At 65.1% G+C, this 114,697-nt stretch carries 103 protein-coding genes (2 of these 103 cut by a window edge); 33 read left to right on the forward strand and 70 right to left on the reverse strand.

Annotated features, from left to right (window positions below; genetic code table 11):
• Positions 1–506, forward strand: partial view of a substrate-binding domain-containing protein gene (locus IB258_RS20825; RefSeq protein WP_192353142.1) — the 3' portion only. The gene continues 307 nt to the left of window position 1, outside the view; only the last 506 of its 813 coding nucleotides appear in the window; its start codon lies off the left edge, out of view; the stop codon is at positions 504–506.
• Positions 507–558: 52 nt separating this feature from the next.
• On the opposite strand, the gene IB258_RS20830 is transcribed toward IB258_RS20825, so the two are convergent.
• The 6 genes from IB258_RS20830 to IB258_RS20855 all read right to left on the reverse strand — a co-directional run bounded on the left by IB258_RS20830 (position 559) and on the right by IB258_RS20855 (position 5,752).
• Positions 559–1,278, reverse strand: coding sequence for a tetratricopeptide repeat protein (locus IB258_RS20830; protein WP_125471169.1), 720 nt, complete (start codon positions 1,276–1,278; stop codon positions 559–561).
• Complete coding sequence (gene lipB, locus IB258_RS20835; protein ID WP_054457064.1) at positions 1,275–1,913, reverse strand: lipoyl(octanoyl) transferase LipB; 639 nt, start codon at positions 1,911–1,913, stop codon at positions 1,275–1,277. The genes IB258_RS20830 and lipB overlap by 4 nt, the downstream gene beginning before the upstream one ends.
• Before the next feature lie 18 nt (positions 1,914–1,931).
• A complete protein-coding gene (locus IB258_RS20840) occupies positions 1,932–2,207 on the reverse strand; it encodes a YbeD family protein (RefSeq protein WP_054457066.1) in 276 nt (91 codons plus the stop codon).
• A gap of 162 nt (positions 2,208–2,369) precedes the next feature.
• Entirely contained in the window at positions 2,370–3,236 is an 867-nt protein-coding gene (locus tag IB258_RS20845) for a D-amino acid aminotransferase (protein ID WP_054457068.1), read from the reverse strand.
• 129 nt (positions 3,237–3,365) lie between these two features.
• A complete protein-coding gene (locus IB258_RS20850; RefSeq protein ID WP_118933510.1) occupies positions 3,366–4,631 on the reverse strand; it encodes a D-alanyl-D-alanine carboxypeptidase family protein in 1,266 nt (421 codons plus the stop codon).
• 155 nt (positions 4,632–4,786) lie between these two features.
• Entirely contained in the window at positions 4,787–5,752 is a 966-nt protein-coding gene (locus tag IB258_RS20855; RefSeq protein ID WP_054457072.1) for a GlxA family transcriptional regulator, read from the reverse strand.
• A 132-nt stretch (positions 5,753–5,884) separates the two neighbouring features.
• Here IB258_RS20855 and IB258_RS20860 point away from each other — a divergent pair, with 132 nt between their 5' ends.
• Complete coding sequence (locus IB258_RS20860; protein WP_192353143.1) at positions 5,885–6,526, forward strand: HD domain-containing protein; 642 nt, start codon at positions 5,885–5,887, stop codon at positions 6,524–6,526.
• 33 nt (positions 6,527–6,559) lie between these two features.
• On the opposite strand, the gene IB258_RS20865 is transcribed toward IB258_RS20860, so the two are convergent.
• Genes IB258_RS20865 through IB258_RS20885 form a run of 5 tightly spaced genes read right to left on the reverse strand, consistent with a single transcriptional unit; the run spans position 6,560 to position 10,761 of the window.
• Positions 6,560–7,213, reverse strand: coding sequence for an alpha/beta hydrolase (locus IB258_RS20865; RefSeq protein ID WP_175212992.1), 654 nt, complete (start codon positions 7,211–7,213; stop codon positions 6,560–6,562).
• 33 nt (positions 7,214–7,246) lie between these two features.
• Entirely contained in the window at positions 7,247–7,846 is a 600-nt protein-coding gene (locus IB258_RS20870; RefSeq protein ID WP_054457293.1) for an ABC-type transport auxiliary lipoprotein family protein, read from the reverse strand.
• The gene (locus IB258_RS20875; RefSeq protein ID WP_175159965.1) at positions 7,846–8,802 is read right to left on the reverse strand and encodes an MlaD family protein; all 957 of its coding nucleotides are present in this window, start codon (positions 8,800–8,802) and stop codon (positions 7,846–7,848) included. The genes IB258_RS20870 and IB258_RS20875 overlap by 1 nt, the downstream gene beginning before the upstream one ends.
• Positions 8,789–9,628, reverse strand: coding sequence for an ABC transporter ATP-binding protein (locus tag IB258_RS20880; protein ID WP_054457079.1), 840 nt, complete (start codon positions 9,626–9,628; stop codon positions 8,789–8,791). Before IB258_RS20880 ends, IB258_RS20875 begins: the two co-directional genes overlap by 14 nt.
• Positions 9,628–10,761, reverse strand: coding sequence for an ABC transporter permease (locus IB258_RS20885; RefSeq protein WP_192353144.1), 1,134 nt, complete (start codon positions 10,759–10,761; stop codon positions 9,628–9,630). Before IB258_RS20885 ends, IB258_RS20880 begins: the two co-directional genes overlap by 1 nt.
• Before the next feature lie 93 nt (positions 10,762–10,854).
• On the opposite strand from IB258_RS20885, the gene IB258_RS20890 reads away from it, so the two are divergent.
• Genes IB258_RS20890 through IB258_RS20900 form a run of 3 tightly spaced genes read left to right on the forward strand, consistent with a single transcriptional unit; the run spans position 10,855 to position 12,696 of the window.
• On the forward strand, positions 10,855–11,703 hold the full coding sequence (locus IB258_RS20890) for a biotin--[acetyl-CoA-carboxylase] ligase (RefSeq protein ID WP_054457083.1): 849 nt from the start codon (positions 10,855–10,857) through the stop codon (positions 11,701–11,703).
• Entirely contained in the window at positions 11,700–12,506 is an 807-nt protein-coding gene (locus IB258_RS20895; RefSeq protein ID WP_054457085.1) for a type III pantothenate kinase, read from the forward strand. The genes IB258_RS20890 and IB258_RS20895 overlap by 4 nt, the downstream gene beginning before the upstream one ends.
• Positions 12,507–12,522: 16 nt before the next feature.
• A complete protein-coding gene (locus IB258_RS20900) occupies positions 12,523–12,696 on the forward strand; it encodes a hypothetical protein (RefSeq protein WP_175181538.1) in 174 nt (57 codons plus the stop codon).
• Between the two features lie 36 nt (positions 12,697–12,732).
• Here IB258_RS20900 and IB258_RS20905 read toward each other — a convergent pair whose 3' ends face one another.
• The 16 genes from IB258_RS20905 to IB258_RS20980 all read right to left on the reverse strand — a co-directional run bounded on the left by IB258_RS20905 (position 12,733) and on the right by IB258_RS20980 (position 32,749).
• Positions 12,733–14,034: a 3-deoxy-D-manno-octulosonic acid transferase gene (locus IB258_RS20905; protein WP_192353145.1), complete on the reverse strand. Its 1,302-nt coding sequence runs from the start codon at positions 14,032–14,034 to the stop codon at positions 12,733–12,735.
• A gap of 1 nt (position 14,035) precedes the next feature.
• On the reverse strand, positions 14,036–15,070 hold the full coding sequence (gene waaC / locus IB258_RS20910) for a lipopolysaccharide heptosyltransferase I (RefSeq protein WP_175159975.1): 1,035 nt from the start codon (positions 15,068–15,070) through the stop codon (positions 14,036–14,038).
• 6 nt (positions 15,071–15,076) lie between these two features.
• A complete protein-coding gene (galE, locus tag IB258_RS20915) occupies positions 15,077–16,126 on the reverse strand; it encodes a UDP-glucose 4-epimerase GalE (protein ID WP_054457091.1) in 1,050 nt (349 codons plus the stop codon).
• A 25-nt stretch (positions 16,127–16,151) separates the two neighbouring features.
• Positions 16,152–16,994 (reverse strand): glycosyltransferase, encoded by an 843-nt coding sequence (locus IB258_RS20920; RefSeq protein ID WP_082401211.1) that lies wholly within the window; start codon positions 16,992–16,994, stop codon positions 16,152–16,154.
• Positions 16,991–19,711 (reverse strand): glycosyltransferase, encoded by a 2,721-nt coding sequence (locus IB258_RS20925; protein ID WP_192353146.1) that lies wholly within the window; start codon positions 19,709–19,711, stop codon positions 16,991–16,993. The genes IB258_RS20920 and IB258_RS20925 overlap by 4 nt, the downstream gene beginning before the upstream one ends.
• Before the next feature lie 59 nt (positions 19,712–19,770).
• Complete coding sequence (locus tag IB258_RS20930) at positions 19,771–20,880, reverse strand: glycosyltransferase (RefSeq protein WP_192353147.1); 1,110 nt, start codon at positions 20,878–20,880, stop codon at positions 19,771–19,773.
• Positions 20,881–20,976: 96 nt separating this feature from the next.
• Entirely contained in the window at positions 20,977–22,332 is a 1,356-nt protein-coding gene (locus IB258_RS20935) for a bifunctional 2-polyprenyl-6-hydroxyphenol methylase/3-demethylubiquinol 3-O-methyltransferase UbiG (protein WP_192353148.1), read from the reverse strand.
• Positions 22,333–22,351: 19 nt separating this feature from the next.
• Positions 22,352–23,746, reverse strand: coding sequence for an ABC transporter ATP-binding protein (locus IB258_RS20940; protein WP_192353149.1), 1,395 nt, complete (start codon positions 23,744–23,746; stop codon positions 22,352–22,354).
• Complete coding sequence (locus tag IB258_RS20945; RefSeq protein WP_370539846.1) at positions 23,736–24,524, reverse strand: ABC transporter permease; 789 nt, start codon at positions 24,522–24,524, stop codon at positions 23,736–23,738. The genes IB258_RS20940 and IB258_RS20945 overlap by 11 nt, the downstream gene beginning before the upstream one ends.
• 62 nt (positions 24,525–24,586) lie before the next feature.
• Positions 24,587–26,599 carry a glycosyltransferase family 4 protein gene (locus IB258_RS20950; protein ID WP_370539847.1) on the reverse strand — a complete coding sequence of 671 codons (2,013 nt, stop codon included), beginning with the start codon at positions 26,597–26,599 and terminating at the stop codon, positions 24,587–24,589.
• Between the two features lie 110 nt (positions 26,600–26,709).
• Entirely contained in the window at positions 26,710–28,068 is a 1,359-nt protein-coding gene (locus IB258_RS20955; RefSeq protein ID WP_192353151.1) for a hypothetical protein, read from the reverse strand.
• Between the two features lie 88 nt (positions 28,069–28,156).
• Positions 28,157–28,501: a DUF2304 domain-containing protein gene (locus IB258_RS20960; protein WP_054457104.1), complete on the reverse strand. Its 345-nt coding sequence runs from the start codon at positions 28,499–28,501 to the stop codon at positions 28,157–28,159.
• Positions 28,498–29,157, reverse strand: a complete 660-nt coding sequence (locus tag IB258_RS20965) for a glycosyltransferase family 2 protein (protein WP_370539848.1) — start codon at positions 29,155–29,157, stop codon at positions 28,498–28,500. Before IB258_RS20965 ends, IB258_RS20960 begins: the two co-directional genes overlap by 4 nt.
• 19 nt (positions 29,158–29,176) lie before the next feature.
• The gene (locus IB258_RS20970; RefSeq protein ID WP_156337423.1) at positions 29,177–29,530 is read right to left on the reverse strand and encodes a hypothetical protein; all 354 of its coding nucleotides are present in this window, start codon (positions 29,528–29,530) and stop codon (positions 29,177–29,179) included.
• A 5-nt stretch (positions 29,531–29,535) separates the two neighbouring features.
• Complete coding sequence (locus tag IB258_RS20975) at positions 29,536–31,458, reverse strand: hypothetical protein (protein ID WP_156337424.1); 1,923 nt, start codon at positions 31,456–31,458, stop codon at positions 29,536–29,538.
• Between the two features lie 181 nt (positions 31,459–31,639).
• Positions 31,640–32,749 (reverse strand): glycosyltransferase, encoded by a 1,110-nt coding sequence (locus IB258_RS20980; protein ID WP_054457111.1) that lies wholly within the window; start codon positions 32,747–32,749, stop codon positions 31,640–31,642.
• Between the two features lie 231 nt (positions 32,750–32,980).
• Here IB258_RS20980 and IB258_RS20985 point away from each other — a divergent pair, with 231 nt between their 5' ends.
• The 4 genes from IB258_RS20985 (at position 32,981) to IB258_RS21000 (ending at position 37,208) form a co-directional block, all read left to right on the forward strand.
• On the forward strand, positions 32,981–34,243 hold the full coding sequence (locus tag IB258_RS20985) for an O-antigen ligase (protein ID WP_192353153.1): 1,263 nt from the start codon (positions 32,981–32,983) through the stop codon (positions 34,241–34,243).
• A 57-nt stretch (positions 34,244–34,300) separates the two neighbouring features.
• Positions 34,301–34,870 carry a carbon monoxide dehydrogenase subunit G gene (locus tag IB258_RS20990; RefSeq protein WP_054457116.1) on the forward strand — a complete coding sequence of 190 codons (570 nt, stop codon included), beginning with the start codon at positions 34,301–34,303 and terminating at the stop codon, positions 34,868–34,870.
• Positions 34,871–34,966: 96 nt separating this feature from the next.
• Positions 34,967–36,319, forward strand: a complete 1,353-nt coding sequence (locus IB258_RS20995; protein WP_054457118.1) for an MFS transporter — start codon at positions 34,967–34,969, stop codon at positions 36,317–36,319.
• A gap of 19 nt (positions 36,320–36,338) precedes the next feature.
• Positions 36,339–37,208 carry a DMT family transporter gene (locus IB258_RS21000; RefSeq protein WP_054457120.1) on the forward strand — a complete coding sequence of 290 codons (870 nt, stop codon included), beginning with the start codon at positions 36,339–36,341 and terminating at the stop codon, positions 37,206–37,208.
• A gap of 10 nt (positions 37,209–37,218) precedes the next feature.
• Here the strand turns inward: IB258_RS21000 and clsB are convergent, their stop codons facing one another.
• The 8 genes from clsB to IB258_RS21040 all read right to left on the reverse strand — a co-directional run bounded on the left by clsB (position 37,219) and on the right by IB258_RS21040 (position 46,554).
• The gene (clsB, locus tag IB258_RS21005; protein ID WP_192353154.1) at positions 37,219–38,430 is read right to left on the reverse strand and encodes a cardiolipin synthase ClsB; all 1,212 of its coding nucleotides are present in this window, start codon (positions 38,428–38,430) and stop codon (positions 37,219–37,221) included.
• Positions 38,427–39,293 (reverse strand): endonuclease/exonuclease/phosphatase family protein, encoded by an 867-nt coding sequence (locus tag IB258_RS21010; RefSeq protein WP_054457124.1) that lies wholly within the window; start codon positions 39,291–39,293, stop codon positions 38,427–38,429. Before IB258_RS21010 ends, clsB begins: the two co-directional genes overlap by 4 nt.
• Positions 39,294–39,572: 279 nt before the next feature.
• On the reverse strand, positions 39,573–41,360 hold the full coding sequence (gene aspS, locus IB258_RS21015; protein ID WP_054457125.1) for an aspartate--tRNA ligase: 1,788 nt from the start codon (positions 41,358–41,360) through the stop codon (positions 39,573–39,575).
• Between the two features lie 40 nt (positions 41,361–41,400).
• Complete coding sequence (locus IB258_RS21020) at positions 41,401–42,066, reverse strand: DUF502 domain-containing protein (RefSeq protein WP_054457127.1); 666 nt, start codon at positions 42,064–42,066, stop codon at positions 41,401–41,403.
• Positions 42,067–42,082: 16 nt separating this feature from the next.
• Positions 42,083–42,391 carry an FmdB family zinc ribbon protein gene (locus tag IB258_RS21025; protein ID WP_054457129.1) on the reverse strand — a complete coding sequence of 103 codons (309 nt, stop codon included), beginning with the start codon at positions 42,389–42,391 and terminating at the stop codon, positions 42,083–42,085.
• A 229-nt stretch (positions 42,392–42,620) separates the two neighbouring features.
• A complete protein-coding gene (locus IB258_RS21030) occupies positions 42,621–43,904 on the reverse strand; it encodes a putative Na+/H+ antiporter (RefSeq protein WP_054457131.1) in 1,284 nt (427 codons plus the stop codon).
• Between the two features lie 160 nt (positions 43,905–44,064).
• Positions 44,065–45,561 (reverse strand): M81 family metallopeptidase, encoded by a 1,497-nt coding sequence (locus IB258_RS21035; RefSeq protein ID WP_192353155.1) that lies wholly within the window; start codon positions 45,559–45,561, stop codon positions 44,065–44,067.
• Positions 45,562–45,573: 12 nt separating this feature from the next.
• Entirely contained in the window at positions 45,574–46,554 is a 981-nt protein-coding gene (locus IB258_RS21040) for a tripartite tricarboxylate transporter substrate binding protein (protein ID WP_054457135.1), read from the reverse strand.
• Between the two features lie 121 nt (positions 46,555–46,675).
• Between IB258_RS21040 and IB258_RS21045 the strand changes: the two genes are divergently transcribed.
• Positions 46,676–48,007 carry an aspartate aminotransferase family protein gene (locus IB258_RS21045; protein WP_192353181.1) on the forward strand — a complete coding sequence of 444 codons (1,332 nt, stop codon included), beginning with the start codon at positions 46,676–46,678 and terminating at the stop codon, positions 48,005–48,007.
• 26 nt (positions 48,008–48,033) lie between these two features.
• The gene (locus tag IB258_RS21050) at positions 48,034–48,906 is read left to right on the forward strand and encodes a MurR/RpiR family transcriptional regulator (protein WP_192353156.1); all 873 of its coding nucleotides are present in this window, start codon (positions 48,034–48,036) and stop codon (positions 48,904–48,906) included.
• A gap of 4 nt (positions 48,907–48,910) precedes the next feature.
• Here the strand turns inward: IB258_RS21050 and IB258_RS21055 are convergent, their stop codons facing one another.
• From IB258_RS21055 to IB258_RS21080, 6 genes are all read right to left on the reverse strand, one after another.
• Positions 48,911–49,807: a hypothetical protein gene (locus IB258_RS21055; protein WP_192353157.1), complete on the reverse strand. Its 897-nt coding sequence runs from the start codon at positions 49,805–49,807 to the stop codon at positions 48,911–48,913.
• Entirely contained in the window at positions 49,807–51,729 is a 1,923-nt protein-coding gene (locus IB258_RS21060; protein WP_054457141.1) for a StlD/DarB family beta-ketosynthase, read from the reverse strand. The genes IB258_RS21055 and IB258_RS21060 overlap by 1 nt, the downstream gene beginning before the upstream one ends.
• A 33-nt stretch (positions 51,730–51,762) precedes the next feature.
• Positions 51,763–52,695, reverse strand: a complete 933-nt coding sequence (locus tag IB258_RS21065) for a fatty acid desaturase (protein ID WP_225590468.1) — start codon at positions 52,693–52,695, stop codon at positions 51,763–51,765.
• Positions 52,655–53,431, reverse strand: coding sequence for a sterol desaturase family protein (locus IB258_RS21070; RefSeq protein ID WP_054457145.1), 777 nt, complete (start codon positions 53,429–53,431; stop codon positions 52,655–52,657). The genes IB258_RS21065 and IB258_RS21070 overlap by 41 nt, the downstream gene beginning before the upstream one ends.
• 123 nt (positions 53,432–53,554) lie before the next feature.
• A complete protein-coding gene (gene dapA, locus IB258_RS21075; RefSeq protein ID WP_054457147.1) occupies positions 53,555–54,451 on the reverse strand; it encodes a 4-hydroxy-tetrahydrodipicolinate synthase in 897 nt (298 codons plus the stop codon).
• Between the two features lie 318 nt (positions 54,452–54,769).
• Complete coding sequence (locus IB258_RS21080) at positions 54,770–55,255, reverse strand: GAF domain-containing protein (protein ID WP_192353158.1); 486 nt, start codon at positions 55,253–55,255, stop codon at positions 54,770–54,772.
• 179 nt (positions 55,256–55,434) lie between these two features.
• Between IB258_RS21080 and IB258_RS21085 the strand changes: the two genes are divergently transcribed.
• The 5 genes from IB258_RS21085 (at position 55,435) to IB258_RS21105 (ending at position 60,349) form a co-directional block, all read left to right on the forward strand.
• Positions 55,435–56,634: a PLP-dependent aminotransferase family protein gene (locus IB258_RS21085; protein ID WP_119451792.1), complete on the forward strand. Its 1,200-nt coding sequence runs from the start codon at positions 55,435–55,437 to the stop codon at positions 56,632–56,634.
• Positions 56,635–56,853: 219 nt separating this feature from the next.
• Positions 56,854–57,780, forward strand: a complete 927-nt coding sequence (gene ubiA / locus IB258_RS21090) for a 4-hydroxybenzoate octaprenyltransferase (RefSeq protein ID WP_054457303.1) — start codon at positions 56,854–56,856, stop codon at positions 57,778–57,780.
• Positions 57,781–57,917: 137 nt separating this feature from the next.
• Positions 57,918–58,322, forward strand: a complete 405-nt coding sequence (locus IB258_RS21095; protein ID WP_054457151.1) for a DUF1090 domain-containing protein — start codon at positions 57,918–57,920, stop codon at positions 58,320–58,322.
• Between the two features lie 307 nt (positions 58,323–58,629).
• A complete protein-coding gene (locus IB258_RS21100; RefSeq protein ID WP_082401215.1) occupies positions 58,630–59,022 on the forward strand; it encodes a DUF4148 domain-containing protein in 393 nt (130 codons plus the stop codon).
• 202 nt (positions 59,023–59,224) lie between these two features.
• On the forward strand, positions 59,225–60,349 hold the full coding sequence (locus IB258_RS21105) for a saccharopine dehydrogenase family protein (protein WP_054457155.1): 1,125 nt from the start codon (positions 59,225–59,227) through the stop codon (positions 60,347–60,349).
• 46 nt (positions 60,350–60,395) lie between these two features.
• On the opposite strand, the gene glcC is transcribed toward IB258_RS21105, so the two are convergent.
• A complete protein-coding gene (glcC, locus tag IB258_RS21110; protein WP_192353159.1) occupies positions 60,396–61,160 on the reverse strand; it encodes a transcriptional regulator GlcC in 765 nt (254 codons plus the stop codon).
• Between the two features lie 237 nt (positions 61,161–61,397).
• Here glcC and IB258_RS21115 point away from each other — a divergent pair, with 237 nt between their 5' ends.
• The 3 genes from IB258_RS21115 to IB258_RS21125 all read left to right on the forward strand — a co-directional run bounded on the left by IB258_RS21115 (position 61,398) and on the right by IB258_RS21125 (position 65,415).
• Entirely contained in the window at positions 61,398–63,572 is a 2,175-nt protein-coding gene (locus tag IB258_RS21115; RefSeq protein WP_119449716.1) for a malate synthase G, read from the forward strand.
• 115 nt (positions 63,573–63,687) lie between these two features.
• On the forward strand, positions 63,688–64,305 hold the full coding sequence (locus IB258_RS21120; RefSeq protein ID WP_054457157.1) for a TetR/AcrR family transcriptional regulator: 618 nt from the start codon (positions 63,688–63,690) through the stop codon (positions 64,303–64,305).
• A gap of 249 nt (positions 64,306–64,554) precedes the next feature.
• Positions 64,555–65,415 (forward strand): hypothetical protein, encoded by an 861-nt coding sequence (locus tag IB258_RS21125; RefSeq protein WP_054457305.1) that lies wholly within the window; start codon positions 64,555–64,557, stop codon positions 65,413–65,415.
• A gap of 77 nt (positions 65,416–65,492) precedes the next feature.
• Here the strand turns inward: IB258_RS21125 and IB258_RS21130 are convergent, their stop codons facing one another.
• The 5 genes from IB258_RS21130 to IB258_RS21150 form a co-directional block, all read right to left on the reverse strand.
• On the reverse strand, positions 65,493–66,089 hold the full coding sequence (locus IB258_RS21130; RefSeq protein WP_192353160.1) for a TetR/AcrR family transcriptional regulator: 597 nt from the start codon (positions 66,087–66,089) through the stop codon (positions 65,493–65,495).
• 130 nt (positions 66,090–66,219) lie between these two features.
• Positions 66,220–66,525, reverse strand: a complete 306-nt coding sequence (locus tag IB258_RS21135; RefSeq protein WP_192353161.1) for a DUF4148 domain-containing protein — start codon at positions 66,523–66,525, stop codon at positions 66,220–66,222.
• Between the two features lie 84 nt (positions 66,526–66,609).
• Entirely contained in the window at positions 66,610–66,915 is a 306-nt protein-coding gene (locus IB258_RS21140) for a DUF4148 domain-containing protein (RefSeq protein ID WP_192353162.1), read from the reverse strand.
• A 358-nt stretch (positions 66,916–67,273) separates the two neighbouring features.
• Positions 67,274–67,795, reverse strand: coding sequence for a single-stranded DNA-binding protein (gene ssb, locus IB258_RS21145; RefSeq protein ID WP_119449719.1), 522 nt, complete (start codon positions 67,793–67,795; stop codon positions 67,274–67,276).
• 280 nt (positions 67,796–68,075) lie between these two features.
• A complete protein-coding gene (locus IB258_RS21150) occupies positions 68,076–69,293 on the reverse strand; it encodes an MFS transporter (RefSeq protein WP_054457175.1) in 1,218 nt (405 codons plus the stop codon).
• Between the two features lie 187 nt (positions 69,294–69,480).
• Between IB258_RS21150 and uvrA the strand changes: the two genes are divergently transcribed.
• On the forward strand, positions 69,481–72,324 hold the full coding sequence (gene uvrA / locus IB258_RS21155) for an excinuclease ABC subunit UvrA (protein ID WP_370126359.1): 2,844 nt from the start codon (positions 69,481–69,483) through the stop codon (positions 72,322–72,324).
• Between the two features lie 45 nt (positions 72,325–72,369).
• Positions 72,370–73,032 (forward strand): glutathione S-transferase family protein, encoded by a 663-nt coding sequence (locus IB258_RS21160; RefSeq protein ID WP_054457179.1) that lies wholly within the window; start codon positions 72,370–72,372, stop codon positions 73,030–73,032.
• Positions 73,033–73,051: 19 nt separating this feature from the next.
• Here IB258_RS21160 and IB258_RS21165 read toward each other — a convergent pair whose 3' ends face one another.
• The gene (locus tag IB258_RS21165; protein ID WP_054457181.1) at positions 73,052–73,954 is read right to left on the reverse strand and encodes a LysR family transcriptional regulator; all 903 of its coding nucleotides are present in this window, start codon (positions 73,952–73,954) and stop codon (positions 73,052–73,054) included.
• Between the two features lie 127 nt (positions 73,955–74,081).
• On the opposite strand from IB258_RS21165, the gene IB258_RS21170 reads away from it, so the two are divergent.
• Complete coding sequence (locus IB258_RS21170) at positions 74,082–75,083, forward strand: tripartite tricarboxylate transporter substrate binding protein (protein ID WP_192353182.1); 1,002 nt, start codon at positions 74,082–74,084, stop codon at positions 75,081–75,083.
• 23 nt (positions 75,084–75,106) lie between these two features.
• Positions 75,107–76,300: a M20 aminoacylase family protein gene (locus tag IB258_RS21175; protein WP_054457184.1), complete on the forward strand. Its 1,194-nt coding sequence runs from the start codon at positions 75,107–75,109 to the stop codon at positions 76,298–76,300.
• 31 nt (positions 76,301–76,331) lie between these two features.
• Here the strand turns inward: IB258_RS21175 and IB258_RS21180 are convergent, their stop codons facing one another.
• The 3 genes from IB258_RS21180 to IB258_RS21190 are packed head-to-tail and all read right to left on the reverse strand — an operon-like array spanning position 76,332 to position 79,197.
• Positions 76,332–77,459, reverse strand: a complete 1,128-nt coding sequence (locus IB258_RS21180; RefSeq protein WP_175181583.1) for a deoxyguanosinetriphosphate triphosphohydrolase — start codon at positions 77,457–77,459, stop codon at positions 76,332–76,334.
• Between the two features lie 23 nt (positions 77,460–77,482).
• Complete coding sequence (aroB, locus tag IB258_RS21185; protein WP_125472556.1) at positions 77,483–78,559, reverse strand: 3-dehydroquinate synthase; 1,077 nt, start codon at positions 78,557–78,559, stop codon at positions 77,483–77,485.
• Entirely contained in the window at positions 78,556–79,197 is a 642-nt protein-coding gene (locus IB258_RS21190; protein ID WP_054457189.1) for a shikimate kinase, read from the reverse strand. The genes aroB and IB258_RS21190 overlap by 4 nt, the downstream gene beginning before the upstream one ends.
• Before the next feature lie 114 nt (positions 79,198–79,311).
• Here IB258_RS21190 and IB258_RS21195 point away from each other — a divergent pair, with 114 nt between their 5' ends.
• Positions 79,312–81,759, forward strand: coding sequence for a penicillin-binding protein 1A (locus IB258_RS21195; RefSeq protein WP_054457191.1), 2,448 nt, complete (start codon positions 79,312–79,314; stop codon positions 81,757–81,759).
• A 60-nt stretch (positions 81,760–81,819) separates the two neighbouring features.
• On the opposite strand, the gene cyaY is transcribed toward IB258_RS21195, so the two are convergent.
• A complete protein-coding gene (cyaY, locus tag IB258_RS21200) occupies positions 81,820–82,149 on the reverse strand; it encodes an iron donor protein CyaY (RefSeq protein WP_013396958.1) in 330 nt (109 codons plus the stop codon).
• A gap of 54 nt (positions 82,150–82,203) precedes the next feature.
• On the opposite strand from cyaY, the gene IB258_RS21205 reads away from it, so the two are divergent.
• A complete protein-coding gene (locus tag IB258_RS21205) occupies positions 82,204–82,365 on the forward strand; it encodes a lipoprotein (RefSeq protein WP_225590469.1) in 162 nt (53 codons plus the stop codon).
• Positions 82,362–83,654 (forward strand): diaminopimelate decarboxylase, encoded by a 1,293-nt coding sequence (gene lysA / locus IB258_RS21210; RefSeq protein ID WP_054457194.1) that lies wholly within the window; start codon positions 82,362–82,364, stop codon positions 83,652–83,654. The genes IB258_RS21205 and lysA overlap by 4 nt, the downstream gene beginning before the upstream one ends.
• A gap of 60 nt (positions 83,655–83,714) precedes the next feature.
• Here the strand turns inward: lysA and IB258_RS21215 are convergent, their stop codons facing one another.
• From IB258_RS21215 to tssJ, 6 genes are read right to left on the reverse strand one after another with little or no spacing between them, the layout of a single operon-like run.
• The gene (locus IB258_RS21215; RefSeq protein ID WP_192353163.1) at positions 83,715–85,067 is read right to left on the reverse strand and encodes a hypothetical protein; all 1,353 of its coding nucleotides are present in this window, start codon (positions 85,065–85,067) and stop codon (positions 83,715–83,717) included.
• A 19-nt stretch (positions 85,068–85,086) separates the two neighbouring features.
• Entirely contained in the window at positions 85,087–85,803 is a 717-nt protein-coding gene (tagF, locus tag IB258_RS21220; RefSeq protein WP_054457308.1) for a type VI secretion system-associated protein TagF, read from the reverse strand.
• A 13-nt stretch (positions 85,804–85,816) separates the two neighbouring features.
• On the reverse strand, positions 85,817–89,446 hold the full coding sequence (gene tssM / locus IB258_RS21225; RefSeq protein ID WP_054457198.1) for a type VI secretion system membrane subunit TssM: 3,630 nt from the start codon (positions 89,444–89,446) through the stop codon (positions 85,817–85,819).
• Positions 89,443–90,720 carry a DotU family type VI secretion system protein gene (locus tag IB258_RS21230; RefSeq protein WP_054457200.1) on the reverse strand — a complete coding sequence of 426 codons (1,278 nt, stop codon included), beginning with the start codon at positions 90,718–90,720 and terminating at the stop codon, positions 89,443–89,445. Before IB258_RS21230 ends, tssM begins: the two co-directional genes overlap by 4 nt.
• A gap of 27 nt (positions 90,721–90,747) precedes the next feature.
• Entirely contained in the window at positions 90,748–92,082 is a 1,335-nt protein-coding gene (tssK, locus tag IB258_RS21235) for a type VI secretion system baseplate subunit TssK (RefSeq protein WP_192353164.1), read from the reverse strand.
• An 18-nt stretch (positions 92,083–92,100) separates the two neighbouring features.
• A complete protein-coding gene (gene tssJ / locus IB258_RS21240) occupies positions 92,101–92,661 on the reverse strand; it encodes a type VI secretion system lipoprotein TssJ (protein WP_054457203.1) in 561 nt (186 codons plus the stop codon).
• 118 nt (positions 92,662–92,779) lie between these two features.
• Here tssJ and IB258_RS21245 point away from each other — a divergent pair, with 118 nt between their 5' ends.
• Both IB258_RS21245 and IB258_RS21250 read left to right on the forward strand, forming a co-directional pair.
• On the forward strand, positions 92,780–93,151 hold the full coding sequence (locus IB258_RS21245; protein ID WP_054457206.1) for a TssQ family T6SS-associated lipoprotein: 372 nt from the start codon (positions 92,780–92,782) through the stop codon (positions 93,149–93,151).
• Positions 93,152–93,178: 27 nt separating this feature from the next.
• Entirely contained in the window at positions 93,179–93,940 is a 762-nt protein-coding gene (locus tag IB258_RS21250) for an FHA domain-containing protein (RefSeq protein ID WP_119449732.1), read from the forward strand.
• 4 nt (positions 93,941–93,944) lie between these two features.
• Here IB258_RS21250 and tssH read toward each other — a convergent pair whose 3' ends face one another.
• The 10 genes from tssH to tssA all read right to left on the reverse strand — a co-directional run bounded on the left by tssH (position 93,945) and on the right by tssA (position 105,242).
• Positions 93,945–96,554, reverse strand: a complete 2,610-nt coding sequence (gene tssH / locus IB258_RS21255; RefSeq protein ID WP_192353183.1) for a type VI secretion system ATPase TssH — start codon at positions 96,552–96,554, stop codon at positions 93,945–93,947.
• Positions 96,555–96,568: 14 nt separating this feature from the next.
• A complete protein-coding gene (gene tssG / locus IB258_RS21260; protein ID WP_192353165.1) occupies positions 96,569–97,672 on the reverse strand; it encodes a type VI secretion system baseplate subunit TssG in 1,104 nt (367 codons plus the stop codon).
• A 4-nt stretch (positions 97,673–97,676) separates the two neighbouring features.
• Complete coding sequence (locus tag IB258_RS21265; protein ID WP_054457211.1) at positions 97,677–98,216, reverse strand: DUF3540 domain-containing protein; 540 nt, start codon at positions 98,214–98,216, stop codon at positions 97,677–97,679.
• Positions 98,217–98,244: 28 nt separating this feature from the next.
• On the reverse strand, positions 98,245–100,149 hold the full coding sequence (tssF, locus tag IB258_RS21270; RefSeq protein ID WP_192353166.1) for a type VI secretion system baseplate subunit TssF: 1,905 nt from the start codon (positions 100,147–100,149) through the stop codon (positions 98,245–98,247).
• Complete coding sequence (gene tssE / locus IB258_RS21275) at positions 100,149–100,700, reverse strand: type VI secretion system baseplate subunit TssE (RefSeq protein WP_125472546.1); 552 nt, start codon at positions 100,698–100,700, stop codon at positions 100,149–100,151. The genes tssF and tssE overlap by 1 nt, the downstream gene beginning before the upstream one ends.
• Positions 100,700–101,515, reverse strand: a complete 816-nt coding sequence (locus tag IB258_RS21280) for a type VI secretion system accessory protein TagJ (protein ID WP_119449737.1) — start codon at positions 101,513–101,515, stop codon at positions 100,700–100,702. The genes tssE and IB258_RS21280 overlap by 1 nt, the downstream gene beginning before the upstream one ends.
• Positions 101,516–101,528: 13 nt before the next feature.
• Complete coding sequence (locus IB258_RS21285; RefSeq protein WP_088607795.1) at positions 101,529–101,996, reverse strand: type VI secretion system tube protein Hcp; 468 nt, start codon at positions 101,994–101,996, stop codon at positions 101,529–101,531.
• A 71-nt stretch (positions 101,997–102,067) separates the two neighbouring features.
• On the reverse strand, positions 102,068–103,570 hold the full coding sequence (tssC, locus tag IB258_RS21290; protein ID WP_192353167.1) for a type VI secretion system contractile sheath large subunit: 1,503 nt from the start codon (positions 103,568–103,570) through the stop codon (positions 102,068–102,070).
• Positions 103,571–103,601: 31 nt separating this feature from the next.
• Entirely contained in the window at positions 103,602–104,153 is a 552-nt protein-coding gene (gene tssB / locus IB258_RS21295; RefSeq protein ID WP_054457219.1) for a type VI secretion system contractile sheath small subunit, read from the reverse strand.
• Positions 104,154–104,192: 39 nt separating this feature from the next.
• Positions 104,193–105,242 carry a type VI secretion system protein TssA gene (tssA, locus tag IB258_RS21300; RefSeq protein ID WP_192353184.1) on the reverse strand — a complete coding sequence of 350 codons (1,050 nt, stop codon included), beginning with the start codon at positions 105,240–105,242 and terminating at the stop codon, positions 104,193–104,195.
• A gap of 527 nt (positions 105,243–105,769) precedes the next feature.
• Here tssA and IB258_RS21305 point away from each other — a divergent pair.
• From IB258_RS21305 to IB258_RS21325, 5 genes are read left to right on the forward strand one after another with little or no spacing between them, the layout of a single operon-like run.
• Positions 105,770–108,157: a type VI secretion system Vgr family protein gene (locus tag IB258_RS21305; protein WP_054457222.1), complete on the forward strand. Its 2,388-nt coding sequence runs from the start codon at positions 105,770–105,772 to the stop codon at positions 108,155–108,157.
• A 7-nt stretch (positions 108,158–108,164) separates the two neighbouring features.
• Positions 108,165–108,569, forward strand: coding sequence for a hypothetical protein (locus tag IB258_RS21310; RefSeq protein ID WP_192353168.1), 405 nt, complete (start codon positions 108,165–108,167; stop codon positions 108,567–108,569).
• A gap of 2 nt (positions 108,570–108,571) precedes the next feature.
• Positions 108,572–111,199 carry a DUF2169 domain-containing protein gene (locus tag IB258_RS21315; RefSeq protein WP_192353169.1) on the forward strand — a complete coding sequence of 876 codons (2,628 nt, stop codon included), beginning with the start codon at positions 108,572–108,574 and terminating at the stop codon, positions 111,197–111,199.
• Positions 111,196–112,254, forward strand: coding sequence for a pentapeptide repeat-containing protein (locus IB258_RS21320; RefSeq protein WP_192353170.1), 1,059 nt, complete (start codon positions 111,196–111,198; stop codon positions 112,252–112,254). The genes IB258_RS21315 and IB258_RS21320 overlap by 4 nt, the downstream gene beginning before the upstream one ends.
• A 44-nt stretch (positions 112,255–112,298) precedes the next feature.
• Entirely contained in the window at positions 112,299–112,682 is a 384-nt protein-coding gene (locus tag IB258_RS21325) for a DUF4150 domain-containing protein (RefSeq protein WP_054457232.1), read from the forward strand.
• 15 nt (positions 112,683–112,697) lie between these two features.
• Here IB258_RS21325 and ccsB read toward each other — a convergent pair whose 3' ends face one another.
• On the reverse strand, positions 112,698–114,065 hold the full coding sequence (gene ccsB / locus IB258_RS21330; protein ID WP_054457234.1) for a c-type cytochrome biogenesis protein CcsB: 1,368 nt from the start codon (positions 114,063–114,065) through the stop codon (positions 112,698–112,700).
• An 8-nt stretch (positions 114,066–114,073) separates the two neighbouring features.
• A protein-coding gene (locus IB258_RS21335) for a cytochrome c biogenesis protein ResB (protein ID WP_175160055.1) crosses the window boundary here: on the reverse strand, positions 114,074–114,697 show its 3' portion. 1,455 nt of this gene lie beyond the right edge of the window; the window shows 624 of its 2,079 coding nt (coding positions 1,456–2,079); the start codon falls outside the window, past its right edge; the stop codon is at positions 114,074–114,076.

The raw sequence follows: 114,697 nt of genomic DNA on the forward strand, positions 1-114,697 counted from the left end.
ACGCGGAAGCCGGCCGCATGGCGGCGCGGCACCTGGCCGCCAAGCGCCATGCGCGCGTCGCCTGCGTCAGCGCCGACAACCCGTGGGAACGCGCCCGGCGCGAAGGCTTCATCAGCAGCGCAGCCGCACTCGGATTGGAACTGGCAGCGGACATCGTGCAGCCTGAAGTGCAGCACATGAACGACGGCCGCATGGCCTTCCTGCGCTTGCTGACCACCAACACGATCTTCGATGCGGTGTTCTGCACGAGCGATCTGCTGGTCGCGGCCTCGGTCTCGGAAGCCCACAACCGCGACCTGCACGTGCCGCAGGACCTGGCGGTGCTGGGCTACTCGGACGACGGCAGCGCCGCGCAGTGGGCGCAGGGCTTGACCACCCTGGGCGCCGACGCCGCCCTCCTGGGTCGGCGCGCCGGCCAGTTGCTGCTGGACCGCCTGGATGGCGAATGCGGCACGGGCGAGCGGATTACGGTAGAAGTGGTTTTTGAAGAAAGACTGAGCACGTAGGATGCGTAAAGCGCGAGAGTGCTTACCTCTGCCCTGCCGCGCTACACCTCTCCTACTCGTACAACGCCGGAAAACCGCTGTCCTGCAGCATGGTGTTGGCTTCCTGCAGAAACGCAGGCGTGGCGGTTTCAGGCACGCGCACCAGCCATTGCACGGCGTCCTGCTTCCGTCCGCGCAGCAAGAGCAGCCGGCCCAGGTGGAACATGCCGCGGAAATCGCCGCCTTCGGCGCAGCGTTGATAACAGTCGAAGGCGCGTTCCATGTCCTGCTCTACCACCTCGCCAGCCTCGTAAAAGCGGCCGACGACGCCGATGGACTTCACGTGGCCGGCGTCTGCCGCCTTTTGGTAAAGGGCCAGCGCCGCCGCGGGATCCTGCGCCACGCTGCCGCGGCCGCTGCGCAGCATGTGAGCATAGTTGTACATGCCCCAATCCAGACCCTTGTCCGCGGCCAGGCGGAACCAGTAGGCCGCGACCGTGTCGTCACGCGGCACGCCCCAGCCGTTCTCGTAGCAGCGGCCCACCATGTTGATGGCCATGGGGTGATCGGCATGGGCGGCGCGCTTGAACCACGTCAGCCCCTGTTCCGGATCGCGCTCCACGCCCGCGCCGTCCAGCAGCATCTGGCCGTAGATGGTCTGGGCTTCGATCAGCCCCAGTTCGGCCGCCGCGCGGATCCAGGCCGCATAGTCCTCGGCCGGCCCTTGTTCGCGCAGGCGGGCCAGTGCTTCTGGCGTGGTTGCGGCCACGTCGGCCGCGCTAAAGGTCTTCATGTCTTGTTCCTTGCGCGGTCCCAGGCCTGCGCCAGATTGCGCGCCAACGCCTCGCCCGTCTCGGTGGGCTCGCGGCGCGCGCCACAGGCCGCCATGTCCACGGTGCGCAGGCCCGCATAGCCGCAGGGATTGATGCCCAGGAACGGCGTCAAGTCCATCTGCACGTTCAACGACACGCCATGGTAGGCACGGCCGTTGCGGATCTTGATGCCCAGCGCCGCGATCTTGGCCAGCTCGCCCCCGTCCGGATCGGGGACGTAGACGCCCGGCGCGCCGGGCTTGCGGCAGGCGTCGGCCACGCCCATCTGGGCCAGCGTGTCGATGACCGCGCCTTCCAGCAGATTGACGTATTCCTTGACGTAGATGTCGGCGCGGCGCAGGTCGAACAGCGCATAGGCCATGACCTGGCCAGGACCGTGGTAGGTCACCTGCCCGCCGCGGTCGCAATGGACGATGGGAATGTTGCCGGGGTTGAGCACGTGCTGGGGCAGGCCTGCCTGCCCCAGGGTGTAGACCGGCGCGTGTTCGCAGAGCCAGATCTCGTCAGGCGTATCGGCGCCGCGCAGATTGGTGTACGCCTGCATGTCGTGCCAGACCGACAGGTAGTCGGCCGGCCGCGCGAGCCACTTGATCACAGCTGTCCTGCTCTTGCGCTAGAGGACGATGGACACCATCGGATGACCGTGCAGGGCGCGGTAGAGCGCGTCCAGCTGCTCGCGCGAGGTCGCGCGCACCGTGAAGGTCAGGCCCATGTAGTTGCCGCCCTTGCTGGGCCGCATTTCCACCGTGGCGGCGTCGAACTCGGGATCGAACTGCAGCACGACTTCGGTCAGCGTCTGCGCGAATTCGGGATGCTGCTTGCCCATGACCTTGATGGGAAAGTCGCTGGGATATTCGATGAGGGAGTCTTCGGGCGGGATATGTTGCATGATGTGCCTATAAGGTGTTGCCCCCCAGGGCGCGGCCACGGCTCGATACTGCACCCGGGGATGCCTGCCACGGGGCGGCCAGATCCTGTCTATATGGGGGCAAACCGCCAGCCGGCAAGGCCGCCGGGGCGGCCCCGCGGGAGCCACCCGGTAACGCCGGACTCAGAGCGCGGCGATGCGGGCATCATAACCCGCCCGCAATTGTGCAAAAACAGGGCCGGGCTTGCCCGAGCCCACCGGCTTGCCGTCCAGCGAGACGATGGCCAGCACTTCCTTGGTGGCCGAGGACAGCATCAGCTCGTCGGCCTCTTCCACCTCTTGCCGCGAGATCGGGCGCGACTCGAACGGGATGCCGGCCTCGGCGGCCAGCTCGCCCATCAGACCATAGCGGATGCCTTCCAGGATGAGGTTGTTCTTGGGCGGCGCCAGCAGCTTGCCGCCGGAGACAACCCAGATATTGGTGGACGAGCCTTCGGTCAGATAGCCGTCGCGGAACTGCACCACTTCGTCGACCTGCGCATCAACGGCCTGCTGCTTGGCCAGCACGTTGCCCAGCAACGACACCGATTTGATCTCGCAATGCAGCCAGCGCTCGTCCGGGATGCTGATGGCGCTCAAGCCGCGTTCGCGCTGCGCGGCAGGCGGCGGCGCCCAGGCCGAGATCATGCCGAAAACCGTCGGCGCCACGGGCGTCGAGGGGAACTGGTGGTCGCGCTTGGCCACGCCACGCGTCACCTGCAGGTAGACGATGCAGGTTTCAAGGTTGGTGCGCGCCAGCAATTGCTGGATCAGGTCGATCCAGCCCGCGCGGTCGAAGGGCTGCGCGATCCGCAAGGCAGCCAGGCTGCGGTCCAGGCGGTTGAGGTGTTCGGCCATGCGGAACGCATTGCCTTGGTACACGGGGACGACTTCGTAGATGCCATCGCCGAAAATGAAGCCGCGGTCCAGGACGGAGACCTTGGCCTCGTCCACGCGCAGGAACTCACCGTTGAGATACACCTGGCTTTCGCCCGGCACGCCCGGAATCATGAGGCACTCCTGAATATGAAATGGAGAGGGACGAACCGTCCGGTCCGTCCCGTGAATAGAGCACGGGCGTTTCATGCGAAACGCCCGTTGCTAGCTTACACCCGCGATAGCGCCCGCGGCGCGGCGGAATTACTCGAACCAGCGCTTGACGGTATCGACCATGCGGCCGAAGAAGCCGGCGCGTTCGACCGCGTCCTGCACCACCAGCGGTTCGGTGCGCAGCACCTTGCCGTCCAGCGTGAACTGCAGGGTGCCGACCTGCTGGCCCTTGGCCAGCGGGGCGATCAGCGGATCCGTGCGCTGCGCCACCGGCTTCAGGTCGCCGGCCTTGCCGCGCGGCACCGCGATCGACACGGGGTTGGGCGGGCCCAGCTTGACGTTTTCAACCGTGCCTTCCCAGACGCGCGCATCGATGCCGGGCTGGCTCTTGTCGAACAGCTTCACGGTATCGAAGTTCTGGAAGCTCCAGTTCAGAAGCTTCAGGCTTTCCTCGGCGCGCGTGGCTTCGCTGTCCGTGCCCACCACGACCACCAGGATGCGACGGTCGCCGCGTACCGCGGTCGACACCAGGCAATAGCCGGCCGAATCGGTGTGGCCGGTCTTCATGCCGTCCACCGACGGGTCGGCCCACAGCAGGCGGTTGCGGTTGGGCTGGGTGATCTTGTTGTAGGTGTAGCTCTTCTGCTTGTAGTAGTGGAAGTGGTCCGGATGATCCGTGATCAGGTGCGACGACAGGATCGCCAGATCGCGCGTGGACGTCATATGCTGCGGATCGGGCAGACCCGTGGCGTTCATGAAGTGCGTGTTGCGCATGCCCAGGCGTTCGGCTTCCTGGTTCATCAGCGAAGCGAACGAAGCCTCGCTGCCGCCCACGGCCTCGGCCAGGGCCACGGAGGCGTCGTTGCCGGACTGCACGATCATGCCCTGGTTGAGTTCGTCGACCGTTACCGGCTTGCGCGGTTCGATGAACATGCGCGAACCGCCCGTGCGCCAGGCGCGCTCGGACACCGGCACGGTCTGCTCCAGCGTCAGGCGCTTTTCGTCCAGCGCGTTGAACACGACATAGGCCGTCATGATCTTGGTGAGCGATGCCGGTTCCACCTTCATGTCCGGGTTGGAAGCGGCCAGGGTCTGGCCGCTGTTCACGTCCATCACGATCCAGGCCTTGGCCGCGATCGTGGGGGCCGGCACGGCCGAGACGTCGCCCACGGGCACCACCGCCGAAGCATTCGGCGCCGGGGCCGCGGCGCCGGCGGCTGCGGCGGGCGCCGCGGCGGGAGCCTGCTGCGCCCAGACCGGCATCGAAGCCGCCAGCATGGCTGACAGCACCGCGCCTGACAGCAGGCGACGGGTAAAGACAACGGGGGAGTGAGCGGAGTAAGGCAAATTCTTCATCGGCAACGTGGGTCCAGTAATGACGCCCGCCGGCGCGGGGCAAGTGGCTGACAATTATAGGCAGTCGATCAGACCCGTCCGGCCCGCCTGGGGTTCCCGCGCATTTAAAACATGCAACTTGATGCAACCTGCCGCCCTCGGGATGTGGCAACGGATCAATCCGTACCGCCGCCGTGATGCCGGCGGTACACGGCCGGAGAAACCCCCACGTGCTTGACGAAGGCGCGACGCAAGGTGTCGACGTTGGCAAAGCCGCATTGCGCGGCCGCCTGCTTGGGCGTGGCGGCGCCCGCCTCCAGCAGCGCGCGGGCCGCAGCGATGCGCGTCATCTCCACCCACGCGGCCGGCGTGACGCCGACCTCGGCATGGAACAGCCGCGCAAAATGCCGGGGACTCAGGCCGGCGTGCTCGGCCAGCGCGTCCACCGACAACGGCAGCCCGGGATTGCCGGCGACCCAGCGCTGGACTTCTTGCAGGGCCGAGCGCCCGACCGGACCGGCCTGCCCCCTGCGGCTGAACTGCAGTTGGCCGCCGGGCCGCTTGAAGAACATCACCAGCTGGGCAGCCACGTTGGCGGCCACCTCCCGGCCCAGATCCTCCTCCACCAGCGACAGCGCCAGATCCAGTCCGGCCGTGACGCCAGCGGAGGTGCGCACCTTGCCGTCGCGCACATGCAGGGCGTCTTCCTCGACGGTCACCTTGGGATAGGCCAGGCGCAATTGCGCAGCCGCATTCCAATGGGTCGTCACGCGCCGGCCATCCAGCAGGCCGGCTGCGGCCAGCATGAACGCGCCAGTGCAGACGGAGCCATAGCGCCGGGCGCCCCGGGCCGTCACGCGCAGCCAGCGCAAGGCGGAACTGCTGAGCATTGCGCTGGCGGCCTGCGGCGTGCCGGCGACCAACAGGGTATCGAGACGCGCGATCGGATCGCCCACCGCCAGGTCGGGCAGCAGGCGCGCGCCCGACGAACAGCGGATGGGCCCGGCCTCATAGCCCACCACGCGCAGCGCATATAGCTCGCGTCCAAGTTCGGCATTGGCCTGGGCGAATACGTCCAGGGGGCCGGAGACATCCAGCATCTGGACGCCGGGCAGCGCAAGAATGGCTATGGTCTTGGTCATGGCATCGCGCCTGGACGGCAGGCGTCGGGAAATCGCATGTTTTGGCGGAATCTGGCGTATTACGACAATTGAAGCCATTCTAGTGCGGCGGGAGAATTTATCGAACCCCCACCCCACGCAAGGACTCCCGCCATGAACCCTGCCATCGACGGCATTCAGATTCCCGACAGCAAGCTCGCCCGCGAAATCACGGAATTGGTGCGCGACACCGCCACGCCGCTGCTGTTCCACCACTCCAGCCGGGTCTACTACTTCGGCGCGCTTGCCGGCAAGCGGCGCGGACTGAAGTTCGACCCGGAATTGCTCTATTGCGGCTGCATGTTCCACGACATGGGCCTGACGCATCAGCACAGCAGCGACTGCTGCCGCTTCGAAGTAGACGGCGCCAACGCGGCGCGCGATTTCCTTGGCAGCCGCGGCATCGCCCAACAGGACATCGATCTGGTGTGGACCGCCATTGCGCTGCACACGACGCCCGGCATTCCCGAATTCATGCATCCGGTGGTCGCGCTGGTGACGGCGGGCGTGGAAATGGACGTGCTGGGCCTGACCTACGGCGACTACAGCGACACCCAGCGCGAAGCCGTGGTCGCTGCGCATCCACGCGGGCCAGGCTTCAAGGAAGAAATCATCCAGGCGTTCTACGACGGCATCAAACACAAGCCGCAGACGACCTTCGGCAACGTCAAGGCCAATGTCATCGCCGACAAGGAACCGGCCTTCAGGCCCGGCAATTTTTGCAGCGTGATCCGCGGCTCGCGCTGGCCGGGCTGAACCTGCTGCGCCGCGCAAGCGGCGCCCCCGGTTTTAGTCCAGCGCAACCTTCAGCCGCGCCTGCACCAACTGGCGCAGCACCAGGAGCTTGCCGTGGAAGAAGTGCGATGCGCCCGGCACCACCACCACGGGGATGGAACGCGGGCGCGCCCAGTCCATGGCTTCGGACAGCGGCACGACTTCGTCTTCCTCGCCGTGCACCATCAGCGTATCGTCCGGCACCTGCACTTCGTGCGACTGGAAGCGATTCACGGCGGGGCCCATCAGCATCAGGGCGGAGGGCAGTACCGTGTCGCCCTGCTCGGCGAGGGCGGCATAGGTCTGCGCGGCGACGGCAGTGCCGAACGAAAAACCAGCCAGTACCCACGGCGCCCGGGCCAGTTCCGGGTGCAGCTCGCGCATCTGCGCCACGACCGCCAGCATGTCCTGGGTTTCGCCCACGGATTTGTCGAAGACGCCCTCGGACTGCCCGACGCCGCGGAAGTTGGGCCGCACCGCGACCAGGCCATGCTGCACGCAGGCGCGCGACAGGGTCGTGACCACCTTGTTCTCGCGCGCGCCGCCCTGCAGCGGGTGCGGATGCAGAACCAGCGCCCAGCCTCGCGGCGTACCCGCGGGCCAGTCCACGGCGCAATCGATGCGGCCGGCGGCTCCGTTGAAGGCGTGGGTTTCAGTGCGTGCGGACATGGCGTGACTCAGGATGCGGGAAAAACAGCGATCTTAACCGCCCGGCCTGGCGGCGGGCTTGGGCGTCGTGGCAAGCCACTGCGCCAATTGGTCCGCGGCATCGTCCGTCGCCTGACGCAATGCCGCGACTCCGCCCTGCGCGTCCTGCGTGGGCGCGGGCGCGCGGGCCTCGATGCGCGTCTGGCCCACCACGCTGCGGCCGCTGAGCAAGACCGCCTGCAGCAGCACGCGGCCTTCGCTGGACTGGCCGTCGGCCGCGAATACCTGTTCGAACTGGGACAACGACACCTGCAATTGCGGCGTCTGCAGGGTGACGCGCTCGTCCAGCACCGGCCCCTGGCGCGACAGGCGCTCCGTGAGACGCTGACGCACCAGGTCCGCCGGCGGCGAGGCCCAGCGGTAACTGGCATAGGCCTTGGGCGCGGCGCTGTCTCCCACGCGCCAGATCACCCCCGTGTCGGACAGGCTGGGCACGGCCTGGAAGACCAGCGCAAGCGGCGCGCGCGCGGGCAAGGCCGGCGTGGGCCGGGAGTCCAGGCCCAGGTCGAATACCGAAGGCGGGGCTGCCACGCGGCCGATGCCGCAACCGGCCAGGGCCAGCGTCAGGATTAGAACGGCGCTACGCATCTTCATCATTTGGGCGATCTCCCGAAGCCTGCAAAACCGGCCTCGCCGGGCCCGGGCTCGCGGGGCGCCGGGCCGAACAGGAACGATTGCGGCGTGTTGTCCACACGGCGCAGAGTAACGGTGGCGCCGCGCGCGGCCGCGCTGACGTTGGTGGCCATGCTGGTGATGGCGGGCAGGGTCTCGCCATCCAGCCGCGCGGCGGCCAGGGCGATGTCGTTGAGGCTGCTGGTGGCGGCGGACAGGGGACCATCCGGCGCGTTCAGGCGGGCCAGCGACTGGCGGGCCTGCGCCGCCAGGTCGCCGACTTCCCGCGCGGCGCGGTCGGCCTGGCGCGAGGTCTTGTCCAGCGAATCGATCAGGGGACCGAGCTTGGCCAGCGTAGGCGCCAGATCCTGGCTGGCCCCCCTGAGCGACTGGGTGATGTCGTTGGCGTTCTGCAGGCTGGCGGTGAGCGCCTGCACGTTCTGCTCGCTGAGCACGCGCCGCAGCTGCTCGGTGACCTCCTCGACGTTGGAGATCAGCTTGCCGCCGCGCTGCTCGATGCGGTCGAGAAAACCGGGGCGCAGCGGAATGGCTGCCGGATGCGCGGCCGACGACGCCAGCCGCTTCATCGAGGTGCCGTCATCGCGCAGCTCCACGTTGGAAATGCCGGTCACGCCCTGCACGCCCAGTTCGGCCCAGGTGGACTCGGTGATCGGCGTGTTGGGCGCCACGCCGATGCGGATGCGTACCTGCCCGGGCTTGTCCGGGTTCAGGGCCAGGGACTGCACCTTGCCCACCGGCACGCCCTGATAGCGCACCGTGGACTGCGGGTTCAGGCCGCTGACGGCGGTCGCGGAGATGATTTCGTATGGCTGCAGCTGAGTCCGGTCGCGTCCGATCCAGATGGCCACCAAGGCGGCTGCGGCCAGCAAGGCCAGCGTGAAGATGCCGGCCATGAGCGCATGACTACGGTTTTCCATGATGCAATCCCTTCGGCGCCAGATCCCCCAGCGCGCGCAGGCCGCGCTCGCCCAGGAAGAACGTGTGAATGAACGGGTGATCGACCTTCAATACTTCCGGCACCGTGTCGCACACGATCACCCGTTTGTCCGCCAGCACGGCGACGCGCGTGGCCAGCGCCAGCAGCGTGTCCAGGTCGTGCGTCACCATGACGACGGTGAATCCCAATTGCCGGTGCAGGCTGCGCACCAGGTCCACGAACTCGTCGGAGCGCAGCGGGTCCAGGCCAGCCGTGGGTTCGTCCAGGAACAGCAATTCCGGATCCAGCGACAGCGCACGCGCCAGCGCCACGCGCTTGACCATGCCGCCAGACAGGTCCGACGGCCGCTTGTCGGCATCGCGCGCCGACAGGCCCACCATCGCCAGCCGGCACATGACGACATCGCGCACCAGGTCTTCCGGCACGGTGCGCAGTTCGCGCAGCGGCAAGGCCACATTGTCGAACACCGACAGCGCGGAGAACAACGCCCCCGCCTGGAACAGCATGCCCCAGCGATAGGACAGCCGCCGGCGTTCAGCCGCCGTCAGTTCGAACAGCGAATGGCCCAGTACCCGCACCGTGCCCGCGGCCGGCCGGTCCAACCCGATAATCTGCCGCAGCAGCACCGTCTTGCCCGTGCCCGAGCCGCCCACCAGCACCAGGATCTCGCCGGGGAAGACGGTCAGGTCCAGATTGTCGTGCACCACGTGGTCGCCAAACGCCGTGCGCAGCCCGCGCACGGTGATGACGGGTTCTACCGTAACGCCATCCTCGGTGAAAAGCTTGTGCTGGGCGGCGCTGTTCATCAGATGCCCACCGAGCTGAAAATCACGGCATACAGCGCGTCCAGCAGGATCACGCCGGTAATCGAGGTGACCACCGACGTGGTGGTGCCGCGACCCAGGCTTTCCGTGTTGGGCTGGATGCGCAGCCCGAAATGGCAGGCGATCAGCGCGATCAGCACGCCGAAGGTCACGCCCTTGAGGATGCCGATCCAGTAGTTGGTCAGCGAAATCGCGTCCGGCAGCGACTGCAGGAACCATTGCGCCGACACGCCCAGCTGCATCTGCGCGGCGAGCATGCCGCCCAACAGCGCCATGGCGTCCGTCCATAGCACCAATAACGGCATGGTCACAGCCAGCGCCACCACCCGCGGCAGGATCAGGCGCTGCCCATGCGAAATGCCCATGACCAGCATCGCATCGAGTTCCTGCGTCACCCGCATCACGCCGATCTGCGCCGTGATGGCCGAGCCCGAACGGCCCGCCACCAGGATGGCGGCCAGCACCGGCCCCAGTTCGCGCACGATGGATACGCCCAGCAGGCGCACGATGAAACGGTCGGCGCCGAACATCTGCAGCTGCTGCGCCGACAGGTAGGACAGCACCACGCCGATCAGGAACCCGACCAGCGCCGTGATGCCCAGCGCCTGAGCGCCGGTGCGGTACACCTGCGCCGAAATTTCGCGCCACGGCCCCAGCCGCGGGCGCAGCAGCATGCCACCCAGGTCCAGGACCAGTTGCCCCAACATGATGAGCAAGGCGCGGCCATTGTCGATAGCCTGGAAGATCGCCTCGCCCATCGCACGCAGCCAACTCAATGGGTCGCGCTTGGGCGCGGCGGCCGGGGTCTCGCCCTTGTTCAGGGCCAGCGCGTTGAAAACGTCCTGCTGGCCGGCGGACCAGCGCACGCGCTCGGGCAGCCTGTGGCCCCAGGCTTCCCAGATCAGCAGCGCGCCTATCGTGTCCAGCCGGCCGATGCCGTGCAGGTCCCAGCGCGCGCCGCCATCGGTGGCGCAGGCCAGCGCCTCGCGGCGGCGTTGGACCTCTCCAGGCTCTGCCAGCGCCAGCACGCTCCAGTCGCCGGCCACATGGCACACGCCTCCTTCGAAACGGAAGGGCGCGGCGGCGGCAGGTGCGGACGAAGCGGAATGCGGCATGAAGACAGAATACCGATGCAAAATGTATCGCCAATCATAAACGCTGGCGCCGGCAGACCGCGAGCGCGGGCCGCGTGCCCTACAATCGCCGCCATGTCCGCTCAAGCCAGCCCCATCGACCTGCCCGCGCCGGAAACCCTGGCCCGCACGCTCAGCACGCGCCTGCCCGCCTTCCAGGACATCTCCTGGATCGGTAGCACCGGATCGACCAATGCCGACCTCCTGGCCCGCGCTCGCGCAGGCAGCGGCGGCAAACCCTGGCTGCTGGGCACGCACCTGCAGGAAACCGGCCGCGGCCGCGCCGGCCGTCCGTGGCAGAACCGCACGGGCTCCACGCTGATGTTCTCCTGTGCCTTCGACGTGCACCTGCCGCCCGCGCAACTGCCCGCCCTGTCGCCGCTAGCCGGCATCGCCGCCTGCGAAGCTCTGCGCACCGTCGCCGGCCCGCAAGCCGCCGGGCTGTGCATGAAGTGGCCCAACGACGTGCAGTGGCACGACGCCAAGCTGGCAGGCGTACTGGTCGAGACCACCCGCAACCCCGGCGGCAGCGAGGCGGGCCATACGGTCGTCATCGGCATGGGCGTGAACCTGACCGACGCCGCCCGGCTGTCGCTGGCGCTGGAACGCGAAGTCGCCGACTGGAGCCAGGTGCAGGCAGTCGCCGCCCGCCAGGCCTCCGCCGCCGACCTGGTCTGCGCCAGCGCCATGGCCTGGCTGGAAGCGGTCCAGACCCTGGAGCGCGAAGGCTTTGGCGCCTTCAGGCCGCGTTTCGACCAGGTGGACGCTTTGGCCGGCCGCAAGGTCAACGTGCTGGACAAGGGCGCTATTCTTCTAGGCGGCACCGCCTGCGGCGTGGACGAACAAGGCCGCCTGCTGGTGCAAACCCCCGAGGGCACCCAACCGATCCTGGTCGGTGAAATCTCGATTCGACGCCAAGCATGATTATTCTCATCGACTCCGGCAACAGCCGTCTCAAGGTGGGTTGGCTGGACGCCAGCAACCCCGACACGCCGCGCGAACCCGCGGCGGTCGCCTTCGACGGGCTGGACCTGGACGCCCTGGACCGCTGGCTGTCCGCCTTGCCGCGCCGCCCCTTGCGCGCGCTGGGCGTGAACGTCGCCGGCGAGGCCCGCGGCGCGGCCATCGCCGCCATCCTGCAAAAACATGGCTGCACGGTGACCTGGTCGCCGTCGCAAGCAACCACGCTGGGGTTGGTCAACAGCTACAAGACGCCCACGCAGCTGGGCGCCGACCGCTGGGCCTCACTGCTGGGCGTGCTGTCGCGCCTGCCTGGCGCGCACCCGCCCTTCGTGCTGGCCAGCTTCGGCACCGCCACCACCATCGACACCGTCGGCCCCGACAACGTCTTTGCCGGCGGCCTGATCCTGCCAGGCCCGGCCATGATGCGCAGCGCGCTGGCCCACGGCACCGCCAACCTGCCCATCGCCAACGGCCAGGTCGTGGCCTATCCCACGGACACGCACGAAGCCATTGCCTCCGGCATCGCCGCCGCGCAGGCCGGCGCCGTCGTGCGCCAATGGCTGGCGGGACGCCAGCGCTACGGCCAGACGCCGCAGATCTACGCGGCGGGCGGCGGTTGGCCCGAAGTGCATCAGGAAATCGAACGCCTGCTGGCGGACGCGGGCGGCACCGAAGGTGCGGCCCCCGTGCCCATCTATCTGGATCACCCCGTCCTGGACGGCCTGGCCGCGGTCGCCCGCGCCACCCTGGACGACCAAGCCTGAACGGGAGACCCCGGCCATGCGCGTGCTCTTCATCCTCATCCTGCTGGCGAATCTGGGGGTTTATGCGCTGGGCCAGGGCTGGCTGGGCGTGCGTCCCGAGGACGAAGGCCGCGACCCGCGCCGCTTCAATCAGGAACTGAATCCGGGCGCGGTGACCCTGGTTCCCAAGACCGCGGCTGCCGCCCCCTGAAGCCCCAGCCGGCGCACACGCCGGGGAACCCGGGCGCTACCCCCCCTTTTCTGCCTCCAACCAAGGCGCCAGCGCGTCCAGCGTGCGCCCCGTGGCTCCCGAATGCATGCGAAACCATGCCAGCGCCGCCTCAGCCGTGCGCTGGCGGCGCGGCTCGTCCGTCAGCAATGCCATGGCCGCTTCCACCGCCTGGCCAGCGTCGGCCGCGCGCAGCACCGCTCCCGCCGCGATGGCGTCTTCCGCCGCCTGCTTGAAATTGAAGGTGTGCGGGCCCACGATGACCGGCACGCCCGCCGCACAGGCCTCGATCAGATTCTGCCCGCCCAGCGGCGCGAAACTGCCCGCCACGATCGCCACATCCGAAGCGGCATAGTGGAACGCCATCTCGCCCAGCGTGTCGCCCAGCAGCACCGCCGTACCCGGCCCCGGCGCCACGCCTTCGGAACGCCGGACATACGGCAGCCCGGCCTCCGACAACAGACGCGCAGCCTCATCAAAGCGCTGCGGATGACGCGGAATCAACAGGAACAAGGGCGCGCCCGGCATCGCGGCGTGACGCTTGATGGCCTCGATGAAACCGCTATCCTCGCCCTCCCGCGTACTGGCCACCGCCATCACACGCCGGCCCAGCTGTTCGCGCCAGGCTTGCCCCGCGGCAACCTGCGGCGCCGGCAAGACCAGATCGAATTTCAGATTGCCCGTCACGACGGGCTGCGGCGCCCCTGCCTGCACCAGCCGGTCCGCGTCCTCCGCGGTCTGCGCCAGCACCGAATCAAGCCCGCCCAGCGCTTCACGCATCACGCCGCCCATCCTGCCCGCCTGGCGCAGCGACGACGCCGAAAACCGGGCGCTCACCAACGCCATGGGCACGCCAGCGCCGCGCGCGGCCGCCAGCAGGTTCGGCCAGATCTCGCGTTCGATGAGCAGGCCGCAACGCGGCCGATACGCCGCCATGAAACGGCGGGTTGCGCCGGGAAAGTCATAAGGCAGCCATGCCTGGCGCAACTGGCCGCGGGCGATCGCATCCGCGTACTGGCGTGCGCCCTCGGCCCGGCCGGTGGCCGTCATGTGCGTCAGCAACACCGGCAGGCCGCGGTCCAGCAACGCTTGCAGCAGAGGCTGTGCGGCGCGCGTCTCGCCCAGGCTGACGGCATGCACCCAGACCGGTGCGGTCCAGGACGCGGCAGCGGCTGTAGCCGTGGCAGGCGCGGCGTGGCCGAAGCGTTCAGAAGAGAAGATTTCCCATTGTCCGCCCGCGCGCCGGGCGCGGTGGCCCATCCACAGCCAGACCAGCGGTGATAGAGCCCTGAGCGCCAGCGAGTAAACGCCGCGATTCATGTCACTGGGCGGCCAAGGCCTGCTCCACCGCCGCCATCACGGCCTCGCGCGACGGCGAAGCCCCGCGGTCGCCCAGGCTGGCGGTGTAGCTGGAACCGACCAGCGGGGTGCGCACCGGCGTGGAGGCACGGTAAATGCCGATGGTGGGCCGGCCCAAGGCGGCCGACAGGTGGGTCAGACCGCTGTCCAGCCCCACCATCAGGCGCGACCCAGCCAGCAAACGCGCCACCGCCGTCAGGTCCATGCGGGGCATCACCTCAGCCCCATCCATGCCGGCGATCAGCAAGCGGGCCCGCTCGGCCTCCTGCTCGTTCCCCGCCAACAATTTCAGGGTGCAGCCGGCCTCGCGCAGGCGGCGGAACACGACGCGCCAGTCTTCTTCCGGCCAGAGTTTGTCGTCGCGGCTGGCCGACGGCATGATCACAGCGTAGCCGCGGTCCGTATCCAGATGGTGCAAGCGCGGCAGTTCGCCGACGTTCATACCCTCGCTGCCGACTTCCAGCACCGGGTCCGCCGCAGGCTGCGTCGCCTGCCGCGCAAAAGCCTGCAGACCGAAATCGGGCGCACCGGCGTATTGGTAGCCGAACGTCAGGGCGGCCAGCTTGCGCTGGCGGATCACCGCCGGCTGCCAGAATTCCACCCTGTGCCGCACGTTGTAGAACAGCGACGCCAACGGCTCGCGCGCCGAGCGCCAGTCCAGCCCGTGCCGTACGCCACGGGTCTGGCGCACCAGCCAGGCGGATTTCAGGAGCGCCTGCATGTCCAGGACGATGTCGTACTGCACCGAGCGCAGCCGCTCCTTCAGCGCCCTGCGCTCCGCCCGCACTTCCGCCGACCACCAGGCTTTGCGCCAACGGCGATGAGCAACCTTGATGACCTGATTGACCGCCGGATGCCAGGCAGGAATGTCGGCAAAGGCTTCTTCCGCGATCCAGTCGATCTGGGCATCGGGCACATGGCGGGCAATGTCGGATATTGCCGGCAACATGTGCACGAGATCACCTAGGGATGAGGTGCGGACGATGAGAATGCGCATAGGCGACTACTTTTTCAAGGCCGATTGATATCCGTCTGGGTTCTGGCTCTGCCAACGCCAGCCATCGATGCACATTTCCTCGATGTCCCGGCTGGCACGCCAACCCAGGAGTGTGGCAGCCACAGTAGGATCCGCCCATGCTTGAGCGATGTCGCCAGATCTGCGCGGCAGAATTTCATAAGGCACTTTTCGACCCGTGACACGTTCGAAAGTCTGCGCAAGCTCCAATACGCTTGTGCCACGGCCCGTACCGAGGTTGATCCCCTTGAATCCACGATTGCCGCCAGCCAAATACGCCACGGCAAGGACATGGCCAATGGCGAGGTCAACCACGTGCAAATAGTCTCGGACACCCGTGCCATCGACCGTTTCGTAATCATTTCCAAACACACTCAGCTTGTCGCGCTTTCCAACTGCGACCTGCGTAATGAAGGGGAACAGGTTGTTCGGACGCCCCTGCGGCGCCTCACCTATGCGGCCGCTGGGATGCGCGCCGATCGGATTGAAGTAACGCAACGCAACCGCGCTTCGGTCATCCGAGGCACGACACCAGTCCATCAGAATCTGCTCCACCATTGCTTTGGTATGACCGTAGGGATTGGTGGGCGCAAATCGGTGATCTTCGGTGTAGGGCAAGCTCAAGGGCTCGCCATACACTGTGGCGGAGGAACTGAACACCAGAGTGCGGACATCGCATTTTTCCATTGCCCTCAGCAGGCACAACGTACCGCCGACATTGTTGTCGTAGTAGTCGATCGGCTTTTCGACCGACTCGCCCACTGCTTTCAATGCCGCGAAGTGAACGACGCCCGCTACCGGCTCATTCGCTTGACGACGCGCTTCAAACACCCGCACGACCGCAGCCTCGTCCCGGATGTCACCTTCAATCAGATCGATGGCGCAACCGCTTAACTCCTCCACTCTGCTGAGCACTTCGGCGCAACTGTTGCTGAAGTTATCAAGCACGATAGGCTTGTGGCCAGCCTTGATGAGTTCGAGCAGCGTATGCGAACCGATGTAGCCGGCGCCGCCCGTAACGAGTAGGGATGTTGTCATGTCGAAATGTCTGGTGTGTTCACGGCTAGGCACGCAGAAACTGCTGGTAAATCCAACGCCGAACGGTGCCGGGTAGGATTCTAACCGGTAGTCGCTGCGCCAGATTCAGCGCCAGACGCCATGGTCCGATAAATCCACACCTGTAAAAGGACCACTGTACGGCCGCTTCACTTCGCACATAGCCCACCCCGCCTCGCCGCTGAAACATGCCCTCCCCGGCCCTAGCCTTTACCAAAACGCCGGGGATATTTGCCGCCACAGCGCCTCCTTGAAGCATCCTCACCCACAAGGCGTAATCTTCGTAAAGCCGCTCTCCCTGGTAGCCGCCATGATTTAGAGCCAGTTCTCGGCGAAACATCACCGTCATATGGTTAAAGGGATTCCGACGCCGCGCGTATGCCAGCACAGCCTGATGGGTTTCGGGCACGCGGCGGACCCTTCCTGCTTCCAGCTCAGGATCCGATTCGAACTCACGAATCCAGCCTCCAAGGATGTCCACATCCGGGTGCTCGGTTAGATAGGTCAATTGCCTTTCAAATCGATCCGGCTCGAGCAGATCGTCGGTGTCAAATCGGGCAACCCACTCCTGCCGGCACAATGACAGGCCGGCCGACAAGGCGGGCCCCAGGCCGACATTCCGCTCCAGTGGCAGCAAGCTCATCGGCAAAACGGCGCGATAGCGACCAATGACCTCGACCAAGTCCTTTCCCAACGGGCCATCCTGGACAAGTACTATTTCCGCTGGCCAAACCGTTGATGCGGCCAGACTGGCAAATGCCTGATCGAGCCACGCTGCGCGTTCTCCCGCATAAACCGACATAAGCACGGAAAATGCGCCCGACGGACGGCGGGCCGCGCAAGTCGTCATCTGAAAAATCTCCGTACCTTCGTGTACCAGCGATATCCCGCAACGACCAATCGCCGCAACCGCGGCTTCTGTATCAATGAGCGAAGGAGGTTGATTAACTCAACCTCTTTCTCGGACAGACTCGGCCCTTTGAGCTGCGCGCCGCCACCGCTGTCGACATTGATCAGGCTGAATAGCGCATTCGCGTCCAATCTGCTCATACCTGCAATATTGCGGATCAACCGCCGGCGGCCGAAATAGCGGTTGTATGTCTTCGACATGCTGCCTGGTGTATTGCGGTATAAATAGCCCATACTTGGAATCAGAGAAAAGCGCTTGCCTTCCCATGCAAGCTTGGAGAAAAAGGCCCAATCCTCCCATGTGGACTTATCCCTCTCGTCCCAACCTCCGGACTCACGCAGCGCTGCGGTCCGCGCCATGACATTAGCGGTCAAATATTGATTCTCCAACATCGCGAGCGCGCGCGCCTCGGGTATACCCAAAGGCTTCCAGAACCAGCCATCTCTTGCCGGTTCCGGCGTTTTTGGCAAACTGCCTTGTTCAGAGAAATGCACGGCAAAACCCGTTGCAATCACCAAATCCGGATCTAATTGCAACGCAATCCATGCCTCCTCCAGCGTCGCAGGGAGCAATAGGTCGTCGCTATCTATAAAAAACGTATAAGGAGTTGTCGACAACGCCAAGCCAGCATTTCTGGCTCCCGCGAGTCCTCGATTGGCTTGCGAATGCACGCGCCACTTGATGACGCCGCCCAAAGCCCGTTCCACGCACTCGCTCAATCCCGCGCCATAACCATCGGCCGAACCGTCATCAACCAAAATCACTTCGGACGGTCTTACCCGCGACCCCAGCAACGATCGCAGCAACTCATCGACCAATTCCATCGAGGTGTTGTATACGGGGATAACAACCGTGATCTCGCAGCGTCGCAAGTCGGGCAAGGACATGGCGATTAGCCCTGCCGGTTGTGCAGCTTCCCGACTCCATCCTCGATTCACCGAAATCTGCCGATCCCGCACGCGCTGGCGCGAGGCCCGCAATTCCTGATCGCTATCCCGGACATCCTGCACCAGCATTGCGCCGATTTTTTTCTGTAGCGCAGCTGCATGCGGATCCGAGAAATAGGCGCGGACAAACTCCTCGTCGTCAACCACCTCTACGGCGCCACCGGTGTTGTAGGCCACCAGCCGGGTACCCATCAGCATCTGCTCCAGGATGACGAAAGGATAGTTCTCGCCGCGTGACGGCACAACGAACAACGAGTCGCATCTGTGTTTCGCCAAGAATGCAAGCAACTCGGAATGCGAAAGATGATAGTCCTTGTACGCGCACAACCGCTCAAGACGCGCGCGGTCTTCGTTGCCCGGGCCGACCGGTCCCAACGAAACAATCTCTTCGATTCCTGTCAGATTGCCAGCGTCGTACAAGCCTTCCATGGCCGCGACAAAGTCCGGCCAACCTTTCAGTCGACTGTATTTGCCCACGAATACGATACGCTTGATCGCAGTCAGCTCGCCTTGAATTTCACCCGGAACCGTGCTGAGGTCGAAAGGCAGCCGTCTCACGGAGAGATTATTCAGGCTATAGCCGAATTCCTCCTGCAGTAGCTGGACTGCCAGATATCGGGATGGCGCATAGCATTCATCTGCCTGTTGAAATATATAACTGTCTCTTACCGCCTGCCCCAGTTCGTACGGCGTATAGTCCATCGCCGACTCATCCTGAACCCCGTATTTCATGTAGTCGATCGAGCCGTGCATGAACACGCGCAGCTGAATAGACTGTGGCAGTCCTCCCGTGCGTTTCGATTGCACCAACCGATAAGCGATGGACTTGTAATCCTGCGACTCCAGCACGGCAACGCGCGGCAGCAAGTAAAGAATAGCGCGGCATACCTCAATTAAGCCAAGTCCGTCGAAAAAATTCTCGCGGCCGAGGCTATCCACAAACATGCGCGGAACCAGTGTTCTTCCATCCAATCCTGCAGGCGCCAAATCTATATCGCACATTAACACCGCGGCGCGCCTGTCAAGCGCCTTGATGTTCTTTACGTATGTGCCAATCCCGCCGGTTGCCCTAACGGTCGCATCTTCCGTGGAAATCAAGAGAAAATCGACATCCAGCAGCTCTGGCGCCAAGCCTTGGCGCCGCAGATATGCCTGGTAGCTTTGAGGCGTGATAGTCGCAATGCAGACTTCAAGGCCCGTTCCGCCCGGCGGCGTGGCAAGCTCAAACCCGCTCGCTTTCAGGAACTCCCTAAATTGGCCTTCTGTCCACGTGCGAAAGATACCTTCACCATTGGCGTGTACAAAAAACACCTCGGCGCCTTGCTCCAAGCAAAGCCGCTTGAGTGCACGCAACATGGGGCGCGGATCGAGCAGTGCAGACAGAAAGCCCGATGACACCACCCATGCATGCGGCGCAGAAGCTTTGCCAATAATCTCTTCGGCGTAGCCAGCCCAGTTGTCGAAGTACCATATATGCGGAACACCCTGCGCATCGACACCAGAAATAGGATGAAAAGTAAGCCCCGCATCGGCAGGTGCGTCATAAAAATCACCCAACACCAATGCTCTGCCCCCGCTCGCTACCACATAATCCGCGGCGGTCGATGGCCAAGGCACTGGCCGGAGGGTTGCAAAACGATAGTGCTCCGGGAGGAGCCGATAGGTCTCAGCGCCGAAGTTGGCGAATGCGCCAATTTCCTTTAGGTTCATATACTTTTAAATGGGTGAATGCCGCCCTGCGCTGCGCCAAATGGAAACATTTATATAAATCAGCTAGCGGAGCGCTGGCGCAGCACGTGATCAAAAAAGGCCGCAAACTCCTGGGCCTTAAACTTCCAGTCCCAGGGTTGGATAGATCGCAGGTTCTCTGCTGAGAGTATTTGAAAGAGCCGTGGTTGCGTCAGCAGTCGACGCAGAGCTTCAACAAGGGCCTCAACCGAGCGTTCGCGGACAATGAATTTCTGCTGCTCGGGTCCGAATACCTCCGGCACAACTCCGACATCCATACTGACGACGGGAACACCGCAAGCCATCGCCTCCAACACGGGATTTGGCGTTCCTTCGGACTTTGATGTACAGGCATAAACATCTATCGAGTTGTAATACCCGGGCATACTTGAGTGCGGGACAAGTTCGACCTGCCGGTCCGCAAAGCGTGACAATATGTCGAACCCCTCACCCTTCAATATCTGAAGGGCGGGCAAAAGTATCGTATTGAAGCCTTTGACATCGTCCTGCTCCGCCGCCCATTTGCTGTTGCCGGCCCAGCCAATCACGATCGGCCGCTCCATGGGAAGATTGAATCTCGCCAGACCGGCCGGTTTGAACATATCGAGCGATACGCCATCCTCCAGCACAGCAGTTGGCGGCGGATACTCCTGTAGCTCGCGATATATCTTCTCGAGACGTTTGGACGCTACGCTATATGCGGTCACTTCGTTGCGAAAAAAATTCGACCGCAGCTGACGCTCCTCCGGATTGAGGAAAAGGTGGTCGTACACACCCGTGGTGACGGGCTTGTTCAAATAGCGGCGCTTGAATTCATCGAAGGAGAAGCCAAAACGCTCGACATGGATTTTGGAGAGCGGCGACTCGATCAGGCGCATGTACTCACGCCAAAAAAAATGAACCATATCGCAACCCGCCGCAGCAAGAAATATATGGTCCACACACGTGAGGACGGAAGACGGGATTATTTTGAACTCGAAAATGCCCGAGAGGTGAACTTCGAGCATGCGAGCAATATTTGAAAAAGCCCAATCGTCAGTATCTATGACCAAAGCAATTTTTGGTCGGCGGCCGATGGCGCTCCGGTCTGTACCGGGCAGCGTTTCTTGTTCTGCAGACATCAGCTGCGTGCCCTGGGCAGTTTGAGTCATAAATGAGCCTTAATAGAATGCTCAAACCAGCTTAGCCCCTTTTGAAAGCATAGACTGTTTTCAAAATTTGCCTTTGGCAAGAAAGAGACGGCAACGCTAAGGCCGTTTACCTTCCTTGCCGGGCCGAAGCTTGCGGTACACCGACACAATGCCCGACCTGAACCAGCTTGGCAAGATGGCACTGAGCTTTCGATACCGCGCCGCTTCCAAGGTAATTCTCTGGATCTCCTCATGGGCATGACCCAACGCAACCACCGTACTCTCCGCCTTGGATTGGGCAATACCCAACTCCTCCAGCGCGCGCTCCATCTCGGCCTTCCAGATACCGGCGTCCTCCAACGCCCGCACCCGCTCCTCCTCTCGTTCACGGTACCAAGCCAATTGCGGACGGAACGACGACAAATCTCGTTGCAACTTCACCGCGTCTGATCGGACGGAATCGATTACTGCATACAACTCACTGACGATCTGGTTTCCGGCCGCCTGCTCCCGCATCAGGCCCAATTCGGCCGCCGCGACTTCTGCTTTCAGTCCGAAATCTCGGACTGACCGAGCGAGCGCGCCAATTGCTGCAAATCCCTCATCGGCGCAGACTTTCTCCTCCGGTCCTGCAGGAACGGAGATCGTCTGCAGACCGTCTTTCTGAGGAAGGTGTCCCTGAAATACTCCCGTCTTGAAACTATCCATGGAAAGCGGGAGTATCGCGGCGCCCGCATTGCTGGTCAACGCGTAGTCCGAAGCTCCCCAGATACCCAAGAAATAGCTCGCGTTCGACGGTTGAGGGCCGCCACCGAATTCAGCGGGCACAAATTGCGCCTCCCGAGCTGCCGATGTTCTTTGCATTTGGATTTGGCCGGAAACACCATCCGCTGCCAAATATCCCTCATGCCGCAGATTGGCGAAACCGAAAATCGGACCGCCTAGAAACCATGCGTCAGGCCGCCCCAATACACTTTCGGCCTGTTCCTTGAATTCGTCAAAATGATATTTTCGCAAATGGAACGGGTTACGTTGTTCTTCCGTTGGGAAATACCACCAATCATTCGGGCAGCTGATTGCAATAATTCCGGAGGGCTTGAGCAACGCCTTTATATTACGCAAAAATAGCACCGGGTCCTGCACATGCTCGATTGTTTCGAACGAAACAATCATGTCAAAGCTATGTGGCTCGAATTGCTCGGTAATGGACTCTGCCGTGCCCTTCAGGAACGAAACTTTATCGTTGGAAAAGTAGCGTTGGGCATTGGCGATAGCCTCTTCGGAAACATCCACACCAACTACCGCGCTCGCGCCCCAATTTGCGAGCAGACGCGAACCGTAGCCCTCGCCACACGCGATATCCAGGACCCTCTTGCCCGCACAACAGTGCTTGGCAAAAGAATAGCGCGCTATGTGGACGGCCGCTTCGATCCCCTCGTATGCGCCGCTTTCATTGAAGTTCAGACGTTCCATTTATATCCCAACAAACAATTCACACCGCGTCGCGAGAGGATTCGACTTCAAAAGTCCACTTCCGTTCCAATGAGACGACACCCACTGCCTCAAAATTGTCCAACACGTGAAACTGACATACGTCCTTGGCTTCCGCGTAGACAACAAATCCACGGCCATCGTTTAGGGCCACACGCCACTTGTAGGACCCACTCAGCAGAGACAATTTGGGAAAGTGCACGGCAAACTTACCGGCAGCGACGGATTCATGCGCGGTGAACCCGTCCATGAGGGTTGTCGTTCCGCATACATACAAGCCGTCATGTCGGTACAGATTGAAGACGAAACTGGTCTCAGGCGGCAACTTGCTAGTCAGCGCTCGATACTCAACATTTAAATTCAGATTATCGCCCGTGGCTACGTGTTCAATCCGCTCACCCGCGTCATTCGTCAGCCACACATCGTCAATCGTGTACAGTCGTTCCGGTTCGACCTCGGACACGGCGACCGCGGCGGCAAGCTCGGCCGCCGGCGCGACGCTTTCGGGCGGCGTAGCCTCCCTTCCAGGCATATCCTCTGGATTCGAGGTATCGAGTTGCTCCAATTCGGCCGGCAGTGCGACATGCTGATGATTGGTCAGCACTTCCTCACGCGCCTCGAACTCCCTGAGCGCCTCCTGCATGTCAATCGTGTACTGATCGATTACACGACCAGCGGGACCAAAGGCCTTTTGCTTGCCGCGCTCCAGATACAGGGCCCGCTGGCAGATACTCTTGACCTGATATTGGTCATGCGAGACGAACAGAATCGTGCAACCGGCATCCCGTATTTCGTAGAACTTCTTCAAGCACCGCCGTTGAAAAGCTGCATCGCCAACCGCAAGGATTTCGTCGACGATCAGGATATCCGGTTCAGTGTGAATGGCTACGGAGAATGCGAGTCGCGCAAACATGCCACTGGAGTATTTCTTGACAGGGCTCTCTATAAACTCGCCAATGTCAGCAAATCCCGCGATACGGTCAAATCTAGCGTCGATCTGCTCGTGGGTCAGGCCCAGAAGCGATGCGTTCAGGTATACGTTTTCCCGCCCCGTAAATTCAGGATTGAAGCCCGCTCCAAGCTCGAGCAACGCGGCAACCCTGCCACGCGTTTGTATGGTTCCCTGACTGGGCGTCACGGTGCCACAGATCATTTGGAGCAACGTGGACTTGCCGGAGCCATTTCGGCCCACAATGCCAACCGTCTCGCCCTTCTTTACGTCAAAGGAAACGCCGGAAAGCGCCCAGAAATCTTGGGCCATGCTGCGCGGAGCGCGGCCCAATGCGGACGACACCCGACCCCAAATCGCCTCTTTCAGCCGGTCTTGCGGCTTGGCGTAGGCTGAGTAGCGTTTGCCGAGGTTCTCAACGTGAATGGAAAAGTCGTCAGAGTACATCGGCAAATCCCTTGCGAACCTTCTGGAACCATGCCAAACCGATCATCGCCACCAACGCACCCACCACCGTATAGACTAGCCAACCCGACCAATTGAATGGCTTTCCAAAGATCACGGCGTTACGAGTTTCCTCGACAACGAAAGTGATCGGATTCAGTTTGACGTACCCCTGCATATTGGGCGGCAACGCAGACAGCGGATAGAAGATTGGCGAAACAAAGGTCAGGACGATGGTAGCCAGTGACACAGCCTGCGTCATGTCTCTGATGTACACGCCTAATCCGGCCAGGAACCACGACATCCCCAGTGAAAGCAGCAGCAGCGGCGCAAGAATCAAGGGAAAGTAAATTGCGGTCCAAGGAATATGTCCAAGGAAAATCAGCTGCGCAATGATCAGGACCACAAAACTGATCAAGAGATGGAAGAGTGCCGAGCCTATCGCGATGACTATCAGCGTTTCGAGCGGGAACACTACTTTCTTGACGTAGCTTACGTTATTGAGGATGAGTGAAGGCGCCCTGTTCATGCACTCGACGAACAGGTTATTCATGATCAGGCCGGCAAACAGGATTACCGCGAAATCGCCATGGGATTGCGGCTGCACGCCACCGGCACCGCCCCACCGCGCCTTGAACACAACCGAAAAAACGAAGGTGTAGACAATCAGCAGCAATAAGGGGTTGAAGAACGACCAACCAAGGCCAATCACTGAGCCACGATACCGGCCCAAGACCTCCCTTTTTATCATCTGAAAAATTAGATGCCGGTGCTTGAACACGATATCGTGTCCTATCGCACTTACTTCTTTAATCAAGATATACCTCTATGATTATTATTCTCTCAACGAATTTTCGGCATACCCATTGACACCGCGCGAATTCGCCGCCGCGCCCATTTTATGATTGTTCGCGCCAATCCAAAACGCGTGTACAGCTGAACAATCTTGTGACCTATCCGCAAAAGCAGATGCGTCAGCTCTGGCGGCAACGCGCGCATTTCTGCAGCGATTTCCTGCCGCTCAATGACGTTCGGCACGACATTCCAGTTCGCCACTGCAAACTGTGCCAAACGCGTGCGGCGAACACTGCTAGAGTCTCGGTTCAAGAGGTATGAAAGCTGCTTCGGCGTCGGCGGCTCGTAGCTCTCCACCGTCGGCTTGATCCACACTTCAGGAATCACGATACCCGGTCCCGAGGCGGCGGTCAGGCTCCAAAGAAAGCCCAACTCTGCGTACTCGCCCAGATTGGTGTCAAAGCTGTCGAGGATCAGCCTATCTGGACTTGTGCGGAACACTGCCCTGGTGAACGGGCTGCGCCCGCTCATCGGCGCCACGTCCATACCCAATGATAGCGCGTAGGTATCAATAGAACCGGCCGCGGAGGTAAGGCGATGTTGCCAACATGTCACGAACGGCACGTTCGCGAATTGGGACAGGATGCGTGCCGCAGCCGTCAGGTACTGCCCATCGACGGTATCGCCGCTGCGCAGAATAAGGATCGCGTCAGTCGCTCGCAGGCTATGGAAATCCTGAACCTTCCCGTCCAGATCAACGCATACCACGTTGCGACCGAACAGATACGCTGAAATTTCATCGGGATAGGATTCCGCAGGCAGGAGCACCAGATAGTGGTGTCCCTCGGCCCCACGTAATGGCCTTGCCGTCTGCCTGGCATCGGACAATGATGCCGCGACTATCAACGTCGTAATACGCAGTGGCGCCAGTGTTGCCTTCCGCTGCGCGGCATCCATCCAACTCTCGAGGTGCTCTTCCTCGTAGACTGGCGCCACGTTCTGCGGAATCACCGGATAGGGAAACGCAAGCCTGGCGCGTAGATCGCCGTCGTGCCACAGCCGATCCATGGATTGTACGAGGGAGTCCGCCCTCGTTTCATCAAAGACCAGCGCATTCTTTTCGTGCTCGAAGAAATCTGCAAAGCCAGGGATTGCGGACACAATAAGCGGCACGTGGGCTGCATAGAGCTCGTGCGCGGCGTAGCAAAATGATTCGTAACGGTTTGCGAACACCGCAAAACGGACGTCTGCCAGCAACTCCTCCATCGCCTCGTGACTCATGTGGCCGGTAAAGTGGAAGTACTGTTTCAATTCTGCGGGGATACGGCGTTTCAAATACTCAGCATACTCCCCACCGCCATCAGGTGGCTGCATGGAGTCACCGCCAACAAAGTAGAACTTGGGCCTGATCTCCGGACACTGCTGCATCCACAGCACGGCCGCATCCACCATCAGGTCTACGCCTTTGATGGAAAACAAGCGCCCGTAGCAAAGTACGGCCTGCGGGTCTCGCTTCGGAGCTTGGTGCCGAGTCAAAGCCTTGCGCAAAGGAGGTACTGCAATACGTTCGCGTCCGCGTGAACCTGGGTAGAGATTTGACAACGAACGTTCATAGAACGAATGCGACGGTGCGATTACCGTCTCAGCTAGATCGAGCGCCCCGCGTTCCAGCGAATACAGCGTCCACAACTCCGGGCTGAGGAAATTGGTCAGATCGACCCTGTCCATCGCCTCAATCGTTGCGTGGAAACGCACCGCGATATGACTGCCTTCAAACCGACCAAGCGCGAGCTTTTCGCACAAGGAGTAATAAGCAACACCGTGGTAATCGAAGAACTCGATCAGATCGGGGCGCTCGGCTTCGTGTACGTGCTGCGCACCGAGCGACAGCAGGTAAGATCGCCACTCATACCAGGAACTGAAATCCTCGCGTGACAACGTGCCTTCCGGCAGCACCGCCGACAACTGATAAGCAACGCAATTCTCGGATTGCGGCAGAAGCAGCCGTTCTTCGAGATCGAACCGCTCAAATGTCGGGCGGTCCACGTCGAGCAAGAACACGACGCGGTGACCAGCTTGCAGTAGCTGGCACGCTACGTTGTATAGCAACGCCCCACACCCACCTCGGGTGACAGGATAAAGTTCGTAGGTGACAAAGCAGATAGTGCGCATTAGAAATCCAAGAATTGCTGCACTGTTCGAGCCGACTCCGAGTTGTGCCCGACTATGTATTCCCGATAAGCGGCCACTATCTCGTCCCGCTCACTCAACGCCCGCTCAATGCACTGTGCAATTGCGTAAGCATCGTCCGGGACCTTCACTACGAGGCGATCCTGCAAATAGCCATTGTTGGCGAAATAGGGAGTATTAGGGCCTACGATGCAAGGCACGCCCACGGCAAAACTCTCCAGCGGCAGCATGGGAGCACATTCGTTCAAGGTCACATACAAATTGAGGTGCGCTGTCTTCAGATAGCGAGGCATCTCTACCTGGGGGATCATTCTTCCCACAAAATCATTGGCGATGCCGAATTCCTCGCAGAACTCCAACATGCGGGGAGACGCAACGGAGCCGACGACCTTGCAATTGGGCACCATCGATGCGGCAGCGAGCATCTCGTACGGCGGCTTGTGCCTGAGTTCAGAGATGCTCCATATCCCTAGCGCTGACGGGCCTGAGCCCACGGGTGCTGCTCGTTCAGGAATCGCTCGATAGCTGTTGAGGAGGAATGCGGCGTCCAGACCTTGACGCCGCAGCACTTGCTCCTGCCCTTGTTTCACGCAGCCTATACGGCGGATTTTTCCTTCTCGTGCCAGGGCACATACTCGCCGAAAACTGCGCCAGGCGTAATCCTCACTCGCCTGCATGAAAGTTCCGTGCCAGACCACGCATACTGGCACCTCTGGCGCCAACCGATGCATCGCTTCGACGATATGCTGGTAAGCAAAAGGAAATCCCTGCAGCACGACGGCCCGTGGCTTGCGCGACAGCAACAACACCACGAATTCACGCGCATCCTCGGGGGTGAGCAAATCGGTAACCAGCAGCAGATGATCGAACAGCTGACTCGCCGAACTGCGAATACCTAGCCAATGGGGGTGCGCGATGGAAATCGGCACATGTTCCGGCAACGCTGCGATCTCAGCAACATCAAATTCAGTATGCGTTTTCTTCTGTAGGGAGGATGGCGCGGGCTCATTGACGGGCACGGGTTCGTGCGCAGCGGGAGTAGACTCAACTACAGGAACTGACGGGGCAGCCTCTTGATCAGGTGCGCCCCCGCTGTGAGACGATCGCTTCAAGGCGCGATACAGTGCACCAATGGGACTCTTGGATATGGCCGTGCCCACGCGAAACGCCATCGAGTCCCGGAGTTCCTGCTGCTGGGCGGCAACCACCACCAGTTCATCCGACACACGGGCCAATTCCGCCCTAAGCCGAGCAAGTTCCTTGCCCGCTTCCTGGTCATCCCCAGCCCCACGCGTCGACGCGTCGGCAGGCTTGCTCGTTTCTGTCTGACTTTGGATCATGTGCAAAGACTCGGCGTTATCCGAGCCACAACTAGCTTAAGAATTTGCCGGCATACCGCACGGCGACGAGTAAGGATCAAGTTGGGCATCAAGCTCCGGGAGCACGCCGCTCGGCCCGATGCTTGGCCTCTTCAATAGCAAGCCGCCGAGCCAGGCGCGTGATGAGTTCATCGCGTTCTTTATCGCGAATTCGAACCATCAAGAGTTCGAACATCACGAAGGTCAGGAAAATGTACAACAACAAATCCGCTCCGCGGCCAACCCCCAGAAAATTGGCAACCACAGTCAGATCGGTAGGCGACCATATGAAGTAAATGCCGGCAAGGCATATGAGCGTTAGCGCACTGGCGAAGACACGGACGCGGCCCATCCGCAACCAACCGCAAGCCGCGAGAGCAGCAAAGCCCAATGTAAGAAAAATTTGAGCAATCATTTATGGAGCCGCCCCAGGAACAATTCGAGCAATATGTTTATGGAGTTGGATAGACGCTGACCTTTGGCGAGTGAATACTCGGTATAGGTGATGGTCACAGGAACCTCCGCGACGCGCAACTTGTGTCGAGCGACCTCTTCCAGAATCTCGGAGGCGTGTGCCATCCGGTTCTGGTTGATTCTTATCTTTTTGGCCGCTTCCAGCGTGAAGCAACGCAGCCCATTGTGCGCGTCCGTGACCTTCAGACCAGTAGTAATGCGCGTAAAGAGTACGGCCGCCTTAAGCAACAACCTGCGCCGCCCTGGCATTGCGCGCGTTTCGCCAAGAAAGCGGCTGCCGATGACGATATCCACATCCGGCTGAGACGCTCGATCCACCAGCACCTGGATATCCTCGACATGGTGCTGACCGTCGGCATCGAAGTTGACAATATATTTCGCACCAATTTCGATGCAGTATTGGAGGCCAGTCGCCAACGCCGCACCCTGCCCAAGATTGATGGGATGCCGAATCACGAAGGCGCCTGCTGCCTCGGCTTCAGCGGCGGTCGAGTCCGCGCTGCCGTCATCGACTACCACGACGTTCGGCCACTCCGCTTTCAAGCCTGTCACCACTGCGCGAATAACCTGTCCCTCGTTATAAGCGGCGATGACCACCCATGTGCTCGATCGCATCTCAGCCTCCCCGCGTCGCTACCGCGACGCCAATAATTATGATTAACCCGCCAATGATCGTGGTGGAACGCAACTGCTCCTTGAAAAGCAGATAATCCAACACTGGCACAATAATGAATCCCAAAGCAAACATGGGGTAGGCCAAACCCAACGATACTTTGCGCAGAATCATGATCCAAAGCAGAGTCGACCCCCCGTAGACGGCAACAGCAGCATAGAACCACGGATTGAAAATCAGTCCAAATATGTCTTGCGGCACATGGACAATAGTCGTCGCCGTTTTTTTGAGCAACAGATTTCCTACAGCAAGGCCGGACACGCAAAGCAGAAGGATTGAATACAAGGCAATTGACATGAAAATTAAGCCTTTGAAACAACAGTATCTGTCGTTGTCCGGGGGAACGCCAAGGTTGCACCCAGTAAGATAATGAATAACGAGGCCAGCACTGAAGGCCACATATAACGATAGTCTTGCGACCCAATCATTATTAAAAGCCCAAGACAATTAAACACTAGCGGAACGGCTATGAGCATGACAGCCTTGCCACGTCGCACGACCAGCATCACCAGCGCAAACAAGCCGAGAAAAACGTACAAAGCAGGCCGCAAAAGCGTATTCTCTTTCGCCAGAATATTCTCATGCACCGCGCTGACTCGCTGCTTCAACCAAGGTATTTTTGAATCCTCCTTTACCCCTAGCTCTCGGGTCAGCGGCATGTCGTAAATCACCAAAGGAGATAAGGTGAGCCATTCGTTTTCGTTGGTTCCGATTCGCCACACCAATCCCGAAAGACACAGTTGGTGTTTCAAGAAAACCAGCGGATGTCGGACGATCGACTTGAGCGCCAGCATATTCAACTCTGCTTGATTATGCGCCAGGAATTTATACGAAATGTTCGGACTCCAGAATAAGGGCACGATATTCTCGCATCGGTAGTCCCGCTGCCAATCCTCCTCCGGCAGGGTCTGTTCGAGTAGCCGTTTTTCCTGAGGCTCCCACTGCACATCGGCCTGTTTCATTGCGCCAAGCACGTGCAACGCGTAGATGGCCTTATAGTGCGCCCCAATGCCGGACGCCCCGAGCGCCGAGAGGACGACAGTCTTTAGCATCACGAACGCAATTAACTGCGCAGCAAGCGCCAGACCCACCTTGATGCGGGCAACCTTACCCCTTGCCAAGCATAGGAGCAGCAGGAAGAACGGAGGAGTGATCAGTAGCCCATTGTGCCTCAAGCCCACGACTAGCATGCCGACAATGGTTAGCGCCAGCAATGTACCGTCACTCAACGTGAAACGCAGCCGGACCTGCCGAGCGGCCAGCACGGTCATGAGCAGCAGTGCTATTGCGAAGGAAACATCCTTCCACATTGTGGACGCGAGCAGGAAGTTAGGCGGAAACAAGGGAAATGCGAAGGCTGCCACCCATGCCATACGCCGGCTGAGGCCCCAAGCCATGGCTTCGCTGACTGCCATGGCGCCTACCCAGGCGAACAGCGTCGCCTGAAACACCATCAATATCGCCGGTGATGGGTAGATTCCATATGGAATCGCATAGAACAGCGTAGATAGAACCGGGTGCGAGTCGTCGTAGCGGCCACTTACGAGCTGATTCCACTGTGTTATGGAGTCCGGCGACATCTGTGCCGGCCAGTACGCCAACAGCGAAATTATGTAGATCGCAAAGGCCGGCAACGCCAGCAACACGATCTGGCGCCAATTCCATGTCGTGTTGGCAGCATCAAGGCTTGGCAAGGTTCGCCTGCGTCCCATGGCCCAACCCGCCAATAGTGCGCAGACGAAAGCCCCGAGAAAATTGGGGATGATCTTGTCCGCAGTCCGTGGAATGCTGATGGACATATCTGCGAGCGAAGCCAGATCAATTGTGAGGGACTCTCGCCCGGGAGAGTACAAGTCCAGGGTCTGCGTACGTCCGTCGACGGTCAGCTCCAGGATGCCGGAATAGTCATGACGAGTGAGGGTCATTTTGGTACCCGGCTCGACATGAACTTTCGCCTCAATCGCACCCGGCTGGTTCCTGAACGAAAGCAGGAACCCTTCGCGTGTCTCCCACGCGGAATCTTGGTGAATGATGTTCGCCAGCATCTGGCGCGTCGTTTCAGCGTCTACCCAGATTTCCGCCGACTTGGAGGCAGGATTCTTCTGACCGGTAGCAACCAGCCGCACAGTGGCATCGGCCTCCCAGTCGGGGCGCACGGGCAGCAAAAGCACGAAGAACGTCGCAAACAGCGCCGCAATAACAAATAAGTTTTTTTTTCTCAGCACTGTGCTCCACCCCTGAGACACCGCCATATATTTGGGGGCGGATCAACGTGAACAATAACAAACGCCAGAATATTACTGGATGATACGACCCGCCGGTGCGCCTCAGGCCCACCAAGCACGGCAATTGGCTCCATTCGTTGTTTTTAGGCCGCAATGGCGTTACGCCATGAGACCTGACCCACTACTTGCGTTGACGTCGCTTACGGATGACCAACCAAGATGGAGCGCGGAATCTGACCAATTTCCGATACAGCACCACATAAGCAATCGAAAACCCAAATACACAAGCTATAAGAATATACTGATATTGCCAGAACAGTACTGCTGGTATGACAGCAAATGACGATAACAACCACAGATAAGGCGATGTCATCGCATTTCGGCCATATCGGTGCCGAAAGTCCTTACCTCCCCCCCACGCCCAGCGTATGAGCCGCTTGTATATGAGCATGTGCAAATGTACCCCGTCCGGCACCCCAGGGGAATGCCCTCGCAAGATTCTCTTCCGATAAATCGAAAAGAGCGTCTCAAAGACGGGATATATGCAAAGCAGCAGCGGAAACCACGCAGAGACAGAGGGATGACGCGCAAGCATCAACACGGAAATCACGCCGATCATGAAACCGATGAAATACGCGCCACCATCGCCGAGGAATATCAAACCCCTGGGATAATTCCACAGTAGAAATCCCATGATTGCTCCGATCATTCCGACGCTTGAAATGAGGAGCAAACGATCCCCAAGATAATACGACACGTAGGCAAATCCGGCAAAAATCATGGCGGAAACCACCGCGGCCAATCCATTATACCCATCAATGATATTGATGGCATTGGCGGCTCCCGCGATGGCTATCGTGGTGCAAACCAGCGAAATCACGCCAAATTGCAAAAACCAATCCACTCCGAATATATCCAGGCGCGTTAGGGTCGCATCAAGAAAATAATAAGCAGCAACCCCAGATATCATGGCGAGAATCAATCTGGAAAGCACGCGAACCCGCTTGGTCAGATCCTCTGCCAGCCCCCCCAGGAATGCAGGCAAAGATACCAGCCATAGGATCATGGGATCATTACCCAGCTCCGGCTCGCGTGTTATTGCCACAGCAAGAATGCACGCCATGGCAAAGACAAGCGCCAATCCACCCACGCGCGGGACGGGCTGGTCATGATATTTCTGAACCCCCGTGGTATCGCAGTCGGCCGTAAAACGACTATGCAGAGAGTTATATCTCACCAGCAATAAAGACGACGCGAAAGAAATCAGAAATGCAACGAGCAGATAAAGCATATGGTCCAGGTGCCGATGGCTTCTAATTTGAACTCAGATTGAAAGCTCGTTGTCGCAATATAAATTCAAGTAGCAAAACTATTCAGGCCTCAAAACTGACGGACGAAGCCTGCGCCTATCAGTCGGCGCTATTGTCTCTTGGAGCCATTTAAAGCACAATATTGAAAGCGTTACCGCCTCGATGTGGCTCGCATCATTCCGTAATTTTCAATTCTCTTTATGCCATATCGCATGGATTTCGCTCTAGTCTGTCTTGTTGCGTTACTTCCACTCTCAAATCTCACAACGGGTGGCGGCAGTGGCGTTTTTTACCTGCTTTTGGCCTGTTGCCTCATCAAATGTTTCACACGCCAAGGCGGATGGCGGGTGACGATCAGCTCGCTCTGTCGGCATCAACCCTTAATTATCGCAACATTTCTTCCGTTGGTCGCCGTTGTTTTATCCCAACTGGCCAATGGTGCTGTCCATGGTCCATCCCTGGAAAGAGGGGCTCGGTTCGCCATCGCATTCCCGATCCTGCTGGGCGCCTTTCTGGCCATCGACCGCAAGATGCTCCGGCAGTCTGTCTGGGGATTCATCCTCGCAGGCTGGGCTTCGGCGTCGATCGTGATCTGGCTTGTTCTGCCCAAGTTCCAACGTCCCAATACACCTGAATACAACGCTGTAGGCTACGGCAATCTGATGCTGCTCGCTGTCGTCTTTATCGTCTACAGCATTCGGTGGCAACTTACTCGCTACCCGCGCGCGGAACGCGCGCTGAAGGTGCTAACGGGCGTCATCGTGTTTGGAGCTTTTATCCTGACCGAGACCCGCACGGGCTGGATGGCGCTGCCCATCTTCTTTGCGATTGGATTGTTGCTCTTGGGCAAGTTCCGCCACCCCATCAAGCTGGCAATGGTGGCGGTCCTGGGCGTTGCCGCACTGGTTGCTCTCGGTTCCACTAGCCAGGCATTGCGCGAGCGAGTAGACCAAGGATTCGAGGAAGTGCGGGAATGCACAACCACCAATCGCATCGCAGAGACCTCCGTCTGTATCCGTCTACAGCTCTGGCGAGCTTCGGTGGATATGGTCGAAAAGCATCCGTGGTTCGGACTGGGAGCCACGAACCGATTCCCAGACGAGTTGCACGCCCGCGTCGCTGAAGGCATTGTCGCGCCTTTCGTCGCCGCCGATTTCGGCGAACCGCACAACGACATGCTGTATATGTTGACCAGTTTCGGCTTGCTGGGTGGCGTGGCCTTGCTTGCGGTGTACGCCGTGCCAGCGGTTGCATTCGCCAAGCGCTTCCACAACCGTTACCCCACCGAGATCAGGGTTGCAGCAGCAATGGGCTTGGCGCTTACCTTGGGCTTCACCATTTTCGGACTGACCGAACTGATGTACCGCGGCATGCGCACCATCAGCCTGTACGTCGCGCTGCTTGCCTGGCTGACGGCCCTTTGCACTCCCGGGACTAAAGGAGAGTTCTCCGAAGACGGCGACTCCGGGCGGTAGCCAAACGGCCAAAGCAGTATCACAATGGGCATGTAAGGCTCTTCCAAGGAGACAATCATGCGCATTGCAGATGCCCAGTGGATTCCTTCAACCCAGCACCAGACTTGGGACGCTCTGACGGATCCGGCCGTTTTACAGCGATGTATCCCCGGATGCATCGCTGTCGACAAGCGCAGCGACACGGAGTACGCGGTCACGCTGCGGGCCAAGATTGCCGGCCTGGACACGGACTATGACGGCGAGATCCTGCTCTCGGACGTCAATGCCCCCGACAGTTGCACCCTGGTGTTCGAAGGCAAGGGCCGTGCGGCTTGTCTGGCCATCGGCACCGCCCAGATCAATCTCAGCACCAAGGACCAGGGTACCCGCGTGGCCTACACGGTCGCGGGGATGACCGGAGGCAAGCTGGCCGAATGCGGCGAGGGGCTGGTGCTGAAGGCCGGCGAGAAGATCATCGAGAAGTTCTTCGCCACCTTCATCGACTACATGGCCGCCCAGCCCCGCCTCGCGCCGCCACCCCCTCCCCCCGAACCAGAGCCGCGCGGGCTGTCCAATTCGCGTTGGTCTTGGATCATGGTGGTGCTGGTCATCGCGGTTTTCTGGGGTTATCACACCTTCTATAAGTGAAATCCCTGACGCGCGGGTGATATGCTCTGCGGCATGACGCCGCCGCCCGAATCACCGCCCCCAACCGCCCCCGCCCATACACGACGCGACCTGCTGATGGGCATGGCGGGGGTTTCGGCGACGGTAGTCCTGGCCGCGCTGGATTCCACCATTATCAGCACCACGCTGCCGCGCGTGGCCGAGGCGCTGAACGGCATGGCGCTCTACGCTTGGGTGGGAACGGGCTATCTGCTGGCCACCGCGGCGTCCATCCTGATATTCGGGCGGCTGGGCGACATGTTTGGCCGCAAGCCCCTGATGTTGCTGTCGGTGCTGATCGTGGCACTGGGCTCTATCGCCTGTGGCCTGTCGCAAAGCATGATGCAGCTGATCATTTTCCGGTCGCTACAGGGCATAGGCGGCGGGATGATGATCGCGACCGCATTCGCCGCGCCGGCTGACCTGTTCCCCGATGCCAAGCAGCGGGTGCGCTGGATGGCGCTGGTGTCAGCGGCGTTCGCCATGGCCAGCGGCATCGGGCCGGTTCTGGGCGGGGCCGCGACGCAGGCGCTGGGCTGGCGCGCGGCCTTCTTCATTGCGCCGATCGCGGCCGCGGGTGCGTTTTTCCTGCTGGCCCGCTACTTTCCCCGCATCCGCCCCATCCACGACGGCAGCCGCAAGATCGACTGGCTGGGCGCCATCCTGCTGGTACTGGCGGTGGGCGCGCCGCTGGCCGCGCTGGAACTGGCGTTTGCCAGCGGCGACCATGCCCACCCCATGCTGGGCTTGGGCCTGGCGGTGGTGGGTGTGGCGGCTATCGCCATCCTGATTCCCACGGAACGGCGCGTAAGCTCACCCATCTTTCCGCTGCGCGTGCTCGGCGGCGCGGAATCCCGCCTGCTGAACCTGGCGGCGATGATGGTGGGCGCGGTCATGTTCGTGCTGATCTTCTACAGCCCGCTGCTCTTGCAACAGGTACTGAACTACACCCCCAGCGAGGCTGGGCTGCTGCTCACGCCGCTGGTTGCCGCGATTTCGGTGGGCAGCATCATCAACGGCCGCCTGTTCCCCAAGCAGACCGAACCGCAGCGCCTGATGGTGTTCGGCGGCTGCCTGCTGGCAGCTGGTTCGCTGATGGTGCTGCTGATCTCGCCGGGGACCTCGGCCTGGTGGATCCTGGCCGCCTTCTTTGTCAACGGCTGTGCGCTGGGCTTCCTGCTTCCGAACCTGACTCTGTTCATGCAGATGCTGAGCGAGCGGCGCGACGTGGGCGTGGCCTCCGCCCTGGTCCAGACCACGCGCGCCATCGGCAGCGCGCTGGGGACTGCCGTGGTCGGCATCATCATTTCCCATAGCACAGTACTAAACGGAGTGCGCGCGGGTCTGGTGCTGTGTATCGTCCTGTCGCTGACCTGCGCCCTGCTGGCCTACCGGGTCAAGATGAAGAACCTGGCCACAAACCGCAAATGAGCCCCTCGCGGGACTGAACATGCGTCAACGCAATTTGCTGGATCTGCTGCTCCTGGCCGCCGTTTGGGGCGGCTCCTTTCTGTTCATGCGCCTGGCGGTGCCGGAATTCGGACCGATTGCACTGATCGAGCTGCGCGTAGGGCTGGCCGCGCTGGTCCTGCTGCCCGCCGCGCTGTGGCGCGGCAAGCTGCCCGTCATCGCCCGGCACTGGAAAGCCTTGCTGATGGTGGGCGTGCTGAACGCGGCCGTGCCGTTCCTGCTGTTCGCCTATGCAGCGCAATCGCTGGGCGCAGGCTTCCTGTCGGTAGCCAATGCCGTGACGCCGGTATGGGGCGCGGTCATCGGCTGGCTGTGGCTGAAGGACAAGCTCGCCTGGACGCGCTCCCTGGGGCTGATGATAGGCGTGGTCGGCATCGTCGTGCTGGTGTGGGACAAGCTGAACTTCAGCGATGGCGGTACCGGACCAGCGGTCCTGGCCGCAGTGTCGGCGCCGGTGTTCTATGGCATTGCAGCAAACTGGACCAAGCGTTTCCTGACAGGCGTGGATGCCCTGGCCAACGCCACCGGCAGCATGATAGGCGCGACGCTGGTGCTGCTGCCGCTTGCGGTCACGCACTGGCCCGAAGCACCAGCGTCCATGCAGGCCTGGATCGCCACCATCCTGCTGGCGGTGCTGTGCACGGGCGCGGCGTACATCATTTTCTTCCGTCTGATCGCCAATGTCGGCCCCACCGGCGCCGTCAGCGTCACCTTCCTGGTGCCGATCTTCGGCGTGCTGTGGGGATCGTGGTTCCTGGACGAGAGCATCACGCCGTCGATCGCGGCAGGCGCGGCCATTATCCTGGTCGGCACGGCGCTGGCGCTGGGCTTGCTGAAGCGGCGCGCCTGAACACCCGCGCTCAGTACTTGTCCGACGTCCCCATCAGCGCCACCCCTATGCGCAGCAACGTGTAGGACACCGCGTCGACCCAGCGCCGCAGCCATCCCCGGCGCTGATACTCCAGCGGCCGGATGAAGCGCCCGCCCTCCCGGATGGCGGTCTCCAGCCGTTCCTGCAGGTCCCACGAGAATGGCTGGTCGTCCACCACCACGTTGGCTTCGCGCGCCAGCAGCAGGCTGAAGGGGTCGAGGTTGGACGAGCCCACCGTCGCCACGTTGTCGATGACCGCCACCTTGGCGTGCAGGTAGCTCGGCATGTATTCGTAGATCTCGATGCCGTCGCGCAGCAGCTGGTCATACAGCGAGCGCGTGGCGTGGTACTGCATGCGGTACTCGATCTTGCCCTGCAGCAAGAGGCGCACGCGCACGCCGCGCGCCGCAGCCTTGGCCAGCGCGCGGCGGAACTGGCGGCCGGGGAAGAAGTAGGCGTTGGCGATCAGGATGTCGCGGCGCGCATGCGCGATACCGTATAGATAGGCGCGCTCGAAGGTCTGGCGAAAGCGCAGGTTGTCGCGCAGCACCAGCGCGGCGCGCAGGTCGCCACAGGGCGCCACGGAAGCGTGGCGCGGCTTGAGCAGCCGCATGCGGTTCCAGTCGCGCGGATGACGGCGCAGGCGCGCCCAGTTCAGCCGCACCCACAGCAGTTCCTGGGCATAGGCAGCCTCCGTGACCAGCGGCCCCTGCACCTGCACGGCGAAATCGAAGCGCGGCCCGGTGATGCCGTCCGTCGGATCGCGGTCATCGTAGTCGTCGATGATGTTGATGCCGCCGATGAAGGCGATGCGCCCGTCGACCACAGTGACCTTTCGGTGCAGGCGGCGCAGCCGGCTGCGCGACGGAATGTAGCGCGCGAACCAGCGCGGCTCGGGACGGAAGATGCGGCACTGCGCGCCGGCGTTGGTCAGGCGCGTACGCAAGGGATCGACGAACTCTGCGCTGCCGAAACCGTCGAGCACCACGCGCACCTTGACTCCGCGCCGCACGGCCGCCTCCAGGCAGTCCAACACCTGGGAACCGGTGCGGTCCGGGGTGAAGATGTAGGTTTCCAGGTGCACGCTGACCTGGGCGGCGTCGATGGCTGCGCACAGCGCCGGAAAGAAGTCGGAGCCGTTCTGGAGCAACCGGATATCGTTGCCCACCGTCCAGTCCAGCTTGGACTGCTCTGCCCTCACGGCAGTTCCAGCTCGGCCAGCAAGGGGGAATGATCGGAAAGCCTGGCCCATTCGCGGCCGCGCAGCACGCGCGCGCTGCGCACGGCAAAGCCGCGCTGGTAGATGCGGTCCAGACGGAACCAGGGGAACACCGCGGGGAAGGTGCGGGGCGGCGGCAGCAGCAGGCGCGAATTGCCATCCATGCCGAGTTGATTGGTGCGTTCCATGACGGACACGCCGCTATTGGGCAGCCCGCGCAGCGCGTTGCTCAGCCGTTTGACGGAGTCGCGCAGGCGCGGCAATTCGCCGCCATGGCTGCGCGGGGCATGCGAGAACACTTCATACAGGCCCAGCTGCTGCACGAACAGGGGCGCCAGACGGTCGCCCCAATCGTTGAAATCACCCGCGATGAGGATCGGCTCACCGTCCGGCACCATGCGGCGGATGCGCTCGGTCAGCGCCAGGATCTGGCGGCTGCGGCTGCCGGCGAACAAGCCCAGGTGCACGACGAAGCAATGCACCGCGCGCCCGTCGAGTTCGATGCGCGCGTGCAGCAGTCCGCGCTGCTCCAGCCGATGGTCGGAGATGTCCTGGTTTTCGTGGTCGAGGATAGGGAAACGCGACAACAGCGCGTTGCCGTGGTCCGTCTCATGGCGGATGGCATTGCGGCCGTAGGCCACATCCAGCCGCAAGGCGGCGGCAAGCGATTCGTGCTGTGCGTCGAGCAGGGATTTCTGCTCATTGCGGCCCTGGACTTCCTGTAGGAAGACCAGATCCGGACGCAGGCCATACAGGCCCAGACGCAATTCGTTCAGGGAGTCGCGCCGGCCCAATGCCGAGCGGCCCTTATGTATGTTGTAGCTGACGACGCGGATGAGCGACATGGAAAATGGCGCCTTTCAAAACTGAGGAACCGCCGGCCGCAAAAAAGCCCGGCCAGCACCGCCACTTCAGGCGGCGTTTGCCAGATTACTCCAATTCAGAAGACCGTTCCCACCGTCGCCGCGAGCACCCGGTCCATGCAAGCAACGGCTCCTGCTCATTCGAGGCAGGAGCGCTGCTAGCAAACAGCGCCCCACAATCGGGGCCGCACGGATCCGGCTCCGCCGGTCCGTAGCGGCGCCCCCCTGGGGGGGAAGCGCCTACGGCGCTTCGGGGGGGGGTCACTTCGTTTCTACGTTGCGCAGACGGATGTGCAGTTCGCGCAATTGCTTCTCGTCGACCTCGGACGGCGCTTGCGTCAGCAGACACTGGGCGCGCTGGGTCTTCGGGAAGGCGATCACGTCGCGGATCGATTCGGCGCCAGTCATCATCGTGACGATGCGATCCAGGCCGAAAGCGATGCCACCATGCGGAGGCGCGCCGTATTGCAGCGCGTCGAGCAGGAAGCCGAACTTCTCGCGGGCTTCCTCGGCGCCGATCTTGAGCGCGCGGAACACCTTGCTCTGCACTTCCTCGCGGTGGATACGGACCGAGCCGCCGCCGATTTCCCAACCGTTCAGCACCATGTCGTAGGCCTTGGCGAAAGCCTTGCTGGGATCGGATTCCAGGAAGTCCTCGTGGCCGTCCTTCGGGCTGGTGAAGGGGTGGTGGGCGGCGGTGTAGCGGCCGTCTTCCTCGTCGTATTCGAACATCGGGAAGTCGACAACCCACAGCGGCTTCCAGCCGGCGGTGGACAGGCCGGTCTTCTTGCCGAATTCGCTGTGGCCGATCTTCACGCGCAGCGCGCCGATGGCGTCGTTGACGACCTTTTCACGGTCAGCGCCGAAGAAAATGATGTCGCCGTCCTGCGCGCCGGTGCGCTTGACCAGTTCGGCCAGGGCAGCGTCATGCAGGTTCTTGACGATGGGCGATTGCAGGCCGTCGCGGCCCTTGGCCACTTCGTTGACCTTGATGTAGGCCAGGCCCTTGGCGCCGTAGATGCCGACGAACTGGGTGTAGCCGTCGATCTCGCTGCGCGACATCTCGGCGCCGCCCGGCACGCGCAAGGCGACCACGCGGCTGCCGGGCGCCGTGGCGGCGGCGGCGAACACCTTGAAGTCCACGTCGCGCATGACGTCGGTCATGTCGGTGAATTCGAGGTTCACGCGCAGGTCCGGCTTGTCCGAGCCGTAGCGGCGCATGGCTTCGGTCCAGGTCATGATCGGGAACGGCGTCGGCAGATCGACGTCCTGCACCACCTTGAACACGTGGCGAATCATGTTCTCGAAGATTTCACGGATCTCGAACTCGTTCAGGAACGAGGTTTCGCAGTCGATCTGGGTGAATTCGGGCTGGCGGTCGGCGCGCAGGTCTTCGTCGCGGAAGCACTTGGTGATCTGGTAGTAGCGGTCGAAACCGGACACCATCAGCATCTGCTTGAACAGCTGCGGCGATTGCGGCAGCGCGAAGAAGTGGCCGGCGTTGACGCGCGAAGGCACCAGGTAGTCGCGCGCGCCTTCGGGCGTGCTCTTGGTCAGCATCGGGGTTTCGATGTCGATGAAGCCCAGCTGGTCCAGGAACTTGCGCACTTCGATGGACACGCGGTAGCGCAGCATCAGGTTGCGCTGCATCTGCGGACGGCGCAGGTCCAGCACGCGGTGCGTGAGGCGCGTCGTTTCCGAGAGGTTGTCGTCGTCCAGTTGGAACGGCGGCGTGACCGACGCGTTCAGGATCTCGACTTCCTTGCAGAGCACTTCGATTTCGCCCGAAGCCAGCTCGGCGTTGGCAGTGCCCGCCGGACGCTCGCGCACCAGGCCGGTGACGCGGATGCAGAATTCGTTGCGCAGGCGCTCCGCGGTGGCGAAGGCGGCATTGTCCGGATCGAACACGATCTGCGCCAGGCCCGCGCGGTCGCGCAGGTCGATGAAGATGACCCCGCCGTGGTCGCGGCGGCGGTTCACCCAGCCGTACAGGGTGACGGTCTGGCCGAGATGGTCACGGCAAACCTGGCCGGTGTAGCAGGTACGCATGCGGGGGACTCCGTTTATGTGCTTGGTTATAGCGTAAGGGTTACGAATCGGCGCGAGGCGTGTCTTGCACGCCGGGAGCCGGGACGGGCGCGGCCGGCCGGTCCGCGGGCGTCGCCGCCTGGACCGGGGCGACCACGCCCATGGAAACGATGTACTTCAATGCCGCGTCCACGCTCATCTGAAGATCCATGACGTCAGCGCGCGGAACCATCAGGAAAAAGCCGGACGTGGGATTCGGCGTGGTCGGCACGTACACGCTGATGTGATCGCCGGGAAGCCGGTCGGCCACTTCGCCGCTGGGCGTGCCGGTAACGAAAGCGATGGTCCAGCTGCCGGCGCGCGGATACTGCACCAGCACCGCGCGGCGGAACGCCTGACCATTCGGAGCAAGCACGGTATCGCTGACCTGCTTGACCGAGTTGTAGATCGAACGCACCAGCGGTATGCGTCCCAGCAGGTTTTCCCACTGGTCCACCATGGTGCGGCCGATCAGGTTGGCGGCGAATACGCCCGTCAGAAGCACCACCACGATGACCAGGACGAAGCGGAAGCCGGGGATGTCGATGCCGAACAGCGATTCGGACGACAGGAAGCCGGGCACGAACCCTTCGAGGGTCGCGACCAGCAAGCCCAGCACCCACACCGTGATGACCAGGGGAACCCAGATCAGCAGGCCGGTGATGAAGTACTTCTTGATGACGCGCATACGCATCGCGTGTGCTCTAGGAGGCGGCGCTACCGGCTGCAGGCGTCGCCGGGGCGGCCGGAGCTGCGGGCGCGGCTGCGGCTGCGGGCGCGGCGCTTTCAGCCGGGGCCGGCGTGCTGGCCGAGGCCGAACCGCCGCTGCCGTTGCCGCGGAAGTCCGTGACATACCAGCCGGAGCCCTTGAGCTGGAACCCAGCCGCGGTCACCTGCTTGGAGAACGTGCTTTCGCCACATTCGGGGCAAACCGAAAGCGGCGCATCGGAAATCTTCTGCAAGACGTCTTTGGCATGGCCGCAGGCGCTGCACTTGTAAGCGTAAATGGGCATCTAGGGCTCCCAGGCGCGGGCCCGGCATATCAAGAGCCGCTGTCGCCGGACGCAATGTCCGGGGCCGGATCGGGTCGCAAGACCTGCTCCGAACGGAAGCGGCGGGTGGGCGAGGCCGGAAAAAATACGGGAAAGTCTTGAATTTTAGCGGTTTTTCGTGAACGGCCGGTGTCCGGCCCCGGCGGCCCGCCTTGGGCGGCGCCTCAGGGGCATCCCGAGGGCCGTCTCCCTAGACAGGAAGCAGGAACATGACCGCCGCCACCAGGGTCGGCGCCAGGGCCGACAGGAACAGCCGCCCCGACGAAATGCTGCCGTCCGGGAAGTGGTTCTTCAGGATGGCGAAGCCAGCCGGGTTGGGCGCATTGGCGATCACCGTCAGCCCGCCGCCCGTGACCGCGCCGGCCACCAGCATGTAGCGCCAGGCCTCGCTGGTGCCTTCGACCAGCGAACCCAGGTAGGTCAGCGCGGCGTTGTCGGTGATGGCGGTGAGCGCGGTAGCGCCCCAGAACAGCACGAAAGGTTCAAGCCCGCCCAGCAGGTCCTGCAGCCACCACTTCTGCAGGCCGCCCAGCACCACCAGCCCGGCCAGGAAGAAGCCGACCATCAGGCCTTCCTTGATCATCAGGCGGCTCTGGTGGCGCTTGTAGGCTTCGGCAAAGCCGATGAACATCATCAACAGGCCCAGGAAGATAGCCGGATGATGCGCGCTGAGCACCACGGCGACCAGGAAGACCAGGTGCACCAGCATGACCAGCAGCGGCACCGGCCCGCGCGCATCGCCGCCTTCGGGCGCGTCGACGCCGCCGCCCGTGCCCACCGAGCGCTCCAGCAGCGCCTTGCGGCAGATGAAGGTCAACAGCGCCGCATTCAGGCAGACGGCAATCGCGGCGCGCCAGCCGAAATGCTGCACCATGAAGGTGGAGTCCCAGCCGAAGGTGGAGGCCACCATCAGCACGGGCGGCGCGGCATAGGAAGTCAGCACGCCGCCGATGGAGACGTTGACGAACAGCACGCCCAGCGTCAGGTATTTGAAGCCCGCGCGCCCGCTGCTGCGGAAATAGGCGTCGCGCAACAGAATGGCAGCCAGCGTCATCGCGGCGGGTTCGGTGATGAAGGAGCCGCCCAACGGCACCAGCGACATCACGACAAAGAAAGTGGCGAGTTCGCGCGGCAGCGGCAGCACGCGCGCCACCAGGCGCACCAGCGTCCCCACCAGTTCCAATATAGGCCGGCTGGCCGCCACCACCATGATCACGAAGACGAACAGCGGCTCGGTGAAGTTGCGCGTGTCCATGTACTCGATGGCATGAGAGGGGCCGGCCAGCGCCGCCATCGCCACGATCAGCACGAAGGCCCAGACGCCGAACACGGCCTCGACTTCGGAGAACAGATGCCAGAAGCCCGCATGCGGTCCGCCACGATGCGCGAGCCGCGCGAAGAACGGAACCGAGAAGGTATGAAGAACCGCCACGGCGAACAGGAGGGTGGCGATGACTTCAAGTGTCTGGGGCATGTAAACGACTTCCGGAAGAGGGATACGACAGCGCGGACGCCGCCCGGCGGGCCTGCGGGACAAGGGTCGCAATATAGCGCAAGGCCCTTGCCGTGTAACGCAGGGTCAACACCAAGGCGCGCATGTCCGCGCCGCTATTCCCGCAGGTATTGCGCGCTGGTCAATGCGTCCTGCGCGCATGCCGGAACGGCAGCAGCCGCAGGTCCAGCGCCGCGGGGCCGGGCGCGTCGACGTCGATGATCGCAGCGCACAGCGGCAGAAAGGCCGCTCGGAAGTGGTTCTTGGCCTTCACGCACAGCAGCCGCACCTGATCGAGATCGAGGCCATGCAAGGTGAAGAAGCCTGGATCGTTGGCCGGCGCCACCAGCTCGGTGACGATGACCTGCACATTGGGCCTGTCGCGCAGCGACAGCAGCGCGGTGCGGCCGCAGCTCGTGCGCACGCCCGTTTCCATCGGACCCGTATTGCTGAATTCGCCATCGGTGTAGCGTTCGACCCGGAACGCCGCGCGCACCGGCGCGCCGAAATCGCGGCTCACGCGGCCGCCCAGTTCCAGTTCGCAGTCGCCGCCCAAGCCCGCTTCGAGCGCGCGCTGCACTGCCTCCGGATCCGCGAAACTGGCGAACACGCAAGGCAGATCGATCGACGCATCCAGCAAGGCGCGGAACAGCGCCGGCGTGTCGCACACGCCTCCCGACAAGGGGTTGTCGCCCGGGTCGGTGACGGCCACCAGGCCGCCCGCGCGCGCCGCTTCCACGGCTTGCGCCAATCCCTGTTGCGGCGTCGGCAAGGTGACCGCAAACGCGGGCTCCAGACGCCGCATCGCCGCCTTCATGGTTTCGGCCACGGCCTGCGCCCGCGCGCCGGCGGCATCGCGAGTCATGTCGGCCACCACCAACACCGATGCCCCGGTATCGACGGTGTCCGCATACGGAAAGCCGCCAAACACCGAGACTTCGACCACGCCCTCGCCGCACTGGACTGCCGCGAGATCCTGCAATTCGCGCATGGGCCCGGCATCGGTGCGCATGTTGAAGCTGGACAACAGCAGGTCCGGCTTGGCCACCAGCACCCGCGGCGACAGCGTGCCGGCCTGCGTGCGCAGCAACATGTCGAGCACCCGGCTCGCCGCCTCGCGCATGTCTATGTGGGGATAGGTCTTGTAGCCGCTGGCGCAGTCCAGCAGGCCGCCCAGCTCAGGGGCCAGGTTGGCGTGCAGGTCGAAGCTCGCGCCCAGGGGCACGTCGGGCAACAAGGCCCGCACGGCCCGCACGAAATCCAGATCGGGTGTCTGGCGCAGGTCGGTGATGGCGGCGCCATGCAGCGACAGGTAGACGGCGTCCCAGCCATCCTCGTCCGCGGCCAGTCCGGCCAGCACCTCTTCGGTAAAGGCACGGTGCACGGCGTCGTCTATCGGCCCGCCAGGCAGAGCGGACGCGCAGCGCAAGGCCACGACCTCCCAGTCCGGATGCGCGCGGGCGAACTCGGCCACTTCGCCCAGTTCGGTGGCCGTGCCGGCGGCGGCGGCCAGGGCGTCGCCGCCCTTGCGCCATTCGCGTCGTTCGAAATCCGCCATGGTGCAGGGCGCCGGACAGAAGGCGTTGCCTTCGTACCAGAAGCGCGCCACCGCCAGCCTTTTCTTCGTGCGCTTGCCCATGCTTTTCCCCGCTTATTCCGGACGGATGTCGGTGCCTTCGATCAGGACGCGGTACTTCTCGCGCTCCGTCTGCAGATGCTGCGCCAAGGCTTGCGGCGTGCCGCCCATGGGCTGCGCGGCCAAGGCGGCCAACCGTTCGCGCGTGGCGGGCGCATCCAGCACCCGCTGGGCGGCGGCGTTCAGTTTGTCGATGACGGGCTGCGGCGTGCCGGCCGGCGCCATCACCACGAACCACGAAGTCAGCTCGAATCCCGGCACGGACTGCGCAATGGCGGCCACGCCCGGCGCGGCGGCCACTGGTTGGGCCGAGGTCACGCCCAGCGCCACCAGCTTGCCCGCCTTGATCAGCGGCAAGGCGGTGGGCAGGTTGTCGGCCGACAGGTCGATCTGGCCCCCCAGCAGGTCATTGTTGGCCTGGCTGGCGCCCTTGTACGGCACATGGCGGATGTCCACCTTGCCCATGCGCTTGATCATCTCCAGCGCCAGATGGCCCGAGCTGCCCACGCCGGGCGATCCCCAGTTCAGGCGGCCGGGCTCGGCGCGCGCGGTACGCAGCAGGTCGTCCATGTTCTTCAGGCCAGAGCCGGGATGCGTCAGCACCACGTTGGGCACCTGCGCCACGTAGGCAACCGGCGCGAAGTCCTTGGCCGGGTCGTAGCCGATCTTCTTGTAGACGTAGGCGTTGATGATCTGCGTGCCGGGCGTGCCCAGCAGCAAGGTATAGCCGTCCGGCTGTGCATGCGCCACCTCGGACGCGCCCAGGCTGCCGCCCGCGCCGGCCTTGTTGACCACCACCACGGACTGGCCGAGTTCCGCGCCCAGGCCTTCGGCCATCAGGCGGCCCAGCAAGTCGGTCGTGCCGCCAGCGGCGAACGGCACCACCAGGCGCACCGGCTGCTCCGGCCAGGCGGCGCTGGCCGGAGCAGCCGCGCCCAACGCGGCAGCCGCCGCAATCCCGAAAGTCCAACGACGCAACAGATGGGAAAACTTCATGACGCCCCCTTGAGCGAATGATGACGATGCAACGGCCTACGTGGCAATAAAACCGTTTGGTTTATTTTTACAACAAATATACCATGTGTTTTATTTGACAAACCACACCACTCACGACGCCATGAGCCGCATCATCCATCGCAACTCCAGCCCCCTGCCCATCGCCATCAAGGGCGAAGGCAGCTTCATCGTCGACCAGGAAGGCCGACGCTACTTCGACGCCTCGGGCGGCGCGGCGGTCTCGTGCCTGGGACACGCTCACCCCGAAGTGCGCGCCGCGGCCGTCGCGCAGCTCGACGCGCTGGAATACGCGCACACCAGCTTCTTCACCACCCCGGCCGCCGAAGAACTGGCCGATCTCCTGGCGGCCAACAGCCCGGCGGGCCTGGGCAACGCCTACTTCGTTTCGGGCGGTTCGGAAGCGGTCGAGACCGCCCTGAAGATGGCGCGCCAGTACCACGTCGAGCGCGGCGAGCCCGGGCGCTACCGCTACATCGCACGGCGCCAGAGCTATCACGGCAACACGTTGGCGGCCTTGTCGGTGGGCGGCAACGCCGGCCGCCGCGCGCTGTACCAGCCCGTGTTGATCGAAAGCCATCACGTCTCGCCCTGCTTTGCCCTGCACTACCGCGAAGCCGGGGAAAGCGACGAGCAATACACCGACCGCCTGGCGGCGGAACTGGACGCAGAGATCCTGCGGCTGGGTCCGACCACGGTATCCGCCTTCATCGCGGAAACCGTGGTCGGCGCCACTGCGGGAACGGTCGCGCCGGTACCGGGCTACTTTCGCAAGATCCGCCAGGTATGCGACCGCCATGGCGTGCTCTTGATCCTGGACGAGGTCATGTGCGGGCTGGGCCGCACCGGCAGTTATCACGCCTTCGAGCAGGAAGGCGTGGTGCCGGATCTGCTGACGCTGGCCAAGGGTCTGGGCGGCGGTTATGTGCCTATCGGCGCGGTGCTGGCGCACGACAGCGTCATCGGCGCCATCAACGCGGGCTCTGGCTCGTTCCAGCACGGCTACACCTACGTCGGCCATCCGGTGGCTTGCGCCGCGGCGCTGGCAGTGCAGCGCATCGTGCTGCGCGACAAGCTGGTGGCGCGCGTCGCCGACATGGGCGCGCAGTTCGGCGCCATGCTGGCAGCGCGCCTGGAACGACACCCGCACGTCGCCGACATCCGCGGCCGGGGCATGTTCTGGAGCGTGGAGCTGGCCGAGGATCCCGGCAGCCTGCGCGCGTTCGCGCCGCAGCGCCGCCTGCATGCGCGCATCAAGACGCAGGCGCGCGAACTGGGCCTGCTGTGCTATCCGGGCGGCGGCACCATAGACGGCAAGCTTGGCGACCACGTGCTGCTGGCGCCGCCCTACCTCAGCACGGCCGATGAACTGGCCTTCGCGGTGGACGCGCTGGCCAGCGCCATCGACCTGGCGCTGGCGGACGATGCGCCATAATACGCGGCACCTTACCCGGAGCGCAGATGGATAAAGCCGCCATCGACAAACTGATCGAAGCCCATTTTTCCGCCCTGCCGCCCAAGCTGCGGCAGGCGGCCCGCTATGCGATCGATCATCCCAAGGACATCGCCCTGGAGTCGATGCGCGCCGCGGCCGGCCATGCCGGCGTGCAGGCCGGCGTCATGCTACGTCTGGCGCGGCAGCTGGGTTTCGATACCTACGAAGCGTTCCGCCAGCCCTACCGCGACTGGCTGGCCGAAGGCGGGTCCAGCTTCGCGGGCCGCGCCACCGCGCTGCGCAAGCGTCCGCAGCACGACGCAGACGCGGGACTGGTCGCCGACATCCTCGACGCCGAAGTGCGCAACCTGGGCAGCAGCCTGGGTCCCGCCGCCCTGCCCGCGCTGAAGGCCGCGCATGGCCTGCTGGCGGGCGCGCGCCGCATCTATGTCATCGGCCTGCGCAGCCTGTATCCAGCCGCCTATCACTTCAGCTATGCCTGCGGCATGTTCCTGGACAAGGTGACCTTGCTCAGCGGCGTCGGCGGCACCTTGGCCGATGAGTTGCGCCGCATCGGACCGGATGACGCGCTGGTCGCCTTCAGCCAGGCGCCTTACGCGCAGGCGGCAGTCACGGCCGTGGAATTCGCGCGTGAGCGCGGCGCCGGCGTGGTGGCGGTCACGGACAGCGCAGTGTCGCCGATCGCCCCGGGCGCCAAGGCGCTGCTGCTGGTGGCCAACGACACGCCCTCGCTGTTCCCCTCGGTGGTGCCTGCGCTGTCCATCGCGCAGACGCTGGCCGCCATGCTGGTGGCGCACAGCGGCGAGGAGAGCCTGCGCGAAATCGGCAACAGCGAAGCCCAGCTGCAACGCTTCGGCGTATACGCCGAAAAGCGGTAAGGACTCAGGCGATCGGCGCGGGCGGCTCCCCGCCTTGCTGCGCCTCTTTCATTTCCATCAGCAGGCTGTGCAGCATCTCGGTGGACAGCCCGTGCAGCACCAGCCGGTAGCCCGCGCGCAGGGTCGACATCGGCACCAGCGGATGGTTGTTGTTGACCAGGATCAGGTGCTGCGGCGCGCCCAGCAGCTTGGCCGCATAGATGCCGATGGTCTCGTCCAGCTGCAGCGAATTGGCCGCGCGCCAGAAGTCATTGTCGGTCAGCATCAGCTGATATAGCGGCGTGAAAAGCTCGATGGCGCTTTGCAGGTCCAGGAAATTCAGCTTGCCCTGCGGCATGTCTTCGAGCCGCAGATCGGGATCACGGATCATCGAAAAATCGACCCGCTGCGGCGCATGCATTTCCACGCCCGCATCGCGCAGCGCCTGGTTCAGGCGGATGACGAAGTTGAACAGGTTCAGGTCATGCTTGACGAAGAGTTCGTCCTTCAGGTCATCGATATCGCGCGGCTCCAGCGGCGTGGTCGTGACCGGCACCGGCGAGTTGGCGGCGATGAACGACAGAATCTGCGCGCCCAGGTGGAAGTGGCGCAGGATCAGCCAGTTGGCCTCCGGCGACACGAAGCGCTTCAAGCCCCACGCCAGGATGCGGTGCAGCAGCTTCGAATGCGACCAGCGGCGCGGCAGGAAGGTCTTGATGACCTGGATCAGGATGATGAAGGCGCGCGCCAACGGCCGCAGGAACGGCAGCAGGTATTGGCGCGAAGCGCAGCTGGAATCCGTCAGCCAGGCCTTCTTCACCTTGTCCGGCAAGGGCGTGCTGCGGTCCAGGTAGAGCGCAAGCCAGGGGCAGGGATCGGCGGGATCGTGCGGCTTGGCGAGGAATTCGGGTTCTTTGCTCATCACGCCTCGCCTTCCATCACGTGGTGGAACTGCATCAGGTAAAGCGCGGCCGTGCGGCGCGCCGTGTCGACGATGCGCTGCTCGGCGCGGCCGTCCTCATCGCAATCCAGCGCCAGTTCCACCGCCGACAGCCAGCGCGCCAGGTGATGCTCGTCGTTGTGACCGTGATACTCCAGGAAGCGGAAGGCGTCCGGCGGCAGTTTCAGGCTGGCCTTGAGCAGCGGCAGCAGCGCCGGCACGATGCGCTGGCCCGTGCCTTCGATGATGTAGATGGCGCCCAGCAGGCCGATGGGGTCGCGCGTGGCGGCCAGGCCGTGCAGATAGGCGTTGAGCGCTTCGCCGCCGGGATTGCGGCGCAGGGCGTCAATGTCGGCGACCTCGCCGCCCGCGGTGCGATAGTCCTGGAACAGGATCTGGAAGTCGTTCTGCTCTTCGCCCGCATGCGTGTCGATCAACGCCGCAAGCGGCGCGTATTGCTCCGTCAGCGAGGCCGCGCCTTCGCGCATCCACTTGCTGCCTTCGCGCACCTGCGGAATCCAGTTCTCCATCCAGTTCAGGTAGTCGGCCGTCTGGAATTGGCGGTTGCGCAGGCGCCGCACCACCGGCGTGCGCCACACGCGCGAGCGGTAGTCGTGCCAGATTGCGGCCAATTCGGTCAGCAGCTGGCCCAGGCCCTGGGGCGCCATGTCCGGGTCATGCGGCGGCGCGATGGCGGCAGCGTCATCGCTGTTCGCGTCCTCGCGCGGCGCAGCCGCGGCCGGCGCGCCCGCGGCGACTTGCGGGGCGTGGACGGCCTCGGCCTCCAGCAGCATGTAGGCGGCCATGAAACGGCCTGATTCCGGGATGTAGCAGAAGATCTGCTCGCCCGGTTTCACTTCGCGCGTTTCCAGGAACTCCGCCAGCATGATCAGGATGGACGCCGCGCCGGTATTGCCGCGCCACGCCAGGTTGCTGAACCAGCGCTCGCGCGGGATCACCAGGCCGGCCTTCTCCATCAGGTCTTCCACCACCGGAATGAACTTCTCCGATGAGTAGTGGCACAGGAAGTGGTCGACCTGATCCGGATCCACCCAGCCGTCGCGCACCAGCTTGGCGTATTCATGGATGCCGATGTCGAACAGGTGCGGCAGCAGGCGGATGTCCTGGCGCAGCGACAGCGCACCGTCGGCCTCGGCCTCGTTCCAGGACGGATAGTCCAGATGGCCGCGAGCGCGGTCGGCCGACAGGCCCAGCTGCATGCACACCGGATAGTCGCCCGAGAACGAGCGCTGGTGCACCCACTTCAAGCGCAGGCGCACGCCCTGCGAAGCGCCCGGCAGGGGCCGGCCACTATTGCCCAGCAGCACCGCTCCCGCGCCGTCGGACAGCATCCAGCGCAGGAAATGCGCGTCGAAGTCGGCGTCGTAGCCGCGCGCCGCGAAGCGCGAACGCTTGAACAGCCGCGACGGCAGCTCGCTGGCCACGGCCAGGGCGCTGGCATGGCCGCCCAGCTCCACGCCCTGCGCGGCCGTCTGGATGGCCGATACGCCCGCGGCGCAGATGCCGTGCACCGACAGGGTTTCCATCGGATGCGCGGCCAGCTCGCCCTGGATCATGTTGGAGAAGCCCGGCATCAGCGCGTCCCCGCCCGACGAGCCGCTGGCCAGCAGCGACACCGCGGACAGGTCGCTGTCGTTGCGCCGCAGGCAATCGCGGATGGCATTGGCCGCCAGTTGCGCGTTGCTGAACACCGTGGCGCCTTCCTGGTCGATCGCGTAGTAGCGCTGCTTGATGCCGTTCTCGGCCAGGATGCGGCTCTTGATGCGGCTGGACATGCGGTTCAGCGGCGCGATGTAGCTGTCCATGGCATCGTTGGACACGGGTTCGCCCGGCATGAAATAGCCGGCGCTTTCCAGATAGACACGATGAAACGCGATGGGCATGAGAGGCCTCTGGTGGATATAGGGTGTGTGGCGCTAGCGGATGTGCTCGGGCGCCATGCATGAACGGCTGCGAAAGCGCGGCAGGAAGGCGCCCAGCACGAACACGCGGAACATGTAGGGCGTGAGGCCGGGCTCGTTCAACGCCGGATTCACGCGGCTGCGGTATTGCTCGCGATGCAGGCGCTCCAGTTCGGACCAGTGCGCCCGCGGGTGCTCGTGGTGCGCGGTATGCAGGCCGATGTTGAAGAGCAGCGGATTGACCAGCCCTTCGAAATTGCGCGCATAGTTCAGGCCCGCGACGGCCCGGGGGCCGCCGTCGGCATGGGCATGCTGCAGATAGTTGGTGGCCAGCAGCCAGTGCAGGCCGTGCAGCTGCGGCACGATGACGAACACCAGCGCTTTCATGGGATTCACGGCCAGCAGTCCGCCCCACAGGCCCAGCCACACGCCGTACTGCGCCATGCAATAGCGCCAGGCGCCCGGCCAGTGGCGGCGCAGGCGGCCCAGCCAGGCGAAGAACAGCGGGTACAGCACCCAGCCGGCCTGCAAGGGATGGATCAGGTAGCCCCACAGATGGTTGGTGTCGCCGCCGAAGCGGTAGGTGCGCGCCACGTCGCGCGCGCCGTGCTTGTAGCGGTGGTGATTGGCCACGTGCGCCGGATAGAACACGAAGGTCGGATGGCCCTGCAGCAGCGTGATCCAGAAATCGGTGGCGCGGTTGGTCCAGCGTCCCCGCCACATGCGGATATGCGTGTGGTTGTGATGGATGACGCCCACGCCCAGGGTCAGGAACAGCATCAGGCCGTACAGCGGCCACCAGAACCCGTGCACCCATTGCCAGGTCGCCAGCGCGGGCAATGCGCCCAGATAGGCCAGGCTTTGCCAGTCGCGCCGGTTGCGCAGCGACGGCAGCCGGCGCTGCCGCTTAAGCGCGCCCGCCAAGCGATTCTCGTTGCCGGAAAGCATTCAGCTGGGACTGCGCCGCCTCGGCCTTCAGGCGGGTGCGGAACAGGCGGTCCATGAAGGTGAACTGGAAGCCGTAATTGCCGTTGTAGCAGGCGTGGTGCAGATGATGGCGGCGGCTGGCGGCGAACCAATGCGCGTAGGACACATTGGGGAAGAAGTCGTAGTTGGCGTGGCCGATGCAGTTGAAGAACAGGCTGAACAGCGGCACCGACGCCAGCGACCAGAAGCTGAAGTCATGCAGCACCATGGGCAGCATGATCACGTTGCCCAGCATCAGCGCCTCGATGGGATGAAAGCTATAGGTCGAGAACGGCGTGGTCACGACCGAACGGTGATGCGGCAAGTGGAAGCGGCGCAGCAGCTTGGTGTGCAGCAGGCGGTGGTTGATCCAGAAATGCACGTCGTTCCAGGCCACCAGCACCAGGATTTCGACAGTGATCTTTTGCCAGCTGGCATCCGGATCCAGGTGCGCCCAGCCCAGCTGCAACAGGCCCCACGGAAAAATCATTCCGGTGCCGAACAGCAGGATGGACAGGCCGGATTGCGCGAACTCGCGCCGCAGTTGCCCCGGCGCCAGCGGACGCGGATCCAGCGGGCGTCCGATGCCCAGCGCCGGCAGGATGTGGTGCGTCAGCAGCCAGGTGGCCGCACCGAAGACCAGATAGATGCCGCCGAAGAAAAGCAGGCCCGCCAGCATGACTTGCCAGGCGGACAAGGCTACAAAAGCTTGGGCCATGAACGTTCTGTTTCACCCGAAGAATGGGCGCATGATAAGCAATCCGTCAGCTTCCCGGTAGGACATTTATTACAAAATGAATCCGAAGGCCACAAAGCTGGCGGACTGCTCACCAAGTTCGGGCTACTGGCAGGGATATTGCCGGTTCAGCCCCGCCACGGCGGCGTCCATGCGCGCGGCCAAGCCCGCGCTGGCGGACGGCATGGGCATGCGCAGCTCCTCGCTCAGCAGGCCCTGCCGTCCCAGCTGCGCCTTCAGGGGGCCGGGATTGGGCTCGGCGAACGTCAGCTGGATGATGGGGACCAGCGCGTGGAACAGCTTCCTGGCCAAGTCCAGCTGCTGCGCCTTCACCGCCTGATGCATGGCCACGAACAGATCGGGGCGGATATGCGCGGCGGCCGCGATCATGCCCGAGCCCCCCAGGCTCATCACGGACAGCGCCTGCAGGTCCTCGCCTGCCAGCACGTGCATGTTGCCGTCGGCGATCAGCGCGATGGTCTTTTCCAGCGAACCGCCGCAGTCCTTGATCGCCGCGATGTTCGGGTGCGCGGCCAGCGCCAGCAGGGTCGCTGTGTCCAGCGTCGTGCCGGTGCGGTAGGGAATGTCGTAGAGCACCAGGGGGAAGCGCGAGGCATCGGCCAGGCAGCGGAAATAGGCGGCGGCGCCTTCCTGGCCGGGCCGCACGTAATACGGCGCGGGCGCCAGGATGCCGGCCAGCGGACGCGTGCCGAAGGCGGCCAGGCGCTGCATCACGTGTCCGTGGTGGTTGCCCGCCAGGCCCATGATGACGGGCAGCCGGCCCGCTTCGGTCAGCACGGCGTCCAGCACCGCCAGTTGCTCGGCGTCATCCAGCGATGCGGCCTCGCCGGTGCTGCCGCACACGACCAGCCCGTCCACGCCCGCGGCGGCATAGTGGCGCACCAGCCGGCGCAAGGCCCCGCCATCCACGGCGCCGCCGGCAAACGGCGTGACCAGCGGCACCCAGACGCCCTGGATCGGAGATTGATGATGAGATTGCATGAGAACACTCCTTCGGTGTAAGCGGACCGTGGTTGGGGACCGTACAGAAGTGCTCGGGATGTCAGGGGATGCGCGGACGGCGCCAAGCGCCGCCAGGAGGCCGCTGTTCCGTCGCCCATCTGACGGAACAGCATGCTCCGGTCAGATGAGCGGCTGTTTTTTGGATTTCAGGCCGGCGCAAACCAGCACCACGCCCTGGGCGCGGAACGGGAAAGCGGATTGGTTGGCCTGATGAATCATGTATGGATTGAATGCAGTGGTCTGCAAGCGCAGATGCGGGAATCTACCGGGAGCCCGCAACGCTGTCAACGCCGCGTCTCAGCCCAGGCTGGCCAGGAACACCGCGCACAGGGCTTCCATGCCCTGGCGGTCGTCTTCGTCAAAGCGGTCGGGCACGGGGCTGTCCACGTCCCACACGCCGATCAACTGGCCCTGGTGCACCAGCGGCACCACGATCTCGGAACGCGAGGCCGCATCGCAGGCGATGTGGTCGGGAAAAGCATGCACGTCGGGCACCAGTTGGGTCTGGCGCTGGCTGGCGGCCGCGCCGCACACGCCGCGGTTCAGCGGGATGCGCACGCAAGCCGGCTTGCCCTGGAAGGGGCCCAGCACCAGTTCCGTGCCGTCGTAGAAATAGAAGCCCGCCCAGTTCAGGTCAGGCAGGGCCTGATAGGCCAGCGCGCTCAGGTTGGCGGCATTGGCGATGCGGTCATGCTCGCCTTCGAGCAGGGCGCGGGCCTGGGCGACCAGTCCGGCATACAGGGCGGCCTTGGAATCGGCGACGATGGGAGCGGCTTCGAACATGGGAAATGTAACTGTACAGGCGGTTATCGATGCAGGTGATTTTAGGGCTTGGCGCCATTAAGGGGGCCGGGCCGCTGCCGTGTGGGACAATAGTTTTTTGCCGAATGTTTTTTCCGCCGGGCCACCCCAAGGGATCAACCGCCCGTATTTTCCTACCCTTCTTGATCAAGAAGCACTCCATGGACAAGCCTCTCGAACCTGCGTTTTCCTTTTCGGAACGCGCCCAGCAACTCACCAGCTCCGCCATCCGCGAGATCCTCAAGGTAACCGAGCGCCCCGAAGTCATCTCGTTCGCTGGCGGCCTGCCGGCGCCCGGCGGCTTCCCGGTAGAGGTAGTTCGCGCGGCATTCGACAAGGTACTGTCCACCAACGGTCGCGCCGCGCTGCAGTACGGCCCCACCGAAGGTTTTGCGCCGCTGCGCCAATGGGTTGCTGATGACCTGAACAAGGCCGGCGCCAGCGTCGCCGCCGACCAGATCCTGATCGTGTCGGGTTCGCAGCAAGCGCTGGACCTGCTGGGCAAGGTGCTGATCGACAAGGACAGCAAGGTGCTGGTCGAAGACCCCAGTTACCTGGGCGCGCTGCAATCGTTCAGCCTGTACCAGCCCAACTTCGTGCCGGTGCCCACCGACGAAGGCGGCCTGATCCCCGAAGCCATCACGCCTGAACTGGCCGAAGGCGCCCGCTTCCTGTACGCCCTGCCCAACTTCCAGAACCCCACCGGCCGCACGCTGAGCCTGGAACGCCGCATCGCGCTGGTCAAACGCGCCGCGGAACTGAACCTGACCATCGTCGAGGACGATCCCTACGGCGAACTGCGCTACGCAGGCGAACCGCAGCCGGGCCTGATCGCGCTGGCCGCCGAGTACGGCGCCAACGTCGTGCGCCTGGGCACGTTCTCCAAGGTGCTGGCCCCCGGCCTGCGCCTGGGCTACATCGCCGCCGCACGCCCGCTCATCAACAAGCTGGTGCAAGCCAAGCAGGCCACCGACCTGCACACGCCCACGCTGACGCAGATGGCCGTGTACGAGATCGTCAAGGAAGGCTTCCTGGAAGAGCACCTGCCCAACGTCCGCGAGATCTACCGCGCCCAGGGCAGCTGCATGCTGGATGCCATCAAGCAGGAATTCCCGGACACCGTCACCTGGACCAAGCCGGAAGGCGGCATGTTCATCTGGCTGACGTTGCCCGAGCACATCGACAGCACCAAGCTGCTGGAAAAGGCCATCGCGCAAAACGTGGCGTTCGTGCCCGGCGCGCCGTTCTATTGCGGCGCCGGCAAGACCAACACGCTGCGCCTGAGCTTTGCCACCGTGCCGGAAGACAAGATCCGCCGCGGCATCGCCATCCTCGGCAAGCTGCTAAAAGCCGAGGTGTAGTAGGTCCCCCCCCGAAGCGCCTGTGGCGCTTCCCCCCCAGGGGGGCGCCGCTACGGACCGGCGGAGCCCGGATCCGTGCGGCCCCGCTTTCGCCACGACAGTGACGATATGACGCGGGTGCCTCGAAGGGGGGGGGTAGGACATGAACGGCGGCCGGGCGCGATGTCCGGCCGCCGTTGTTTTATGCTCTTGGTTTTCCCATTCCGTTTCGCCGTGACAGTGAGCGCCCCCCAACAATCTCCCGTCGACCTCAGCGACATCGTTTTCACCGACTGGGTCGAACGCTGGCTGCCCAAGTCCTGGCGGCCCTATGCCCGCCTGTGCCGCCTGGACCGCCCGATCGGCACCTGGCTGACCCTGCTGCCGGCCATTGCGGCGCTGATCCAGGCCGCGGGCGGCCTGCCGGACCTGCAGCGGCTGATCGTGTTTTCGCTGGGCGCCCTGCTGATGCGCGGCATCGGCTGCACCGTCAACGACATGTGCGACCGCAACTTCGACAAGCACGTCGAGCGCACGCGTTTCCGCCCTCTGACCAGCGGCCAGCTGACGATGAAGAACGCGGTCTGGTTCCTGCTCGGGCAATTGCTGGTCTGCGGGTCGCTGCTGTTCTTCCTGAACGAAATGAGCCGCTGGCTGGCCGTGGCCGTGCTGCCTTTCGTCTTCATCTACCCGCTGTGCAAGCGTGTCACCTACTGGCCGCAAGTGGTGCTGGGCATCTGCTTCAACTGGGGCATGCTGATGGCCTGGTCGGATACGCAGAACCACGTGCCGCTGGCCGCCATCGCCATGTGGGCGGGCGCCGTGCTGTGGCAGGTGGGCTACGACAGCATCTACGCCTACGTGGACGTGCGCGACGACCGCAGCCTGGGCCTGCATTCCACCGCCATGCGCTTTGGCGACCAGGGCAAGCTCTGGATCGGCGGCTTCTATCTGGCCACCATCGTGCTGTGGGCCTGGGGCGGCTACGCCATCGGCCTGTCGTGGGCCTATCAGGTCGGCATGGTGGCGGTGGCCGTGCACCTGGCGTGGCAGTTGAAGGTCTTCGACATCCAGCGCCCCGACCGCAACTTCATGCTGTTCCGCGCCAACCTCTGGCTGGGCGCGCTGCTGGTCGCCGCCGCACTGGCCGGCACGCTGATTCGCTGACGTCCTGCCGGCGCGGCAACGAACCCGGTCGATCGGCGGGGTCCGCGCCGCGCTGAGGCTGCGTTGATGCCGCGCATTGCGAGCATCGCGCGCAAGGCCCATGATGGAACCTCCGCAACGCATTACGGAGACCACGCATGCCCTCATTGCTCAAATCCCTGGCCTTGACGGCCGCCGCAGCCGCCGCCTTCGTGGCCATTCCGGCCCAGGCCGCCAGCGATTGCTCGGCCCAGCGCGGCTGCGCCGCCAAGTTCTGCGAAATCGAAAACGACATCGCCGCTGCCAAGGCCCAGAACAATACCCGCCGCGAAGCCGGCCTGCGCAAGGCCCTGGCCGAAGCCAAAGCGAATTGCACCGACAGCCGCCTGCAATCCCAGCGCGAAGCCGACGTGCGCGAGAAGCAGAACAAGGTCGCCGAGCGCGAAAGCGAGCTCAAGCAGGCCCGCGCCAAGGGCAAGCAGGACAAGATCGACAAAGCCCAGCGCAAACTGGACGAAGCCCAGGCGGAATACAACGCCGCGCTGGTCGAACTGAACCGCTGATTCCCTCCTCCTTGCCGGTCCCGGGCTTTTCCGGGGCTGCGCCCCCCACTCCCCCCGCCGCCAGACCTCCGCCCTACCGGGTGGACTACCTCCTATGGTGTCATCAAATGGAAATTCCACCACCCATGGTGCCATTTGGTGAAATGGAAACCTATTAGTCTTCTTTTTGGAAAGATGTTTTCAGAGAATCAGGGTTTATCCGGAGATGATTTGCGCCCAGAATGCATCTCATCGGGACACAGCAAGCGAACCCCAGGCAATCAGGCCAGCGGTTCGGCTCCCAAGCTCAAGACATTGGAGGTCTGCTATGAAAACCCTTGCTACCGCTTTGATGCTGTCCATGTCCGTTCTGGCTGCCGGCGCCCAAGCCGCCGAGGCTGATCAGGGCCCGACCCGCGCTCAGGTCCAAGCCGAACTGCAACAAGCCAAGGCCTCGGGCCAATACACCTTCGGCGAAGAAGGCTACCCCGCCGCCATCGCCCCGAAGTCGACCCTGACCTCGCAGCAAGTGCAAGCTGAACTGCAACAAGCCAAGAACGCCGGTGAAGTGACCTTCGGCAACCTGGACTACCCGCCCGTCGCCGCGGCTGAACAAGCCACCTCGCTGACCCGCGCCGAAGTCCGCACCGAACTGGCCCAAGCCAAGTCGGAAGGCCTGGTCACCTTCGGCAACCTGGACTACCCGCCCCTGGGCAGCTGATCCCCCCCTGGCCTCCCCGGCCAGGCAGCGCCCCAAAGCCCTCCGGCCCCAAACCGGAGGGCTTTGTTTTTGACGTTTCGATATTTAATTAAGTCGAATTGACGTTACCTATGGCCGATTCGACTATTTAGTCTCTACACATCGACAGCGACCGCGCATAGGATGAGCTCACCCTCTCCCCCATCCATGCAGGAGCCGCACCATGACCACCGCCTCTCCCCGGCCCGTCGTACTTCTGGGCGCCGGAAAAATCGGTTTCGCCATTGCCCTGATGCTGGAACGCAGCGGCGGCTATTCGGTACTGGTAGCCGACCAGGATCCCGAACGGCTGCGCATCGTGGCCGAACTGGGTTGTGAAACCCGTCAGATTTCCGGCGACGACTCCGTGGCGCAATGCATCGAGGGGCGTTACGCGGTCATCAACGCGCTGCCCTTTCACCGCGCCGCCGCGGTGGCCGGCCTGTGCGCCAAGGCGGGGGTGCACTACTTCGACCTGACCGAAGACGTGGCCAGCACGCACGCCATCCAGGCGCTGGCGGAAGACGCCCGCAGCGTGCTGATGCCGCAATGCGGCCTGGCCCCGGGTTTCATCGGCGTGGTCGGCAACGCGCTGGCGCGCCGCTTCGATACCCTGCTGGATCTGCGCATGCGCGTGGGCGCCCTGCCGCGCTATCCCTCCAACAGCCTGCGCTACAACCTGACCTGGAGCACCGAGGGACTGATCAACGAGTACTGCAATCCCTGCGAGGCCATCGTCGACGGCCAACTGACCAGCGTGCCCGCGCTGGAAGGCTACGAGACCTTCGCGCTGGACGGCGTGGAGTACGAAGCCTTCAACACGTCCGGCGGACTGGGCACCCTGCCCGCCACCTTGCGCGGCCGCGCCCGCAACGTGGACTACAAATCGGTGCGCTACCCGGGCCACTGCAGCATCATGAAATTGCTGCTCAACGACTTGCGCTTGCGGGACCGCCGCGACCTGCTCAAGGAAATTTTCGAAGCCGCCATTCCCACGACCGAACAGGACGTGATCGTGATCCAGGCTTCGGCATCGGGCCGCCGCCATGGCCGGCTGGAAGAGGAGTCCTACCCCATCCGCATCTTCGGCGCGGACGTCGACGGCCATCGCCTGAGCGCGATCCAGCTGTCCACCGCCGCCGGCATCTGCGCCGCGCTGGATCTGGTGGCGCAGGGCGCATTGCCGCAACGCGGGTTCGTCGGGCAGGAAGCCATCGATCTGGACGCGTTCATCAACAACCGCTTTGGCCGCGTGTACGCGGGCAAGCCGCTGGCGCTGGCGGGCAGCGGCGCCATGGCCGACCGCTGAACCACGACGCGCCCTCATGCGTCCTGCCCCGCGAGAGCGCAGGACGCTAGCTCCAGCCTTCCAGCCGCAGCGTCGCGCGCACCAGGCGCTGCTCTTCCTGCTCGATATCGGCCAGGCTCTGGCGCACGCTGTCCACGTGGTCCGCGGCCGCCTTGCGCGCCAGCTCCGGCTGGCGCGCCGTCACGGCGTTGAACAGCCGCGTGTGCTGCCGGTCGATCTGGCGTTTCTCGGGTTGGCGGTGGTAGAGGTTGTTGACGCAGGCGAAGACCGAGCCCAGCAGCAAGTCCGTCAGCGATTGCAGCGTATGCACCAGCACCGGATTGTGCGAAGCCTCGCAGATGGCCAGGTGAAAAGCATGGTCCAGATGCGCGTGCGTCGCCGTGTCGGTGGCCGTGCCCTGCGCCGCCACCATTTCGTCATAACGGCGGCGGATCATGATGAAGTCCGCCTCGGTGCCGCGTATGGCCGCCAGCCGGGCAGACTCGGCTTCCAGCAGCGAACGCACTTCCAGCAGGTCGTAGAGCGTGCGCGGCTGCGAATTGAACAGGTGCATCAGCGGACCGGCATCCACCTTGGATATGTGCGCCACATACGAACCCTTGCCTTGCGCGGTGTGGATGATCTCGCGCGCGCGCAAGAGCTTGAGCCCTTCGCGTAGGGCCGTGCGCGACACGCCCAGCTTCTCGGTCAGACGCCGTTCGGAAGGCAGCGCCTGGCCGGCCTTCAGCACGCCGTCCAGGATCAGGCGTTCGATCCGTTCGGCGACCTCGTCCGCCACCTGGCGAGGCTTTTCTTCAGTTTCCGCGTACATGCACTCTCCGCACCAGTGGTATGACCAAGCGCATCCCCGATCGGACCTCTTGCATCACACCCCCGTAAGTAGCTGATATAAAACCATAAAAATTACGGCTTTGCCCATACGGCAGTGCACAAACTGGTATGACCAGTGGGTTTTGATATGGACATTGCGGCAGGCGCGAACGATGATGTCGAGACCAGATACGCCCGGCGCGCGGCGTCGGCCAGTCCCTTACCGCTAGAGAACCGCATGACTCAACGCATCCAGCACCACGGCCTGCAAGTGGCGGCCAATCTCAATCAATTCATCGAACAGGAAGCCCTGCCCGGCACCGGCCTGGATGCCGAAGGCTTCTGGCAAGGCTTCGCGGCCCTGGTGGACGACCTGGCTCCGAAGAACCGCGCGTTGCTGGCCGAACGCGACCGCCTGCAGGCCGAGCTCGACGCATGGCACCGCGCCCACCCCGGCCCCATCGCCGATCCGGCCGCCTACCGCAAATTCCTGGAAGGCATCGGCTACCTGCTGCCGCAGCCGGCCAGTGTGCGCGCCACCACCGACAACGTCGACACCGAGATTTCGCAGCAGGCCGGCCCGCAGCTGGTCGTGCCCATGTCCAACTCGCGCTACGCGCTGAACGCCGCCAACGCGCGCTGGGGCAGCCTGTACGACGCGCTCTACGGCACCGACGCCATCCCTGCCACGCCCGGCGACACGGGCCGCGGCTACAACCCGGAACGCGGCGCCGCCGTCATCGCCCGCGCCCGCGCCTTCCTGGACACCGCCGCCCCGCTGGCCCAGGGCTCGCATGCCGACGCCCGCGGCTACACCGTGGAAAGCGGTCAACTGCGCGTGGCGCTGGCCAACGGCTCGACCGGCCTGAAGAATCCCGCGCAATTGGCAGGCTACCAGGGCGAGGCCTCCGCGCCTACGGCCATCCTGCTCAAGAACAACGGCCTGCACTTCGAAATCCAGATCGACCGCAGCCACAGCATCGGCGCCACCGACGCCGCAGGCGTCAAGGACGTGCTGGTGGAAGCCGCGCTCACCACCATCATGGACTGCGAGGATTCCGTCGCCGCCGTGGATGCCGAGGACAAGGTCCATATCTACCGCAACTGGCTCGGCCTGATGAAGGGCGACCTGACCGAAGAGGTCACCAAGGGCGGCAAGACCTTCACCCGCAAGCTCAACGCCGACCGCGACTACACGCGTCCCGACGGTTCGCCGCTGACCCTGCATGGCCGTTCGCTCATGTTCGTGCGCAACGTCGGCCACCTGATGACCAACCCGGCCATCCTGGACCGCGAGGGCCGCGAAATCCCCGAAGGCATCCTGGACGCCGTGGTCACCAGCCTGGCCGCGCTGCAGGACCGCAAGCACAAGCTGAATTCGCGCACCGGTTCCGTCTACATCGTGAAGCCGAAGATGCACGGCCCCGTCGAAGCCGCCTTCGCCAGCGAACTGTTCGACCGCGTCGAAGACCTGCTCAAGCTGCCGCGCAACACCCTGAAAATGGGCATCATGGACGAAGAGCGCCGCACCAGCATTAACCTCAAGGCGTGCATCGAGGCCGCCGCCGCGCGCGTGGCCTTCATCAACACCGGCTTCCTGGACCGCACCGGCGACGAAATGCACTCCAGCATGGAAGCCGGCCCGATGCTGCGCAAGGGCGACATGAAGTCCACCGCCTGGATCACCGCCTACGAGCGCAACAACGTGCTGGTCGGCCTGGATGCCGGCCTGCGCGGCCGCGCCCAGATCGGCAAGGGCATGTGGGCCATGCCGGACCTGATGGCCGCCATGCTGGAACAGAAGATCGCCCATCCCAAGGCCGGCGCCAACACCGCCTGGGTGCCTTCGCCCACCGCAGCCACGCTGCACGCGTTGCACTACCACCAGATCGACGTGCAGGCGGTGCAGCAGGAGCTGGAACGTACCAAGCTCGACAGCGTGCGCGATGACCTGCTGGGCGGCCTGCTGACGGTGCCGGTCGGCGATCCGTCCAAGTGGTCCGCGCAGGACATCCAGCAGGAGCTCGACAACAACGTGCAGGGCATCCTGGGCTACGTGGTGCGCTGGATCGACCAGGGCGTGGGCTGCTCCAAGGTGCCGGACATCCACAACGTCGGCCTGATGGAAGACCGCGCCACGCTGCGCATCTCCAGCCAACACATCGCCAACTGGCTGCGCCACGGCGTGACCAACCGCGAGCAGGTCATGGAAACCTTCAAGCGCATGGCCAAGGTGGTCGACGGCCAAAACGCGGGCGATACGCTCTACCGCCCGATGGCCGGCAACTTCGACACCTCGCTGGCATTCAAGGCTGCCTGCGCGCTGGTGTTCGAAGGCCTGACCCAGCCCAACGGCTACACCGAGCCGCTGCTGCACAAGTACCGCCTGGAGTTCAAGGCCAACCAGGCCTGATCCCGGCGCGCTTTTGCCGCAACAAGACCGGACAGCCTGGCTGTCCGGTTTTTTTTCGGGGCGCGACCCTGAAAAAAGCCAGGTCAATTTCGCACGGTCGTGCTAAATTTGCCGCATGACTGCCAAAACCGAGAAAAGCGAGCTGACCTTCGCGGCCATTGTGGACGCGGCCCTGGACATGGCCGCGGCGCAAGGCATGGAGAGCCTGTCGCTCGGCCAGGTGGCCAAGCGCCTGGGCATCAGCAAGAGCGGCGTGTTCTCGCGCGTGGGCTCGCTGGAAGCCCTGCAGCAGGCGGTGCTGGACGAATACGACCGGCGCTTCCTTGAAGCCGTGTTCACCCCGGCCCTGGCCCATCCCCGCGGCCTGCCCCGGCTCAACGCCCTGGTCTCGCTCTGGATCGAGCGCGCCAGCAATGTCGAAACGCTGACGGGCTGCATCTACGTGGCCGGCGCCTTCGAATACGACGACGTGGAATCGCCGCTGCGCTCGGTGCTGGAGGGCAATCTACGGCGCTGGCGCGGCGCCATGCTGCGCACGGTCAACCAGGCGCTCGAAGCCGGCCACGTCAGGCCGGACACGGATCCCGAGCAGCTCGTATTCGAGGTCTACAGCCTGATGATCGGGCTGATGCACGATGCCCGCTTCCTGCGGGATCCCAAGGCTCCCCAGCGCGTGCGGGCGGCCTATGAACGATTGATTTCCACCTACCGCAGTTTCAAGTACCTCGAGTAGCCGTATTTCCAGCGCCGGCCCGTGCCGGCAATTCTTTACTTTAATTTCGCACGGTCGTGCGAAATTTTCCAGGAGCCTGACATGTGGATCGTTATCGCAGTGATCGCCGTTTCAGCCGGGGGCAGCGTCTGGCTGCAGTGGCGCGAGCTGCTCAAGCAGTTACCAGACCGCGCCGAGCATCTGGTACTTTTCTAGAAAGACATGGCCATCCCGTTCTATATTTCGAGTTCGCCTGTCCCGAACGTCGTCATGCCGCGCTCCAATCATCTACTGATCATCGATCCGCAGAATGACTTCTGCGACCTGCCCGAGTCGTACCTGCCCACGGATCCCGTGACGGGCGCCGCGCACGCGCCCGCCCTGCCTGTGGCCGGCGCCCACGCCGACATGCAGCGGCTCGCGCACTTCATCGACACGACCGCGCCCGCGCTTACCTCGATCACGGTGACGCTGGATTCGCACCATCGCCTGGACATCGCCCATCCGACCTTCTGGTCCACCGGCGACGGCCAGCCCGTGGCGCCGTACACGCAGATCACGGCGGCACAGCTGCGCGCGGGCGATTTCCGGCCGCGCCACGACGACGACCTGCCGCGTACCCTGTCGTACCTGGACGAACTCGAGGCGCGCGGCCGCTACACGCTGATGGTGTGGCCGCTGCATTGCGAAATCGGCACCTGGGGCCATAACGTGCATGCGGACGTGCGCGCGGCCTACAGCCGTTGGGAAGACGAGCGCCAGTTCATCGTGCGCAAGGTGCCCAAGGGTATGAACCCCTGGACCGAACACTACAGCGCGCTGATGGCCGAAGTCCCTGATGCCGACGATCCGCGCAGCCAGCTCAACCGCAGCCTGCTCGATTCGCTGGACCGCGCCGAACTCATCCTGATCGCCGGCCAGGCCGGCAGCCATTGCGTCAAGGCCACTGTCGAACACCTGGCCGAGCACCTGCCCGGCCGCGACCTGTCGCGCCTGGTGTTGCTGACGGACTGCATGAGCCCCGTCGCGGGCTTCGAAGACGCACAGGCAACCTTCCAGCAACGCATGCGCGACCTGGGTATCCAGGCGCGCACCAGCGTCGACATGGCGCGGGCGCTGCTCGCGGCCTGATCCCGCCGCGCAAAACACAACGGCCGCCTGCTTGCGCATGGCGGCCGTGGTTGATGGGCTGCGTGGAGCGGGAACGCTCAGGCGGCGCTGCCGTGCTTGCCGTCGCACTCCACGTACAGCGCGCCGATGGCCTCGCACAATGCCGCGGGCTGTTGGAACAGGCGCGCCACCAATATGCAACCTTGCACCGTGGCGAACACCGCGCGGCCAGCCGCCTCCGGCGTGCCAGAGAACTTCATCGTGCCCTGCGCCGCGCCTTCGGCCAGCACGCGTGCCAACCAGGCTTCGTGCGCGCGGAAGAATCCTTGCAATGCGCCACGCACGCGTTCGGGCAGCGAATTGACCTCGGCCGCCAGCATGCCGGCCAGACAGAGCTCGCCCGACCCGCAGGCGCGCGATTCCATCATCGACAGATATTGGTCGAGCTGCGCTTGCGCCGGCAGCGACGTGTCGATCCCGCGCATCGCGGCCAGCGCGCGCGCGCTGTAGGCTTCGACCGCCTCGTAGAGCAAGTCGTCCTTGCCAGGAAAGTAATAGTGGATGCTGGACGTCTTTACGCCCACGTGCTCAGCCAGGTCGCGGTAGCTGAAGCCGTTGCATCCGCGCGTGCGGATCAGCTTCTCGGCGTGCGCCAGAAGCTGTTCGCGAGTGGTGTTGGAAGTAGGAGTGTCCATGGCTGAATATTACCTACTAATAGGTTGATTCGTCATCGGTTCCGGCAGCGTTGCCACTGCTCCAAAACCCTTGCGGACCCCGGCCGGGAATCATCCCGCCCCCCGGGATCCGCATGTACCGGCATGAAGCTCAGCCTTGCACGGGCGGGTAGTCCAGCTCACCGCTGTCGGTCAGGCCATGCGCGCGGGCGGCGGCCAATTCCTGCTGCACTTGCTTGCGGCTCTTGTCGCCGGCCGCGGCAAACATCGTGGCGGCGTAGCCTTCTTCGCCCGACACCAGCTCGCCATTGGCGCGCGCTTCGGCCAGTTCCTGCTGCACCTGGGCGCGGGTCACCGTGCTTTCCGTGTTCAGGGGAGGCGGATAGTCCAGTTCGCCGGCTTGGGCGGCGCCGATGAAGGAAGCGGACAGGATCAGGGCGGATACGAGGGTCTTCATGGTTGATCTCCAGTAAGGATCAGGTGCTGCGTCAGGGTTTCGATGGAGCTATCTACTTATAGATAGACATCGAGGGAAAAAAACTCAGCCTTGCACGGGCGGGTAAGCCAGTTCGGCGCTGTCGGTCAGGCCTTGGGCGCGGGCGGCGGCCAGTTCCTTCTGGACCTGGGCGCGGCTCTTGTCGCCAGAGGCGGTAAAGATCGTGGCGGCGTAGCCTTCTTCGCCAGACACCAGTTCGCCATTGGCGCGAGCCTGGGCCAGTTCCTGCTGCACCTGGGCGCGGGTCACCGTGCTTTCGGTGTTCAGGGCAGGCGGATAGTCCAGTTCGCCGGCTTGGGCGGCGCCAATGAAGGAAGCGGACAGGATCAGGGCGGATACGAGGGTCTTCATGGTTGATCTCCAGATAACGATTGCGTAGCGGTTCAAAAAACTATCTACTTATAGGTAGACAAGAAGGGAAATAAAAAAGCGGTCCTACTGTATTTCTGGTTTCGACGTCGGCGGGTGTTTGGTTTGCTGCGTCGATGGATGAATCTTATCTACTACTAGGTAGATGGCGCAAGGGGGTTTTGTGAAACAAAATAATTCAAGCAACACCAGGACTTCGCCTCACCTATACCGGAATGGCGCCCCATCCGCGAGTCGGCCTCTCGAACGCGTCGGCCCACACTACCGCCAGGGGCAACAAAAAACCCGGTAAATCAGGAATTTACCGGGTTCTTGTTGAAGTCTGATGCCGCGCTGTGGCTTAGAACGGAATATCGTCGTCCATATCCGCCAGATTAGCGCCGCTGCTGGCCGGAGCCGCGGCGGGAGCCGGGCGCTGTTGCGGGGCCGGGCGTTGGGCCGGGGCGCGCTGCTGCTGCGGGCGCGAAGGCGCGTCGTCGTAGCCGCCACCGCCGCCGAAGCTTGCGCCACCGCCGCCGCCGTCTTCGCGGCCGCCCAGCATCTGCATCTGGTCGGCAACGATTTCGGTGCTGTAGCGGTCAGCGCCGGTGTCCTTGTCTTGCCACTTGCGCGTCTTCAGGCGGCCTTCGATGTAGACCGAGCGGCCCTTCTTCAGGTACTCGCCGGCGATTTCAGCCAGGCGGTTGTACATGACTACGCGGTGCCATTCCGTTTCTTCGCGGCGTTCGCCCGAAGCCTTGTCTTTCCAGGTGGAGGTGGTGGCAATGGACATATTGCAGATTGCCGCCCCTTCGGGGCTGTAGCGGACTTCCGGGTCGCGTCCCAGATTGCCCACGAGTATGACTTTGTTAACCGATGCCATGCCGTTGTCCCTCTGTTGTTGACAGCCTGCGTGTGCGTTGCCGCGGACGCGCCGGCAACAACATAAAAGCGATGATGTTGAAGACCGGCTTCATGAAACACGCCGGTCACCGCAACGATGACCGGCGACGCCGGGTTGAACCCTGAGTGAAGCCCTGATTTGATGCGTATTATCGACGAAAAGCGCCCGCCGCGCCAAACCAGGATGTGACAAAGCCGTCCACCCCAGCCATGGAATTTTCGCGTCTGTTGGGCGCTTTTCGGGGTGGGATCCCGACTTTTCAGCCGGCCCGCGCCGATGCCTGGCGGTCCGGTTCGGGCAACGGCCGCAGGGCCCAGGTCACCGCCAGCCAGATCGCCGACAGGGCGGCGGCGGCGATGAAAACGGCGCTGGAACCGGAATGCGAGGCCAGCCAGCCGCCCAGCGCGCCACCCGCGAACAGGCCGGCGGCCTGGGCGGTGTTGTAGAAGCCCAGCGCCAGGCCCTTGTAGGCCTGCGGCGCGACCCGCGACACCAGCGACGGTTGCAGGGCTTCCAGCACATTGAAGGCCACGAAGAAGCCCGTCAGGGCGGCTGCCAGGGTGTAGAAGCCATGGCTGGCCGCGGGCAGCAAGGCGCACACCAGCACCAGCCCGGCCACGGCGGCGCGCAGGGCGCCGCGATGGGCGCGGCGCTTTTCGGCGACGAACACCACCGGCACCATCAGCACGAAGGAAACCAGGATGACCGGCAGATAGACCTTCCAGAGCTCGCGCGCGTCCAGGCCGCCCACCTTCGCCAGCAGGGCGGGCACCACGACAAACAGCGCCACCTGGATCAGGTGCAGGACAAAAACGCCGAAATTCAGGCGCAGCAGGTCGCTGTGGGTCAGGACTTCGCGCGGCCGGGCGGCCTGCATGGTGCGGGCCTGGGTCAGCGGCACCACGGGTACCACCCAGCCGGCCACGGCCAGGCAGATCACGCCCAGACAGGCGATGGTCCAGAACAGGCCGGACAGGCCCCACCAGCCCACCAGCACGGGCGACAGGACCAGCGACACGGCGAAGGACAGGCCGATCGACCCGCCCACCATGGCCATGGCCCGGGTGCGGACCTCGTCGCGGGTGGAGTCCGCCAGCCAGGCGGTGACGGCCGCGGAAATCGCCCCGGCGCCCTGGATGGCGCGGCCGATGGTGATCCAGTACACGTCGGACGCCTGTGCACAGACGATGCTGCCCGCCACGAACAGCAGCAGGCCGAACAGCACCACGGGACGCCGGCCCCAGCGGTCGGACGCCAGGCCGAAGGGAATCTGCATGAAGGCCTGGGTCAGGCCGTACATGCCCAGCGCCAGGCCGACGCGGGCCGGATCGTCCCCGCCCGGCATGCCGGCGGCGGCCACGGCGAAGACGGGCAGCAACAGGAACAGCCCCAGCATCCGCGCGGCGAACAGTCCGGCCAGCGCCACGCTGGCGCGGCGTTCGGACGGGGTCAATTTCAGTTTTTTATCTGCCTGCATGCGAAAAATTCAACGATGACTAGGACTCGCCCGCGCGCGTGGATGTCACACGCCCACGGTCTGATCTGGCGGTGCGGCGCCGCCCCCCGGGTCTATCCAGGCTGGAGTACTGCCCCGAACGCAGGGGGATTCGGCGCGCTATAGTACCAAGTTGGCCTTTGAAACCGCTTAAAAGAGCCCGATGGACGTGACAATACGCATTCGGGGTGCGCGCACCCACAATCTCAAGAACGTCTCGCTCGACCTGCCACGCCACAAGCTGGTGGTCGTCACCGGCTTGTCCGGCTCGGGCAAATCGTCGCTGGCCTTCGACACGCTGTACGCGGAAGGCCAACGCCGCTACGTGGAAAGCCTGTCCGCCTACGCCCGCCAGTTCCTGCAGCTGATGGACAAGCCGGACGTGGACCTGATCGAGGGCCTGTCCCCGGCCATCTCCATCGAACAGAAGGCCGCGGGCCACAACCCCCGCTCCACCGTCGGCACCATCACCGAGATCCACGACTACCTGCGCCTCCTGTACGCGCGGGTCGGTACGCCCTATTGCCCTGACCACGGCCTGCCATTACAGGCGCAAAGCGTCAGCCAGATGGTGGACGCGGTGCTGTCCTGGACGCCCGAAACCCGGCTGGCGGTACTGGCGCCCATAGCCCGCGGCAAGAAAGGCAGTTTCGAGGACGAATGCGCCAGCCTGCAGGCGCAGGGCTACGTGCGTCTGCGCGTGGACGGCCAGCTGACCGAAATCGACGGCATGGCGCCGCTGAAGAAGACCGAGAAGCACGACATCGACGTCGTCATCGACCGGCTGCGCATCAAGCCTGAAAGCAAGCAGCGCCTGGCGGAAAGCTTCGAGACCGCGTTGCAGCTGGCCGAGGGCCGCGCCCTGGCGCTGGACATGGACAGCGGCCGCGAACAGGTCTTCTCCAGCCGCTACGCCTGCCCGGTGTGCAGCCACAGCCTGCCCGAGCTGGAGCCGCGCCTGTTCAGCTTCAACAATCCCATGGGCGCCTGCCCCAGTTGCGATGGCATCGGCCAGGTCGGCTTCTTCGACCCCAAGCGCGTGGTCGCCTTCCCGGAGCTGAGCCTGGCGGCCGGCGCCATCCGCGGCTGGGACCGCCGCAACGCCTTCACGCATTCGCTCTTGACCAGCCTGGCGGCGCACTATGAATTCGACATCGAAGCGCCCTTCGAGGAACTGCCCGAGGCGTTGCGCGACAAGGTGCTGTACGGCTCCGGCGACGAAGAGATCTCGTTCCTCTACCTGAACGAAAAAGGCCGCAGCACGGTCAAGCGCCATACATTCGAAGGCGTGATCCCGAACCTGGAGCGCCGCTGGCGCGAAACCGATTCGGCCACCGTGCGCGAAGAGCTCGGCAAGTACCGCAACATCAAGACCTGCCCGGACTGCGGCGGCTCGCGCCTGCGGCCCGAGGCCCGCAACGTGCTGATCGGCCAGGATCCGCGCGGCGGCGAACGCCACGGTCAGGCCATCTACGAGGTCGAGGCCATGCCGCTGTCGACCTGCCTTACCTGGTTCCGCGACCTGAGCCTGACGGGCGCCAAGCAGGAGATCGCGCAACGCATCGTGCGCGAGATCGAGGCGCGCCTGAGCTTCCTGAACAACGTCGGCCTGAACTATCTGTCGCTGGACCGCAGCGCCGATACCATCTCGGGCGGCGAGGCGCAGCGCATCCGCCTGGCCAGCCAGATCGGCTCGGGCCTGACCGGCGTGATGTACGTGCTGGACGAGCCCTCCATCGGCCTGCACCAGCGCGACAACGACCGCCTCATCGGCACCCTGCAGCACCTGCGCGACCTAGGCAATAGCGTCATCGTCGTGGAGCACGACGAAGACATGATCCGCATGGCCGACTGGGTCGTGGACATGGGACCGGGCGCGGGCGAGCACGGCGGCCAGGTGGTGGCGCAGGGCGACCCGGAAACCGTGCAGCGCGACCCCCAGTCGCTGACCGGCCAGTACCTGAGCGGCGCGCGCGCCATCGCCATCCCGAAGCGACGCCCCGTCAACGACGAACTGTCCTGGCTCACCCTGACGGGCGCCAGCGGCAACAACCTGAAGAACGTGGACCTGCGCATCCCCGCGGGCCGGCTGGTGTGCGTGACCGGCGTGTCCGGTTCGGGCAAGTCCACGCTGGTCAACGACACGCTGGCGGTCGCCGTGTCGCGCCAGCTGCATCATGCGCAGAGCGAACCCGCTCCTTACGTGTCGATGCAGGGACTGGAGAACTTCGACAAGATCATCAGCGTGGACCAGAGCCCCATCGGCCGCACGCCGCGCAGCAACCCCGCGACCTACACGGGCCTGTTCACGCCCATCCGCGAACTCTTCGCGGGCGTGCCGGAAGCGCGCACCCGCGGCTACGACCCGGGGCGCTTCAGCTTCAACGTCAAGGGCGGGCGCTGCGAGGCCTGCCAGGGCGACGGCGTGGTCAAGGTCGAAATGCATTTCCTGCCCGACATGTACGTGCCTTGCGACGTCTGCCACGGCAAGCGCTACAACCGCGAAACGCTGGAAATCCGCTATCGCGGCCGCAACATCAGCGAAGTGCTGGACCTGACGGTCGAGCAGGCGCTGGAATACTTCGAGTCCGTGCCGGCCATCGCCCGCAAGCTGCACACGCTGATCGACGTGGGCCTGTCGTATATCCGGCTGGGCCAGAGCGCGACCACCCTGTCGGGCGGTGAAGCGCAGCGCGTGAAGCTGTCGCAGGAACTGTCGCGGCGCAGCACCGGCCGCACGCTCTACATCCTGGACGAGCCCACCACGGGCCTGCATTTCCGCGACATCGAGCTGCTGCTGCAGGTGCTGAACCAGCTGGTCGACAGCGGCAACACGGTGCTGATCATCGAACACAACCTGGACGTCATCAAGACCGCGGACTGGGTGGTCGACATGGGTCCCGAAGGCGGCGACGGCGGCGGGCGCGTGGTGGCGCAGGGCACGCCCGAAGACGTGGCCGGCACGTCCGCCAGCCACACCGGACAATACCTGGGCAAGCTGCTGCGCCGCTGAACCGGCGCCTGAATCATCACATCAACGGCTAGGAAGGATCGCGGCATGTACACCTTGATCATCGGCAACAAGAACTACTCGTCCTGGTCCCTGCGGCCATGGATCGCCCTGCGCGCCGCAGGCATACCCTTTACCGAGCAGAAGCTCGGCTTCTTCACCGAGGAATTCTCGCGCCGCGTGGGCGCGGTGTCGCCCGCGGGGCTGGTTCCGGTGCTGCTGGATGGCGAGTTCGCGATCTGGGACACGCTGGCGATCTGCGAGTACCTGGCCGAACGCCATCCCGAAGCCCGCCTGTGGCCCCAGGACGCGCGCGCCCGGGCCCGCGCGCGGTCGCTCACCGCGCAGATGCACAGCGGCTTTGGCGCGATGCGCCAGGCGCTGCCCATGAACGTCGAAGCGCACCTGCCCGGCATCGACTTTCCTGCGGCCGCGCAACAGGACATCGAGCGCCTGCAAGCGATCTGGCGCGACACGCGCGCGGCATTCGGCCAGGGCGGGCCGTTCCTGTTCGGCGAGTTCTCGATCGCCGACGCCTTCTTCGCGCCGGTGGTCTCGCGCTTCACGACCTATGGCATCGCGGCATCCGGCCCGGTGCGCGACTACATGGACGCCGTGCTGGCGCTGCCCGCCATGCAGGAATGGACCCGCGACGCGCTCGCGGAAGCCACCTTCGTGCCCGAGGACGAGCCCTACCGCAAGCAGCGCTGAAGCACGTCAATCGGCGCGTTCAATCGCGCAGGCGCTGGGCCACGAATTCACGCACCAGCGCCATCGCCGGCGCCTCGGTGCGGCCCGTCAGCGTCACCATTGCAAACAGCGCGTGGCTGCGCAGCGGCGGGTCGGTAGGCAGTTCCGTCAGTTCGCCCGCGGCGATGCCGACCCGCGCCGCGCCCACGATGCCCAGGAATACCGCGTCCGACACGCGCACCGCTTCCAGCACGCTGCCGATTTCATCGCAGCGCAGGCGCATCGCGGTCTGCGGATCCGCCTCGACGCCGAAATGGTCGACCACGATGCGCACGGTATCCGCTGCAAGAAATGTGGACGCCAGCGGATAGGCCGCAACCTCCGCGAAGCGCGCTGGCCGCCCGGCCTGGGCCAGCGGATGGCCGCGGCGGCAGATGAATCCGGCGCGCATTTCCGAGATGGGTTCGATGCGCAGGTCGGCCGCCGGCACGATGCCGCGCGTATCGACCACCAGCGCATCCAGGCGCCGCTGGCGCAACAGCGCCAGATGGGCCTCGGGCGAGCCGCGCATCACGTCCAGCCGCAACTGCGGATAGTGCTGCGCCACGTGCGCCAGCAGCGGCGTCATGAGCATGACGCCCGGCCCTGAACCCAATCCGATGCTGATGCTGCCCCGGTCGCCCTGGGTCAGCAGTTCCGCGCTGCGGCGCAGCTCGCCCGATTCGAACAGGATGCGCCGCGCGCGGCCGGCGACGGTCAGGCCCAGCGGTGTCAGCTCGGTGCGCTTGCCCATGCGGTCCAGCAGGCGCGCGCCCAGGTCTTCTTCCAGCAGGCGGATGCTGCGGCTGAGCGCCGACTGGGTCAGGTACAGGCGTTCGGCCGCACGGCTGAAGGAACCCGCCTCGGCCACGGCCAGCAGATGTTCGAGCTGCTTGAGATTCATGCCCGGGTCCCGATTAAGTATGAGTTTTTTTTCTAGCTTCCAGAATAACAATTCGTTAGACAACTAGCGAGGCCTGTCCCTAGCATGCGGATCACGACTAGATCATTCCAAGGGGAATTTCGTGAGCATGCTTTCCAATGGCCTGCGCCTGGCCGGCTGTGCGCTGGCGCTGGGCGCGGCGCTGCTGGCCCAGGGCGCCCGGGCCGCAGACTATCCCGACCGGCCCGTCATGATGATGGTGCCCTACCCGGCCGGCGGCGCGTCCGATTCCATCGCCCGCGTGGTGGCCCCGCCCGTCTCCAAGCAAATGGGCCAACCCGTGCTGGTGGAGAACCTGGGCGGCGTGAGCGGCGCGCTGGGCGCGCAGAAGGTGCTGGGCGCCAAGGCTGACGGCTATTACCTGTTCCAGGGCTCGCCCAACGAGCTGATCCTGTCCCCCATTGCCAATCCCGCGGTCAAGCTCAAGAGCGAGGATTTCCGCCTGGTGCAGATGATCGGCATGGCCCCATTGGTGATCGTGGCGCGCGCCGACCTGCCCGCCAACAATGCCGACGAGCTGGTCACGCTGGCCCGCTCGCGCTCGGCCACCCAGCCGCTGACGTTCGGCAGCGTGGGCGTGGGTTCGCTGTACCACGTGCTGGGCGAGCACATGGCGCGCACCATCGGCGCCAACATGATGCATGTGCCCTACAAGGGCGGCGCGCCGTTGATGCAGGACATCGGCGGCGGCCAGGTGGACCTGGCCATCCTGCCGCTGTCGCAGCAGCAGGTGGCGCTGGCCGAGCAGGGCCGCATCAAGCTGCTGGCCAGCCTGGACCCGCAGCGCAGCCAGTTGCCCGCGCTCAAGACCGTGCCGTCGGTCAACGAAGGCCAACTGCTCAAGGGCTTCAACTTCACCACCTGGACTGGCTACTTCGTCAAGCGCGACACGCCGCAAGACGTGGTGGCGCGCCTGAACGCAGCGCTCAACGCCGCCATGCAGGATGCGGCGGTGAAGGACAGCCTGGCGCACCAGAACATCGAAGTCTCCGCCCCCATGAGCGCGGAACAGGCCGACGCCATGTACCGCGCCGAGACCGAGCGCTTCCGCGAAATCTCCAGCCACGTGAAACTGGCAGGCAACCAGTGACCCGATTCCAGGACCTCTCCGACATGCATCCCATCCTGCAGGCGATGACCGCCCAGGCCGACGAATTCGTCTCGATCCGCCGCGACATCCACCGCCACCCCGAACTCGGCTTCCAGGAATTCCGCACCAGCGACCTGGTGGCGCAGTGCCTGACGCAATGGGGCTATGAAGTGGAACGCGGCCTGGGCGGCACCGGCGTGGTGGGGCAGTTGCGCCGCGGCAGCGGCGGCAAGCGCCTGGGCCTGCGCGCCGACATGGACGCCCTGCCCATCCAGGAAGCGACGGGCCTGGAACACGCCAGCTGCAACGAAGGCGTCATGCACGCCTGCGGCCACGACGGCCACACCGCCATGCTGCTGGCGGCCGCGCACCACCTGGCCAGGCATGGCGACTTCGACGGCACGCTCAACCTGATCTTCCAGCCCGCCGAGGAAGGCCTGGGCGGCGCCAAGCGCATGATGGAAGACGGACTGTTCAGCAAGTATCCCTGCGACGCCATCTTCGCCATGCACAACATGCCGGGCCATCCGCAAGGCCGCCTGCTGCTGCGCGACGGCGCCGCGATGGCTTCGTCCGACAACGTCACCATCGTGCTGGAAGGCGTGGGCGGGCACGGCGCGATGCCGCATTGCGCCGCCGATCCGGTGGTGGCTGGCGCGGCCATCGTGCTGGGCCTGCAAAGCATCGTCGCCCGCAATATCGATCCCCTGCACATGGCGGTGATCACGGTCGGCGCATTCAACGCAGGCAAAGCCAACAACGTCATCCCCCAGACCGCCACGCTGAAACTCAGCGTGCGCGCGCTGGACCGCGGCGTGCGCGACACGCTGCAAGCCCGCATCACGGAACTGGTCCACAGCCAGGCGGCCAGCTATCAGGTGCGCGCCACCATCGACTACGGCCGCGGTTATCCCGTGCTGGTCAACACCCGCGAAGAAACCGATTTCGCGCGCCAGGTGGCGGTGGAACTGGTGGGCGCCGACCAGGTGGAACTCCAGACCCGCGCGCTGACCGGCAGCGAGGACTTCGCCTTCATGCTGGAGGAAGTGCCAGGGTCCTACCTGCTGGTGGGCAATGGCGATGGCTCGGCGGAAGGCTTCAACAGCGGGCATGGGGCCTGCATGGTGCACAACCCGGGCTATGACTTCAACGACCACAGCCTGCCCGTGGGCGCGGCCTACTGGGTGCTGCTGACGCAGCGCTATCTGGCGGGCTGAGGCCGCGGCGCAAGCCTGAGGCCCGCGGGCCTCAGGCCATCTCGAACAGGCGCTTGTGCTCGCGGATGGCGTAGCGGTCCGTCATGCCCGCGATGTAGTCGGCGATGGCGCGGGCCTGCTCGTTGAAAGCCGGCCGGCGATAGTCGGGCGGCAACAGCCGCGGATCGTCCAGGAAAGCCGCGAACAGCTCGCGCACGATGCGCCGCGCCTTGGTCGTCATGCGCAACACGCGGTAGTGGCGGTACAGGTTGTCGAACAGGAATTTCTTCAGCGCGTCGGCCTCGCTCCGGATCTCGGGCGAAAAGGTCGCCAGCGGCGGCGCGCGGCGCACGTCGTCGGCAGTGGCGGGAGCGAACTCGCGGATGCGCGCCAACGAGGTCCGCGTCAGGTCGACGATCAGCGTATTGATCATGCGGCGTATGGTCTCGGCCACCGCGCGACGCGCAGCCAGCCCCGGATAGCTTTCCAGCACGTGGGCGTGGTGGCGCTCGAAGATCGACACTTCCTTCAGCTGTTCCAGCGTGATCAGGCCCGAGCGCAGACCGTCGTCGATGTCGTGGTTGTTGTAGGCGACCTCGTCCGCCAGGTTGGCCAACTGCGCCTCCAGCGAGGGTTGGGTGCGGTCGAGGAAGCGCTGGCCCACGTCGCCCAGCTGCCGCGCATGCGCGGCCGAACAATGCTTGAGGATGCCTTCGCGCGTTTCGAAGCACAGGTTCAGGCCGTTGAAGTCCGCGTAGCGTTCTTCCAGTTCGTCCACCACCCGCAGGCTTTGCAGATTGTGCTCGAAGCCGCCCGCCTCCGGCGCCAATTCGCGCATGCAGGCGTTGAGTTCATCCTGGCCCGCATGACCGAACGGCGTGTGGCCCAGGTCGTGCGCCAGCGAGATGGCTTCGGTCAGGTCTTCGGACAGGCCCAGGCTGCGCGCCAGCGTGCGCGCAATCTGGGCCACTTCCAGGCTGTGGGTCAGGCGGGTGCGGAACAGGTCGCCCTCGTGGTTCACGAAGACCTGGGTCTTGTACTCCAGGCGCCGGAAGGCGCTGGAATGGACGATGCGATCGCGGTCGCGCTGGAACTCCGTCCGGTTTTCCGGTGGCGGCTCGGCATAGGTCCGCCCGCGCGATTGAGACGGGTGGGATGCATAGGAAGCCAGTTCTTTCATCTGCAACACCGTCTCCATCACGGCTATTGGGTGGTGCGGGCCAGCACGGCGCGCACGGCGTCGTCGGGGGCCGCGCGCATCATGGCCTCGCCGATGCGGGTCATGAGCACGTAGCGGATCGAGCCGCCTTCGGTCTTCTTGTCGACCTGCATCAGGTCCAGCCAGCGGTCGGCGCCCAGGTCGGGGGCCACGACGGGACAGCCGATGGCGACCACCAGCGCGCGCACGCGCTCCACGTCGGCACGGTCAAAGCCGGCGACGTCGGCCGACAGCTCGGCAGCCTGCACCATGCCGCAACCGACGGCTTCGCCATGCAGCCAGGCGCCGTAGCCCAGGCCGGATTCGATGGCGTGGCCGAAGGTGTGGCCCAGGTTGAGGATGGCGCGCAGGCCCGACTCGCGCTCGTCCTTGCCCACCACTTGCGCCTTGAGTTCGCAGGAGCGGCGGATGGCGTAGGCGACCGCCTCGGGGTCCAGTTCGCGCAGCTTCTGCGCATTGTCCTCGCACCAGGACCAGAATTCCGGGTCCAGGATCAGGCCGTACTTGATCACTTCCGCCAGGCCCGCGGACACCTCGCGCGCCGGCAGCGTGTTCAGCACGTCGGTGTCTATTTCGACTGCGACCGGCTGGTAGAACGCGCCGATCATGTTCTTGCCCAGCGGATGGTTGACGGCGGTCTTGCCGCCCACCGACGAATCGACCTGCGACAGCAGGGTCGTGGGCACCTGCAGGAAGCGCACGCCGCGCATGTAGACCGCGGCCGCGAAACCGGTCATGTCGCCGATGACGCCGCCGCCCAGCGCCACCAGCACGCAGCGGCGGTCCAGGCGGTTGCCCAGCAGCGCGTCGAAGATCAGGTTCAGCGACTGCCAGTCCTTATAGGCCTCGCCGTCGGGCAATTCGATGCGCAGCACCCGCTTGCCGGTCCGGGCCAGCGCGGCTTCGGCGCGCTCGCCGTACAGGGCGGCGACGGTCGGGTTGGTCACCACGGCGATCGCGGTGGCGTCGGCGGGGATGCACTGGTCCAGGGCGTCCAGGCGGCCGGGGCCGATGTGGATCGGGTAGGCTCCGCCCGGGGTGTCCACGTGTACTACGTTCATATGCGCTTCTCGAAGGCTTGCAGTTGCGGCAGCAGCGCCTTGACCAGGGTGTGTATGGGCATGGCGCCCGTCTCCACCACCAGGTCGGCTACTTCCTTATAGAGGGGTTCCCGCAGGGTCATGAGGTCGCGCAGCGTGCCGCGCGGGTCGGCCGTGGCCAACAGGGGACGGTTGCGGTCGCGGCAGGTGCGGCGGAACAGTTCGTCCACGCTGGCGCGCAGGTAGACCACGATGCCGCGCTCGCGCAGGCGCTGACGGTTTTCCGGCGCCAGGATCGCGCCGCCGCCGGTGGCAAGAATTATGTTGCGCCGTTGGGTACACTCTTCCAAGGCGGCAGATTCCCGGCGACGAAAACCGGCTTCGCCCTCGATTTCGAAGATTACCGGCACCCGCACGCCGCAACGCGCCTCGAGCTCATGATCCAAGTCCATAAACTCGCGCCCCAGGGCACGCGCCAGGCCACGCCCTATGGTGGTCTTGCCCGCGCCCATCATCCCGACCAGGAAAACCGGCAGGTCATGCGGCAGCGTGGCGGCCTTGCCTGTGCACTCGATCGCGCAAGGCTGGTTTTCGGGCGTCTCGCAGGAGGACGCCGGGTCCGGGTCAGCCTCCGGACATGAGTTAGCGGAAAAGTTCATGACGGCATTATCACATCAGCCGCCAGTTGCCCGCCTACCACACTGAACGATTTTGTTACAGAAACCGGTGCCCCGTGCCAAGACGGACCCGGAGATACCCGTAAAATCGCCGCGATGAGCAAGCCCCAGAATTCCTCCAAGAAAGACAAGCCCGCCAAGAGCGGTTCCCCGATACTGCGATTCTTCGTAAAAACCGGCATTTTCTTTGCCGGCCTGTTCCTGTGCGGCGTGCTGCTGGCTGGGATGGCGTTGGCGCTGGCCTGGCCCAACCTGCCCGACCTGAACGCCATGACGGACTACCGCCCCCGGGTGCCGCTGCGCGTCTTTACGGCGGACCGCGTCCTGATCGGCGAATTCGGCGAAGAGCGCCGCAACGTGCTGCGCTTCAACGAAATCCCGGACGTCATGAAGTCCGCGGTGCTGGCGGCCGAGGACGACCGCTTCTACCAGCACGGCGGGATCGACTGGATGGGCGTGGCGCGCGCCGGCCTGACCAACCTGGTCAGCATGTCGAAGTCGCAGGGCGCCAGCACCATCACGATGCAGGTGGCGCGCAACTTCTACCTGTCGTCGGAAAAGACTTATTCGCGCAAGTTCTATGAACTGCTGCTGACCTTCAAGATCGAGTCGGAGCTCACCAAGGACCAGATCCTCGAGCTCTACATGAACCAGATCTACCTGGGCCACCGCGCCTATGGTTTCGCGGCCGCCTCGCGCACCTACTTCGGCAAGCCCCTGTCCGAAGTCACGCCTGCGGAAGCCGCCATGCTGGCCGGCATCCCCAAGGCGCCCTCGCGTTTCAACCCTATCGCCAACCGCCCGCGCGCCGAGCTGCGCCAGCGCTACGTGCTGGGCCGCATGCACTCGCTGGGCTACCTGACCGAACCGGAATACCAGCAGGCGCTGGCCCAGCCCATCGTCATGAAGTCCGCGGAAGGCACGCCGGCCGGCGGCTATTCCATCCATGGCGAGTACGTGGCGGAACTGGCACGCCAGCTGTTGTTCAACGTGTACCAGGACAACGTCTATTCGCGCGGCATCAATATCTACACCACCGTGCAGTCCAAGGACCAGGAAGCGGCCTACCGCGCCGTGCGCGAAGGCGTGCTGGAATACACGCGCCGCGCGCCCTACCCCGGCCCCGAGGAACAGCTCGACCTGCCGCCGGGCACCGAGAACAACCCGCAGGCGCTGGACGAATTCCTGGACGGCGTGTTCGACAAGTTCAGCGACAGCGGCGACCTGCTGACGGCGCTGGTGCTGTCGGCCAGCCCCACCGAAGTGAAGCTGGCGCGCAGCTCGCGCGAGATCATCACCGTCACCGACAAGAAGGTGCTGGGCGTCGTGGCGCGCGCGCTGAACGACAAGGCCAAGCCCGAGCAGCGCATCAAGCGCGGCTCCGTGGTCTACATCCGCAAGTTCGGCGACAACTGGGAAATCATCAACCTGCCTTCGGTGCAGGCGGCCTTCGTGGCGCTGTCGCCGCAAGATGGCGCCATCCGCGCCATGGTCGGCGGCTTTGACTTCTACCGCGGCAACTTCAACCGGGTGACGCAAGCCTGGCGCCAGCCGGGTTCGAACATCAAGCCCTTCATCTACGCCGCTTCGCTGGAACGCGGCCTGACCCCGGGCACGCAGATCTCGGACCAGCCCTTCGAACTGACGGCCGCGCAGACCGGCTCCAAGGCCTGGAACCCGAAGAACTACGGCAATCAGTACGAACCCATGCTGACCCTGCGCCAGGGCCTGTACAAGTCCAAGAACATGGTGTCGATCCGTATCCTGCAGGCCATCGGCCCGCAGTACGCGCAGGACTACCTGACCCGCTTCGGCTTCGACAAGGCCCGCCAGCCCGCCGTGTTGCCGCTGGCGCTGGGCGCGGGCTCGGTCACGCCCTTGCAGCTGGCCGGCGCCTTCTCGGTGTTCGCCAATGGCGGCTACCGCGTCACGCCCTACCTGATCGACCGCGTCACCGACAGCAGCGGCAAGGTCATCATGCAGTCCAAGCCGGTCGTGGCCGGCGACGCCGCGGCCCGCGCCATCGATCCGCGCACGGCCTGGGTCATGGACGACATCCTGCGCGGCGTGGCCACCTACGGCACCGCAGCGCGCGCCCGCGTCCTGCTCAAGCGCAACGACATCGCAGGCAAGACCGGCACCACCAACGAATCGGTGGACGCCTGGTTCTCCGGCTACACCCCGTCGCTGGTCGCCACCGCGTGGCTGGGCTTTGACCAGCCCAAGTCCCTGGGTTCGCGCGAAACCGGCGGCGGCGTCGCCATGCCGATCTGGGTCGATTACATGCAGACGGTCCTCAAGGGCGTGCCCGAAGAGAAGCCGCGTCCCCGCCCCGATGGCCTGCTGGTCGAAAACGGCGAGTTCTACTTCTCCGAATTCCCGCCCGGACAAGCGGTGGCGCGCCTGGGCTTGCCCGAGGCCGACACGCTGGGTGAGTTCCTCAACGGCCTGAACGGCAGCACCAGCGAGGAAACCCGGATCAAGGTGGCGCCGGGCGTAGGCACGCAAGGCAACACGCCCTGGTCCCAGAAGATTCCGTTCTGACGCGCAAATGACAAGGCCGGCCCTATGGGGCCGGCCTTTTTTTCGCCTGAAGGTGACGTTTTACAGGCGTATCGTCACGGGTACGCCGGCTGCCGCGGAACAGATCTGCGACAGGGCATCCGGCAACTGCGGGCCGCCTCGGGTATCGTTCCAGTGCTGGCCATCGTAGCGGTAGTGAAAGCCGCCGCTGCGCGCCGCGACCCACAGCTCCTGCATGGCAGCCTGGCTGTTCACCACCACATGGGTGTTGTCCTCGAAAACCATCGTCAGCACATTGCCGCTGCGGCTGGTTTCGACGTCGACATCGAGCGAAGCCGCCCAGTCATCGGCCTGGCTTTCGATGCTGTTCAGCACCTGGTCGATCAACGCAAGAAATTCGGTTTCGGTCATAATCGAGCCTGCAAGATTTAGGAGTTCCCAGTGTTCCACTTGGCATTTCGCCGCATGGTCCTTCGCATTGTAGCCACGCTGCTGGCGACCGGCATGGTTGCCGCCTGCGGGTATAAGGGCCCCTTGTACATGCCGACGCCGGACGGCAAGCCGCCCTCGCGCACGCAGCCGCAGCCGCAACCGACGCCCATCCCGCCGGTGCAGTCCATTCCATGACACCCCGATTCCCCGCGCAGCCTGAACTGGCCGGTCATCCGTACTTCCAGTTCCGCAACAATGTCCTGTACGCCGAGGACGTGCCGCTGGATCACCTGGCCGAAAAGCTGGGCACGCCGCTGTACGTATACTCGCGCGCCGCGCTCAAGGCTGCCTGGGAATCCTACCGCAATGCCGTCGGCCAGCATCCGGTGCTGGTCTGCTACGGCATGAAGGCCAATTCCAACCTGGCCGTCCTGAAGGAATTCGCGCGCCTGGGCGCGGGCTTCGACATCGTTTCCGGCGGCGAGCTCAAGCGCGCCCTGGCGGCCGGTGCGGACCCGTCCAGGATCGTATTTTCCGGCGTGGGCAAGCAGGCCTGGGAAATGCGCGCCGCGCTGGCCGCCAAGGTCAAGTGCTTCAACGTCGAGTCCGAAGCCGAACTGCGCCGGCTGTCGGAAATCGCGCATGACATGGGTCTGCGCGCGCCCGTTTCGCTGCGGGTGAATCCGGACGTGGATGCGCAGACGCATCCATACATCTCCACCGGCCTGAAGGAAAACAAGTTCGGCATCGCCATCGAATCGGCGCTGGACGTCTACCGCCTGGCCCAGTCGCTGCCGGCCCTGGAAATCGTGGGCGTGGACTGCCACATCGGTTCGCAGCTCACCGACATCAGTCCCTATTTCGACGCGCTGGAAAAGCTGCTGGACCTGATCGAAAAGCTGGATCAGGCTGGCATCCGGATCGTCCATCTGGACCTGGGCGGCGGCCTGGGCATCCGCTATACGGATGAGATCCCGCCCTCGCCCCAGGCCTTGCTGGACCGTGTCTTCGAACGCCTGAACGCGCGCGGCTTCGGCCATCTGCACCTGGTGCTGGAGCCCGGCCGCTCGCTGGTGGGCAACGCCGGCGTGCTGCTCACGCGGGTCCAGTACCTGAAGCACTCGGAAGCGCGCAACTTCGCCATCGTCGACGCCGCCATGAACGACCTGCTGCGTCCCGCGCTGTACGAAGCCTTCCACGGCGTGCGCCCCGTGCATCCGCGCGCGGGCGACGAAACCCTATACGACATCGTCGGCCCGGTCTGCGAAAGCGCCGACTGGCTGGCCCGGCAGCGCAAGCTTGCTCTCCAACAGGGCGACCTGCTGGCGGTGGAGTCCGCGGGCGCCTACAGCATGGCCATGGCCAGCAATTACAACGCCCGCCCCCGCGCGGCGGAAGCCATGGTCGACGGTGACAAGTACTACGTCGTGCGCCAGCGCGAAACGCTGGACGACCTGCTCAAGGGCGAATCCACGCTGCCCTGAGGGGCTGCCGCCATCCGCGGCGCGGACCGCGCGCCGCATAGGGGCGCGATGCCGCTCATTTCACTCGAACTCATGCGTGATGGAAGCCGGCCGGCCCGGCGCTACTGTCAGGGTCATGCGGTAATCGCCCGCTGATGCGTTGCGCACCGTCACCTGGTAACGGCCTGGCGGCAGGGACAGTTCGCGCAGCGGCGGGCTGACGCCGCGCGAGCGGCCATTGACCACCACCTCTCCCCATGGACGCACGGCCACGCGCACCGTGACAGGCGCCGCCTGAGGCGGCGGCGTCGCGGGCGCGGCGGGCTCTGACGCGGCGGGGGCTGCCGCGGCTTCAGGCTCAGGGGCGCTATCTGGCTTCGGGCTGGCGGACGGCATGGTGGAGCCAGTGGCTGCGGCCTGCGGCGGCGAGGCTGGTAGGGCCGCGGCGGGGGAGTCCGGCGAGGTCGGTGGAGTCGGCGCGGGCGCGGGTTGCGGCTGTGGTTCCGACGGCGGCAGGGGTTGCGGCGGCGGTTGGGACGGTGGCTCCGATTGGGGCTGGGGTTGCTGCTGAGCTTGAGGCGGCGCCACGCCAGCCAGCTCCACCGGCGGCTGTGCCGGCCGCAGCCATGCATATCCCCCCGCCGCAAGCAGCAAAAGGCCCGCCACGGCCAGCGGCAGCATGCGCCGCGCGCGCGTCGGGTGTTCCGGCCGCATCGCGGTCAGGCGAGCGGCGGCCGGCGGCGGATCGGCAAGGTCGCCGGCGGGCGTCTCCATCATCAATGAAGGCGCGGTCATGTCCGGCTCCGGATCCTCCACAGGAGCGGCCACAGAAACCGCCGCAGGAGCCGGCACCGCCGGCGGGATCACGCCCATCGCCGCAGCAAGCGCCGCGGCTGTCCGCGGTCTCGCCTGCGCCTCCATCGCCAGGCCCTCGTCCACGGCGGCGCAGAAGGCCGCGCGATAGGCGCCCGGATGCCACTCATCCAGAGGCGGGCAATCGTCGCGTACACGGCGCGCCAGCGCGCCTGGAGGGGCCGCGCCCGTCGCCAGGAAGTACGCCAGCGCCGCCAGCCCATACACGTCCGTCCAGGGGCCGCAAGAATGCCCCGGATCGTCCGTGTACTGTTCGAACGCGGCGTAACCGGCATGCCGCGCTGCGTCTTCGTCATCGGGCGCCGCATCGAAAGGCGGCGCCAGGACGGCAAAACCCTGCCCGTCGCGGACCACGGCATCTGGGCAAATGCCGCCATGCGCCCGGCCGCCTTCGTGCATGGCGGCCAGGGACGCGGACAGGCCGGCGACCACTCGCAGGATCTCCTGTTCACGCAGCCGCCCGGGCGGCAGGCGCAGGATATCGTCCAGGCGCTCCACATCTGGCGCGGCCGGGAAGCCCCCCGCGCCCGGTCCAGGCGGCACAGCTGAAGTTCGTAGCATGCGCGGTCCTCCGGCAGATTCAGGGATGCCAGGTCGGCAGGGATGAGAACAGCCTGGCGAACAGCGTCGCGTTCAGCGCGCCGCCATGGATGTAGGTCTGCAAGGCCGCGCCGTCCGCCTGGTTGGTCCACCAATAACTGGTGTGGGAACTGGGGTTGAAGCAGAACGGCAGGTCGGGCCAGGCGCCCAGCGCGCGGCGCGCCAGCGGCGCGGAATCCTGCTCGCGGCCGGCGCTCAGGATGTCCATGATGTCGCTGCCGCCGCGCGGCGCGGCGGCGCCCGGCGCTGCGGCAGGCGTACGCACCTGCTGCAGGCTGCGGTCGAACTGCTCCGCCGGGCAGCCATGGCGCACCGCCGCCAGCATGCTGGCGCCGATCTGCCGGTAGTAGTCGCTGGCGCCATCCAGGATGCTGCTGTGGTACTGCGCGGGCGGTACGGCCATGACCACGCACAGCGGGTAGCCCCGGCCCACCCGGTCGCGGCTGGGCGTGATGCAGCCCAGCTGTGCGACACCCGCGCCCGGCCCGGCGGGAATCGCGAAATTCCAGATGGGCGCCGACGCGAAGCCGCGCGCGGCATTGACGTCCGGCGCCTGCTTCAGCGCCGCCAGCCCGAACTGCAGCCAGCGGTCCCACCAGGTGATCAGCTCGCGCGGCAGGCGTCGGTGCACGAAGTCGCCCGCCGCCGGAATCTTGCCGTACCAGCCCACACGCCCACGCTCCACTGCTAGCTCCATATCCATGTCCTGTTCACGACGCGCCCGGGCAGGCGAACGCCTGCATCTCGGCCAGATGGAAAGGGCTCTTGACGCTGCTGGCGGTGATCTCCAGCACCACCTTGCGCCCGCCCAGATCGAATGTGGCCAGCGTGACCTCCGGCGTGGCCCCCCGTCGCAGCTGGGCGCGGTCCAGCATGCGGTTCAGCGCCCAGGGGCCCGACGTGGTCATGCCAGCCGCGCCGACCTGCGGCGTGAGCTCGATGCGCACCTGGTTGCTGCCGCGCGGACCGGGCCACTGCACCGTGGTCGCCACCTGCGGACCATGCGCGTAGCGCACCGCCTGGCCATCCACGTCCATCACGAACTGGGTAATGCCCGCGTCCATTTCCACGGGCCTGATGGCCACCCGATACGAGGGCATGGGGTTGCCCGCCATGAAATACACGTCGCGGATCACGCCCGCGCGCTGGAACGCGTCCAGCGTGGTGGAGTTCTCCCCCGACTTGCCGTCGATGCCGGGCTTGAAGCGCCAGCGCTGTCCGGAAACGTCGATCTGGTTCGCCAGGTTCTTCTGGAAGAAGTCGTCCATCAGGCCATTGGGCCCGAACAGCCGCGCCATATCGTTGGGCGCCACGTCGCGCGCCGAACGGCTCGAAAACGGATAGCGTCCGGCCACGGACTGGCCGCAGAACATGCCGATGGTGGCGGACACGGTCTCGCCCATGCGCGCGCGGGCCACGTCGGACACCTCGCCGGACGCGTTCACCGACAGCGAGTTGAGCACGTCGCGCAGCGGCCCTGGCAAGCGGCCCGCCTCGGCCCTCAGCTTGGTCACGGAATCCGAGCTGGGTGCGGGGCTGCCGCTGCGCAAGGCCGCATCCGCCGCCGTCAGATAGGTATAGAGCTCGTTGATGAGGCCGGTGGTGGCTGCGATCGGCGAGGTGGCGCCGGCCGCCGCGCCCTCGCCTTCGGCCAGCCGGCGGTACGGCTCGAAATGCTGGTCCACGATGCGCTCCAGCTTCTCGTCGGTGGCGTCGGCCCGCATGGCCGCGCCGGGCCCGGTTGGCCCGAACATCTGCTCCAGCGCCTCGCGCGTGCTGCTGACGCGGTCGCGCGCCTGGTCCACCAGCGAGCGGTCATCCTTGCCGGTATCGCGCAGCAAGGAGGTCTCGCGCGCAACGCCGCGCACCAGCTGCACCAGCGGAGACTCCGGCGCGGACAAGGTGCGCGCCATCTGGATGTTCTGCAGCAGCGACTTGCTGGGCGCCAGCTGCATATCGTTCAGATAGCCGTCCCACTGCGCCACGTAGTCGTTCATGTACAAGCGCTTGATGTCGACCACCAGCTGGCGTTGCGCCGTCTGGTCCAGCTGGCTGCGCAACGGGATGTTCAGGATCCACGCATCATCCGAACGCAGCACCTCGGCCACGCCGGTCACGCGCTTGTTGAACACGTCCCAATAGCCGCGATAGCTGTAGAGCGCGGGAATGCCCTGGCTCAACGGTTTGCCGCTCTTGCGCACGAAGACGGCGCTGGCCTGCGCGCCGCCCAGCGTCACCACCGTGATCTCGGGCGCCGCGTCGGCGTTGGCCAGGGTGCGGCGCAGCCGGCTGTAGGCGCGTTGCGCCAGCGTGTAGCGCGCCAGCTTCTCGCGCGCCTGGGCCACCAGCGCGTCGTCCTTGGGAAACGGCGACGCCAGCACGTGGCTCTGCGTCAGGTTGCGCAGGTGCAGCGACAGCTGCTCATACTGGCGCCGCGTGTAGCCTTCAGGCAGGGTGGCCTGCATGTCCGAGAGCAGCCACGCATGCATGAACTCCGCGTCGTAGCGTTCGGCCTCGTACAGCATCAGATAGGCCCGCAGCGCCTCGTAGGAATACTCCAGGTCGCTGGCCGAGGCGTCGCGCAGGGCGGTCTCGACGCGCCGCGCCACCTGCGGCAGCAGCACCTGGTCCAGCGTGTTGCCGTACACGCCCTGCGCCGCCGCCCGCAGCTTCTGGCCCTGGTAGAGGCCATAGCGATAGCTCAGGGGCGGATTGTCGATCTCGAAGCCCTCGTGCTGGGGCAGGTACCAGAGGCTGTCCAGGAACGGCATCAGCCCCAGCAGGTCGCCGGTGCGCGTGATCTTGATGTCGCGGCTAAGCTTCTCCACCGCCGGCACCCGCCGCGCCACCTCTTCCACGTAATCGGCGTTGTTGCGATAGCTCATCGTCCAACCCGCGACCAAAGCCAGGAAGGCCGCTGTCACCAGGCCGTACCCCGCCCAGTGCAACTGCCGATAGCGGCGTTCCCAACGCAGGTTGCGGCTGGCCAGGCCGGCCTCGCGGAAGATGACGTCCTGCAGCAGGTTCTTCAGGAAGTAGCTGCGTCCTTCCGCCTCGCCCGGCACGCTGGCCGCGGGCGCGGCGCCGCCGTCGATGCGCAGGTAGCGCTTCAGATGGCCAGTCACCTGGTCGAAGGTCTCTCCGCCCTGCGTGCCGCTGGTGAAGTAGACGCCTCGCGGAATGACCCGCGCCTCGAACTTCGAAGTCGCGAACACATCGCTCAGGAAATGGCCCAGGATGGCCTGCAGGCCCGCGAACTGCTGCGGCAACATGTAGGCAAGCGCGCGCCGCGCAGGATCGCTCTCGGCCGCCACCACTTCAGGCAAGGCGTCATCCAACCGCCGCTGCAACAGCGCATACTCTTCGTGAAAGGCTTCATACAGGTCGAAACCCGGCTCCTGCGCGCGCGCATACGGCAAGGTAAAGCCCCAGATCTGCGCCAGCTCCTCTCGGGTAAAGGAAGCGAAGTACTCTTCGAAACCGGACAGCAGATCCGTCTTGGTCACCAGCACATACACCGGGAATGCGATGCCCAGCTGCTCGCGCAATTCCTGCAGGCGGCGTCGCAGCACTGCCGCATGCTGCGCCCGTTCCGCATCCGACGCCGACAGCAGGTCTTCGACGCTGACAGTGAGCATGGCACCGTTGATGGGCTGGCGGCCGCGGTACTTGGACAGCAGGCCGAGAAAGCCGCGCCACTCTTCTTCGTCGCCGGTCGGATCGCTTTCGTGCGTGGTGTAGCGCCCCGCCGTGTCCAGCAACACGGCATCGTCAGTGAACCACCAGTCGCAATTGCGCGTGCCGCCCACGCCGCGCAAGGCCACCTTGCCGTAGCGTTCGGCCAGAGGAAAGTTCAAGCCTGAATTCACCAGCGCGGTGGTCTTGCCCGCGCCCGGCGCGCCGATGATCACGTACCAGGGCAGCTGATACAGGTACTGCTTGGAGAACCGGTCCAGCGCGCCGCGCCTGCCGCGGCTCTCGAAGCGGGTCTTGCGCAGCAGTTCCACGGCCTCGTGAAAGCGCGCCTCCAGCTGGCGTATCTCGTCGTTGCCGGCGGCTTCCTCCAGCGGCTTTTCCGCCTTGGGCCGGGGCCGCCGCAACTGGCTCAGCAGCTGCGCGTTCAAGCGCCCTTCGCGCCATTTGCGCCACAACAGCCGCAGCAGCCAGATCGCGAACATCGCCACGATGACGGCGATGCGCACCGTTTCGCTTTCCAACGGGCGCACCGTGCCGATGGCGATGAGCGGCCCCGCGATCCAGATCAGCACCGCCAGGGCCACCAGCCCCAGGAAGTTCCACACGCGGCGGCTGAAGAACCATCCGAACAGCCTGTAGATCATTCCTGTCCTCCCTGCTCGTGCGCCACCGGCGGCACCAGCACCGTGATCTCCACCCGCCGGTTCAGCGCGCGGCCCGCGGCCGTGTCATTGGGCGCCACCGGATCAGCGTCGCCGCGCCCTTCTGCGCGCACGCGGGCCGTCTGGCCCAGGCGTTGCTCCAGCATGTCCTTGACCGCATCCGCGCGCGCCTGCGACAAATGCCAGTTGGACGGAAAGCGTGCGCTGCGCATCGGCGTGTTGTCGGAGTAGCCGCGCACCAGGATGCTGCCCTGCGTCTCGCGCAAGGCATCGGCCACGCGCGACAGCACCGGCAGGTACTGGTCGCGCACGGAACTGGCGCCAGATTCGAATACGCCATCGCCCCGCAGCACCACCACGCTGCGGTCCACCTCATCGCGCACGGTGACCAACTGGTCGCGGATCTCGGGCGCCAGGAACACCGCCAGCCGCGGCGCGGGCGCGGGCCGCTTCACGGCGGTCGGGGCGATCTGCACCGTGGGCGGACGCAGCTTGGCGATGGACGCGAACACGCCGTCGGACTCGCTGCCCAGACGCCAGCCCAGGCCCCAGTACAGGGCCAGTGCCAGGACGGCTGCCAACGCGCCGAACACCCACAGCGGCACGGGCAGGCGGCGCAATGGCGTCTGCGCCGGCTCGTCGCGCCAATGCGGAGACAGCGCCAGCGGATAATCGCCGCGCGCGCCGCGCAGGATCCGCAAGAGGCGCTGGCGCAGCGTTTCCAGCTGCGAGCGGCCGTTGTCGATCACGCGGTAGCGCCCTTCGAAGCCCAGCAGCAGGCAGTAATACAGCAACTCCAGCAGATCCAGGTGCTGCCCGGGGTTCTGCGACAGCTTGGCCAGCAGCTGGAAGAACTTTTCTCCGCCCCAGGTCTCGTTGTGGAACGTGACCAGCAGGCTGTGCGCGGACCACACTCCGCCCCCGCCCCATGGCGTGAGCGCCGCGGCCTCGTCCAGCGCCGTGCACAGGCAGTAGCGCGCGCCCAGTATGGTTTCGTTGGGGATGCCCGCCTGCTGCGCGCGCAGCTCGAACTGCCGCACTTCGTCCAGCAGGTGCTCGCGCAGCATCGCAGGCGAGGGATGCGTCGCCGTGGCGCGGATCTGCGGGATCAGGTCCAGCAGCGGGTTGGCCGCCGCCACCAGCGGATTGGCGCCGCTGATGACGTAATCGTGGGGACGCAGCCTGCCCGCCGTATTGGCAGCGCCTTCGCCGATGCCGCCCGGAGGGCCGGCCAGCGTGTGATCCGAAGCATGCATAGTTGTCTCCGCCTGGTTTGGCCGCGCTCAGTCGCGCAGCGCCCAGAACTCCATCGTCAGCCCGGGAAAATCGCCCGCCAGATGCAACGCCAGCGCGCCGGTGCGCTCCAGCTGCTTCCAGAATTCGCCGCTCTTATCCAGTTCGAAATAGACATGTCCGGCACTGTACGGAATCTGTCGCGGCGCCACGGGCAGCGCGCGCACGGCGACGCCCGGCAATTGCAGGTGCACCAGGTCGCGGATGCGTTCCACCGGACCGATCTTGACCTGCGCCGGAAAGCGCGCCCGCACGGTCTCCACGCCCAGGTCCGCATGCACCGCCAGCACGAAGCCGGCCGACTGCAACAGTTCCGCGTCCTGGATCTGCGCCACGCGCACGCCCTGGCCGCGGTCCTGCAGCGGTATCTGCAAGGCGCGCTGCTCCAGCACGGCCGACAGGGAGCGGCGCAGCTCGTTCATCAAAGGCGTGAAGCTGCCCTGCAGATCATCGTGCACGTAGTCCGGCAGCACACCGGGCCGGCGCGTGGCCGACGTGAAGGTGGCCAGGTCGCAGGCCAGCATCAGCCAGTCGTGGAACAGACGTTCGGGATGCTGCGCCGGAAGCTGCCGCACATGCCAGATCGAACCCATATAGCGGTTGACGGTCTCCAGCAGCATGAAGTCCGACACCTCGGAAACGCCGCCGCGGCCGGGCTGCGACAGGCGCGAGGCCAGCGCCTCGCTGCGCGCGTCGAGCAGTCCCTGCAGTTCATCGACGAAGCCCCGCAGAACCGGATGCTCGCCCGCCGCCAGCCACGGCGCCACATAGCCTTCGTCCAGCACCACCCGGTTGTCTGAACGCCGCTCCAGCACGCGCGCCACGCCCAGGCCCAGCCAGTCGTCGGTGAGTTCGTCTTCCAGCATCAACCGCAGCCGCAAGCGTCCGAGCTGCATCAGGACGGGTTCCAGCGCCACGGAGCCGCTGTCTTCCACTTCGGCCTCGTGCACCAGATAGCGCGCCAGCGTGTCTTCCTCGCCTTCGTAGATGACGTCGCTGGCGCCGGCGCGCACGCGCGGCAGGGCCAGCACGATGCGCGCGCCGCGCGTCTGCGCCGGTACTTCGAACGCCGCGGGCGCCGCGTCCGGATGCGAGAAATCGAAAGGCGTGCCATCGGGCATGACGCCTTGCGCCCGGGTCAGCGCCACCTTGCCGATCGCCAGCGCGTCGCGGTCCAGCGACAGCTGGCCAAAGCCCCAGAAGCATCCCTGGAGCGTGGCTGCGCGCTGCTGCGCGGTATGCAGCATATGGCGTTCAAACTGCTGGAAATGCTGCGGCCGCAGGAACATTCCCTCCGACCAGATCACTTTGTCTCTACTCACCATGTGCGGTTCTCTTCGCTTCTAAAAGGGCCACCACGAACGGCTGCGATCCACTTCTTCCAGCCCGTCGCGCTTGACCGCGACCTTCACCGTCTCCTCGTTCGGCGAAAACTGCCAGACCTTGTAGATGTTGGTGTTCTGCGCCTCGGGCAACGACACCAGCAGCCGCCACTTGCTTTGCTCCAGTTCGCGATAGGCCGCCACCACGCCCACCACGCGCGCCTCGGCGTTGCCTGGGTACTGCACCACCTTGGTTTCACCCGGTTTCAGGATGACCTGGTCGACATTGAGCAGCTCCGCGCCCAGCGCCGCATGCGCATCGCCCTGCAAGGTGAAGAAGTCGCGCGATTCGAAGATGCTGGCCGATTTCAGTTCATAGATCGTCACCTGCACCGGCGAGGGCCTGCCGCTGGCGTTCTGGTTCACTTTCGGATCCGCGCGCAGTTCGATCGCGTACGGCACGGGCACTCGCTTGGCCGTCGACGAGCATGCCGCGAGCATCGCCGCCGTCAACGCAGCCGCGAGAATTGCCGCGGTGCGCCGCCGTCCCGTCGGAATCACTCGTAGGCATGGACCGTTCATAAGACCTCGGAAATAAAAGTACACACGTCTGTTACGCCGCGACGCATACCTTGCACGGCGGGCCGCTATCATCGGCGGAATGACCAGGCCTACACACTCCGAACGACACGCCCGCGCCATGAAACAGTCCGCACGCATTTGCTTGATATCCACGCTCGCGCTGCTTGCAGCCTGTGCTTCCACCCCATCGCCGCAAGCCGTGGAAGCGCTGCAGCAGGTGCGCGACGAATATGCCGCCAGCCGCTTCGGAGCCGTCGTGCGCACGGTGGCGACTTCCGACGCGCTTGCCACCGCGCCCACGCCCATGCGGGTCGAAGCGCTCAAGCTGCAGGCCTTCAGCTACTGCGTGACCAACTATCGCCAACTGTGCGAGGACAGCTTCGCGCGCATCCTGCAGCTGCAGCCCTCGTTCCAGCTCGCGCCGAATGAGGCCGGACACCCCCAGTGGGGACCGGCATTCCAGGCGGCGCAAGCGTCCCAGATCCGTTAACGCGCCGACGGCGCCCAGGAGACAGGCGTGAAACTCACCGTGTTCCAGCGTGCCGGCGATCCGGCCTTCGAACCCATCCACGCCGTGTTCACGGCGCCCGGCGGCACGGTAGGCCGCAGTCTCGACAACCAATTGGCCCTGCCCGATCCGACGCGCGGCATCTGCCGCGTGCAGGCGGCGATCCGCGTCAACGACGATGACGCCGGCTTTCTGCTCAACCTGAGCGACATGAGCACCGTCAGCGTCAATGGCCAGGCGCTCGCGCGCGACCAGGAAGTGCCGCTGCATCCAGGCGACGAGCTGCAGATCGGCGACTACCGGCTGCGCGCCGCAGCGGCCGCGCCGGAGACTCCGGCGGCCAGCGCGGCCGCCGTGGTCGACGACGACATCTTCAGCGACCTGATCGGCCCCGGCACCCTGCCCGTGGGCAGCGCGCCGGACGTCTCCACACACCCCTTCGATCTGGACTCCGCGCAGGCGCGCAACCCGGAAGATCCCCTGCGCCACCTGCCGCCCGGCGACGGCGCGGTGTCGCGCCCGCCCACCGATCCCCTGGCGCTGTTCGATGCGCCGGGCGACGACACACCCAGCATCTTCTCGGACGGCACCCCGTCCGCCCTGCCCGCGCACGACGCATTGGCCGAGCACCGGGCCCATCCCGTCGACGACGCGCTGGGCCGCCCGCGCGACGCGGCAGACGGCCGCAGCGCGTCCGATCATCTGCGCGAGATCGGCGGCTACCTGCGGCCCGCGCCCGTCAAGCCAGGACCCGGCGACAAGAACCGCTGAGGCCTCAGGCGTAGTCATAGCGGAACTCCCCGTCGGCGACCGACAGGCTTACTTTGCTCAGCCTGCGGTCCTGCATGGAAGCGCCCAGCAGCTCCCGGCTGATCCGGGGCAGCACGGTGTTGGTCAGGACGGCATCCACCATGCGCGCCCCCGACTCCACCTCCGCGCAGCGCGCCACCACCAGCGCAGTGGCCTCGGGCGTCACCTCCAGCACGATGCCGTGCTGCTCGAGCAGGCGGCGGCCCACGCGCTCGAACTGCAGGTCCACGATGCGCGCCAGCATGGCGTCCGGCAGCGGCAGGTAGGGCACCGCCACCAGCCGCCCCAACAGCGCGGCTGGAAAGGCTTGCAGCAGCGGCTCGCGCAATGCCGCGGCCAACGCGGCGGCGTCGGGCAGCAGCTCGGGATCGCGGCATAGCGTCGCGATCCGTTCCGCGCCCACGTTGGAGGTCAGGATGATCACCGCATTGCGGAAATCGATATAGCGCCCCTCGCCGTCCTCCATCCAGCCTTTGTCAAAGACCTGGAAGAAGATCTCGTGCACATCGGCATGCGCTTTCTCCACCTCGTCCAGCAACACCACGCTGTAGGGCCGCCGGCGCACGGCCTCGGTCAGCACGCCGCCCTCGCCATACCCCACATACCCCGGCGGCGCACCCTTGAGCGTGGACACCGTGTGCGACTCCTGGAACTCGCTCATGTTGATGGTGATCAGGTTCTGCTCGCCGCCGTAAAGCGCCTCGGCCAGCGCCAGCGCGGTCTCCGTCTTGCCGACGCCGCTGGGGCCGCAGAGCAGGAACACGCCTACCGGCTTGTCCGGGTCGGTCAGGCCGGCCCGCGAAGTCTGGACGCGGCGCGCCACCGCTTCCAGGGCATCTCGCTGGCCGATCACACGCGCCGAAAGCGTGTCCGCCAGGTCCAGCACCGCGCGCGCCTCGTCCCGCAGCATGCGGCCCACGGGAATGCCGGTCCAGTCGGCCACCACTGCGGCCACGGCGGCGGCATCGACCGCGCAATGCACCATCGCGGATTCATCCTGACTGGCCGCCAGCGCTATGCGCGCCTGCGCCAGTGCGCGGCGCTGGTCTTCCTGCGCATCGGAGGAGGCGAGCTCCAGCGTCTGGCGCAAATTCAGCACCTCTCCGGCCAGCGCGCGTTCCGACTCCCAGCGCTCCGCCAGCGCCTGCTCCTCTTTCGCGGCGACGGCCTGCTCGGCCGCCAGGCGTCCGACCCGCTGCGCATCGCCCTCGCCCAGACGCAGCTCGCGTTCGGCGATGCGTTGAGCCAGCTCCAGCGCCTGGACCCGCCTGCGCGCATCCTCCAGGCTGGGCGGCGCCGCATGCTGGCTGACGGCGACGCGCGCGCAGGCCGTGTCCAGCAACGCAACGGCCTTGTCGGGCAGCTGGCGCGCCGGAATGTAGCGGTGCGACAGTGTCACCGCCGCTTCGATCGCCTCGTCCAGCAGCAGCACGCCATGATGCGCCTGCAGCGTTTCAGCCAGTCCGCGCAACATGCCGAATGCGCGCGCCTCGTCGGGCTCGTGCACCTGTATGACCTGAAAGCGGCGGCTCAATGCGGGGTCTTTCTCAATGTACTTCTTGTATTCCGACCAGGTGGTGGCGCCGATGGTGCGCAGCTCGCCGCGCGCCAGCGCCGGCTTCAACAGATTGGCCGCGTCTCCGGTCCCTGCCGCGCCGCCCGCGCCCACCAGCGTGTGGATCTCGTCGATGAACAGCACCACCGGCTTCTCGCTGGCCTGCACCTCATCGATGACACCGCGCAGCCGCTGCTCGAATTCGCCCTTCACGCCCGCGCCCGCCTGCAGCAGGCCAATATCCAGCAGGTACAGCGCCACATCGCGCAGCTGCGGCGGCACCTCGCCTGCGGCCAGGCGCAGCGCCAGCCCTTCCACCACGGCCGTCTTGCCGACGCCGGCCTCGCCGGCCAGCAGCGGATTGTTCTGCCGCCTCCGCATCAGCACGTCGATGACCTGGCGGATTTCCTCATCGCGTCCCGAAACCGGGTCGATCTCGCCCGCGCGCGCGCGCGCCGTCAGGTCGACGGCGAACCGCGCCAGCGCGGAACCGCCCGCGTCCGGCGCCCCGGCAGCGGCAACGGGCGCTGTCTCGGCCGCGTCTTCCGGCGAGCCCTGCACGATCTCCTGCAGCTGTTCCAACAGCGTGTCCGGCGCGATGCGCGAGAACTGGGCCGACATGCCCAGCAGCACGTGACGCAGCGCATAGGTCCGCGCCAGTCCCGCCAGCAGATGGCCGCTGCGGATGCGCGCCGCGCCATAGCGCAGCGAGCCCAGCACCCAGGCCCTTTCGACCGCATGGTCGATGTGTTCGGACAGGTCGGAGACCGAGCCCGCGCCAGACGGCAGGCGGTCCAGCTCCGCCGTCAGGTCGGCCTGCAAGGCGGCCAGGTCCAGCTCGAAGCGGCGCGCGATGCGATGCAGGTCGCTGTCTTGCGCGTGCAGGATCTGGTGCACCCAATGCACCAGCTCCACATAGGGGTTGCCTCGCAGCTTGCAGAACGCGGTGGCGCCCTCCAGCGTCTGGTAGAGCAGTGGATTGAGCTTGCCGAAGAGGTCGATGCGGCCGATATCGGACATGGCAGGGTGGCGCGTCACGCGCGCGTCGTCGTTGAGGTTGAGGCCGGCGCACGGCCACGTGGCGGCCAGGCGCCGCGGCTTTCGTAGTCCAGCAGAAGATCGCCCGCCTCGCCTTGCTCGGGCCGGCGCTTGCCCAGCCATGAGGACAGGCCCAGCGGACGCGCGGCGCCCAGGTTCACGCCACGCGCGTCCTCCGCGCGCAGCACCGGTCTCAGGTCCCAGGCCAGCTCCATGCCGATGTAATGCCTGACCCAATGCGTCAGCTGGCGGGCGCGTATGCCTCCCGGCAGAAAGCTCTGGTAGTCCTCCAGCGCCAGCGGGCCGATCTCGATGCGGAATTTGTGCTGGGCATCGCGCACCGCCACGCCCAGCACCGTGTCGCGCCCCAGCCCCGCAAAGCCGCCCAGGCCCAGCCGCTGGGCTGGTTCCAGGCGGATCCATTGCGGCACGAACTCGCGGATGCGCACGGGCAGGCCGAAGAACGATTGCAAGATGTGCTTGAGCCCTTCCGGGTTGCGGGTCTGTCGCGTCAGATGGCCCGCCATGTGGTACTTGGCGTGGTCCAGCACCGCGTCGCGGCGGCGCATCGACGGCTCGCCCATATGCAGCAGGCTGGCTACGTAGCGAGTGAAGCGCTCATCCTTGCGGTCCAGGCTGACCGTGCTCTGCGCGTCCGCCCAGGCGCGGTAGAACAGCAGGATGAGCCGGTGATGGAACACGTCGGCAAATGCGGACAGCGTGCGGTCCCCGTGATGCGCCAGACGCTCGCGGGCATGCTCTGTCAGGTGCAGGGGCAAGGGTCCATTGGGGCCGAACAGGCCGAAGCTGTAAATCGACAGTTCCGCGGGCCGCCCGCCCGTGGCGGCGCGCGCGGCGGCCACGGTGGACGGCGCGAACGCCATCGACGGCTCCTGCCGCAGCCGCACGGGTTCGTGGCGCGCGACCGTGTCGCGTCCCAAGGGCTTGCGCGCGCCCGAAAGCGCATCGATCCAGCGCAAGGCATGGAACAGGTCATGGGCGTACGGTTCGCGTTCGACCGCGCGCCACCATTGCGCCAGCGCGTCATCAGGCGCGGCGGACGGATGGACGGGATCGGCAACAGGCTGGGCGATATCCACCGTCCTACCCCATGTGTATCTGCTTGGCGTCCACCTTCACCAGGTCGCCGCCCGTCACCACCGTGTAGGCCGCGTGCAGCCGCGCGCTCTGCTCGGCCTGGAAATCGATGGCGCCGGCGCGCACCTGGTCCATCTCGCTGACGCTGCGCTGCGACAGCCGCGCCATCAGCGTCATGCGGTCCATCACCGCCTCGTAGCTGCGGCCCACCAGACGGACTTCGCCCACCGTGGCATGCAGCTGCCTGGCCACCATGCGGATGCTGCCCGAGCGCAGCAGCAATTCGCCCTCCGCCTGCAGCGTGGTGCGTGCGGGATCGGCCTGCACGGTGACGGCGATCAGGTAGATGCGGGCGGGGTCCGGCCCGCTGATCAGCACTTCGTCGCCCGGCTGCGGCTCCAGCAGGCAGCTGGCGGCGCGCTGCACGGTCCAGACGCGGCCATCGCAGGCCACGGCATAGCTGCCGTCGTCTTCGCGGCGCAGCAGCTCGCCCAGCAGATGGACGGGGTCGTAAGCCATGCGGTTCAGATGTGCGGCGGACTTCATCACGCGCTCCTTTTAATGTGCACAGCCCCTAGACCACGGGCCGGCGTCCCATGCGGGGCTTGTAGCGGGCGACCTCGCCGCGCTGCAGGGTCGAGAGGACCAGCTCCGACATCAGGTTGATCGATACGTGGCGGGCGAAGAACTGCTCCAGCACGGCGCCAAACAGATAAGGGCTGATGCCCGAAAACGCGGTCTCGTCCACCTGCAGCGCGATGCGCACGCCGCGCCCGTGGACGATGGGGCCGGGCACGGGCAGACGGTGATGCACCGGCGTGGCGCTGACGTGCCGCAGGCCCGCGATGTGCCGGCGCACGCCCGGCTCGGCCAGGTTGCCGTACACGTGCAGCATTTCGCGCAAGGTCTGCGCGCCCTGCTCGGCGTCCAGGTCGGTCAGGCTGAGGTAGTTCAGGCCCAGGTGGCTGATCAGGTGCCAGGTGGCCGCGTTCTCGGCCAGCGCCGCGCGGGGCCGCGTGGGTCCGTGCAGCACCTTGACCGCGCGCACCGGCGCCGACACGCGCAAGGTCATGTCGGTATCGCCGCCCAGCGGCAACAGCAGCGCCAGATCGCGGTTCGTGCACAGGGTTTCCAGGGTCAGGTGGCGCAGGTCGCCCGAGAACGGCGCCTCGCGCCGGTCCACCAGCGACAGGAACACTTCGCTGCCGATGTAGCCGCTACGGGTGCCGTTGCGTTGCGCGCTATCGGACACCAGCCGCGGCTCGCGGCGCATGGAAAAGTACGCGCCGTGCTCTTCGGGATCGCTGCCCAGCGAACCGTAGAACGGCCGGAATTCCTGCTCCTGCCGCTGCGCGGCGGCGTGGCCCGCGACGCGCGTCACCCCGTAGACCTCGTAGTCCAGCGGGCGGCTGCGGTCGATGACGACGTGGTACTCGGAAGTCCTGGGCGTAACCGCCACGCGGTCCGCCCGCTTGGCGAACAGGTTGATCACCGGCACGCAATGCAGCGCCAGGTTGGCGGCCGATATCGCGCCTTCCAGCTCCGGCGCTGCCATCGAGAACAGCAGAGTCAGATCGAATGCATGGGTTTCGCGCTGCGCGCCCTGGGGCATCGCGGGCGTGCGCAGCCCCTGCTTCAATCCGTTGATGCTGAAGAACAGATAACGCTGCGCGAATGCGAAATACTCTTGCAGAAGGCGATAGCCCTGGAACACGCGGGCGTCGCCCGGCAGCAACGCCTGTTCGTCGGCAAAACCTTCGTGGCGCACCGCGTCCGGCGGCAGTCGGTTGATCCATGCCACCGGCCTGGCGGTGTCATGGCCCAGCACCGCCACGGTATGCCCCATCACGACTTCAAGCAGACGCTGCATTTGCAGGTCCTGGCCGTTCAGGTGGAACACCAGCTGATCGAGCTCCAGGTCCTCCAGGCGCTGCCCGCCGCAAACCTCTATCCGGATGCGCAGCGCGCTCAGCACGCGAGCGGCGCGCCCGGCCAGGCCCAGCCGCGCCAGCGGCAGATCCTGCGGCGCGGCGGTGAATTCCGCCTGCGTGACCTGCAAGGGCCACAGGCGCAGGGCGTGGCCGGTGGTGAAGTCGCAAGGCGTCTGCTCGCCGCGCGCCACGCGGCCGCGCAGCAGCGTGCCGCGCGGCAATTCAAAGCCGCCCGCCAAGGTGCCTTCGTTCATGCTGGGCGCGAACTGCACGATGGCCATCGCCGGCGTGGGCGCCAGGTAGTTGGGATAGACCACCTCCAGCAGCCGCTGCGAGAAGCGCGGAAACTCGGCATCCATCTTCATATGGATGCGGGCGGTCAGAAAGCTGAAGCCCTCCAGCAGACGCTCGACGTAAGGATCGGCGACCTCCGTGGCATTCATGCCCAGCCGCGCCGCCACCTTGGGATGGGCCTGCGCAAACTCCGCGCCCAGCTCCCGCAGATAGACCAGTTCCCGGTTGTAGTAATCCAGCAGGCGATCGTCCATCAGGCACCGCCCAGATCGCGCAGATCCATGTGGCCGCTTTCCAGGTCGATGTCCGTGCGGAACAGGAACTCGAGCGGCTGCGGCACGCACCACAGCATGCCGCGTATCTCCAGGCTCAGCACATTGTGGTGTTCCAGCGTGCCGGCATCGGACACGCAGCGCACTTCCACCGACGAGTCCAGGATGCGCGGCTCGAACGCGGAGATCGCTGCGCGGATCGACTCTTCGACGTCGATCCAGTCGATCTCCGACATGCGCTTTCCCGCCATGGCGCGCACGCCGAAGTTCAGCGCCGAGGCCGCTACCGGCCGGTGCGCCGACAGGTCCTGGGACGCCTGCAGGTTGACGGTATTGAGCAGCCAGCGCAGGTCCCGCAGCACCGCCGCGCGCAGCGCCTCATGCGTCAACATGGCGTTTTCGCGCGGTTCTTCGCGCCTGGCGGGCTCGTTGTCCATCAGGCGATCCAGCAGCGACGGCTGCAACCGGTCGCGCGCCGCGCGCTGGCCGCGCGACAACGGCTCCCAATCGCGCGGACGATCGGCGTGGCCCATCACGCCAGCTCCAGGCTGCGTACCTCGAGCAGCGCGACTTCCGCGGCATCCGTCAGCCACATCTTCTGCCCCACGCCTGCGTAGGTATCGCCATGCAAGGCGCGCCAATCGGTCGTCCTGCCCAGCTTGGCCGAGTCGGACAGTTCGACCATGCGCGCGCCGGGCGCTGCCGGATAGCGCGCCGGCACCAGGCCCTGCCGCACCCGGCCGTCTTCCAGTTCGATCTCGGCCTGCGCCCAGACCAGGTCGCACAGGCCTTCCGGCGCAAGCAGACGCACGCGCTTGAGCCCGGCGAAGGGCAGCCACACGTAGCGTCCGCCCGCCAGGAACTCGAACACCGGACCAAGGCGGCTGTCGCCATCGCAGATCCATTGGAACGGCTGCGCCGTCTCTTGCGCCGCCAGTTCCAGCAGGCCGGCACGCGCGCTGGCATCCTCGAAAGCCTTGCCGCGCAGCTCGGCCGCCTGGCCTGGCGCAGTGCCGTCCAGGCGCAGCGCCGATATCATGGCCCGCAGCCAATCAGCGGGCTCGTCCAGCAGCGCGGGTTCGCCTTGCCCGGCAAGCACGGCCTCGCGCTCGCGTTCCGCCGCGATGGCGCTGGCGTAAAGCACCTGCGTCGGCCGCGCCTGCGCGTTCAGATGCCCGCAGACGTTGAGCTGCTCGGCCGCGCGCGCCCAATCCCCCTGCACCGCCAGCAGCTGGAACAGCTGGGCGCGCAGGTCCGCGTCGGCGGGCTGCCGGCGCACCTGCGCCTGCAGCTCGTCCAATTGGCCAGCCAGGCTGAGCGCGCCGAAGGGAACCGCAGCGATGGACATGGGTGTCTCCGCCCTAGCCCACTTCCTTGTTCTGCTTGATGTCCCAAGCCACCAGGCTTTCCGCGCCCTTGCCGCCCTTGTCGGTCTGCTCCCAGTACTGCTGCTTGACCTTGGCCGCCTGGAACGCGAAGTTCACCACCACGCCTTCGGCACTGCGGTCCCCGGATATCTGCACCGACGACACCAGCACGTCCTCCAGCGTGATCTTGGAGTACTCGATCTGCTCGCCGCCCGCCTTGCACATGGACAGCTCGATCTTGCTGAGGTGCTTGCCGCTGGCGCAGTGCTTCATCACGGCTGGCGCGGCCTTGTCGATGCGGGCCACTACGTGCAGATCGTTGAAGCTGGCCTTGCCCGCGCCCAGGCCGCCGCCGCTGGCCAGGTTGCCTGGCTGGGTTGCGCCCCATGAAAAGGACACGATATCGGTCCAGTCCTTGTGGTTGGCGTCCTTGGATTCACCGTTGGCGCCATCGATCTTCATGAACATATCCACTGCCACATCTGTCTCCTGGAGTTATGGGGCACGGTTGCGCCCCGACTTGTCAGCGCCACTCAGCCTTCGTTCTGTTTGAGCGAAGGCAGCTTGGAAACCAGCCGCAGCGACACCGTCAGCCCTTCCAGCTGATAGTGCGGCCGCAGGAAAAACTTGGCGGAGTAATAGCCCGGGTTGTCCTCGATCTCCTGCACCTGCACCTCGGCCGCGGCCAGCGGCTTGCGCGCCTTGGTTTCCTGCGAGGAGTTCACCGGATCGCCATCCACGTAATTCATGATCCAGTCGTTCAGCCAGCGCTCCATGTCGTCGCGTTCGCGGAACGAGCCGATCTTGTCGCGCACGATGCACTTCAGGTAATGCGCGAAACGGCAGCATGCGAAGAGATACGGCAGGCGCGCGGCCAGCTTGGCATTGGCCGAGGCGTCGGCCTCGTAGTAGTCGTGCGGCTTTTGCAGCGACTGCGCGCCGATGAAGGCGGCGAAGTCGGAGTTCTTCCGATGCACCAGCGGCATGAAGCCGTTCTTGGCCAGTTCGGCCTCCCGCCTGTCGCTGATGGCGATCTCGGTCGGGCACTTCAGGTCCACGCCGCCGTCATCGGTGGGAAAGCTGTGGCACGGCAGGTTCTCCACCGCGCCGCCGGACTCCACGCCGCGGATGGACGTGCACCAGCCGTACAGCTTGAACGAGCGGTTCACGTTGGCCGCCATGGCATAGGCGGAATTGGTCCAGGTGTAGCGGTCGTGGTTCGCGCCGTCTGTGTCTTCCTCGAAGTCGAATTCGTCGACGGGATTGGTGCGCGCGCCGTAGGGCAGCCGCGCCAGGAAGCGCGGCATCGCCAGCCCGATGTAGCGCGAGTCCTCGGATTCGCGCAGGCTGCGCCATGCGGCGTATTCCGTGTTGGTGAAGATCTTGGTCAGGTCGCGCGGGTTGGCCAGTTCCTGCCACGAATCCATCTGCATCACGTTGGGCGAAGCCCCCGCAATGAAGGGGCAGTGCGCGGCGGATGAGATCTTGGCGATCTCGCCCAGCAGTTCCACGTCGGGCGGACTGTGGTCAAAGTAGTAGTCGCCGACCAGGCAGCCGATGGGCTCCCCGCCGAACTGGCCGTACTCTTCCTCGTACACGCGCTTGAAGATCGGGCTCTGGTCCCAGCCCACGCCCTTGTGCCGCTTGAGCGTGCGGCCCAGTTCCGACTTGGACAGGCACATCACGCGGATCTTCAGAAGTTCGTCGGTCTCGGTGTTGGTGACCAGGTAATGCAGGCCGCGCCACGCGCCCTCCAGCTGCTGGAAGTCTGCGTGATGCATCACGCGGTTGATCTGCTCCGACATCTTGCGGTCGATCTCGGCGATGATGGCCTGGATGGTGCGGTAGGCGTCCGACGACAGGCCGACGCCGCTGTTCTCAAGCGCCTGATGCGCCAGCGTGCGCACGGCGTGTTCCACCGCCTCCTGCGCCTGCTCGGTCTTGGGCTTGAATTCCTTCTTCAGCAGGGCGGAAAGATCGTCCGCCTGCAGGGTCTCGACAGCACGCGCGTCGGCGCGTTTGGCCACTGCGGTCATGGCATTCTCCGAAAAGCGATTCAAGCGGAAATCAGGCGGCCGGGTCCGGCGCGGGGGCATCGGATGCGCGCGGCTCCTCTTGCGGCTTCGGCGCGGCCGCCAGCGCGTTCATCAGCGCTGGATTCTTGAGCACGCTACCGATCAGTTCCTCGGCGCCGGTCTTGCCGTCCATGTAGGTCAACAGGTTCGCCAGCTGGGTGCGCGCGCTCAGCAATTCGTTCAGCGCGCCAACTTTGCGAGCGACGGTGGCCGGCGAAAAATCGTCGATGCTCTCGAATGTGACGTCCACATTCAGGTTGCCTTCGCCCGTAAGCGTGTTGGGCACCTGGAACGCCACGCGCGGCTGGATGGAACGCATGCGTTCATCGAAGTTGTCGATGTCGATGTCGAGGAACTTGCGCTCGCCCACTTCCGGCTGCGGCGTTTCGGACTTGCCGGCCAGGTCCGCCAGCACGCCCATCACGAACGGCAACTGGATCTTGCGTTCAGCGCCGTAGATCTCCACGTCGTATTCGATCTGCACCCGCGGCGCGCGGTTTCTTGCAATGAACTTCTGGCCGCTTCCCTTCAGGCTGGTCGCCATGATGTCGTCTCCTCTTGTTGGTGCGGCGGCTGGCCCGCCTTACGGTTCCTGCCGGTTCGCCTCGGACCGCGGCAGCCATGCCTCGAACTGCTCCAGCCCCTGGGGCGCCAGATTCCTGATGATGTCGTGAAAACTCATTGGGATGAGCTGCTGCGCCCTGCGGATGAGGTAAGGCGCGGGATGACCGGGCTCGTTGGCCTCGAAGTACGCACAGACCTTGGACAGCATCGCCACGGCCTCGTCGCGCGACTGGATCGTCGCGTCCTGCCAGCGTACGGCGTGATCCGCCGCGCTCGCGACCGGCTGCGTGGCTGGCGCCTCTGCCGCGGTCCGCGCCTCGTCGGCCGGCGCCGCGGTCGGCCTCGCGGATTGCGGATCGCGCGCCGCGTCCAGCACCAGGTCCAGCGTGCGCAGGATGGCCGCATAGTCGGGCGCCCACGCGGCGCCCAATTTGTCCGTCACGAGTTTCTGAATGCGCCGCAGCGCATCGGCGGCTGAGGCCAGCGCCTGCACGTCGGCATCGCCTTGCGTCCATGCCTGGCGCAAGCGCTCGACCAGGCGCGGACGCCCGCCTGGATAGCCGTCCGCATCCTGGCGGCTGCCGTCCAGCAGCGCTTCGGTATCGCGCACGGTGAGTTGTCCATGCACGCCGCTGATCAGGCTGGCCGAACGCAGGCTGCGCGCACAGCCCTGCATGTCGCCAAAGGCCGCCAATGCGTTCATGCGCGGCATGGGATCGTCTTCCCCCACGCTGTCCAGGCGTGGATGCACCGGCTCCCAATAGCGTTCCAGGGTATCGACGGCCAGCGCCAGGCCATCGCCATAGCCGGGCAGGCCGCGGATTTCGGTCCAGGCGGAGGTCAACAGGCCAATGATGCGCAGGTCGCGGGTGCGTTCCAGCAGCGCGCGCGCCAGGCGTTCGACTTCGCGCCAGTCAGGTGGCTGCGCGGCAATGATGGTCGACCCGAACTGCTGTTCGTCGCGCCCCGCCGCGGCTTGCTGCAGTTGCAGGAAGTCGGCGTCGTATTCGAGGTCTTCCCCGCAGGGCAGACGTGAATCGAGTGTATTGAGGATGTCGGCGAATTCCATAGTCATCAGTTAAATGCCTGCTGGGATGCTGCCTGGATACAACCACTACGCTCCGCGCTGCTTCACGGAAGGGTGAATTCTAGGCATCTCTTTCCGCATGCAACGGCAACCTAACAACTACAGATTTTTCTTACAGATAGCTAACACCCGAGTAAACAATTGAACACTTGTCTCCCTGCTGCATTGATTTTTGGACACAGACCTTACGGAATCGGGCGCATCACGGAAGGACTGTTACCGAAACGTAAAAAACACAAAAGCATGTGAGAGCGCTTCTCCGGCGCTTTCGCCCCTGCCTACAATCGGCGCTCACGCTGGCGGCAAGACCGGCGCGCATCAGATCCAGAGACAGATTTCCCCGGCGCAGACCCGTTCGTGACGAGTCCCTGCCCGCCTATGCAAGCGGCCCCATCGCGTGGCCGGACATCCCATTGCAGTCATCGTGACGCGCCTGGCGCGCGGCCGCGAAGAAATCGAAAGCAGCACACGCAGCAACAGGCGAAGCATTCTCATAAGGAGACGGTGAGATGGACCGCAACGTGCCCAGCGAACGTGTCGTCAAGGCGCATACGCCCCTGCCGCCGGAGCAACTGAAGTTCCGCGCCATGCATGGCGCCGAGAGCCTTTCGCAGCTGTACGAACTGGAGGTCGAGCTGGTCTCGGAATCCTATTCGCTGGATATGAAGTCGCTGCTGGGAAAGCCGCTGACGCTGGAGATCGAAACCGGGTCCGCCGCACCGCGCTATCTCAGCGGGCACATCACGCGTTGCGCGCTGGTGGGCCGCGAGAACAACACCTCGCGCTACACCATCTACCGCGCCACGGTGCGGCCGTGGCTCTGGTACCTGACCCAGACCTCGGACAACAAGATATTCCAGAACAAGAGCGTGCCCGACGTCATCCGGGAAGTGCTGAAGGACTACGACTATCCCATCGAGTTCAAGCTGGTGGACAGCTACCGCAATTGGGAATACTGCGTCCAGTACCAGGAAACCGACTACGCCTTCATCAGCCGCCTGATGGAGCACGAGGGCATCTACTTCTGGTTCAAGCACGACAAGGGCAAGCACACCCTGGTCCTCACCGACGACATCACGCAGCACGAGCCCGTCTCGGGCTACGAGCAGATTCCCTATTACGGGCCGGACCGCATCACCATCCCGCGCGAAGACCACGTCTACAAATGGGAAGTGGCCGAACAGATCACGCCCGGCGCCTTTGCCACCACGGACTACCATCCGCTCACGCCCGCCGCCAGCCTGGAAGCGCGCCGCAACAACCCCGGCGCGCACGACCATGGCGACCTGGAGATGTACGAATGGCAAGGGGGCTACACCAATCCTGACGACGCGGAGCACTACACCCGCGTGCGGCTCGAAGACCTGCAATGCAGAAAGGAGCAAAGCGCCGGCGGCTCCAACGCCCGCGGGCTGGCCACGGGCCATCTCTTCACGCTGCGCAATCATCCGCGCCAGGCCGAGAACCGCGAGTACCTCGTCGTCAGCACCTACTACCGGATCCGTGAAACAGGCTATGCCAGCGGCCAGCCCGATCCCGGCGACTTCGACCTGGAGTTCGTCGTGCTGCCGTCCAGCACACAATTCCGCGCGCCGCGCGTGACTCCCGTTCCGCGCACCCATGGCCCGCAGACCGCCACGGTAGTGGGCAAGGAAGGAGAGGAAATCTGGACGGACAAGATGGGCCGCATCAAGGTGCAGTTCCATTGGGACCGCTATGGCAAGAAGGACGAGAACAGCTCGTGCTGGGTGCGCGTGTCCAGCCCTTGGGCCGGCGGCGGCTTTGGCGGCATCCAGCTGCCGCGCGTGCGCGATGAAGTGATCGTCGACTTCATCGGCGGCCAGCCCGACCGCCCCATCGTGATTGGCCGCGTCTTCAACGCCAACAACCTGCCGCCCTGGGACCTGCCGGACAACGCCACGCAAAGCGGCTTCCTGAGCCGCTCCAAGAGCGGCACGCCCGCGACGGCGAACGCGCTCATGTTCGAGGACAAGAGCGGCAGCGAACGCATCTGGCTGCATGCGGAACGCGAACTCTGCACCGAGGTGGAAGCCAACGAATTCCATTCGACCGACGAGAACCGCAGCACCACCATCGGTGACAACGACACCACCAGGATCGGCGGCAACCGCGACATCAAGGTCACCGGCACCGACAAGCTGCATGTCGACAAGACGCGCGACGTGTTCGTGAAGGGGCACGAGGAATACACCGTCAAGGCATCGCGCACGGTCAACGTGAAAGACGGCCTGATGGACGAGAAGTTCGACAACGGCCTGAAGACGACGGTCGCAGCCAAGGGCGAGGAACGCGAGATCACGGGTCTCTTCAAGGAAACCTTGAAGAACGGCGAGCAGGTCTACGTGAACGAAGGCGACTCGCTGCATCACGTCAAGACCGGCATGCTCACCGAGAAGGCCAAGGGCAAGGTCGAAGTGCTTTCCACCGACGCGAACATGGACGTCAAGGCCAAGACCGCGATGCACGTGGAGTCCGAAACGTCCACCATGGATCTCAAGGCCAAGGGCAAGATAGACATGGAGTCGACGGGATCCACCGTATTGGTCAAGGCCGACGGCAACATCACGCTGAAAACCCCTGCCGATGTCGTGATGGACGCTGCCAACGTCAAGGATCTTTCCAAGGAAAGCTGGCTTCAGGCCACGCCATTTTCCATCGGCCTGGCAGTGGCCAAGGCGGAATTCGGCATGCATCGCCTGGCGCTGTTCCGCACCACGGTCATGCTGAACCTCTCGTTCACCAACTACGCCATGGTCAGCAGCATCGGACAGATGGTCTCGTACCGCACCACCGGCGCCAGCTACCAGTTCGACGCGGTCACTGCGGAAAAGGTGGGCCTGGGCGCGTCGATGGTCGGTCTCTGGAGCATCATCTAAGGCCGCCATGTCCGACTTCATCGATGCATGGCCCAGCTGGGCCAAGTGGGTATGGCTGGGCCTGTTGCTGTCCCTGGCGCAGGCGGCGTACATGTTGTGGCGCGAGCGCCAGCGTCGCGCGGCGAGACGCAAGGAAGTGCAGCGGCAGGACGGTTTGCGCGTCAGCGGACTGCCCGGCACCGCGCGGGTGACGGCGGCACGCGACACGCGCCGCCGGATCGGCGATACCTTGTACTTCGTCATCGAGCTGGACCTGGACGTGGCCGCCACCAGCGCCACGCCCGCGCTGTCGCGCACGCTCAGCGTGCCCCTGTCGCCCTTGCACCTGGCCGATTTCGGCGTCGGCAAGACCATACAGGTGCGCGTCGATCCCGCGACCCGGGAGGTCGTCGTGGACCAGGCCACCGGATAGCCATGAAGACCATCAAGCCGTTCCGCCTGGGCCTGCTTACCCGCCCCTACCGCTGGCAACGCCGCGACGTGCTGGGCGTGGCGGTGTTCGCGCTGGTCGATATCGCGCACGCGCCCACGCTGCTCATGGACCAGGAGCTTTGGAAGCTGGCAGGCGCCGAAGCTGGCGGCCTGCTGGACCTGGCCACGCCCAAGCTGTGTCCGGAAGTGCTGGTCGCCGGCCACGCCTATCCGCATGATCCCAAGAGTCCCGGCGCCTGCGCCGTGCGCCTGAAGGTGGGCGCGATCGACAAATCATTGCTGGTCTTCGGCGACCGCTACTGGCTCGATGGCAAGGCCACCGCCCCCCAGCCCTTCGAGCGCATGCGTCTGGACTGGAGCCACGCCTACGGCGGCCCCGGCTGCGCAGAAAACCCGCAGGGCATAGGCGCGCAGGAAGAGGACGTCAACGGCGTGCGCGTGCGCCGGCTGCCCAACATCGAACACCCGCAGGAACGCGTCGCATCGCCCTCCCAGCGCGTCGCGCCCGCCGGTTTCACCGCCATGCCCATGGACTGGCCGCAGCGGGCCGCGCTGCTGGGCCGCCAGTATGGCCAGCAGTGGCTGGAACATGACTTCCCGGGCTTCGCGTCCGACATGGACTGGCGCTTCTTCAATGCCGCCCCGCCCGACCAATGGGGGCCCGCCAATTCGGCGCTTGCCGGCGGCGCCGACTATGAACTGTGGAACATGCACCCTGAACGCGAGGTGCTGCGCGGCCGCCTGCCCGACTGGCGCGCCCGCTGTTTCTTCAGCCGCCAGGCCGATGGCAGCGCGCTCGAGGAAGTCGCGTTGCGCCTGACCACGGCCTGGTTCTTCCCCGACCGCACGCAGCTGGCGCTGATCTGGCATGGCGCGCTGCCGGTGCGCGAAGACGATGCGGCAGATATCCTGCACATCATGCCCGCGCTGGAACACGCCGGCCAGGAGCGCGACGTGGCGCATTACCAGACTGTGGTGGGACAGCGCCTCGATACCGAGCTCGGCGCGGTCCATGCCCTGCTGGATGCCCAGCTCGTACCGGAAGACATCTGCGGCGAGCTGCCGCAGGCGGCCATGGAAGCCACGGCCCAGCGTCCGTCGAACCGCAACCTGCATGCCGGCGCCGCACGGCGGCATGCCCGCGAGCGCGAATCGCTGCTCGCCCAGGGCCTGGATCCCGATCTGTACATGGTTCCCCTGCAGCCGCCGCCAAAGGCGCCTAACCTGGCCGATCTGCCGCAGACCATCCTGCGCATGCAGCGGGAGCTGGAAGAGGCCAAACGCCTGTCGGGCGGTCCCGGCGCGCGCGCGCTGGCCGATCCCAACCTGCCCTCCATGGCCGCAGTCTCCGGGGTAGACATGGACGCACTGCGCAAGCTGGAGGATGACGGCAAGCTTCCCGCCGGCTTCGACCCACGCAAGGTGAAGCGGCACATCGCCGACTTCGATGCCAACCCGCACACGCAGGCCGAGCGCGGTGCGCCGGATGCACCAGGCGTGCCGCCCCCGCTCAGCCAGACCCTGGGTCCGCAGGTGCATCAGGCCTATCAGCAGTCGGCGCATCAGTTCGCGCCGCCCCCGCCCATGCCGCCGTTGCGCGCACGGCGCACGCGTTCGAAGCTGGAAGCGCGCCTGAAAGGCAATCGCGATTGCCGCGACATGAACCTGACTGGCGCGGACCTGAGCGGCATGGATCTTTCCGGCGTCGACTTCCAGCGCGCCATCCTGGCCGGCGCCAATCTCGCCAACGCGCGGCTGGACGGCTGCAACCTCACCGACGCCGTGCTGGCAGGCGCCGACCTGGCGCGCACCAGTATGCGCGGCGCCGATATGTCGCGCGCGAACCTGGGCCGCACGCAGTGCGTGCAGACGGACTTCACCGAAAGCCGCATCAAGGAAACCATCTGGGACCATGCCAACTGCGAAGATTGCAGCTTTGCCGGCAGCGTCTGGTTGCTGGGACGCCTGCATCAGGCGCGCTTGCGCGGCTGCGACCTGAGCGGCGCGTCTTTCGAGCAATGGGCCGCGATGATGGCCGCCTTCGAGGATTGCCGCTTTCACCAAGCGCGCTTGAATCAATGCGTGTTCATGCAGGGCACGATGGCGAACGCCGACTTCTCCGGCGCGGACTTGCTGCGCGTCAGCTTCATGGACGTGGAGTTCTCGGGCCGCCATAGCATGGAGAACGCCACGCTCGATGGCTGCGCCTACGCGGGACGCGTAGCGCTTGCCGGCGCCTGCCTGCGCGGCATGCGGTTCAAGGTGGGCAGCATGCGTGGCGCGATGCTCGATCGCGCCGACTTGCGTGGCGCGCAAGTCGCCGCCAGTGACTTTTCGAACTGCAGCCTGCGGGAGGCAGACCTCAGCGGCATGGCCGCCCCCGACACCCACTTCGTGCGCGCCGATTTCACCGGCGCGCGCCTGCGCAACGCCAACCTGATCAACAGCCTGCTCGGCAAGGCCATCCTGCTGCGCGCCGACCTGACCGGCGCCAACCTCTTTCGCGCGGATGTCGCGCAGGCGCAGATGAACGGCAGCACCGGGCTGGACGACGCCCATACCCAGGGCGCCAAGCTCTGGCCGGCCCGGCAGCCGGAGAACGCCGCATGAACCTGGATCAGTTGCTGGACCAGGTGCGCCACGGCGAGCCGATAGCGCACCGCAGCCTGGCGGGCCGGGACCTGCGCGGCCTGGACCTGGCGGGCGCGTTCTTCGACCAGGTGGATTTGAGCGGCGCCAGGATGAGCGGTTGCCAGTTGCAGGACAGCCAATTCCTCAACTGCGTGCTGACTGGCGTGGTCGCCGCGGACGCCAATCTGGATATGGCCCGGCTGTTCCGTTGTCAGGCCCGCGGGGCGGTGCTGGACCGCAGCCACGCCCATGGCGTCAGCTTCACCGAATGCGATCTGGGTCAGGCCAGCCTGGAAGGGGCCGAGCTGAAGGAAGCGGCGTTCAACTCCACCTCGCTCGAAGGCGCCTCCTTGCGATCCGCCCGCGTGGAACGCTCGGTGTTCTCGCGCGGCGTGCTGACGCGCGCCGACCTGTCGCAGGCCCGGATGAGCTACACCCTGTTCCACCAGCTGGACCTGCGCAGCATCGTGCTGGCGGGCGCCGGCGCGGAAAGCACCATGTTCATCGAATGCGATCTGACGGCGCAGGACTTCTCCTCGCAAGCCTACCCGCTCTGCCATTTCACCGACAGCCAGCTGGACGGCGCGGACTTCCGCAATGCCGACCTGCGCCAGGCCGGCTTCAAGGGCGCGTCGCTGCGCGGCGCGCGCTTCGCTGGCGCGTCGGCCCCGCAGTGCTTGTTCCCTCAGGCCGACCTGAGCGGCGCCGACCTGCAGGGCGGCCGTTTCGACGGCGCCATCTGGGCCGAGGCGACGCTGGACGGCGCCTCCTTGCGCGGCGCCAGCCTGTCGCTGTGCATCTTCCAGCGCGCGCGTTGCGCCGACACCGATTTCCGCGGCGCCAACCTGGCCGACGCCGACTTCTCGCTGGCCGACCTGGGCGGGGCCGACCTGCGCGACGCCACCTTCCTGCGCACGCGCATGCATCGCGCGTTGACCCAGGGCACGCGTTGGACGCAACGCCGCGGCATCATCGAAAACGACGCGCCCCTGCTTGAAGCCGAACTCTGGTCGGCCGGACGCGCCTCCCTTTGACCCCACGCGGCATCGCCGCCCCCTCGCCGCCTAAGGAGATCAACATGCTCGCAGTCTGCCAATTGCCCAGCCTGGCCGTGGGTGTTCCCGACGTCTGCAAGACCCCGGTGCCGCCGGTGCCGCACATCGACACGGCGACCTCGTCCATGGGTATCCCCGTGGTCTGGAATGTATGGCTGATGGCAGCGCCGGTGCACAACATGGCGACGGTGATACCGGTCACGCTGGGCGATACCGCCGGCGTGGGCGGCGGCCTGATCTCGCAGACCTTCATGGGCCAGTCGCGCTACATGACGGGCGCGTTCACCATGCTGGTGCGCGGCGCGCCCATCGTCCGCATGACGAGCCTGACGCTGCAGAACACCATCAATGCGCCTGGCGTCAAGGTGTACTCGCCCCAGCCGGTGATGGTCGTGCTGACGGCCTGAACAGGCCGTCAGCGCCTACAGTTCGCCGTAGGAGTGCAGGCCCGACAGGAACATGTTCACGCCCAGGAAGGCGAAGCCGGTGATCAGCAGGCCCATCAGCGCCCAGTAGGCCGCCATGGTCCCGCGCAGGCCCTTGATCAGGCGCATGTGCAGCCAGGCCGCGTAGTTGAGCCAGACGATCAGCGCCCAGGTTTCCTTGGGGTCCCATTGCCAATACGCGCCCCAGGCGTCGGCCGCCCACAGCGCGCCCAGGATGGTGGCGACGGTGAAGAACGCGAAGCCAATCGCGATGGCGCGATACATGATGTCGTCCAGCACTTCCAGCGAGGGCAGTGCCGCGGCGATGCGGCGGCGTCCCAGCAGGATGGCGCCCACGATCACCGCGCCCACGCCGAAGTACAGCATCCAGGTGGCCGACAGGCCATCGGTACGGAACACCATGGGCTCGGCGCACAGCAGCACGCCCAGCACGAACAGCGGCGCCAGCTTGGCCCAGGACGTGGTCTGGCCATGTTGTTTCACCAGGTAGGCAAAGCCCACCATGGCGGCCAGCGAGAAGGTGCCGTAGCCAATGAAATTGGCCGGAACGTGCAGCTTCATCCACCAGCTCTTGAGCGCCGGCACCAGCGGCTGGATCTGCCCGGCGTCGCGCGTGAAGGAGTACCACAGCAGGAACACCACGGCCGACGTCACCACCAGCATCACGAAGCCGCCCAGCGCGCGCGTGGCGTACTTGCGTTCGTAGTAGAGGTAGAACAGCGCCGTGATCAGCGCAAACAGCACGAACACTTCATACAGGTTGCTGACCGGGATGTGGCCCAGGTCCGGGCCCATCAAGTGTCCTTCGCGCCAGCGCACCAGTAGGCCCGTGACGCCGGCGAACACCGCGCCCCAGCTCAGCGCCGTGCCCAGCCAGGCGGCGGTAGGGCTGAAGAAGCCGATCCAGTAGCAGACCATGGCCAGCGCGAACAGCGCGCACATCCACAGGATGGCCGACTGCGACGAGAACAGGTACTTCAGGAAGAACACCTGCTCGGCCCGGGCCAGGTCGTTGCCGTACAGCATCAGCGCCAACCCCGCCGCAATGGCACAGGCGACCATCAGGTGGCGCAGCGGGCGCCACAGCCAGCCCATCCAGGCCAGCACCGGGACGGTGCCGCACAGGATGATCTTCTCGTAATAGTCCATCGCGTTGCTGTAGCGGGTCAGCGCGAATCCCGCACCCACCGCCAGCAACAGGAAGAAGACGACGTCGGTCCAGTCGGGCCTGCCGCGCTGCGCGCGGCCGTCGCCGGTTTCGGACAGGGCGTCCTGCCAAAGTTGATCAGGCGAGGCAGCCAACGTTTGCGCCGGCGCGGGATGCGTAGTGGTCGTAGTGGACATAGGAAACCTTAAGACCTCTTCTGGCGCAGCAGCGCCTGCTTGAAGCGTTCAAACTCCTGGTTGAAGTCGAGTGTACGCTTCTGGGACGTCATGGCCGCCAGGACGCTGCTGCCGCCGCCTTGCGGCTTGATCCAGATCCAGATGCGGCGGTCTCGAATATAGAACATCGAGAACACGCCCAGGACCAGCAGCAGGCTGCCCAGGTAGACGGTGTTCTTGCCGGGCGTGCGGCTGACCTGGAACACGCTGGCCTGCACGTGCTTGAAGTCCGCGAGCGACAGGAACACCGGCGCCGGATAGACGGTCAGGTCCGACAGCGCGGCCACGGACAGGCGCGACCAGACGGCGGCGCGTTCGGCCTCCGGGCCCTCGGTGGCCACGGGGGGCAGGCCGGCGCGCTCGCGCTCGATGGCGCGCAACTCGTTCATGCTGGCGCCGATCAGGCGGATCACCACGTCGGCTGCCCGTTCCAGGTCCTGCGGCGGCGTATTGGCCTGCAGGAACGCCGCCACGGCTTGCAAGCCGCCGGAGGCGAAGGTTTCCAGGGCGCGCTCGGCTGCCGTCTGCAGGGGCTGGCGATCCGTCCCCGCCGGGCTGTTGCGTTCCGCGAAGCGGCGCGCGGCCTCCTGGCG

This window comes from Achromobacter sp. ACM02 (assembly GCF_014851605.1).
GTDB classification, from domain to species: Bacteria; Pseudomonadota; Gammaproteobacteria; order Burkholderiales; family Burkholderiaceae_B; genus Achromobacter; species Achromobacter aegrifaciens.

Bases quoted from the DNA above. Each gene is read 5' to 3' on its own strand.
- IB258_RS20830 (WP_125471169.1), bottom strand. From the start codon at position 1,278: ATGAAGACCTTTAGCGCGGCCGACGTGGCCGCAACCACGCCAGAAGCA.
- IB258_RS20840 (WP_054457066.1), bottom strand. From the start codon at position 2,207: ATGCAACATATCCCGCCCGAAGACTCCCTCATCGAATATCCCAGCGAC.
- IB258_RS20845 (WP_054457068.1), bottom strand. From the start codon at position 3,236: ATGATTCCGGGCGTGCCGGGCGAAAGCCAGGTGTATCTCAACGGTGAG.
- IB258_RS20850 (WP_118933510.1), bottom strand. From the start codon at position 4,631: ATGAAGAATTTGCCTTACTCCGCTCACTCCCCCGTTGTCTTTACCCGT.
- IB258_RS20855 (WP_054457072.1), bottom strand. From the start codon at position 5,752: ATGACCAAGACCATAGCCATTCTTGCGCTGCCCGGCGTCCAGATGCTG.
- IB258_RS20860 (WP_192353143.1), top strand. From the start codon at position 5,885: ATGAACCCTGCCATCGACGGCATTCAGATTCCCGACAGCAAGCTCGCC.
- IB258_RS20865 (WP_175212992.1), bottom strand. From the start codon at position 7,213: ATGTCCGCACGCACTGAAACCCACGCCTTCAACGGAGCCGCCGGCCGC.
- IB258_RS20870 (WP_054457293.1), bottom strand. From the start codon at position 7,846: ATGAAGATGCGTAGCGCCGTTCTAATCCTGACGCTGGCCCTGGCCGGT.
- IB258_RS20875 (WP_175159965.1), bottom strand. From the start codon at position 8,802: ATGGAAAACCGTAGTCATGCGCTCATGGCCGGCATCTTCACGCTGGCC.
- IB258_RS20880 (WP_054457079.1), bottom strand. From the start codon at position 9,628: ATGAACAGCGCCGCCCAGCACAAGCTTTTCACCGAGGATGGCGTTACG.
- IB258_RS20885 (WP_192353144.1), bottom strand. From the start codon at position 10,761: ATGCCGCATTCCGCTTCGTCCGCACCTGCCGCCGCCGCGCCCTTCCGT.
- IB258_RS20890 (WP_054457083.1), top strand. From the start codon at position 10,855: ATGTCCGCTCAAGCCAGCCCCATCGACCTGCCCGCGCCGGAAACCCTG.
- IB258_RS20895 (WP_054457085.1), top strand. From the start codon at position 11,700: ATGATTATTCTCATCGACTCCGGCAACAGCCGTCTCAAGGTGGGTTGG.
- IB258_RS20900 (WP_175181538.1), top strand. From the start codon at position 12,523: ATGCGCGTGCTCTTCATCCTCATCCTGCTGGCGAATCTGGGGGTTTAT.
- IB258_RS20905 (WP_192353145.1), bottom strand. From the start codon at position 14,034: ATGAATCGCGGCGTTTACTCGCTGGCGCTCAGGGCTCTATCACCGCTG.
- waaC (WP_175159975.1), bottom strand. From the start codon at position 15,070: ATGCGCATTCTCATCGTCCGCACCTCATCCCTAGGTGATCTCGTGCAC.
- galE (WP_054457091.1), bottom strand. From the start codon at position 16,126: ATGACAACATCCCTACTCGTTACGGGCGGCGCCGGCTACATCGGTTCG.
- IB258_RS20920 (WP_082401211.1), bottom strand. From the start codon at position 16,994: ATGACGACTTGCGCGGCCCGCCGTCCGTCGGGCGCATTTTCCGTGCTT.
- IB258_RS20925 (WP_192353146.1), bottom strand. From the start codon at position 19,711: ATGAACCTAAAGGAAATTGGCGCATTCGCCAACTTCGGCGCTGAGACC.
- IB258_RS20930 (WP_192353147.1), bottom strand. From the start codon at position 20,880: ATGACTCAAACTGCCCAGGGCACGCAGCTGATGTCTGCAGAACAAGAA.
- IB258_RS20935 (WP_192353148.1), bottom strand. From the start codon at position 22,332: ATGGAACGTCTGAACTTCAATGAAAGCGGCGCATACGAGGGGATCGAA.
- IB258_RS20940 (WP_192353149.1), bottom strand. From the start codon at position 23,746: ATGTACTCTGACGACTTTTCCATTCACGTTGAGAACCTCGGCAAACGC.
- IB258_RS20955 (WP_192353151.1), bottom strand. From the start codon at position 28,068: ATGATCCAAAGTCAGACAGAAACGAGCAAGCCTGCCGACGCGTCGACG.
- IB258_RS20960 (WP_054457104.1), bottom strand. From the start codon at position 28,501: ATGATTGCTCAAATTTTTCTTACATTGGGCTTTGCTGCTCTCGCGGCT.
- IB258_RS20970 (WP_156337423.1), bottom strand. From the start codon at position 29,530: ATGTCAATTGCCTTGTATTCAATCCTTCTGCTTTGCGTGTCCGGCCTT.
- IB258_RS20980 (WP_054457111.1), bottom strand. From the start codon at position 32,749: ATGCTTTATCTGCTCGTTGCATTTCTGATTTCTTTCGCGTCGTCTTTA.
- IB258_RS20985 (WP_192353153.1), top strand. From the start codon at position 32,981: ATGGATTTCGCTCTAGTCTGTCTTGTTGCGTTACTTCCACTCTCAAAT.
- IB258_RS20990 (WP_054457116.1), top strand. From the start codon at position 34,301: ATGCGCATTGCAGATGCCCAGTGGATTCCTTCAACCCAGCACCAGACT.
- IB258_RS20995 (WP_054457118.1), top strand. From the start codon at position 34,967: ATGGGCATGGCGGGGGTTTCGGCGACGGTAGTCCTGGCCGCGCTGGAT.
- IB258_RS21000 (WP_054457120.1), top strand. From the start codon at position 36,339: ATGCGTCAACGCAATTTGCTGGATCTGCTGCTCCTGGCCGCCGTTTGG.
- IB258_RS21010 (WP_054457124.1), bottom strand. From the start codon at position 39,293: ATGTCGCTCATCCGCGTCGTCAGCTACAACATACATAAGGGCCGCTCG.
- aspS (WP_054457125.1), bottom strand. From the start codon at position 41,360: ATGCGTACCTGCTACACCGGCCAGGTTTGCCGTGACCATCTCGGCCAG.
- IB258_RS21020 (WP_054457127.1), bottom strand. From the start codon at position 42,066: ATGCGCGTCATCAAGAAGTACTTCATCACCGGCCTGCTGATCTGGGTT.
- IB258_RS21025 (WP_054457129.1), bottom strand. From the start codon at position 42,391: ATGCCCATTTACGCTTACAAGTGCAGCGCCTGCGGCCATGCCAAAGAC.
- IB258_RS21030 (WP_054457131.1), bottom strand. From the start codon at position 43,904: ATGCCCCAGACACTTGAAGTCATCGCCACCCTCCTGTTCGCCGTGGCG.
- IB258_RS21035 (WP_192353155.1), bottom strand. From the start codon at position 45,561: ATGGGCAAGCGCACGAAGAAAAGGCTGGCGGTGGCGCGCTTCTGGTAC.
- IB258_RS21040 (WP_054457135.1), bottom strand. From the start codon at position 46,554: ATGAAGTTTTCCCATCTGTTGCGTCGTTGGACTTTCGGGATTGCGGCG.
- IB258_RS21045 (WP_192353181.1), top strand. From the start codon at position 46,676: ATGAGCCGCATCATCCATCGCAACTCCAGCCCCCTGCCCATCGCCATC.
- IB258_RS21050 (WP_192353156.1), top strand. From the start codon at position 48,034: ATGGATAAAGCCGCCATCGACAAACTGATCGAAGCCCATTTTTCCGCC.
- IB258_RS21055 (WP_192353157.1), bottom strand. From the start codon at position 49,807: ATGAGCAAAGAACCCGAATTCCTCGCCAAGCCGCACGATCCCGCCGAT.
- IB258_RS21060 (WP_054457141.1), bottom strand. From the start codon at position 51,729: ATGCCCATCGCGTTTCATCGTGTCTATCTGGAAAGCGCCGGCTATTTC.
- IB258_RS21065 (WP_225590468.1), bottom strand. From the start codon at position 52,695: ATGCTTTCCGGCAACGAGAATCGCTTGGCGGGCGCGCTTAAGCGGCAG.
- IB258_RS21070 (WP_054457145.1), bottom strand. From the start codon at position 53,431: ATGGCCCAAGCTTTTGTAGCCTTGTCCGCCTGGCAAGTCATGCTGGCG.
- dapA (WP_054457147.1), bottom strand. From the start codon at position 54,451: ATGCAATCTCATCATCAATCTCCGATCCAGGGCGTCTGGGTGCCGCTG.
- IB258_RS21080 (WP_192353158.1), bottom strand. From the start codon at position 55,255: ATGTTCGAAGCCGCTCCCATCGTCGCCGATTCCAAGGCCGCCCTGTAT.
- IB258_RS21085 (WP_119451792.1), top strand. From the start codon at position 55,435: ATGGACAAGCCTCTCGAACCTGCGTTTTCCTTTTCGGAACGCGCCCAG.
- IB258_RS21095 (WP_054457151.1), top strand. From the start codon at position 57,918: ATGCCCTCATTGCTCAAATCCCTGGCCTTGACGGCCGCCGCAGCCGCC.
- IB258_RS21100 (WP_082401215.1), top strand. From the start codon at position 58,630: ATGAAAACCCTTGCTACCGCTTTGATGCTGTCCATGTCCGTTCTGGCT.
- IB258_RS21105 (WP_054457155.1), top strand. From the start codon at position 59,225: ATGACCACCGCCTCTCCCCGGCCCGTCGTACTTCTGGGCGCCGGAAAA.
- glcC (WP_192353159.1), bottom strand. From the start codon at position 61,160: ATGTACGCGGAAACTGAAGAAAAGCCTCGCCAGGTGGCGGACGAGGTC.
- IB258_RS21115 (WP_119449716.1), top strand. From the start codon at position 61,398: ATGACTCAACGCATCCAGCACCACGGCCTGCAAGTGGCGGCCAATCTC.
- IB258_RS21120 (WP_054457157.1), top strand. From the start codon at position 63,688: ATGACTGCCAAAACCGAGAAAAGCGAGCTGACCTTCGCGGCCATTGTG.
- IB258_RS21125 (WP_054457305.1), top strand. From the start codon at position 64,555: ATGCCGCGCTCCAATCATCTACTGATCATCGATCCGCAGAATGACTTC.
- IB258_RS21130 (WP_192353160.1), bottom strand. From the start codon at position 66,089: ATGGACACTCCTACTTCCAACACCACTCGCGAACAGCTTCTGGCGCAC.
- IB258_RS21135 (WP_192353161.1), bottom strand. From the start codon at position 66,525: ATGAAGACCCTCGTATCCGCCCTGATCCTGTCCGCTTCCTTCATCGGC.
- IB258_RS21140 (WP_192353162.1), bottom strand. From the start codon at position 66,915: ATGAAGACCCTCGTATCCGCCCTGATCCTGTCCGCTTCCTTCATTGGC.
- ssb (WP_119449719.1), bottom strand. From the start codon at position 67,795: ATGGCATCGGTTAACAAAGTCATACTCGTGGGCAATCTGGGACGCGAC.
- IB258_RS21150 (WP_054457175.1), bottom strand. From the start codon at position 69,293: ATGCAGGCAGATAAAAAACTGAAATTGACCCCGTCCGAACGCCGCGCC.
- IB258_RS21160 (WP_054457179.1), top strand. From the start codon at position 72,370: ATGTACACCTTGATCATCGGCAACAAGAACTACTCGTCCTGGTCCCTG.
- IB258_RS21165 (WP_054457181.1), bottom strand. From the start codon at position 73,954: ATGAATCTCAAGCAGCTCGAACATCTGCTGGCCGTGGCCGAGGCGGGT.
- IB258_RS21170 (WP_192353182.1), top strand. From the start codon at position 74,082: ATGCTTTCCAATGGCCTGCGCCTGGCCGGCTGTGCGCTGGCGCTGGGC.
- IB258_RS21175 (WP_054457184.1), top strand. From the start codon at position 75,107: ATGCATCCCATCCTGCAGGCGATGACCGCCCAGGCCGACGAATTCGTC.
- IB258_RS21180 (WP_175181583.1), bottom strand. From the start codon at position 77,459: ATGAAAGAACTGGCTTCCTATGCATCCCACCCGTCTCAATCGCGCGGG.
- aroB (WP_125472556.1), bottom strand. From the start codon at position 78,559: ATGAACGTAGTACACGTGGACACCCCGGGCGGAGCCTACCCGATCCAC.
- IB258_RS21190 (WP_054457189.1), bottom strand. From the start codon at position 79,197: ATGAACTTTTCCGCTAACTCATGTCCGGAGGCTGACCCGGACCCGGCG.
- IB258_RS21195 (WP_054457191.1), top strand. From the start codon at position 79,312: ATGAGCAAGCCCCAGAATTCCTCCAAGAAAGACAAGCCCGCCAAGAGC.
- cyaY (WP_013396958.1), bottom strand. From the start codon at position 82,149: ATGACCGAAACCGAATTTCTTGCGTTGATCGACCAGGTGCTGAACAGC.
- IB258_RS21205 (WP_225590469.1), top strand. From the start codon at position 82,204: ATGGTCCTTCGCATTGTAGCCACGCTGCTGGCGACCGGCATGGTTGCC.
- lysA (WP_054457194.1), top strand. From the start codon at position 82,362: ATGACACCCCGATTCCCCGCGCAGCCTGAACTGGCCGGTCATCCGTAC.
- IB258_RS21215 (WP_192353163.1), bottom strand. From the start codon at position 85,067: ATGCTACGAACTTCAGCTGTGCCGCCTGGACCGGGCGCGGGGGGCTTC.
- tagF (WP_054457308.1), bottom strand. From the start codon at position 85,803: ATGGAGCTAGCAGTGGAGCGTGGGCGTGTGGGCTGGTACGGCAAGATT.
- tssM (WP_054457198.1), bottom strand. From the start codon at position 89,446: ATGATCTACAGGCTGTTCGGATGGTTCTTCAGCCGCCGCGTGTGGAAC.
- IB258_RS21230 (WP_054457200.1), bottom strand. From the start codon at position 90,720: ATGCATGCTTCGGATCACACGCTGGCCGGCCCTCCGGGCGGCATCGGC.
- tssK (WP_192353164.1), bottom strand. From the start codon at position 92,082: ATGGTGAGTAGAGACAAAGTGATCTGGTCGGAGGGAATGTTCCTGCGG.
- tssJ (WP_054457203.1), bottom strand. From the start codon at position 92,661: ATGAACGGTCCATGCCTACGAGTGATTCCGACGGGACGGCGGCGCACC.
- IB258_RS21245 (WP_054457206.1), top strand. From the start codon at position 92,780: ATGAAACAGTCCGCACGCATTTGCTTGATATCCACGCTCGCGCTGCTT.
- tssH (WP_192353183.1), bottom strand. From the start codon at position 96,554: ATGTCCGATATCGGCCGCATCGACCTCTTCGGCAAGCTCAATCCACTG.
- IB258_RS21265 (WP_054457211.1), bottom strand. From the start codon at position 98,216: ATGAAGTCCGCCGCACATCTGAACCGCATGGCTTACGACCCCGTCCAT.
- tssF (WP_192353166.1), bottom strand. From the start codon at position 100,149: ATGGACGATCGCCTGCTGGATTACTACAACCGGGAACTGGTCTATCTG.
- tssE (WP_125472546.1), bottom strand. From the start codon at position 100,700: ATGGGCCACGCCGATCGTCCGCGCGATTGGGAGCCGTTGTCGCGCGGC.
- IB258_RS21280 (WP_119449737.1), bottom strand. From the start codon at position 101,515: ATGTCCATCGCTGCGGTTCCCTTCGGCGCGCTCAGCCTGGCTGGCCAA.
- IB258_RS21285 (WP_088607795.1), bottom strand. From the start codon at position 101,996: ATGAAGATCGATGGCGCCAACGGTGAATCCAAGGACGCCAACCACAAG.
- tssC (WP_192353167.1), bottom strand. From the start codon at position 103,570: ATGACCGCAGTGGCCAAACGCGCCGACGCGCGTGCTGTCGAGACCCTG.
- tssB (WP_054457219.1), bottom strand. From the start codon at position 104,153: ATGGCGACCAGCCTGAAGGGAAGCGGCCAGAAGTTCATTGCAAGAAAC.
- tssA (WP_192353184.1), bottom strand. From the start codon at position 105,242: ATGGAATTCGCCGACATCCTCAATACACTCGATTCACGTCTGCCCTGC.
- IB258_RS21305 (WP_054457222.1), top strand. From the start codon at position 105,770: ATGGACCGCAACGTGCCCAGCGAACGTGTCGTCAAGGCGCATACGCCC.
- IB258_RS21310 (WP_192353168.1), top strand. From the start codon at position 108,165: ATGTCCGACTTCATCGATGCATGGCCCAGCTGGGCCAAGTGGGTATGG.
- IB258_RS21315 (WP_192353169.1), top strand. From the start codon at position 108,572: ATGAAGACCATCAAGCCGTTCCGCCTGGGCCTGCTTACCCGCCCCTAC.
- IB258_RS21320 (WP_192353170.1), top strand. From the start codon at position 111,196: ATGAACCTGGATCAGTTGCTGGACCAGGTGCGCCACGGCGAGCCGATA.
- IB258_RS21325 (WP_054457232.1), top strand. From the start codon at position 112,299: ATGCTCGCAGTCTGCCAATTGCCCAGCCTGGCCGTGGGTGTTCCCGAC.
- ccsB (WP_054457234.1), bottom strand. From the start codon at position 114,065: ATGTCCACTACGACCACTACGCATCCCGCGCCGGCGCAAACGTTGGCT.